This window comes from Vibrio sp. B7 (assembly GCF_963888765.1).
GTDB classification, from domain to species: Bacteria; Pseudomonadota; Gammaproteobacteria; order Enterobacterales; family Vibrionaceae; genus Vibrio; species Vibrio anguillarum.
The window spans coordinates 1-115343 of sequence record NZ_CAWPKR010000022.1; the positions used below are offsets into that span (position 1 = coordinate 1).

Sequence of the window (115343 nt, forward strand, 5' to 3'; positions counted from 1 at the left end):
GCTACATTATCGGATATTACTGCCAACTCAGGCCACATCAGTATAACGGTGGTCTAACTCCCAATGAATCAGAACGATTATATTGGGAAAACTCTAAAACCGTGGCCAATTTTAGTTGACCACTACACATTCAATTTGAAGGTGGCAAGGAGAGTTTGATGAAAGTGATTCAAGTTATCTCTTGAAGCATATCGATGCAAAAGCTTAAGGTTGCTAAATATGACCTCATCCAGTATTTCTTCCTCTGTAACCAACTCTAACTCCAAACCTAACTCAAACGCACCTTGAACTTTTGCTTCCCATTCACATTGAAATTCCTCTTTTGAGCTTTCCATATCGGACTTTACTTCGTACAACTTAAATTCACCGGTATCAAATTGAACTAGAAAGTCTGGAACATAGGTATGGGTCTTACCATTGAGACAGTATGAAAATCTTATCGGCTGAGAACAAAATCGAATGATGCTGCGCTCGAAATCAAAATGATAACAAGCTGCACATTCTAAAAAAGATTCTACCGTAACTCTTTTCCCATCTTAGCGCTGACATAACGGTGTATGTTTTTACCTCGTGACTTGGTTAGGTTTCGAGCAGGGGTATCAAACGCACTTTCAAGTTATATGAGGGTCGCAGTAGAAGGGGAAGGTATAGCAGACATAATATTGCCTCTTCGCGATTTTGTCGTAAACTTACCTAAGTCTAGACTATGAAGAGGCAATATCAAATTATGGTTGCACCAAATATCAATATATGGTTGTAAATATCAATTTATGGTTGTTTCAACAGTTGTTAAGACTATTGATTTACTCGCGGCCAAACACGTTATTTTCTTGCTCTTGTACGCGGATAAATGTGGTGCGCTTAGTTAACTCTTTTAACTTAGCTGCACCGACATAAGTACAAGTTGAACGCACACCACCAAGAATGTCTGAGATGGTATCGTGAACGCTGCCACGGAAAGGTAGCAATACGGTTTTGCCTTCCGCTGCGCGGTATTTTGCAACGCCGCCAGAGTGCTTCGCCATTGCAGACTGTGACGACATGCCGTAGAACTTCATGTAGCTCACGCCATCTTTTTCAAACACTTCGCCGCCAGATTCTTCATGGCCTGCAAGCATGCCACCAAGCATGACAAAATCAGCGCCACCACCAAAGGCTTTAGAAACGTCACCTGCGCATGTGCAGCCACCATCACCAATGATACACCCGCCTAATCCGTGCGCCGCATCGGCACATTCAATAATGGCTGAAAGCTGAGGATAACCAACACCTGTTTTCACGCGCGTGGTACAAACCGAACCTGGGCCGATACCAACTTTTACGATATCCGCACCCGCAAGGATGAGCTCTTCACACATGTCACCGGTGACAACGTTACCTGCCGAGATCACTTTATCTGGAAATTGTGCACGCACGCGTTGTACGTAATCGACCAAGTGCTCAGAGTAGCCGTTAGCAATATCAACACAGATGAAAATCAGATCGTCACTAAGCGCCATGATGTCTTTGGTTTTTTGAAAATCAGCATCAGATGTACCAGTAGAAACCATCACATGCTTAAGTGTTGATGTATCGGCGTTTTTAACAAACTCAGCCCAATCAGCTACTGAGTAATGTTTATGAACCGCTGTCATTACATCATGTTCAGCAAGTGACTTCGCCATAGCAAAACTGCCTACCGAGTCCATATTCGCCGCAATAACAGGCACGCCGGACCATTGACGCCCACTATGCTTGAATGTAAAATCGCGGGTTAAATTTACTTGAGAACGGCTTTTTAGTGTTGAGCGCTTAGGGCGAAACAGGACATCTTTAAAACCTAACTTAAGTTCTTGTTCGATACGCATTATGTAATTCCTTGATTAATTGACCATTTGTGTCTCTTTTGCAGAGTGCGTAGTACCTTCGTTGGCAGACGTCAGTACATTTTGGACACAAAAAAACCGGAGCGTTGGCAGACGCTCCGGTTTTCAGCATTATAGGCCCGGATTTCTTATCGGCAAGTCTGATATTTGCATTTTTTTTGTGGTACTATCTCGAAACTTTCATATCCGACACTTCTCAAGTTCATCTCTCTCAAATACTCATCGTATAAATTTTTATTTTTCAATACGTTATTAAAGAACGCATCATTTTAGCGAAAGCTTTCATACAATAAGCAAACGTTACCTTGTTCAGCATTGCGCCGAAAATGTGAGAAAAATCACACTCACAAAAGAGGTGACTCAGACATTTCTATCGGCGATTTTTACAGATTGTGGTGAATTTTTATCATTAATCCATCCGTTTTCGATTTTAGTGACATCCCCCCGCAACTCCTACCATCCCAAAGACATAGTTATTTTGTGGTTTATTTTCTGTGATATTAGGCGTATTTATAGTGAAAATTATAAGTCTAATTAGGAAGAGAACATGATCAACATTGCATTTTTCAGCGCAAAATCTTATGACGCGAGTTCTTTCTCAGAGGTCAGTGATACAAAGATCTTCTCGCTGCACTTTCACGATTTTCGACTCACCCCAGCCACAGCTAAAATGGCCCAAGGATGCACTGTGGTGTGTGCCTTTGTGAATGACGACTTAAGTCGCCCAGTATTGAGCCAATTGTATGAAAATGGGACGAGGCTTATCGCAATGCGCTGTGCCGGATTTGATAAAGTCGATCTCGATGCCGCAAAAGAGCTGGGTATTCAAGTGGTGCGAGTGCCCGCATATTCACCAGAATCGGTGGCAGAGCACACTGTAGGAATGATGATGTGTTTGAATCGCCGCTTTCACAAGGCATATCAGCGTACCCGAGACGCTAACTTCTCATTAGAGGGGTTGGTCGGGTTTAACTTCTTCGGTAAAACCGCGGGAGTTGTTGGCACAGGAAAAATTGGTATTGCCACAATGCGCATTTTGAAAGGGTTGGGAATGAAGGTACTGTGCTTCGACCCTTATCAGAACTCTCTGGCGATTGAACTCGGTGCAACTTACTGCAGCCTTGAGGAAATCTACCAACAAAGTGATGTGATTACGCTTCACTGCCCAATGTCTCCAGAGAACTACCATTTACTCAACAGCCACGCATTTTCCCAAATGAAAGATGGCGTGATGATTGTAAACACCAGCCGAGGTGAATTACTCGATTCAGTTGCAGCAATTGAAGCACTGAAACAAGGTCGTATCGGCGCTCTTGGTTTAGATGTTTACGACAATGAAAAGGATCTTTTCTTTCAAGATAAGTCGAATGATGTGATTGTCGATGATGTATTCAGACGCCTATCGGCTTGCCACAATGTACTATTTACGGGACATCAAGCCTTTTTGACTGAAGATGCACTACACAATATCGCTCAGACAACTTTGGATAACATTCGTTCCTTTGCAAACAATCAACGTTGCGGAAATGAGCTTGTAACGCTTGATTAATTAAACCCATCACTAATATGAAGCCTCCTTGATGAAACCCCAAAAGGAGGCTTCGAAATCATTAACACCCTGATTCTATGAACGTATTTGTAAAGAGGCTAACGCTTCAGATGTGGCATCCTGTATTGATAAAAACAATGAGTTAATTTTACCCGTCGTGGTTCGCATCGGGTTTAAAGTAATGCTTTGGTACATATAATCAGCTTGCTGAGTGACAGGGCGAACATTACGACATTTGAAGAGATATGGGCGCTGCTGCCAAGTAATAAAACTACGACAACCTAAGTCATACACAGGTTTAGTTTTGAGCTTAAACCACTCTTGGGGGATTTCAGGAAACAGTTCAAAAATGGTTTTACCAATCGCATCGTGCCCTTGAATACCACTGTGATGTGTCATGAATCCATTCCACACTTGCACTTCGTAATCACGATTAATCACGATCAGCCCCATATCGACATTCTGCACCATATCCACCATCCAGTGGAACTGTTCAAATTCTGCAGGGAGATTCATCGTTAAAAATCCTCCATCAAGTACGCTAATTTACTGTCTAGCAACGGAAGAGACTCATCGACAAACATAAAGAGCAAGTCACAGCGGATCGTCGTTTGATCAATGTTGTAGCTCACTTCAAACGTCATCGTTTTTTTAAATGATCCAGCGGTTGAATTGATCACAGAGTCAATGGAGATGTGTTGCCCAAGCAATACTGGAGAGCTTTGAAAAAAACGCACCTCCGATTGCTCGCCTAATCCATTCAGAAAAGAACCAACTAATATGTTTGATACATCCATTAACAGTTCTAATTCTTCAAGATCTTCACTGTCTGCTGGCACTTTCATTAATTTTTTCAGATCAGAAACACTGGAATCACTCAAGAGCACCAGTGCTTCACCTGCAATGCCTTCACCGCTAAAGCCTTGACATACACCAGAAACTTGATCATTTTCCGCCAAGTCACGAAGTGCCATATGTAGCTCACTCACTTCAAAAATATTGACGTTTGGTAGCGGTAAATGAACAAATACATCAAAGTGCCGCGCCAGAGCATCAGCTGCTCGACCAATCGAAACGTTCGCAACTTCCATATAGATGTCACGACGTTTTAAGATAGGTAGTTCAACAGAGATAGGCGTAACGATACGAGGCTGTGTTGGCGGTTCGACTAACTCTCGTAGTACGCTATTTAACACGTCCTTATCAATCGGCTTTTGAATAAAAGCACGCGCCCCTAACGCCAATACTCGCTCTTTCGCTTTCGGCTGTATATCACCAGAAACAACAACAACAGGCGTTGTCATCCCTCTGCGTTGCATCTCTTCTAGCGTTCCATAGCCGTCCAGTTCAGGCATAGTTAAATCGAGGAACATTAATTTAAAATCATGCTCTTCAAGATTTTTGATGCCATCTAAACCATGGACTGCGAAAGTAATATCGGCGTTTAGAGAGGTGGGAAGTGAACGAGCCATCTGCTTCCGAGCCAGTGCAGAGTCATCACAGATGAGTACGGGGAAAGACATGTAATCACCTTCTATTTATTAATTCGATAAATAGAGTGTATACCTAAACCTCGCGTAGATGCGAGTTGCGCAAAAAATTAATTAAAAAGTTTTAGGGATTATAAAAGGCTACACACTCAAGCGAAACATCGGTTAGCAAGCAGCAATGCTCGCTCATTTCAACCTCATAGTGAGGGCCAGAAGGTCAGTACAGCAATCCGCAACACAATAGCGGTAACAATGAATGCCACTCCCAAGCGGTACCACTTATATTCCTCAATTGACATGGGAATGCGACGATAAAACATCGTGATGACACCTTTCCAGTCATGGCTACGTTTACCATACCGCACAATACTCGTCAGGATAAAAATGATACCCAGTATTAAGATAACTTTCTCTGCCCAAAATAATCCAATGCCCATAGTACTTCCTTGTTCAGGAGATAAATAATCATTGCCAATAGTGTATATCGAAAAGATGAGCGCCACTCTTGGACAAAAGTCTAAAGTGCAAAAGCACCAAAAGGGCCCTGTGAGGAAGCCCTTTTGCATTAACAGAAATAATTTAGTTCACTATCACATTAAGCATCTTACGCGTAAGGACTCTATGCATTAAGTGCGCTACGCGTGATGCGCCGTTGTTTTAGAGATTGCAGAGGTTAATTTATCTCGATAACTGAACCAGAGGTATGTCACGACAATAGAGAAGAAGAGATACGACAAAGCAAAGATAAAAGGCGATGTGATCAATTGCGCCGATATCCCCCACGCAACACCGATAATGGTCACTGTCAATTTAGCAAGAAGCCCGCAGATGAGAAGAAAAAGGGCAAACTCCGGCACTTTAGTACTTCGAAACGCAAACCAGTAACAGCTGCCTACTGCGAGTGACGCGATGTAAAGCCCAAACAAAAATGAATGAAAGTGATCAGCAGAGGCCACACCCGCCGAGACAGACGCCATTAAAATCAGTATTAGTTTCATGTTGTAAACCTCTCTTTTTATGAGAAAGTATCCATTCATTTTCGAAAACTCAGTTTACATACATTTTCCTCCATTAAATAAGAATTTCAAGTTCAAAAAATAAGCAATTTTTCCTTATTGGCTTAGAATAAAACAATTGTTAATCAGTGGTTAACAACAGAAAACCCAAAAATTAGATGGGACATAGCATTACCAAAAAAAACACTTCAAAATGGAACTAATTGTAACAATTATTTAACCGAGTAAATATTTCATTGAAAGTACAAATTTGTGATGTGTACAGCGCAACGTTCCGAGTTGTCGCCAAAACAACTTAAAGATGCTATTTGATAGGGAAAAATTGCCTCAGTTTTGAGGAGAATCATTCAGCCAAAAAAGAGAGCCATTAAATAGGAAAGTAAACCTAACCCTTCTCCTCACTCAATGAACATTGGCCAGTAATAAACGGCTTCAACCATCGAACTCATCTGACCACTAAATCTGACTAAAACTTCAACTATGTCAATGAGTAATAGAATAGTAATGTTAATTTCAAGCCTCATCATAAGAAAATGCAACATAGAGCATAAAACCTAACAATTTTAAGAAAGTTTTTCGAGTTTTATCGAGTTATGATTGACAAGATAAAAGTTTGAACTAGACTTTGCACTAGCTAGAAAGCAGTTCTTTGTATACACATACGTCTCGTTGGATTACTTGTAACTCCCCCGTCGTGTCGTACGCAATAGCAATCTACTTTTCCACGCTATCCGCGCCGTATTCGGCTGTAAAATTTTTTTTGATTTTGGGTATAAAAATGGCTAACACAGTTACTGGTACAGTAAAATGGTTCAACGAAACTAAAGGTTTCGGTTTCATTCAACAAGAAAACGGTCCAGACGTATTCGCACACTTCAGCCAAATTAAAGGTGACGGTTTCCGCACTCTTGCTGAAGGTCAAAAGGTAGAGTTTGAAGTAGCTCAAGGTCAAAAAGGCCCTCAAGCTGAAAACATCCGCCTAGTATAATTTTTTACTAAGTATTCTAATAGCCAGCAATTTGCTGGCTATTTTCGTTTTTACCTCTTGGCATTCTTCCAATGGCTCTTAAACCGACAATCTATAAGTTCCGTATTGCGCTGACGGATACTAATCGCGATCATTATGACTCTTTAAATCTCACCATTGCTCAGCATCCTTCAGAAAGCAACGAACGAATGATGGCACGCATTTTGGCGTTTTGTCTTAATGCTTCACCCGAGCTAACATTTACTAGAGGACTTTCTTCCATTGAAGAACCTGACCTCTGGCTAAAATCATTAGATGACCAAATTCAGCTCTGGATTGAAGTCGGCGAACCCGATGCTGATCGCATTAAAAAAGCCACACGGCTTGCAAAACAGGTGAAAGTCTACAGCTTTAACACGAAATCACAGGTTTGGTGGGAGCAGAACAAGGGAAAGTTCTCTCACCTCAATGTCGATCTATTTCGCTTTGATGCTGCAGCGATTGAAAAACTCTCTACTTCCTTGAACCGAGGTATGGATATTTCAGTGATGATTAGTGGCTCTTCTATTTTTATTGATAGCGATAGCCATTCCGATGAAATTACTTGGCAAGCACTACAAATAAAAAGTGATCATTAATTCCCAGCCCACTTTTCAGTATCTATACCCAAACAACTTGAAGTTGCAGGTAGACGGCAAGTGAGCTCATCCCCATGAGCATAGATGAACTATGTGATTGGGGTAAGCGAACGTAACCAACACCGCTGAAGCTTTAAATGTGAAGGTATAGGCCCTTAAAAGAGCCTAGATTGAGATAAAGCTTTATACTTTATAAATAGGCGTGTGGACCAAAGACTTCGTAATGGATACGCTCTCTTGCTACGCCAAGCAATTCAAGCTGTTCAACAATGAACTGCATAAAACCAACGGGGCCACAGATATAAAAATCCCCCTGTGTTAGCGGCAGTTGCTCGCAAACTTCATGCAAGATCATAGAACCTTGCTTGGCTGGTGTTTGCTCACTTTCCAGATACCAGACCACTTGCTGCCATGATGGATGCACCGCCATTAATGTCGCGGTTTCATCAATAAAGGAGTGTTGTGATAAATTGTTGCAAGCATGCAGATACGTCACCTCTTTTTTTCCTACTGACGCAAGCTGTTGAAGTATGGCTTGCATTGGTGTTGCCCCGACACCTGCAGAGATAAGTACAACGGGAGCGAGCTTCTCAACATAGAAAAAATCACCCGCTGGCGCATAAAGTTTCACTCGACTGCCTTTTTCAACATAATCATGTAAATAGTTAGAGACTGTCCCAGGATGTCCAGTATCCACGCCTTCACGCTTCACAGAAATGCGGTAGTTTTTTCCATTGGGTTTTTGTGACAAGGAATATTGACGAATTTCACTGTATGACGCACCTTCCGGCTTAAGTTCAATCCCAATATACTGACCAACCTGATAATCTAATACTGCTTTGCCATCAGCAGGCTCAAAGATAAAGCTAGTGACGAATTCAGACTCTTTCACTTTATCTTGCAACACAAACTCACGCGCATTCTCCCAACCACCGATCGCCTGCTTACGCTGTAAATACAACTCCCCTTCTCTATCAATAAAGACTTGCGCTAAAAAGAGATAAGCCGCCGTCCATGCTGCTTCAACGTCAGGAGTAAAGGCATCGGCAGCAAGCTCTCGCAACGTTTCAATAAGGTGATGACCGACGATTTGATAGTGCTCTGGCTGAATGTTAAAGCTGGTGTGCTTTTGGGCAATACGTTCCACTGCACTGGTTAATGCGGCGAGATTTTCAATATTTTTCGCATACGCGGCAATCGCCTCAAACAGTGCAACGCCCTGACGGCCAGTATGTTGATGGGTCATATTAAAAATATCTTTTAGCTCAGGATTGTGAGTAAACATTCTCTGATAGAAATGAGCCGTAAGCGCTGACCCGGCAGATTCAAGCAAAGGAATGGTACTTTTGACAATGGCGATGTGTTGATTATTGAGCATATTGAGCTTTCTCCTCAGATTTTATAAATGGCGAATTAGATTCGCTCTGATACTGAAGCTTGTATAGCACAAAGCATACCAACATTAATCTATTGATTTTTAAATAAAAAATAAAAAATCATTAAATAATCAGGTCAAAATAACACTTCAAAAAATGTCATTATGACACTACAATATCTAAAAACATCACCTGAGTGCTTACCATGCAAGATTTTTCCATCTCTACCTTGATTGAAATGACCATAGGACTCGCAAGTGGTTTGAATGATCAAGATAGGTTCAATCGCCTGCTTGATGCGATTCGTAAAACCATTCAATGCGACTGTGTGATGCTGCTTTCACGCAAAGGTGATTTGTTAATCCCCCTTGCGATGCAAGGTTTGACTCGCGATACCTTAGGCCGACGCTTTTTAATTGATGAACATCCGCGCTTTAGTGAGATTTGCCACGCTGATGGGCCGGTTATTTTCGATGCGAATTCATCACTACCCGATCCTTTCGATGGTTTATTAATGGATCATGATGGCGACCTTCCCATGCACTCTTGTATGGGCCTGCCCCTTTTGTTTGGTGACAAACTGCTCGGTATCTTGACGCTTGATAGCCTTAATCCCAACATGTTTGAGCATATTCCCAAACGCAGCCTAGAAGCGTTGTCGGCAATCGCGGCCTCTACCTTGAAAATGGCACTGACCTTTTCTCAACTTGAAGCACAAGCCAAACAATCACAGCAACGCTTAGAAGAGCTGAATGAAGAAGCATGGGACAGAGAAGGTGGAGAGATCATCGGTTCAAGTGCATCGATGCTGGCCATGAAAGCCGATTTGGAAGTGGTTGCCCCTTCTAATTTCAACATTTTAATCCATGGTGAAACGGGTGTCGGTAAAGAGCTGGTCGCACGAACACTGCACCAACTATCAGCGCGTAAACGCCAACCCCTTATTTATGTCAACTGCGCCGCAATTCCAGAAAACTTGGTCGAAAGTGAACTATTTGGCCACGTCAAAGGAGCTTTTACTGGAGCAGAACGGCATCGCTTAGGCAAGTTTGCATTAGCCGACGGTGGAACCTTATTTCTCGATGAAATCGGTGAACTGCCACTGGCTGCCCAAAGCAAGATTTTACGTGCATTGCAGAACAATGAAATTCAGCCCGTAGGACAAGATCATGTCCAAACTATTGATGTACGGATATTGGCAGCGACAAATCGAGATTTAAAGCAAGAGGTGGAAGCGGGAAGATTCCGAGCCGATCTTTACCATCGACTCAGCGTATACCCTGTTCATATCCCTCCGCTAAGAGAGCGAAATGGTGACGTTACCTTGTTGGCAGGTTATTTTTTAGAGCAAGCGCGTCGCAAGCTCGGTATCACACAGCTCAAAATCGATCCCAACGCACTGGCTGGGTTACTCAACTACTCATGGCCCGGTAATGTTCGCGAATTAGAACACGTGATCAACCGCGCAGCGCTGAAAGCACGAGCCAGACAAGGCTTACAAGCGTTGATCACCGTCAACAGCTACGACATAGGCGAGTTAGATTTCAGCCTACCTCTGGTTAACACGCAAAGTACGTTGAGCGACACAGAAACCACAGCGAAGGTGTGGCAACGTGGGCTGCGAGAAGCAACGGATGAATATCAGCGTAAATTGATCAGTGAAGCATTGACCCAATCCGATTTCAATTGGGCAAAAGCGGGAAGATTATTGCAAGTGGATCGCGCGAATCTCACTCGGCTTTCAAAACGCTTAGGGATTTCGGTGAAAAAAACACACGCAATTGAGCGTTAATCTCACTTTCATCACTAATATATCTTTTCTCACCCAAACAGTAATTGCAGGTAAGACGCTCACCATACTGTGTGAGCGCTCATTATTCGGCGGTTAGCTACCCACTTTACTCGGCAGCACTTCTGTTGCAACTAAAGCGCGTGGAAATGCGTTTTCATATGCTTGCATAAAGTCTTGGCGGATCAGTTGCTCTAAATGGTTGGCCCGCTCTGTTGGGCAAAAAATCATGAAATGCACGATCTGTTCTCCTGCGGCTGCGCTGCTGATCTGAATGTGCGGCTCAGCACTGGGTAAATCTACACCCGCATGTTTTTCAATCATGCTGTTATAGCGCCTTGCAACATCAATAAAGTGGGCAAAGTGGCTCTCAATCTTTTCATGCATAATCGGTAATAAAGGATACAAATTTACAAATTCAGGCACTACTATCGAAAAGTTATGAAACACATAACGCTTCATAAAATTAAGGTTTTTTACCGGAAACGAGAAGAACATACTGTTTGGCAAGGTCGCGGTTTTTCCAGTGTAGTGGTATTGACCATGATTCAAGTCGATTTCTTGGATCACGGTTGCCATCAAGTTGTGTTCGATCACTTCACCGCTCAGTTTTCCGACTTCAATCCAATCCCCGATACGAAATGAGCGAGAGCTCGCTCGCTGAATTGAACCCGTAAAACACAAGATGATCTCTTTTGATGCGACTACAATGGCGACCGCTATCGCAGTCACTGACAGTGCAAATTCGTTGATCTCCGATTGCCACAATACGAAGAGGATGACCAAAGTAAACGCAAAGGTGCCATTCTTGGTGCGTGACATCCATTTACGCTGCTTTTCGGTAATCAGTGCGACATCGCCACGAATTTGAGAAAGCACAACTCGCCGCGTCAAAATAATCAACGTTATGATTAAAATACTAAACACCAATTTATGAGTGATAAGAAAGTCCCACACCGCGACCACTTTCTCCATATCAATCCCCTTCTTTTATTTTTATGCATAATGAGCAGCAACACATCTAAGCCACTAGAGAGCAGCAGATTGAGATCGTGTTAGAAATTTTAGAAAGGTATTGTAACTGAGTGAATAGTTAACGTCGGCATAAGGCGCAATTATTATGCGCCCTGTCATAGCTTTGGAAGAGAAACTCCCTTTGAGATTGGCGAAAGGAAAGGTTTGTTATCAGTGTTGATTCGCCAACGCTGTCTTTTCAGCCAGTTTTACAATCACGTTTACCGCTTGTTCCATCCCTTCAATGGTAATGAACTCATGAATACCATGAAAATTATAACCGCCAGTGAAAATATTAGGGCATGGCAGGCCCATGAATGAGAGCCTCGCACCATCCGTACCACCTCGAATAGGTTTGATCAGCGGTTCAACATCACAAGCAATCATGGCTTGTTTAGCCAGTTCAATGACTTGTGGATGAGGCTCGACCATCTCTTTCATATTGAAATAGCTGTCCGTCACAACCAACTCAACTCGTCCTTTCTCAAGACGGGCATTTAACTGGTCCACTTGCTGCTGCATAAACGCTTTACGAGCTTCCAAGCCTTCTCGTTCAAAGTCTCTAATAATGTAACCCAAGGTTGAGCGAGCCACACTCATCTCTGCGGATTTTAAATGGTAAAAGCCTTGATAGCCCTGCGTGGTCTCTGGGGTTTGATCGGCTGGCATCATAAGCTGAAATTGTGCGGCGATGTTGATGGCATTCACCATTTTATCTTTCGCGGTCCCAGGGTGAACATTCACGCCATAGCAAATAACATCGGCGCTCGCCGCATTGAAATTCTCATACTCCAACTCACCCACCGGGCCACCATCAATGGTATAAGCCCACTGTGCGCCAAACTTCTCCACATCAAATAAGTCCGCGCCCCGGCCGATCTCTTCATCGGGAGTGAAACCGATACAAATATCACCATGTGCGATGCTTGGGTCGGCAATTAACCTCTCAATGGCCGTCATAATTTCAGCGATGCCTGCCTTATTATCGGCACCAAGCAGTGTGGTGCCGTCAGTCGTGATCAGATTGTAACCATGCAGTTGATGCAAATCCGGGTATTGAATAGGTGACAGCACCTCATCCCCTTTACCTAAAGCAATGTCTCCGCCTTGATAATTCTCCACAATTTGCGGCTTAACGTGTTTGCCTGACGCGTCTGGCGCGGTATCCATATGTGCAATAAAACCAATCGCAGGAACAGGGTAATCAACATTCGATTGCAACTTCGCCATAACATAGCCGTGTTCATCAACCGTAGCATCGGTTAAGCCTAATGCGATTAATTCTTCATGCAGTGTATGGGCAAACGTCATTTGCCCTACGGAACTCGGGCAACGGCGGCTGGCAGGGTGAGATTGAGTATCAAAAGAGACATAACGCAAAAAGCGTTCAACAAGATTTTCCATAGCAAGCACTCAATAAGTTAGCATGTCAGCGTATCGCCTATGTTGGGATACGCAGTTAATTGCAAGCTATACTACGCGCTCATCAGAAACGGAATTTGCTATAAATCAGCTTTTCAGCAATTACTGAGGTGTCAATCATTCAAAAAAGGGATCAAAAATGCCCACCGCAGTGAGCATTGAGAGAAGCAAACAGGGCGTTTAAAGCAGAATGAAAATGCCCGCTAGACATGCACTCATTAAGTTAGCTAGCGTACCTGCAATCACCGCTTTAATACCTAAATTCGCGACTTCTGCACGGCGTTCAGGAGCGATAACCCCGATAGAGCCTAATTGGATCGCGATAGAACCAATATTGGCAAAGCCGCACAGAGCAAAAGTAATAATAACTTGGGTGTGTTCCGATAACAGCGCTTTGTGGTCAACAAAATCAATGAAAGCCACAAATTCGTTCATAACCACTTTTTGCCCAATGTAAGAGCCCGCCATCAAGACTTCATGGCTTGGTACACCAATCAGCCAAGCCAGTGGTGAAAATAGATAACCGAACAGCAGTTGTAAGGTAATGCCGTTCAAACCCAATAACTCACCGAAACTTTCAAGCCCAGTGTTAACCATCGCAATCACGCTCACAAATGCAACCAGCATTGTACCGACGGCCACCGCCACTTTCATGCCATTCATCGCCCCGCTCGCCAGTGCGTCAATCACATTACTTTCTTGCGCTTTATCCATCTCAATATTGGTTTGATCAAGTGGAACATCGCGCTCTGGTACGATGATTTTTGCCATCATCAAACTGCCGGGTGCCGCCATAAAACTGGCTGCAATAAGGTATTTAAGCTCAACACCTAGACCGGCATAGCCACCCAACACGCTACCTGCGACAGAGGCCATGCCTCCGGCCATGACGGCAAACAGTTCTGAACGTGTCATGCGCGACAAAAAGGGACGCACAAGCAGTGGTGATTCGCCTTGTGAAAGGAAAATGTTACCCGTAGCAACCAGAGATTCTGCTTTGCTCGTACCTAAAAATTTTTGAATACCACCACCGATAAACTCGATGACTTTTTGCATGATACCAAGGTAATAAAGGGCAGAGATAAGAGCGCTGAAGAAAATGATGATAGGCAGAACACGAACAGCAAAAATAAATCCGGAATCGGCTAAATCACCGAATAGAAAGCGGATTCCTGCATCGGCGAAACCCAGCAAACTCGACACACCACCGCTGATGCTGGCTAGTGCGCTTTGTCCCCATGGGAAGTAGAGCACCAGCGCGGCAAAACCAACTTGCAGCAATAAAGCACGTGATACGGTTTTCCAATTGATGAAAGATCGATTTTCAGAGAGCAGGTAGGCGCAAGCGATCAGCGCTAAAATGCCGACGAGGCCAAAAAGAATATTCATTGTATTTACCTAGTTTGAAATTTGGAAATAAGGGTAGAACCAAAAAACTTGGCAAAGGAGGAATCATTGTCCTTTTGCACAACAAAAGCATGACAAAAAGAGGGGTATGCGAACATATTGTTCATCTAAGATCACCTTATACAAGCAGAGGAACTTAGCTGGTCCAGTCCTTGGGGTCATTCACATTTCCGTGTGACGGCTTGTATGGGTTGAGCACCGGCTCATAACCGGGCGGAAAGTATAGCGAACAAAATGAGAGTTTCATCACATATTTTTACGCAAACGTTCAAGCGCTCATTTATTCGACAGTTATTCTAAAAAAACATCAAACACAGGCAAGATTGGATAGAAAATAAACAAAAAAAATATGGAATTTTCATCACAAATTTAAACTAATTTAACTATATAAAAACGAATAATTGGTATTTCTGCACTTTGCCAACTAGCTTTAAGAGAGTCACTTTCAAGAGACTGAAACGGTTTCGAATAAAAATCACTAGCAACGTCACGCCTCTTGCGGTCAACACTGACCCAAGAGGCATTTTTATTGGACAAAGTCACTGTAGTGCAACAGCGTGAGGCGAAAACTAGTTTACAACCTCAATATCGGTTTCAGGAATACAACAACACGCTAAAGCGAAACCAAGATGACGTTCATGTTCAGGCAGTGCTGGAACGTCAGGTTGATGCACTTTGCCCGACTGCACAGTCACCTTGCACGCACCACAGAACCCTGCTCGGCAACTGTTGGCAATCGCAATGCCAGCGGCTTCGGCTTGATCTAATAAGGTCGTTTGGTTATTACCCTCAAATACATGGCCATTGACGCTCAGTTGTAACGTTTTCAGCTCAGCTGCGACAGTGTGCGCCACACCAAACGCTTCTTGGTGGTAAGATTCTTCCGCAAGCCCTTTTTTCAACAATAAGCTTTTTGCTTTCTGCATAAAACCATCAGGCCCACACACAAACACTTGGCGAGCAGTCACATGTTGGATTTGCTTAAGGTGAGATAAAGAGAGCCGGCCTTTCAGCCCAAACCAATCGACTGGAGATTGAGTAAGAGAAATGAAGACTTTCAACCCCGGATGTCGCTGCTTAAGCGCTTCAAGTTCAACACGGCAAGGAATATCCTCAACGCTGCGGCATTGATGATAAAAGACCACATCTTGAATTTGTTGATTATCGGCAAGATAGCGCAACATCGATAACATAGGCGTCACGCCACTTCCAGCCGACAACAGTAACAACGGTTGTTGGTGCTGAGTCGACAGATGAAACGAGCCATCCGGTGATTGCGTGGTCAATGTACTTCCTACCTGCAAGTGATCAAGCAACCAGTTAGAAACTCTACCGCCATCAATACGTTTGACTGAAATCGCTAACCGACCCGGGCGCGATGGGCTAGATGACAAAGTGTAGCGGCGCGCCACGTTCTCGCCATCGATCACAACTTCGATTGGTAGGTGCTGCCCAGGTTGATAATTTGGCATTTCACCCTTTTTCGGCTCTAGCCAGAACGTGACAAAATCACGCGCAATCGCTTCACGCTCAACACAAGTCATCACATGGTGACTCATGCCCAAATCTCGATAAAACTCTTTCTCTTTGTACTCAAGCACCTCAACGCTGTCGCCAACTCGAATCATCCCCTCATTTTTTGCGACTAAATTTTGCCCAAAAAACACCCCACCTCTTTCGTTGGCACGAAATTGTGACAAGGTTCTTAGCGGCTCCTTGGTTGGACGAAAAGCCCCTTTATTCACATCAACAGTAGTGAGAATACAGCGTTCGCAAGGTTTTACCGCTTCAAATTCTACCTCACCAATTCGGATCCGCTTCCAGCTGTCTTCAGCGAAAGGCTCATCGGTTCGTACCACTAGATTGGTACGAAATTGATCCATGCTGTGCACTTCAGGGCTGCGGCGATTGAGTTCATCAAGTGAAGCTTGGCTGATGACCAGCACTGGATAGCCATCAGCAAAACTGACATTGTGACCCACTTTTTCACGCATTCGGTTTGATTGCTCTCCGGTAAACAGCAACTCAACACGCTGGCCTAACACTTGGCTAAACCAATCATCCGCTTCATCGGTTGTGGTGTAAGCGGTAAAGTTATCGTCCCACACTTGCGCTGGAGAAGGTTGCATTTTGAAATCTGCATAACGCAGTTTTAACGGAGATTGGTTCACCGCCGTGAAGATCAAACCATCCGCAACCAGTATTGAATTCACCTTAACCATATTTGGATACTTACGTGCAGTGACCATTGAACCATCAGCTAACGCGATCATAAAGCGCCGATCAAAAGCCAGCCCCTGTTTTTCAACCCAAGCGGTGGACTGCGAGAGGCCACCTATCGATTTGACTGGGTAGACGTTAATTTGTGAGAGTTGAGCTGACGACATGGCCTATCCTTATGCTTTTTTGAAGGTATTTTTATAACGCGATGATAATGGAAATCGCCAAAGCTGGCTAACCCTATGGAAAATAAAAGGATGAAATTCACCCCTGTTTCCTCTATCATCCTGTCGCTTAAACGTAAGCGATTGCGCGCACATTAAAAGCGAAGCCCGTTTAAGCTCCAATCAATTTATTTTCCGGTGGGAGCAACCAATGAAAACATTAACGATTACTCGTCCAGACGACTGGCATGTTCACTTACGTGATGGTGATGTGTTGGCCGATACAGTACGAGACATCAGTCGCTACAACGGCCGCGCACTGATCATGCCCAATACGGTCCCGCCAATCACCACCACAGAATTAGCATTAGCGTACCAACAGCGCATCATGGCGCAAAAACCACGTGATTCTTTCAAGCCACTCATGGCGCTTTATCTCACCGATAACACGACACCTGATGAGATCCGCAAAGCCAAAGCTTCTGGCGCTGTCGTGGCAGCCAAACTTTATCCGGCTGGGGCGACCACCAATTCAGATTCTGGCGTAACCTGCGCTCAAAATATTTACCCTGTATTGGAAGCGATGCAAGACGTTGGCATGCTGCTGCTGATTCATGGCGAAGTAACTGCTCACGAGGTGGATATTTTTGACCGAGAAAAAGCCTTCCTCGATACAGTGCTTGCTCCTATTGTTAATGATTTCCCAAATCTGAAAATAGTGTTAGAACACATCACCACCGCCGATGCTGCCGAGTTTGTACAAAATGCGAACCAGAATGTAGCGGCAACGATCACGGCGCATCATCTACTGTATAACCGCAATCACATGCTTGCTGGTGGTATTCGCCCTCATTTTTACTGTTTGCCAATCCTTAAGCGCAACACCCACCAGCTTGCGCTGATTCAGGCAGCGACATCGGGCAATAAGAAATTTTTCTTGGGTACTGATTCTGCGCCTCATGCCAAAGGCAAAAAAGAAGCCGCTTGCGGCTGCGCTGGATCGTACACAGCGCACGCAGCCTTGGAGTTATACGCAGAGGTGTTTGAGCAAGTTGGTAAAATTGGCAACCTTGAAGCGTTTGCCAGTCACAATGGCCCTGATTTTTACGGCCTACCTCGTAATAACGACACCGTTACTTTGGTCAAAGAAGAGTGGCCAGTTGCTGAAAGTATATCATTTGGCTCAGATATTGTGGTGCCGATCCGCGCCGGTGAAACGGTCGCGTGGGCAGTAAAATAGCCCATTAATGCATCAAAAAGGGAAGCCGCGGCTTCCCTCTCTTTATCATTATCATTTTTGCACCACACAGCGCTTATCTCAGCTTAGGCTGACGCTCTAACAGCACCATCACTTCGCTATGATCGGTATGTGGAAACATATCAAACCATTGCAGTTTTTTGGGTAAGTAGCCCACCATACCTTGCATATCAGTGATCAGCGTTTGCGGGTTACAGCTTGAGTAAATGATGTGTTTGGGTGATAAAGCCACCAATCGCTCAACTAATTCAGCTCCTAAACCACGACGCGGAGGGTTGACTAGCACCAGCTCAGGCGCGATTGATTGAGCCTGTGAGAATTGGGCAGAATCCAGCGCAGCAAAGTCTAAATTGGTAATGCCCATCGTCTTGGCAGAGCGTTTAGCACTGGCGATCGCTTCTGGTTCAATTTCAATTCCTGTGACTGCCGTAGTTGGACTGGCACAATGTAGGGCAAAACCGCCCACGCCACAAAACAGATCCCACATGTGACTTGGGTTTATCTCTCTCACCCAATCACTCGCCGCCGCGTACAACTGCTTCGCTACATGCGGGTTGGTTTGGAAAAAACTTTTCGGGCGGATAACCATAGGCACCTGATTAAACTGCTCAATCAAATACTCACGCTCGGTTAAAAAAATCTCTTCTTCACCTTCTAGGCGCGCCATGTGGATGGGTTGAAGGTTAACTGAGACGACGCGAATGGTTGGAAACTGCGCCTGAAGCCGCGCGAGGTTTTGCTCAACTCGGCCTAAAGCTTCGCGGCTTCTCAGTACGAAACGCAGCATAAACTCACCTGAATATTCGCTGCGTGTGAGCAATATGTATTTGAGTTCGCCTTTCTTCTTGGCTTTATTATAGGGAGGAATACCCGAGCTACGGATCCAATCTTGTAGATAAGTTAATAGCGCTTGTGTCTCTTGTGGGTAGAGAGCACATTGCACTAACGACACGGGCGTTGATTGCCCATCAACCATGGATTCAACACCCAAGATCGGTGCATGAGCCGCGCCAAGAGCCACCATTTTCGCTTTGTTACGAAAACCCGTCTCTTCACTTATGACAGGTTCTAGCCACTGCTGTGGCATCTGCGTTGAAAACAGAGCTTTTAGTGCCAAATCTTTGCGCTTCACCTGCTCTGAATAAGAAACCGCGCAATGAGTACAAGAACGGCACAGCTGTTGATCAAAAAACGCACACTGCATAATGGGAACTGCCAAAAACGAAAAGCGCTAGTCTATTCGTCTGCGGGCAAATCACCATTCAATATGATTATCATCACCATAAAAAAAATTAATGGGACGGTTTCAATTTACTCACCATCCCCCACACTGCAACCACAGCCAGCCCGGCGAGTAAACCAACGAAACCATTAAGCAAGGTTGGCATCACTACTGTTAATAAAGAGAGTTCAGCAACGGCTGCAATCACAGGTTCAAGCACGTGGTGAATAAAAGGAATGTTGTGCACCACAATGCCACCGCCCACTAAAAACATCGCGGCGGTACCCACTACAGTTAATGCTTTCATGAGCTTAGGCGCGAAACTGATCAACCCTTTACCAAAGCGAGCACGCAGCCCTGCGCCATCTGAAGTGCGCTCTAGGTAGAAACCTAAATCGTCCAATTTCACAATGCCCGCCACCAAACCATAAACGCCGATGGTCATGACCACTGCAATCAAACTCACCACTAAAATTTGTGTCACCATGCTATGGCCTTGCACTGTCCCCAACGCAATTACGATGATCTCGGCCGATAAAATAAAATCGGTCCGAATCGCACCAGCGACTTTACGTTTTTCATAGTCATCAATCGATACGTCAGTGAGCATGCGCTCATCCGCATCAGCGGTGCTGTGATGGCTGGAGTGAAACACTTTTTCTAAGATTTTTTCTGCCCCTTCAAAGCAGAGAAAAAGTCCACCGACTAACAAGAGCGGCATTATCAGCCAAGGGGCTAATGAGCTCATCAGCAAGGCAGCGGGAACCAAAATTAATTTGTTGCGAAATGAGCCTTTAGCCACTGCCCACACCACTGGGATCTCTCGTTCAGCGGCAACACCAGACACCTGCTGAGCATTGAGCGCCAAGTCATCCCCCAATACGCCTGCCGTTTTTTTCGCGGCCATTTTTGACATCAACGCCACATCATCGAGCACGGTTGCAATATCATCAAGAAGGGTAAGTAAGCTCGCGCCTGCCATGCAAATTCTCTCTTATTCATTTTCATTATTCAAAGCGTGACAAAATGTAACACCAAGCGCTGATGAAGGGAAACACAGCGATAAGAATCCCACCAACAGTGCTGACGCTTCAAGTAGCAAAGCAGTAAAGCAGTAAAGAACACTAGCTCAGTGACTGAGTATATTCGGCTGGCAATTGAGCCAGAGCGCTCTGTAACGCGGCGAAGCAGTCAGGATCAATGGCAGTATGTAGATTCTCTTGCATGATCAAAAGTGCTTTATCAATTGGCATCGCGGAGCGATAAGGGCGTTCCGCGCTGAGAGCATCAAAAATATCGGCCGTCGTGATGATTCGAGTCATCACGCTGATCTCATCACCGTTTACACCACGCGGATAGCCAGTACCATCGAGTTTCTCATGATGCGCCCCTGCCATACGTGCCAACGTCTTAAAGGGCGATAATTTCTGCAAGATTTGTTCAGTAAACGCGGCATGTGCCTGAACGGCTTTCCACTCCATATCGTCTAACTTACCGGGTTTATCTAAAATGGCATTACTGACCCCTAACTTACCAATGTCGTGCAGTAATGCCGCGCGTCTCAACCAAGATCGATCAGTTTCCGAAATGGCTAATTGTCGTGCGATTAAATCAGTATACACAGCCACTCGTTCACTGTGCCCTGCGGTATAGGGGCTTTTTGCATCAACAATCTTGCCAAATGCCGTGACGATACAGTCTAAATACGCTTCATCCAAAGGCTGATGCGCTTGTGCTGGTGGTAAATGCATCACTCGCTGGCTGATATCAGAGGCTTTGAGGCTAGCCACAAAGTGCGGGTTATCCACCAACTGTTCAATAATCTCAACCAGTTGTGGGTCAAACCATACACCACTACGCTCTGTAACCTCGCGTATTGCTTCGTCCAAATCATGTTCCATTTGAAAAACGTCAAACACTTGAGCTAATAACGCAATCCGCGAGAAAAGGGGGATGGCTTCACCTTTTAGCTGTTGAGGACGCCCTTGACCATTCCAATGTTCATCCAGTGAGTGGATCCCCTGCGCGACGACTTCGCTAAATCGCAACTCTCGCGCCACATCAGCCCCACGAGTACAACGAGTTTGAATAAGCTCTTGTGCATAATCATTACCATTTTTCAAAATGTCGATGGTAGTTAAAATACGTTCTGCCCAGCTCTGCTCTGAACCGGTATTTTTGACGATAAAGTTAATCACACTCGATAGACTGGTTCCGACGGTTTTATAACGCCGTTTGAAAGCGAGATCATCAGTGGCATACAACTCGCAAATTCGCGCGGCGTTGCTACTGCAGCCCGCATCTTTCAATAGCAAGGTAAAAAACAGATCATGCAGCTCAGCCTGATCGAGCTCTAATTGCATGCCAATATGCATACCAACCCAGCAACAACGAATGCAGTGCTCCGGTGGTTGGCCTTCCGTCATGTCTAAGGCGGTCGTTAGCGAAATCATTAGTTCAGAAAGGGGGAAACTATTCTCCAATCGTGTTCTCACTCAATTGCATTGGTCTGGTTGCAGTTTAGATGTGACCGCTCGGTTTAGCCAATGATTTACCTCAGTTATCAGGCCAGAGTTGGACTATTTCCTTGCTCTAACAAACCTGCATTGCCCCAAAACAGGTTGAGGTAATGAACCCTGTTAACGGGCTGTGGTAAATCCAGCTTGGTATTTTTGATTGCTCTTGACACTCACACCTCTTACTCTGTGGGCAACTAGTCAGAAAGGAACCCTCATGTACTCTGTTTATACTTATCCTATCGGTACGCCAGGCACACCTTGGCAAGCAGCAGAACGCGAAGCGTGGCTCGCGCAAACGACGATTAAACGAGAATATCAGCAAGAAGTCGTGCCGAAAATTAACGCTTTGGCAACGGATTTTGAGATAGAGCAATACGGTGCACTATCAATAGACAAAGATCGCTACCCATTATTTGCCTTAAAAAGTCGCTCATGGAACCCTGACAAACCAACGGTGTTGATCACAGGTGGTGTACACGGTTACGAAACCAGCGGAGTGCACGGCGCGTTGCAGTTTTTAGCGACTCAAGCACAGCAGTATCAATCTCATTTCAACATTGCCGTTGCCCCGTGCGTAAGCCCTTGGGGCTATGAAACGATCAATCGTTGGAACCCATCAGCGCTTGACCCTAATCGCTCATTTTACGCCAATAGCCCAGCCGAAGAGTCGGCAAGCTTAATGCGCTGGGTCGCAAGCTTAGGTGACGTGTTGGTGCATATTGATTTACATGAAACTACAGACAGTGATGAAAGCGAGTTTCGCCCTGCACTCGCAGCGCGCGATGGGATTAGATATGAAGCCGATACGATTCCCGATGGGTTTTATACTGTCGGCGATACGGAAAATCCGCAGCCAGAATTCCAAGCAGCCATTATTGAATCGGTACGCAAAGTCACGCACATTGCACCAGCCGATAATAAAGGCGAGATCATCGGCTCTCCCATCACTCAAGAGGGAGTAATTAATTACTCAATGAAAGCATTAGGGTTATGCGGTGGCATCACAAATTGCTACTTCGGCACCACCACCGAAGTGTACCCAGATAGCCCAAAAGTCACAGCGCAAGAGTGTAATGACGCACAAGTCGCCGCCATTGTTGGCGCTTTGGACTACGTGTGCCGCTAAAACGATAAAACACCCAACCCCCTATGTCATGGATTCATGAATAATAGACGTTGTAAAAAATTACCAAATTAAGTCTAAGGCACTTCTTTATAGTTTGATCAGGATGAAGTGCCTACATACGCTTAAGCAATATTATAACAAGCGATTTTTATACTGTTCCGGCGTTTGGCCGGAGTATTTTTTAAACATAGTAATAAAAGGACTGGCTTGGTTGTAGCCAAGAGTTAATGCTACCTCTTTCACTGAATGCCCTGTGCGCAGTAAATCCATGGAATAGAGATAGCGTACTCTTAATCGCCATTCGGTAAAACTCATCCCTAGTTCCGTTTGGCAATGACGCGCTAATGTTCGCTCTGTGGTATGTACTTTTTCAGCCCATAAAGCCAATGTCGTATCATCGGTCGGGTTTTCTTCTACCGCCGCTAGAATCGGGGCTAAATATTTGTGATTAGTGGAAGGCAAAAAATGATGCTGCGTTTCTTGCGTTGCTAATTGGTCGAGCAATACTTGAACTAAACGTTTATCTTGCGCGTTTTGAGCCACACTGATTTCACGCGATCGGAAATCCTCAATGATGGCAGAAACGATGGGCGTCACTTTTATCAAACTGGTGTGCTTGGGAAAACCATGGGTGAGAGCCCGATCAATATTGAGCGAACAATATTCAATTGGCTTACGATTATAGCTGCAGTGTTTCACCCCCGCAGGAACCCAAATCGCGAGATGAGGCGGTGCGAGAAATCGCGTTTCTTGCGCTTCCATTTCCAAAATCCCGCCGGAAATTAGCTGCACTTGTCCCCATGGATGGCTATGAGTTCGCGTTTCTGTGTTTGACAAAAACGCATCGAAATTCATAAAGACATCCGATGGCGCACTGTCAATCGATAATGAAGGGTGAAGATTTCTGGGCGCTTTTTTCAAACTTGTCTTCCTATCGCTCGCAATGTCGTTTTGGAGATATATATAATTATAGAGACCTGCCACACTATACTCCAAAGCACAATTTGCGACGAGGCTCACATGGTATATCTTCTTCCACTATTCACGGTTCTAATTTGGGGTGGTAACTCTATCATCAACAAGCTCGCCGCAGAAACCATTGAACCAAGTGCGATGAGTTTTTATCGCTGGTTTGTCGCGATGCTGTTGCTAACCCCCTTTTGCTTACCTACCGTGATCCGTCAATGGGTAATCATCAAACCCCATTTAACTAAACTGGCTTTTTTAGCCATGTTAGGCATGGTACTGAATCAGTCTCTTGGCTATTACGCAGGGCTAACGACTACTGCATCAAATATGTCGTTGATCACTTCGCTGGTACCACTGCTCAGTGTGTTCATCAGCGTTCCTCTGCTCCATAAGCGCATTTCAGCTTTGAGTGTTGTCGGAGGGGTCCTCTCTCTCGCAGGGCTTGCTTTTATGCTAGGTCAAGGCGATATGAGCTTCTTCTTGCATCAAGATATTACACATGGTGATGCATTAATGGTGGTGGCTGCAACCGTTTACGCACTTTATTGTGTGTTACTTAAACGGTGGAAAATGCCGCTAAGCAATTGGACGCTTATTTATATGCAAGGGTTGTTTGCTGTCTTAATGCTGACACCATTATGGTTGACCAGTAAACATCTCCTACCCACGGAAGGCTCACTGCCCCTAATCGCTTACGCTTCCGTCGCTGCATCCTTATTGGCTCCATGGATGTGGGTAAAAGCGATCGATTTAATTGGTGCAGACTCTAGTGCGATGTTTATGAATTTGTTGCCTGTGGTGGCGGTTTCGCTTGCCACAACCCTGTTAGGTGAAACAGTGCAAAACTACCATCTTTTAGGTGGAACGATGGTAATTTCCGGGGTTATTTTATCCCAAATAAAACTGACAAAAAGCCGTACAACAGCTATCGAGGGCGCAATACAACCATAAAATTGAGCATCTAGCATCGATTCGAGCTATGTTTATGGAAGAAGAATAAAAATAAACAAAAATGAAATGTATTGAGGGATCCTTTACGTCAGATCCGTTAGGCAACCTAGCAAATTTGGTGGCCAGATAATGATTCTTGATAACATCGAAGATGTGTATAGCAATAATTTGTTTGCCTTGCATGAGCTTGTTCTCAACGAGCTCGGTTCATACGTATTCGTAAAAAACCGTCAAGGTGAGTATCTGTATGCAAATCAGCTAACACTTAAACTGTTTGGCACAACTTTGGAAGAACTCAGAGGCAAAACTGATCACGATTTTTTTCAAGATGACCTACTCGCCGATATTTTACACAGCGATCAAATGGTATTTGATACCAAACAGCCTTTCATCAGTGAAGAACGTGCACAAGCAAAATTTGATACCAAAGTACGCGTCTACCGCGCAATAAAGAAACCGATTCTAAGTACACAAACCGGTGAAGTGATTGGCCTTATCGGTGTTTCTACTGAGATTACCGATATTGTCGAATTACGAGAACAGCTTCACACTCTGGCCAATACCGATGACTTAACGCAGCTCTACAATCGCCGCAAGTTGTGGCGAGAAGCGTGTAATGAATTTACGTTGGCTCAGCGTGATCATTATCCGGTAAGTTGTATTGCCATTGATATCGACAACTTCAAGTTAGTAAACGACACCTATGGCCACCAGCGAGGAGATGATGTGATTTGGCAGTTAGCAGAGATGGCAAGAAAGCACACACGCCATGACGACGCCTGCGGCAGAATTGGTGGTGAAGAGTTTCTGATTGTTCTGCATAAGGCCAATGCGCATGAGGCCTTTCAAATGGCAGATCGTTTACGTAAAGAATTTTATGCATACGCATTTTTTGACAACGGCGCACACTTTAGTATCAGTTGCGGTATCTCTGAAATTGCGGGCAACGATGCCGATTTTTTCGAAATTTATCGCCGCTCAGACAAAGCACTTTATAAAGCCAAGCTCGCTGGACGGAATCAATGTGCCACATTCCAAGAAACATAACTATGTTCCATAAAGAGCCTATAATGTTCGTTTAATGTGAATTATCACTTAAAACGAGCAAATACTCGCGTATCCCATTCACTAATGATTGAATTTGGTCGATTAAACCGTACACTCACAAAGTCGTAGTGCCTTACGCAAAGTAAGCATTCAAGGTATTGGCCTATTTAAGCTTCAATGAATAAGGATATTTAAGGTGAAAGCAGTTAAACGCCATCAAGAAATTATCGAATTAGTTCAAACACACGGATTTGTGAGTACTGATGATTTAGTCGAGCGATTCAATGTCAGTCCACAAACCATCCGCCGAGATCTCAACGAACTTGCAGATGCCAATAAGTTACGACGCAATCACGGCGGCGCTACCATCGCGTCTAGTTCTGAAAACTCCTCTTACCACACTCGCCAAGTAACTTATCAGCAAGAAAAAAAGAAAGTGGCTGCCGAGCTAGTCAAACACATTCCCGATGGCGCAACGCTCTTTATCGACATAGGTACGACACCTGAAGCTATCGCTCGGGCATTAATGCTCAATCACGAAAATCTGCGCATTGTCACCAACAACATTAACGTGGCGACGATTTTAATGGCCAAACCGGATTTCAATGTCATCTTAGCGGGCGGTGAAGTGCGCAATAAAGACGGTGGCGTGACGGGTGAAGCCACTTTGGATTTCATTTCACAATTTCGTCTCGATTTCGGTATTTTAGGGATTAGCGGCATTGACTATGATGGCTCACTTTTAGATTTCGATTATCACGAAGTGAGAGTCAAACGGGCGATCATCGAAAATAGTCGCTGTGTTTATCTCGGTGTCGACCACAGCAAATTCGGACGTAATGCCATGGTTAAGCTAGGCACAATTGCCGACGTAGATTTGATCATTACCAATGCTCAACCACCAGAAGAAATTGATGCATTCGCTCGTGAAAATGAAGTAACCATTCAGGTGGTATAGATAGATTGAGGCCAAAACCGACATTTGAACTAGATTTTCCCGCCAAATAGATAAACTATTTCATTATTTGCTCGTACTGTTACGGTTTTTTTTGATATAAGTGCCAATATAGTACGACGCAATTTAGAACTTTCGGCTTATGTACAAAATTCTGAGACTGATCCAAGAGAACCAACAAATCACTAGCCACGATGATTTGGAAAATGTACTCAATGGGCTCAATAACTTAATTGGTCATGAATTTTTCCTCTTTGGCCTCTCTTTTCAACCCACGTTAAAAACCAGTGAAACGCTTGTCACGGACAATTACCCCAATAGCTGGCGACAGCAATATGATGAATCAGGCTTCATGCATATCGATCCGATTGTCAAATACAGCATTACCAATTTTTTGCCCATTCGCTGGGATGACGCTAAGCGGGTCAATGATGATGGACGAGTCATTTTCGAAGAGGCGCGTTGCAATGGACTCAAAGCGGGATTTAGCATTCCAATCCATGGACTTAGGGGGGAATTTGGCATGATAAGTTTTGCAACCTCAGATACCAAGTCTTACGATTTGAATCAACAAAGTATCCATACTTCACAGCTCATTGTACCGTTACTGGCTCATAATATTGGCAACATCACCCGTTACCATAAAGACGCAAAACCGAGAGCGGTGCTCACCGCACGTGAAGTACAATGCTTAGCTTGGGCGGCCGAAGGCAAAAGCGCTTGGGAAATTGCCACGATTATTAATACGTCAGAACGTACCGTGAAGTTCCATTTCAGTAATGCTTGTAAAAAGCTTGGCGCGACGAATCGCTACCAAGCGATCACTAAAGCTATTTTAGGTGGCTATATCAATCCCTATTTATAAGGCTTATGCATTGACACTTGCACGATATGCTTCATTCATTGGAATATGCAAAGCGACAGAACGTGTACTTCCCAAAAGATGCACTTTTTTATCACCGAGTCTTTCGCATGGGATCCCCATCCGCTTAATCAATTTTTCCACACTGGCCGATGTGACCGTTACATAAGCATTGATGTGATATTGCTGGGCGTGATGATACAGCGACTGAAACATCTGCAGCGTAACATTACTTACGCCGCCCAATTGCGCCGAATGATCTTTATCGACCGCAAAACGACTCAACTCATAAATCTCCTTTGCTTTGGGGGCTTGCTGCACACCGAGTAATTCCGAAAAAGTATCTTTAAGCATATAACGCGACGTCGTTGGCAAAATTCGCCAACACCCCACTAAATGACCCTGTTCCTCTTTGGCATACAAATAGTGTGCTTCTGGAACGTCGTACTCATCAGTCTCCATTCCTCGATTTGTTTTTAGCTCCCACTGCAAGCGTTGCGAAAAAACCTTATAGCGTAACTTCAGCAATGACACATAATCAGCTTGAGGGACACTTTGAAAGGTATGTGAATAAATTGAAATAGTCATGTGACTTCTCCTTAGGTTATTGGAGAAATCACGCTAAACAATCTCATCAGAGATAGAACCTGTTCGATCGAACAGTTACGTCGAAATACTGTTTAAACTATTATTAACGCAACTGAATAACTAACGCTCAGTTGGCTCAATAAGGTACAACATAAAGTAAATAACTCGTACCGCTCGGCTTTAAAAATCCTCTTAGGCAACTAAGAGGATTTTTTATATCTGCTGCATTCAAAATAATATTGCAGTTTGGTTAACGCTTTGTTATTTATGATTCCGTTAATAAAAAACAAGGATTCCTCAATGAGTAGTGGCCAACGTGCAATAACTTTGCGTTTTTTAGCAGAGCCCGGTGATGTGAATTTTGGTGGTAAAGTCCACGGTGGTGCTGTCATGAAATGGATAGATTTAGCGGCCTATGCGTGCTCAGCAGGCTGGAGTGGTAAATACTGCATCACCGCTTATGCTGGAGGGATCCGCTTTGTCGCTCCTATCCACGTAGGGAACCTCGTTGAAGTCAGCGCAAAAGTCATTTATACGGGAACGAGCTCAATGCATATTGCCATTGATGTGCAAGCGAGCGATCCAAAAGAGTTGAAAAACCAGCTGACTACCCATTGTATTGTCATCATGGTGGCTGTCGATGGGCAAGGCAAGCCCACCCCTATACCCGAATGGGTGCCGCAAACAGCAGAAGATATTGCCCTACGCCAATCAGCGATACGCTTAATGAACATGCGTAAAGAGATAGGGGAAGAGATGGAAGCTCACGTTAAGTACTTAAAATAACCACCCATGATGCGCTCAGTTGTCATTTTTTCTTCATCTTTATTTGCTTAAATCGAGCACTCTGACATTTTGCATCGATGATAGGAAAAAACTTTGACTCTCAGAGAGATTACCTTGAGCGAATCGACGTTAGTCGACCCAAAATCAATTGAGTATCACTGGGTCCGAACGCTTTACGTTGAAGGTTACCAACCCCAAGAAATTAACCACTATATCCGTGCCTGCTTTGGCGGAGATGACACCTTCGCCGATTTGTTTCGCCGCGTTGCACTGCAGCAAGAGAGCTTATATGTCCTTTTGCAATACTTAGGCTGCGCCCCTTCTAGCCGTGAGTTCTAATTTTTTAGCCTTCCTTTACGACGTTACACAAAGATTTCAGATGTGGGTCGCATCCAAACACCATTTCACTTTTGAGACATTCAATTCATCATATACTGCATGCGCGTTACCAATAGCACCCTTTAGTACAGGTATAAAAAAACCCAAGCAATGCTCGGGTCCTGGTTACAAAAACTGTTAGTTTGTTGGATAGTAAGGAATAAAGCTAACAGCCAGCTATGCGTAACGCCAGATTTGCATATTACTTAACTGATCGGCGGCCAAACCAAATACGTTAAGCTAATACAATATGGGCGACCTCACGGTCGCCCTATCGTTATTATCCTTTCACACCACCGGCCGTAAGTCCTCCGACTAACCAGCGCTGTGCAAGCAAAAATACGACAGTGATAGGTAAAGCAGACAACACTGCTGCTGCTGCAAAATCTCCCCACAAATAGTTCTGAGGATAAAGATACTGCTGCATACCCACCGCTAATGTATATGAGTTTACATCAGAAAGTAGCAAAGATGCCACTGGTACTTCACCAACCACCCCAATAAACGAGAGAATAAACACAACCGCAAGAATCGGCACAGAGAGTGGTAGCAGCACCAGTCTAAAGGCTTGCCATGGTGTAGCTCCATCTAAAGCAGCCGCTTCTTCTAATGAGTTATCTATCGTTTCAAAATAGCCTTTGATCGTCCATACGTGCAGTGCGATACCACCTAGGTAGGAGAAAATTAAACCACCATGCGTATTTAAGCCAAGAAATGGGATGTATTGACCTAATTTGTCAAACAGTGCATACATCGCAACCAGTGCCAGTACCGCTGGGAACATTTGAAAAATCATCATCGCTTTTAGGATGGTGTCTTTACCTTTAAAACGCATGCGCGCAAAGGCATAAGCAGACGTTGTCGATAGAGCCACAATGAGCACTGAAGTAATGCCTGCTACTTTCACTGAATTCCATAACCAAGTCAGAACCGGAAATGGCGGCGGTGTAACAGAGCCATCAGCATTAGTGACAGCAAAACCTAATGCCAATTTCCAGTGTTCTAGAGATGGGTTATCTGGGATCAAACTGCCCGTGGCAAAGTTCCCTTCACGAAATGAAATCGCAATGACCATCAATAGTGGAAAAATGATCAGCGATAAAAATGCCCACAGAGCAACATGAGTCGCCCATAAGCGATATTTGAGAGATTGACCTTGTACCATCGCCATAACGATTACTCCTTAATTCTGTGACAGCTTCGTAAAACGTAAGTTGAGTAGTGCTAACCCACCAACCAGTAAGAAGATCAAGGTTGCGATGGCACTAGCCAAACCGAAGTCTTGACCACCAGCTCCTTCAAACGCAATACGATAGGTATAGCTTACGAGTAAATCGGTGTAACCGGCTGGCTCTGAAGTACCAATCATATTCGGGCCACCTTGTGTCAGAAGTTGAATCATCACAAAGTTGTTAAAGTTAAACGCAAAGCTCGCAATGAGTAACGGAGTCATTGGTTTGATCATGAGCGGCAATGTGATACGGGTGAAGTTGTGTAAAAAACCTGCACCATCAATCGCCGATGCTTCATATAAATCCTCTGGAATCGCTTTCAAAAGACCCATACACAAAATCATCATGTAAGGAAAACCAAGCCAAGTATTGACGATCAGCACCATACTTTTAGCGAGAAAGGGGTCTGAGAACCAGCTAGGACTAATGCCAAAAATACTGTTGAGCACCATATTGATCTCACCAAAGCTTTGGTTGAACAAGCCTTTGAAGATCAAAATAGAAATAAAGGCAGGAACAGCATAAGGCAGGATTAATAGCACTCGGTAAACGGCGCGGCCTTTAAGCTCTTCCCATTGCACGACACTGGCTAGCACCAAACCAATCATGAGAGTAAAAATCACGGTTAAAGTCGAGAAAACGACCGTCCAGATAAAGATGTTGATGAAAGGCTCTTTAATACCGTCATCTTTCCATACACGCTCAAAGTTATGTGTGCCAATTTTCACCACAAAACCAGGCGATACTGTCGCACCGATAAATTGACCACTTTCGTCCACTGGTTGATAAAAGCCAACATCCATATTCGGCCGTAGTATTTCGCCTGTTTGATTATTGACCAGCGTTTCGCCATCATCTTGCATGGTGTAAAGCGGCGATACGGCGGCAAACTTGCGCAAGCCACTCATGCGTACATCTTCACCACTAGGGAAATGCAGATCAATTGAGCTCAACGTAGCACGGTGATTAATAATGGTTTTAATCGGCTCTTTGGTGCCCTCAATACCCTCAATAGGTTGAAGATCCATATCGGTCACCGATAAACCCGTTAAGGAAAATACGTCGGTAGCGAGCGTCTGCTCTCCATCCTCGATTGCAATTCGATAGCCACTTTCCGTTTTGTATAGAGTGAAAGGATAGCTTTCCCCGCCCTGATAAGTTCGATCCAACAGCACGGTCTGTGCACGTTCTAAAGAGAGTTGGTTTTTAGCACTGTAGTTAGTAAAAGCCAGACCAACGGTGTAGGCCAAAGGAAAGAGGATGAATAAGATCATTCCCGCGATACCCGGATAAATATAGCGGTGTGCATAAGTATGTTTACTGCCGAAAATATAAAGGGCCAGAGCGGTAAGAATGAGAGTAAGCAGCGCAAAGGCGAGCTCACCGCGAGAATACATAAGAATAGTGGCGTAACCGTTAACGATACCAACCGTACCTAATAATGCCCATTTAATGAGCACATTTTTACTGGAAGGAAGTGCCGTTTCGGGTGCTGACAAAGCATCTGTACCTTGAACTGACTGCATAGAAGAACCTGCTAGCGATATAAACGTAAAATGAAGGAGAGGTTACCCTCTCCTTAAGGGCTTGACCAAAACCGAATTATTTAGTCATTTGTTTTTCTGCATCAGCCAGTGCGGCATCGACAGTTTGGCGGCCATCTACAATATTGATAATTGCACTTTTCGCGCTGCCCCAAAATGCATTCATCTGAGGGATGTTCGGCATAATTTCGCCATTCATTGCGTTATCCATTGTCGCGGCGATGCGTGTATCTGCATCAAGCTCACGTTGGAAAGAGTTAAGAGCCACCGCACCAAGAGGTTTGTCATTATTGACCATGCGCAGACCATCATTGGTGAGTAAGTAGTTTTCGATAAACTCAATCGCGAGATCTTTATTTGGAGAAGCGGTGCTGATACCAGCCGTCAATACGCCCACGAACGGCTTGGAAGATTGCCCGTTAAATTTCGGTAATGTCGTCACACCGTAGTTAATGCCTGATTTTTCAATGTTGCCCCAAGCCCACGGACCGTTGATCGTCATTGCCGTTTTACCTTGGTTAAACGCAGCTTCAGAAACAGAGTAGTCCATATCAGGAGAGATCACGCCTTTGTCCACTAAGCCTTTCACGAAGTTCATCGCGTCTTTTACGCCTTTATTCGCGATACCCGCATCTTTCACATCATAGCCATCAATCGTGTATTTGAATGCGTAACCGCCATCAGCCGCCATAAGAGGCCATGTGAAATACGGTTCTTTCAAGTTCCACATGATGGCCGTTTTGCCCTCTTTCTTAAGTTTGGCGTTCAACGCTTCCACTTCTTCCCAGCTTTTCGGTGGGTTTGGCACAAGATCTTTATTATAGATGAGAGACAAGGATTCTACCGCGACTGGGTAGCCGATGATTTTACCGTTGTATTTCACCGCATCCCAGGCAAAATCCACGATACCCTCTTGAATCGCTTTTGAAGGTTTAATTTCAGCCAGCAAGCCAGCTTCTGCATAACCACCAAAACGGTCATGAGCCCAGAACACAATATCAGGTCCATCACCCGTTGCTGCGGTTTGTGGGAATTTATCTTGAAGTGCGTCAGGGTGAGCCACGGTCACTTTGATACCCGTGTCCGCCTCAAATTTCTTACCCACTTCAGCCAAACCGTTATAGCCTTTATCACCATTAATCCAAATGGTGAGTTGTCCTTCTTCAATAGCAGCATGTGCACCAAACGAACCAAGAGCAACTAGAGTACTTAGCGCGACTGTGCTTAGGGCGTTTTTCATGTTCATATCCTTTTTATTTTTGTGTTGTAGGGCTCACCAACAGGTTTCGCCGTATTTCGTCATATATAATCAGAGAAAACCTAACTTGACTCATCCTCCTACGCCCTACGCCCTCGATATTATGGACTATTTTCGTGATCATCATCGCTCAAGGTTAGAGAGCTCAATCACAAAAAAATACCTTTTTGTGACATGCTTCCACTTAACAGCCATTAATTATTTGAACTGGATCTAACTCAGCCCTTAAACCCCTCCTCCATCGCATCCATCGCTACTCCCCCCTATAAAAAACTCAATTAGGAGGATGTATCAAACACACACATCACACAAAATACAGTCATCCCAGAGTGGATAGTAAGAGCCTTTTCCAGTAACTCATCGTTTACTGGCTTACATCGCTAGATTGGTTTGCTGTCATAAATGAGCGTTCGTGGTAATTGATTTTATAACGGGGGAGACGCTCAATGTGCAGGGGAAGTGAACTAAATCATTGGCATGGATGGGTGATGCTTTCTTCAAACTCCCTTAATTTGAAGACATCACCCTTTTTCTTACATTATTAACCACCTTACCCAATTCCTGCTGTCATTGCCTGCAAGAAAACTCATATAATGATGGGCAGTGATTTATAAAAAATATTGATCGAGGACGAGCTCTATGGCGAGTGTCACGTTAAAAAATGTATGTAAAGCATACGGTGATGTATTAATTTCTAAAAATGTCGACTTAGAAATTCAAGAAGGCGAATTTGTCGTCTTTGTCGGTCCGTCAGGTTGTGGGAAATCCACCCTACTGCGTTGCATCGCAGGCCTAGAAGATATCACCTCGGGTGACTTGTTTATTGGCGATAAGCGAATGAATGATGTTGAACCTTCTAAACGTGGCGTCGGCATGGTATTTCAATCCTATGCGCTCTACCCGCACCTTAATCTTTTCGACAACATGTCTTTTGGCCTAAAGTTGGCCAAAGCCGATAAAAAGGAGATCGAGCAACGTGTTGAGCACGCCGCCGATATTCTCCAGCTCAGCCATTTGCTTGAACGTCAACCTAAGTCTCTTTCAGGTGGTCAACGTCAGCGTGTCGCGATTGGGCGTACTTTAGTCTCACAACCGAATGTATTTTTGCTTGATGAGCCGCTGTCTAACCTAGATGCAGCGCTGCGCGTACAGATGCGTTCAGAGATAACCAAACTGCAACGCAAATTGGGCTGCACTATGATTTACGTTACCCATGACCAAGTCGAAGCAATGACAATGGCTGACAAAATCGTGGTCTTGGATGCTGGTTTCGTATCACAAGTAGGCAAACCACTTGAGTTGTATCATTACCCAGAAAATCGTTTCGTCGCAGGCTTCATCGGTTCTCCTAAAATGAACTTCATGAGCGTATTCATCGAAGATGTCGAAGCCGAACGCGTGAAAGTTCAACTCTCTAATGGAACCTCATTTTGGATTTTGGTCGATGGCACCACGATCACTCGCGGCGAGCGTATGTCATTAGGTGTGCGTCCAGAGCACTTGCTGAGCGCTGAAGATGGTGACGCGAAAATTGAAGGCAAAGTGATGATGGTTGAGAAACTCGGCAATGAAACACAAGTCTACATGAACTTGAAAGGCTCTGATTCTGATGTAATTTACCGCCAGCCTGATACCTTGGGCGTTGAAACAGGTGATACATTGACAATTGGCATTCCAGGGCATCGCTGCCACCTCTTCCACAGCGATGGACGTGCATGTCGCCGCCTTTACAAAGAAAAAGGCATCGAAGCCGAATAAAAAGAAATTCAGTTAAGAAAATAAGACAGCCCCTTTGATAGGGGCTGTCTTATTTAAAAATAAATAAAATTTAATTAAACTCTTCAATACCAATATTATCTTTTGCCCATAATAATGCCTGAAGTCTATTTTTAGCATTTATCTTTTTAAATACATTATGTAAATGTGTTTTTACTGTATTTTCACTTACAAACAACTCATCTGCAATTTGCATATTAGATGCACCACAGCCAAGTAGCTTAATTATTTGCTGCTCTCTTTTCGTTAATTTAGCATAAGCTTGAGAGGTAATAGATGAATTACCTGCACGATAATGCTGTATATATTCCTGAGCCAATTTTCGATTAAACCACATTTCATCATCAAGCACTTTTTCCATGCCCTTAACTAAAGATTCAAGCTGATCATTGGTATAAAATACACCCACAAGATTCTGCCATTTAAAGAGCATTTTAGGTTCAATATCTAGCGGGCAATTAATAAGCACTTCTTTTGCGTCAGGGCAGGATAAGCGTTTAAATGCTGAGTAATCAGCAAAATTATTTTCATCAACGCGAGAATAGTCGATGATAACCAATTGAGTTTTATAGGATGATAGACTGTTATCATTCATCCACGTATCGCAAAGCGGAGAGATATCAATACTAATCGGCAACTTTGACTCTAGCGAATCTTTAAGTAAGCGAGACTGCATACAAACATCAGAAAGCAATCGAACGTTAATTTTTTTTTCTTCACTCATTTTAAACTCCTAGATCATACCGCTCATTTGATAAAACTAACGTTAAGCGACTATAAGTCAATATCTCAAAATAACCCGCTCTCATTTTAATAAAAAACCTAATGAATAAATCCATTTAATTCATGAAGTTATTGTGCATTCTTATTTATGAGAACAAATGACTGTTTTATTTATATACCTTACTACTTGAAGTGGTTTGGGTGTAGTAGGCCATTCTATAAAAGGTAATGGAATAAAAAGATAAAGAATCAAGTGTCGTTCCTAACGAATGAAAAGCACCACACATTTCTGGTTTTGAGAAAAAGCGTGGCACTCACTGCTCATTGACTATTACTTTAAAAATCAACGTCGATGAGAAAATCACCCTATTGAGGCTAGGTCCGATATAGAACTTTTACAACATGCCAACCAAACTTGGTTTTCACCAAATGGGGTGTCAGTACCTCTCCAGTGAAACAGATTTTATCAAATTGAGGTACCATCTGCCCCTGACGAAACTCACCCAGATCCCCCCCTTTTTTACCAGAAGGACAGGTAGAATATTTTCTGGCTAATGTTTGGAATTTCGCTCCCTTTTTTAACTGAGCGATAATATCTTCAGCTTGTTCTTTATGCTTCACTAAAATGTGAAGAGCCGCTGCCGTTCTTGCCATCATTTTTCTCAATAAATTTGCTACTGCAAATAGTGTAACGGATGCTTTTCAAGAGTCCAACCCCCATGTAAGAGTGCAAAAGATCAATAAACATACGGTTATACTGTTTATTTGCATTTAACGCATTGCCGTCAGTAAGAGATCGTTTAGAATTAAGCATAAGAAACAACGTTGAGTAAGGTGTTATGGCTAAAACCCCCAGTAAGGCAAACCAATCCCAAGGCATGTTGATGTTCACATTGAACACTCAGAAACAGCTTTTTGCTATCGGGACTCTGAAAGTACGAGAGATTGTCCCTTACATGCCAATGACACAAATCCCATATTCTCATCACCATGTGATCGGAACGGTGACTATCCGTAACTTGACGGTACCTGTCATTGATATGGCTGCCGCCATTGGCTTTAGAGCAATTCAACCTAGCGAATATAAACAATGCTACTTAATCGTGACGGACTGCCTGCGAACTGTAGTTGCGTTTATGGTACGTAGCATTGAGAAAATCATCGAGTGTGACTGGCGAACAATCGAGTCTTCACCTGCAGTGGCGGGAAAAGACGTTTTTGTCACTGGCATAACCCGCTATCAAAAACAGATTGTGCAGTTACTTGACGTCGAATTATTACTTTCAAAAATTTATCCACAGTATGAATCAACTAAGATCCCGATGCTGACTGATATTGAACGTGAGCGATTAAAAGCACTGCGTATTTTACTGGTGGATGATTCATCTATTGCACGTAAACAATTGTCAGATGCCTTAGACAGTATCAACATCCCTTACCAAATCTGTAAAAATGGACTTGATGCCATTGAGCTGATGCGTCAAGACGCTCAACATCAACGTGCGATCGATTTGCTGGTCAGTGATATTGAAATGCCGGGCCTCGATGGATATGAACTGGCCTTTGAGGTTCAAAATGATCCAATGCTGAGCCATGCTTATTGTATTCTTCACACCTCGCTTTCCAGTGAGATCTGCTTGGATAGAGCTCACCAAGTCGGAGCCCACGAAGCTTTGGAAAAATTTAACGCGACAGAATTAATAGAAGCGATGCTGCGTGGCGCAAAAAAACTGGAACAACGTAAGGATACCGCTTAATCAAGTTTTGCTTGCACAAACAGAGCCTGAAGCGCTTCTCTATCTGATTTTTTCAGTTTACTCACTACAAGCTGATAAGAGCGTTCACATAATTCCTCTAACATCATCTGGTCCACATCTCCGTTTAACTTAACAGAGATCCAGTGTCTTTTATTCATATGATAACCAGGACGAATAGCAGAAAAGGCACTGGTCAGAACTTCACCATCTTCGGGAGTGCACTTCAATGTCACAAACGGCTCTTCTCTCGACTGAGAAGTATAGGCAAACATTTTACCGCGAATTTTGAAAACCAACGCGTCAGGACCAAACGGATAGCTACTTTCTACCTGAGGTAAAATATCCAAAAACGATTCAATATCATACATCTCCATCTATTACTCCTTGATTCAGTAACCAACTTAATTTAGTCATTCAACGATTCAATATATAAAAACCCTACTATGTCTGCCTGTTGTGTTTGATCTACATCAAGAATCGATTGTTCACCGTAAATAAAAATTCAACTTCAAACTTTAGTTGCATTTTTTTAGCGCATAACTTTGGGATATCCGCTAATCTTAGCGGTATGAATATCTGTGACTGTCTATTAATTTTACGATAATGACCAGCGACGACTTTAAGAGATCTACAGCCAATTTAAAAAAAGCAGTACCGTTGATGATGAAAAATCATGTGGCGGCGACACCTGCTAACTATGCACTTTGGTATACCTATGTTGACAATGCCATACCTCAACTCAATCGAGAACTCGATTCTGTATTGGAAAACTTTGGCCTTTGTCCTCCTGCGGCAAGCTCTCAACTCTATAACAGCTATGTCGCATCGCGCTCTGAAACCAGTTTAAGCACGCTACGCAACAACATTGAAGTGTTAGTCAATGAAGTCGCAAGTTCAATGTCAGATACCCTAACCGATACCAGCGAATTTGCCAGAGTGATTGATAAAAGTTTTAGTGAATTAGAACGAGTCGAAAACGATGATTTATCGATCGAAGAGGTGATGAAAGTGGTTCGCCAATTGGTCACTGAATCGCGAGATATTCGCCATTCAACTCAGTTTTTAAATGGTCAACTTAATAGTGCCAGTAAAGAAATTCATCGACTGAAAGAGCAGCTTGCCGAGGTGCAAAAAGAGGCTTTATTCGATGGATTGTCCGGTTTATATAACCGCCGTTCGTTCAATGATGATCTCTTTACCCTAATAAGCGCGCAGCAACCAATAAGCCTGATCTTATTAGATATCGATCACTTCAAATCTTTTAATGACAATTACGGCCACCTATTTGGTGACACCGTCATCAAAGGCATCGCTAAAAAGCTTCAGAGTAGCTGTCGAGATGGCATTACCGCCTACCGATTTGGCGGCGAAGAGTTCGTTTTAATTGTTCCAAATAAAACACTGCGCATTGCCAGACAGTTTGCAGAATCACTGCGCCGTTCGATAGAGAAAATGAGCGTGAAGGATCGCCGCTCAGGAAACCAAGTTGGTAATATTACCGCCTCTTTTGGTGTGACAGAATTACAACTAGGTGATACGTCCGAGTCTTTGATAGAAAGAACTGATAAACTGCTCTATGAAGCAAAACAATTAGGCCGCAACCGTGTTATGCCGCTTTAATCGCTGCAACCTCTTATGAGTAGCTGAAAAGCAATCACAATTTCCATAAACCTCAATTTATGGATAGAAAAGTAAAAGGGGCGCCACGCCCCATTTAATCCCAATACGCATCTATAACCTAAGCAAGGTTAAAACTGTAGTTTAAGTAATAGTCTTCACCATCTTTTGCGGTGTACTCCTTATCTTCACTACAAGCTTGAGGCTTACCCTTTTCATCACCTTTGACTAGGCTTACCCAGTGGCGCATTGCGGCGCTGGGCATTTCTTCCACCGATTGGGTAAATGTGGTACACGTTTCTAACTGAATATCATTAATCTCTATCAGCTCAACGCGCCCAGTCCCTTTAGTGCAGCCTAACATCACTTCAACATGGCTACCACTTCCATCACGGAACAAGATCGAACATGGTGACTCCTTTTCACCATTGAAGGCAACAAAATGTTTTGGGTGCTTCAAACCACTATGACGCCCATCCTTGAAATAAGCCAACACATGGCGGTAATCGATCACATAACTGGTCACATCTTGATGAGAGCCCGTCGCCAAAGGGAACAATCTATCGAGTAGTTGCTTCGCTCTACTCTGCTTTTCATTTTGTTGATTAGCACTGATAGTCTCGACGGCGAAGACGGCTTCAGCGATAAAGGGTTTATCTAGTTTTTGGATTTCTGTTTTATCGAATGTCAGCATATTCATCGTCTTTTCCTTATAGGTAACTCAACATTTTGTGTTCTAGAGCAATTATTCCAAACTTGCGTTTAACCTTTGTGCAAATTTGTGACCTTGCTTACTTGGTAGATTAACCAATTTTTTACTACAATTTCACAACAAAAATTTTACAGTGTGAATTTTACAAAATGGCCTTGTCAAAAAGCTTAGTTCGTCAGTCACATTTCTTAGGGACAAAAGTCAGAAACTTAAGAAAGCGTAATCACCTAACGATGGAAGACTTATCGGCACGCTGTATTCGTATCAACCCAGAATACGCCCCCTCCGTTTCATACCTTTCGATGATTGAGCGTGGAAAACGGGTGCCTAGTGTTGATATGTTGGAGGTCATTGCCCAAGTTTTCCAAAAAGATCCCGCTTGGTTTTTAGATGATGAACCAGGTCAAACGGATATTACTCCTGACAAGGGTAACAGAGGTGGGATCAGCGGTATGGCTCTTGAACCTAGCTTTTTATTCTCAAATGATATTTTACAAATCGCGATCCCAGAGATGCTTTCCCAAACCGGGATCACTGGCAAACAGTTTGCTCATCTATTGATCCGTGCTCACCAAGAGAGTTTACAAAACCACTTCCCAGATCTTGAGCGAGCAGCAGAAGAAGTGGGTTTAAAACGCTTAAACTTAGCTGTTGAAGATCTTATCGACATCGCCAAAAGCCTTGGTTTGGTTATCCGCTGGGTCACGAGAACCCCGCAAGATGTTGTTGATGAGCTTGGTGTTAGCGCCAAACAACTTATTACCTCTTTTTTTGAACCACCATGCACGATCTACCTCAATGAAATTCTACGTGAGTACCCAACTCGCCTAAAGTACGACCTCGCGGTGTATATTGGCCACAATATTCTGCACAGCAAAGAGGGACTAAAAAGTGTCTTAACAGTTGGCCACACAAACAGTTGGGAAGAAACGCCTGATGCCACCGCCACCTGTGAATTAAATTCCCAAGATATCCTTCAGGCATGGCGAGATTTTGAATCGAGTTTTTTTGCTGGCGCACTGCTGTGCCCCAAAGTACCTTATCGACAACTTCTTGATCGAAGCGGTTACGAAATCGATGTACATTTGAAAGCGGGGGTTTCTCCTTCCGTTGCGATGAGGCGCATGACGGTCGTGTCACCCTATCCGCATTGGCACTATTTCGATGCTTATGGTGAAGGCAAATTAAAAGCGGTTTATCGTGGCAATGGGATCCCTCTACCGTGGGGGAATATGCGTAAAGTGAATGACCCTTGCCAGCATTGGGCCGTGTTTAGACGTCTTTCAGAGCCGCAAAGTGGCAGCTCTGCGCAAATTTCGATTTTGAATGTAGGTGATGAACCGAGAATATATTGCTGTGAATCCGTCAATATGATCGATCCAGCAGGCAATAATCGAGTGCTATGCGCAGGAATAGATTTGAATCCAGCCATCAATGCACAAGGTGGGGATGCTCACTCAATTGCTGAGGAGCTCAAAGCGTTATGCGTCAGCAACGGCGGAAGCTCTCTTATTCCAAGACACATCAAAAAAGATCTCACGACTATTGCTAAAATTCTTAATATTAATTGGATTGAACGCGGAATTGAAAATAATGCGCGCTTAATCTGCTCACGCGGTGCTGTCTGTCCAAGAAAACCAAGCTGCTATGAGAAATGTGCTGGCTAGTTGCAGAGCGTAAAAATAAAAAAAGCCAATCACAAAAAGTATGATTGGCTATTAATAAGTGTGAACAAAAATAAGGTTCACTAACAACGTCAGTTGGCTAGGTGACCCTCGGCTTAGAAGGGTCACTTACTATATAGCAGGATGCATGCCAACTTTAAAACTGCCAAAAAACACCTTATCTGTCTACTTTATGAGCGGTTTCATTACAACGTGTCGCATAATAAATTTGCATTTTGCAATTAAATTTCAAAATGCAAATCTGAATAAATAATTTAGTAGTACTGCTGCCTCTTTTCTTGATACATCCGCTCATCAGCCAGTTTCAACATCGCATCCACATTATCAAATTCTGGGCTAAATGCGGCTGCGCCTACACTGACATGTAGGTTAATTAAGTGCTGCTCATAAATGACTGGCGCATTACACAACGCACTTTTTATTTTGAGACTGATCCGCTCAATATCATCGTTGTCCGATACTCGAGACAGCAAAACCAGAAACTCATCACCGCCAATACGTGCAACTAAATCCGAAGAACGCAATACGTTTTTCACTCGCTCCGCACAAGCAATCAATACCTTGTCACCCGCCGCATGCCCATAGGTGTCATTGATCGATTTGAACTTATCAATATCAATGTTGAGGATCACAAAACCAGCCGATTGGTCCATTTTGATAGCCTGCTCAAAATATCGATCAAGCGTATACATGAAGTACCGACGGTTAGGAAGCTGAGTTAATTCATCATGAAGTGCTCTTTCATTAGCAATGGAGTACAAGCGATATATCGTAATAAACGCCGCAACCAACAAGATTAAGATCGGATAACCTAACAGCCGTACAATGTGGACCTGATACCAAGGCACTTGACCTAAAACATCGCTTTTCTGCGCAACAGCAATTTCCCAGCCACCATAGGGAAAATGAACACTTTGTTTTGCAAAAGCTTTCGTGAACACCTCTTGTTCACCAAAAAATACCTCGCCTTCCGAACCAGTACTGTCTACCCCACGTATTGCCAAGTTAAAGCGGTGAGTAAAACGTTCAACGCCAGTGGAAAGTAATAGAGAATCTAAATCGATCACGACACTGCATACCCCCCAATATTGTTGGTTATCAGGAGGGTCAGTAAATATAGGAATCCGAGCAACAAGGCCTCGCCCACCTTGAACTAGGTTCACAGGGCCTGCAATGAAGATCTCTTGGATCTCCCTTGCTTTTAAGATCGTGGCCCATTGTTTGGGAACGGTACGGTAATCTAAGCCTATCGTTTTGTGATTTCCGCTCAATGGATAGATGTAACGAATCACATCATCAGGCGCAAGCCCAATCACGCGCAAATGTCTACCTTCATGTAAAATATTAGCCGCAATCTTTTCCCAATCTTCGAACTGAGAATGGGCGTTAATCGCAATTAAACTGGTTAACCCATTTGCTACATAGATGTCAGACAAAATGGCAGCTTCTAACTGAGCTCGAATAATCGAAAGCTCTTCCTTTGCTCTGGTTTGAAGATTATCTCGGATAAAACTTCGTTGATTGAAATTGATAATTTCGATCAACCCTCCACAAAAAATGATGAAGGCAACGAGAAGCAAATTGACAGACCACTGTTTGCCTGAGATATGTCTCATGCAACTCTCCCTCACTAGCCTGTAGCGATCACTACATGTGTATGGTTTTACTTGCTCTATTTAGAATAGTGCTTCTTACTTAAGATTAACGTAATTAATGAGGGAATACCCAAATTAATTACAAATTTATTGATATAACCAAATGAACTCGTAGCTTTTTGCTAACATAGTCAGATTTTAATTCATCAATTTGCATAGCGTAAAAAGCACAATCAGCTAAACGTATTATCCTAACGACGGCTCAAAGTGGTCATTTTACGCACACCTGACACATCACCAACAATAATAAATATATGAAATGATAATATTATTATGAATATTAGCTTAAAGGTGTGTTTTCATCATGTTATTAAAAAAGAGTGGCCTATTTCTGGGATTCGCTATTGCATTGTGGTTGCCTGCCTCTGGCTATGCAGAGCCAGCGTCAACACCGAATAACACTTTTTCTGAATCTGCGGATCTTATTCGTCAAACCTATGAAGAGCAACTTTTCACATTGCCGGCATTCAAAGAAGGGCACTATGGGTTGCGGATGTACCGCCAAACTCTAGATCCTAAATATTCAGCAGCGGTGTGGAGTGATCTTGCTCGCGTGGCGAGCCGACTTAATCAATTTTCCGCAGAAGTTTCAACTGCTGAACAGGTTTTTCTCTACTCTGAGCAACGTTTGGCTGGATACCTCGATGACGAAGATGAACGCAGCCAATTACGCTATATCGCCACTAAACATATGCCAGAATACCTCTACTTAGGCGTCGACCTATTAGGCTCTATGGCCCGTGCCAACGAATATGGTTTGAAACATAAAGAAGATCAGCTTTTGCGCCAAGTGATCCGCCGTTATGATTTTACTAAGTACGCCACTGATGAAGAAATGATTAAAGCGTGGGCCGCACAACTTGCTAACCAAGTCTATTGGTTACGCCAGTTAGGTGAACAAGATGTCGTACAACCATTCATTGATAGCTTTAGGAAAACATACCCAGATTCTGCTGATAAAGCACTCTCCGCGCAACAATATGGCAATAAGCTGTATGGCATGACACACATTATTTTTGCCGATTCGGAATACTATCAAAATCCCATTAAAGAGCAGCAGCATCAATGGATCTTCGACTACTTTCGCAATAATATCGATACCATTTTGCTAAGAGCGAAGGAAGATGTGGTTGCTGAAGTTGGAATCACTTTTCTACTCGCAGGTTTAGAAAAGGATCCTGTTGTAGAAAAAACTCGTCTCGCAATTCAACAAGCGATTGATAAAAAGAAAGGGATGATCCCCTCTACCTCAGGTGTGTTTGACCTTGCCGACGGAGAGCACCGCAATGTACTTGCCATTATGTTACTTGACTGGCAGAAAACCAACCAAGCGCCAACAGTAAAAAATAATCCTAAGGTATTTTCTAGCCTGCCTTATGGACTCATCAGACAGTAACAATAAGCGGGTTAAGCTGATTTAAGCTGGTTTGACGATACTGAGGATTTAAATAGCTTCGGGATAAGAATTCCGGTAAAAGTTGCCATCACAATCAAGCCCAACCCTACCATTTGTGTTGGCAAGTACTGCACATTAAAAAACAACTGTTGCCATAATGCGGTAAAAAGAAAATTGGTAAAAATCAGCGGAGCGAGCTGGGAGCCAGAGTGTGCCAGACGGTAGGCTTTGGCTCGAAAAATTTGAGTGTTGATGACTAATATAGAAACTCCGCTCAAGGCAGTAACCACGGCTAACTGTTGCAAGCTGCCCCAGGTTTGTTGAAGTACATTCACGTCCGCGGTAGGAAGAAATAACAAAGGCAGTAATAAGATTGATGCACACACAAACGTCCAAGCATTGATATGAATAGATCGCATATCACTTTTCGTCGCTCGATATAAGCTTAACTGCGATCCCGCATTCAGCGCTCCCGCAAGTAAACCGACCAATAACTCCATTCGTAAATGGATGCCCGAAACATCTCCAGCCAGCAGTAACACCCCGATAAATGTAATGGCCAAGCTCACAACCGTGCCTGCTTTCATCACTACACCAAATATTAATTTTTCTAACAAAGGAATAAACAGTGGACCAGTGCTGAACAATACGACACTTTCCACCAAAGAAAGATGCTGAAGTGAGTAAATAAAACAGAGCTGACAGCCTACAATACATACTGAGCGAACCCACAGAGCCCGTTTCATACCTTTGGGAGGAAAACGGAAATGAGTCAAGCTCATTACTCCCAACAATATAAGCGCGGGGAGTAAAAATCGGAGAAAACTGAGACTTTGTAGCGGTATCTCATGTGCAAGAAACTTAGACAGTAGACCTGTCAATGACAAGCTAAATGTGGAGGACAACATAAATAATGGGGCCAAAATTCGTGGGTTCATACAACTCTCCTCTAGTACAGCCATCATAGAGCAATGACGAAAGGAAAAATAACGAGTAATATTAACCAAACCTGTAAGAGAAACTTACCAATGCGAAAACTACCTCCGCTCAAGTCACTCTACTCATTTATTGCCGTAGCAGAAACAGGCAGCATGACGGATGCAGCAAAGCACCTTAATGTTAGTCATTCAGCCGTCAGTCAATCAATAAAAGCATTAGAGAACCAGCTAAACCAGCCGCTATTCAATCGCGTTGGGCGTCACGTCGTACTCAATAATACTGGTCAAAAATACTATCGGAGCATTGCGCCTGCTTTGGAGCAAATCGTTGAAGCAACTGAAGCGCTTATGAGAGATGAGCGCCATAACCGACTGACACTCAACATGGTCAACTCATTAGCGCTGCACTGGTGGATACCACGAGTTAACCGCTTTCAAGAGCATGCGCCACATATAGACGTGAGAATATCGAGTTTAACAGGCACTTTTTCTCTAACATCAGAGAACGTTGATATCGCGATTGTTCATGGTAAACAAGATGAGTGGCAAGACTACTATTGTGAGAAACTTGCCGAAGATGAATTGGTGCTGGTATGCAGCCCTGAGCTCATAAAACCTGACCTCATAAAACAAGGTGATAAGCAGACGCTTTCATCCATACTTAAATGCCACCCAGCGATTATCGCTGTGAACGACCGCCGCAAAAAAGACTGGCAAATTTGGTGCGATGCTTATCAACTTAGCATGCCAGAAAGTCACAAAAACCTATCATTTGTTTCTTCAGCACAAGCCGTACAAGCAACTATCCGCCAATTAGGTATTTTCGTTACCCATCGCCTCTTTGTAAAAGATGACATCAAGTTAGGCCTACTACAAGAACTCGGTTCCGCAGTGACTAATCCCTATCAAGACTACTACTTCGTTTGTGCCAAAGAGCAACTGAAACAAGAGAGTATCTTAGTGCTAAGAAGTTGGATCAAAAAAGAATTTGTGATGTAACTAAATTTGCGATGTAAATACAGGACGGCTTAGATTTTTTTGCTATATCCAAATTTACTTATATTCATTTTTTTATACAAAAATAATGGCTTATTTGGACGACGTTAAAATAATCGACAAAACATGCTGATAATACAATAAGTTATAAGACCATTGATCACCGATTATTAATAGCCTAATGACTTAACGAAAACGCCAAATGATTAGCCATTGTATTTTTCAACTTACTCCATGCACTTCGTCCGCAAAACTCTGTTATTTATTCTAGACTTAACTCGGTATCTGATACTTTAGGATAGCATCGAGATCGAGTATGACTAAACTGGTAGGTAGACATTTAGAAGAGATGGCCAATATGCGAGCGTCACGCAAGCGTAGGGTCGTTGCCTTATGCTCGTTTGTGTCTGTGCTACTTTTCGCCTTTTATGGCATTCTTCATTTTCTTGAACAGCAATATTACCTGAGCACTTTTAATTTATTATGCTTGATCGCCATTGCCTCTAATTACCTTTATTTCTACCATCACTCTGATAACACCTCCTATGCCGATTTATTCCTCAGTGCCATCTTGTTAACAAAAGGGGTCATATTACTACTATATGGACAGCATATGGTCGGCAATGTGCTGTGGTTGTTTCCAATTATTGCGGCGGTGATCTTCATTAATGACTTTCGAATAGGCTTAGTTTTTAGCTGTAGTTTCTTTATGCTAATTGGCGTCTCAGTACAACTCTCCGGTGCCGATATTCTTCCTCAATATCTCCCCATAGATCGGTTTTTTCTCAGTCTCATCGCACTCTGTTGCATGTGTCATATTTCCTCTTACTACTACAACAAAGCGGTTTGCTATATCCAGCATCTTTATCAAGAGGGAATTGAAGACCTTGCCTACACCGACCAACTGACTGGGCTCGCCAATCGTTGGAGTTTCGAAACTTGGGCACGTGAAAAACTCTCCCAGCAGACTGATAAAAAAACCATCACCGCACTCGTCTTTCTAGACATTGATAATTTCAAGTCCATTAATGACAGCTACGGACATGAGGTCGGGGATCGAGTCTTGCAATATTTCGCCAATCGTTTAAAAAACAACGTCCGAAATAAAGACCGGAAGACCGATAAACACGATTACTCCATCGCGAGATTTGCCGGAGATGAGTTCGTGCTACTACTTTACGATATCAAAACGGTTAAGGATTTGGATGGCGTTCTCAACCGGATTTGTTATCTGTTTGAGGATAAATATCAAGGCTCAGAAATGATCAATAACCTCACCGTCAGCATCGGCGCTGCTTTGTTTCCTTCTGATGCTGATAACTTGGCCGAGCTGACTCGGTGCGCAGACAAAGCGATGTACGCAGCAAAACACAACGGCAAAAATCAATATCAGTATTACCAACATATTTCACTTGACCATACTGAAGCATCTACTGCAACCCATTCAGCAACAGTGACACCAATAAAGAAAGCTAGCGAGTCATATACATAATCCACAAACCTACTGCACATACCACCACCATCCATGCGGCGTAGCGTGCTGTATTAGGTTTATTTGGTTTAGGGTGAATCACTGGCCTCATTGCCGCACGCCTTGCTGCTTCAACAATGGAAACGTCTTTATCACTGAGCTGTTCAAGCGTATCGCGATTTTTCTGTGCTTGATTAGCCACCTTGGTAAATCGGTGCATCTGCTCAAGCGTCAAATCCTCTTTGGGATCATAATGCGGATTCTGATCTTCATGTTTGGGCAACATAGACATTAGGCATCCTCCTCGTGATCCAACCTACTCTAATTATAGCCCCCCTCAAGATATGTTCGAATTTCTCGACGAAGACCTTCAAAACACAGCGCTCTTCTTTATCAGCACCTTGTCTTAGACTGATGTTATACCGACAAGGAGAATCATTATGCTAACGCAACGTGAAATAAAACAGATAATCCCCGCACAACCCACTTCGGATGGAGATGGCGTAAAAATTAGCCGCGTTGCTGGCTTTAATAACGCTAATTTTTCACCATTTTTAATGCTCGATGAATTTAAATCTGATCAAAAAGCCGATTATATTGGCGGATTCCCTCCTCATCCACACCGAGGAATCGAAACTCTCACTTATATGCTAAATGGGCATTTCCAACATCAAGATCATATGGGTAATGTCGGTGAATTACGCTCTGGTGGTGCCCAATGGATGGCCGCAGGAAGAGGTGTTATTCACAGCGAGATGCCAATCATGACTGAAGGTCAGTTGCACGGTTTTCAGATTTGGATCAATCAGCCTGCTAGCCAAAAAATGGCGCCAGCGCAATACCACGACTTTCAACCCGAAACCATTACCGAATACCACTCTCAAGAAGCTGGCCTGCTGAGAGTACTTGCGGGTGATGTCACTTGTGACAACCAGATAGTAACTGGCCCATTAACAAAAACGGGCGTTAAATTGAGTGTGGCAGACTGGCAAGCAACACCGGGTAGCCAATTAGAGATCGTCACTCCGAATCACTTTAATGTCATGGCATTTACCTACAAAGGCAATGCACAGCTAGGCAGTAAAGTGTTGAAGCAAGGCGATCTAGCGTTGCTCTCAAAAGGTGAGTTCTTAACATTAAAAGCCAATGATACGAGCGGAGTATTGTTGCTAATGGGGCAACCCATTGATGAAGCTGTAGTGCATTATGGGCCGTTTGTAATGAACTCATTTTCTGAGATAGAACAAGCAATTAAAGACTACAACTCAGGTCTGTTTGAACAGTATTAATCATAGGGTAGCCATCCGGCTGATCTTAAGTGTCATTTTGGGGTTCTCAGAAAGTTTGCCTATACTCAAGTAGTAAATTTGACGAGAGGCACGAAATATGTGGGTATTGACTAGAAATATTCTCATTTCATTGGCAGCAGTGCTGATCAGCTCAACGCTTTTTGCTAACACCCTTAAAGCTGATTTTAGGCATCGACCACCAGAAATGGTGATCAGTCCAGATGGTCAAAAAATCAGCGGCCCATTAAAGGAAATCATTGAAGAAGCAGCAAAAAATATAGGCTTCGATATCGAGTGGCGAAACATTCCATTTCCTCGCAGCCTTGCTACTTTAGAAAATGGTACTGTTGACATTGTTCCACGAGTCATACGAACAACAGACAGAGAAGCATTTGTTCGCTTTATCGGTCCTATAAGTGAGCAAACACGGAATATTGTTTTTGTCACTCGCAGTGATGGGCCAGCAATCAACAATTATCAATTATCAAGATTTACGAGAGCTGAATGTCGGTGTGAAAAGAAGTACCGCTTATTTCGAAGCGTTTGATCAAGACAAAGAGATAAATAGAACGGTTGTTAATGATGACTTCAACCTAGCAAGGATGCTAGAGGCAAAGAGAATAGATACCGTTATCGTATTGGATTTACCTGCGCTAGAAGTGGAATTAAAAACAATCAATTTTAGTAACTACCAAGTAGCAACCTACTACTATCCAAACACTATCGGCAACTATTACGGTATGCCTAAAAGCCATCCACAAGCGGATGCATTACAAAACGCTCTGTCTGAAATGGTAAAAAGTGGAAGGATCGAAGCCATCTATGCAAAATTTGGCTTAACAGCTCAATAAGAAATAGGGCTTTTAAGCCCTATTTCAACTACAAATATTCGCACAAATAAGCTGTTGCTTCGGCAACTTTCAAATCAAAGGACGAATTCTCAGCGACTTCAAAAGATTCATTCGCTTTAAATGTAGACCAATGTTCATCCCCTAAACGCTTTATCGTTAACGAACCTTTGATGACTGTCATACGCTCAGGAGCGGCCGTGCCAAAGGTGTATTCGCCAGGAGCCATTACGCCCACCGAACTGTCACCACTTTGGTGAGCAAAACCTAAAGATTTAACAGCCCCATCGAAGTATGTGTTTTCTTTGATCATTTCTCTTCCTTGTAAAATAAACTACCAAAATATGGTGAATAACACGTTTGTAAGCCGTTTTATCTGAAATCATAAAAATACACAAGTGGCAATTGGAATTAAACAAATAGTGAAACGCGACCTATACTGATCGGTAAGTCAACAAAATTAATGATGCAATGTTCATCTTATCATTCATTAGTACTGGTTTTGGAAAAAAGATCATATTTTCCAGTGTGACATTTGCTAAACCACACGACATATTCCACTCTCTAGCCTTGTTTTAATTGGTTAGCCTTACAAGTACTAGTCGCTGATTGCTTACGTTATGGAGTGGGAATGGCAGTTAAGGGTTTCACGCATGCAAATAAAGCCTCTTCAGGTCACCACATGAAAAAAAAGTGGGTATTAAAAAGTCTTTTTTGGATAGTGCTGTTCACTATCGCAGCTGGTTTTGCCACTTTACTTTTAGTGAGCTATCAAGAGTATACAAGCCCCAAAAATGTCTATGGTTCATGGATCGAAATCGGTACACCCAGCTATAGCACTGAGGTTCTAACTCTCAATTCAAATGGCGTGTTTCGAAATAATCGCTTAGTCAGCACTCAGTTTGAATATGATGGGGATAAAATTGTGATTAACACTGGTAGTGGCGTGACCATTTACCAACTTGCTGGGACAACAAACTCCCCTCAACTCAAGCGTATTGAACCTGTCATGCCTTTACAACGCTTTATCAAACAAGGCTATGAAAGCACGGTAGAAAACGATGAAAACGGCGACCCAAGTAAAAATCGTCGTTCAGCATTATCTGAGCACTTTTCACAACCATAGCGCTTAAAGTGACGCGATCAGAGCTGAGTCTAAGCCTAAATAGAAAAGCCCCCAAATCGGGAGCTCTGTTGATACTTTATATTATAGAGTGACGCCATATTTAGCGTGCGCGACGCGCCTCTACCGCATCAGCCAACTGACGCAATACCACTTCAGTGTCATCCCAGCCAATACATGCATCCGTAATCGATTGACCATAAGTGGCCGCACAACCATCCACGAGATCCTGACGTCCTTCAACGAGATGAGACTCAATCATCACACCAAAAATAGCATGTTCACCCGATGCAATCTGCTCGCTCACATCTTGTGATACCACAAGTTGACGCTGGTACTGTTTAGAGCTGTTTGCGTGGCTAAAGTCAATCATCACTTTTTGTGGTAAACCGGAGATTTCTAGTTCCTGCTTGATAGCCGCGACATGTTGAGCGTTGTAGTTTGGCTCTTTACCACCTCGTAGAATGATATGGCAATCAGGGTTGCCTGCCGTTTGAATGATGGCCGAATGACCATACTTAGTGACCGACAAGAAATGGTGCGATGCACTGGCAGAGCGAATCGCATCAGAAGCGATTTTGATATTGCCATCTGTCCCATTTTTAAACCCAACCGGACAAGATAGACCCGATGCGAGCTCACGGTGAACTTGAGATTCTGTTGTACGAGCACCAATAGCACCCCAACTGATAAGGTCAGCCACATACTGCGGTGTGATCATATCCAAAAATTCGCTCGCTGTTGGCATCCCCATATCGGTCAAATCAAGCAGTAACTTACGCGCCATGCGTAAACCATCGTTAATTTTATAGGTATCATTTAAATAAGGGTCGTTAATGAGCCCTTTCCATCCGACGGTCGTACGAGGTTTTTCAAAATAGACACGCATGACAATTTCAAGGCGATCACCTAGTTCATCACGTAACACTTTAAGACGTTTTCCATATTCAACAGCCGCTTGAGGATCATGAATTGAACATGGGCCAATGATCACCAACAAACGGTCATCTTTATCTTGTAGAATATTGTGAATGGCTTCACGAGCCTGAAATGTGGTTGAAGAAGCAACTTCTGTTGCTGGAAACTTCTCTAGAACCGCAACAGGGGGTAATAACTCTTTAACTCGTTTAATTTTTACATCATCAGTCTGAAACATTGCTTACTTCTTCCTTATTTTTTTCTACTGCCTACCGAACAACGGACAGGTTGGATCTATACGCAGCCTTGCTTTCGGCTCTCCCCTGTAACTTATCTACTAAAAACCACAACTTCAATCATTATTTTCAACAAAAGGCAATATTGGCTACTTTTTTACAAAATTATCATTGCGTAAAAAAATAGTTACACTCTTGAGCTGGAACCCACAAATTAACGCTAATATGAGCTTCGTAGGTGCATTATCTCTTTGATATTGCTAAGGTAGGTGATAACAAAATAGCAACAAGATATTCAACCATGAATGCGATAGAGTTTGAAAAAGTAAACAAGTGGTACAATAATTTTCACGCTTTGAAAGACATTACTCTTCAGGTTCGTCGAGGGGAAATCTTAGTCGTTTGTGGCCCTTCAGGCTCAGGAAAATCAACATTAATCCGAACGGTCAATGGGTTAGAAGCTATCACCGCGGGCAAGATCACCCTGAACTCTAACCATTCCGACATCACACAGCCTGCGGGAAAAATCGGTATGGTTTTCCAGCATTTCAACCTTTTCCCTCACTTGACGGTGATTGAAAACCTTATTTTAGCTCCAATTCGTACACTGAAATTGAGTAAGCAAGCCGCAAGACAAAGAGCGAGCCATTTTTTACAGCGAGTGAATATTCTTGACCAAGCTGACAAATATCCGGTGCAATTATCTGGCGGTCAGCAACAGCGTGTTGCCATTGCACGCTCACTCTGTATGCAACCAGAAATTTTATTGTTTGATGAACCCACTTCAGCTCTCGATCCTGAAACCATCCAGGAAGTGCTGGATGTCATGGTAGATCTTGCTCAAGATGGTATCACCATGATGTGCGTCACTCATGAAATGGGTTTTGCCCGAAAAGTAGCGGATCGCGTCATTTTTATGGATGAAGGAAGAATTCTCGAGATCGCTACGCCGGAAGAGATATTTCGTCAGCCAAAACACCCAAGAACTCAACAGTTTCTCAACCAAATATTGAGCCATTGATGATAAAAGTACTGATAAAACCGTTCTTCTCCGCTCTAGTACAGATAGTTCTATTGCTTGCGGGGATGGTATGGCTACTTGATTCTGGCGCACATGCTATGGGTTACCAGTGGCAATGGCATCGTGTGCCTGATTTCATCGCTTTTTACGACGAGGGTGAATGGTGGCCCGCGGAGCTGCTCGAAGGGTTAGCCGTTACGGTGCAAATCTCAACGGTCAGCCTATTTTTTACGCTGGTCATTGGCTTAACAACCGCTTTGTTGAAGCTTTCCAATTCTGTGGTAGGGCGTTGGTTGGCCAATATTTATATTGAGCTTATCCGCAACACGCCGCTACTGGTGCAGATATACCTGCTCTATTTTGTGTTTGGCCCAGTGCTGGGCTTAGATCGCTTCTCTACCGCCATTTTAGCTTTGGCACTGTTTCAAGGCGCTTATACTGCCGAAGTGTTTCGTGGTGGTTTAAACAGCATTCCGAAGGGACAGTTTGAAGCGGCACGAACATTAGGGCTTTCTCGTTTTTATACCTATGTTGATGTGATCTTACCGCAACTTATCCAACGTACATTACCTCCACTGACCAATGAAGTCGTGTCATTAATTAAAAACTCGTCTATCGTCAGTGTGATGGCTATTTTTGACTTAACCACTCAAGGTAGAAATATTGTCTCAGAAACGGCGATGCCATTTGAAATATGGTTTACCGTCGCTGCAATTTATTTACTGTTAACTCTGTCTTTATCAGGGTTTTCAGCATGGTTAGAACACAAACTCGGGGCGCAATGGCGCGCTCAATAATCATCCTTAAAAGGAGAACATCATGCAGCAATCTGCACCAAAAGCGTGGCAACGCGCTGGGTTGAAGGCTATCGCCGCTCTATCGCTCGGGTTGACCATGTTACTAGGGATAACCATTTCCATACCCGCCTTTGCCAGTGAAACGCCTAGCCTTGATAAAATCACTGAACGAGGCACATTGCGTGTGGGTATGTCTACGTTTGTGCCTTGGGCAATGCGCAACAAGCAAGGCGACCTAATTGGCTTTGAAATTGATGTTGCCAAACGTCTTGCTGAAGATTCAGGTTGGAAAGTGGAATTTGTACCTACCGCGTGGGATGGCATTATTCCAGCACTCTTAGCACAGAAATTTGATGTCATTATCGGTGGCATGTCCATCACTCCTGAGCGCTCGAAAAGCGTACTCTTTACCACCCCCTATTCACATTCAGGAGTACAACTTGCCGCTAATCAGTCACTCGCTAAAGGATTTTCCACCATTGAAGACTTCAACTCTCGTCGAGTGACTATCGCTGCGCGACGCGGAGCATTTACCGTTCAAATCGCTCGTGAAACCTTCCCCAAAGCCAAAATTCTGCAATTTGATGACGATGCACAAGCCTTTCAAGAAGTATTAAACGGCCAAGCACACGCCGTGATTGCGTCAAGCCCTAAACCTGAACATGAAACAGTGAAACACAGTGACAAACTGTTCATTCCTTTCAATGAACGGTTATCCAAAGGAAACGAAGCATTCGCCGTTCGCTTAGGTGAAGAGGACAAAAAAGCCTTTTTTGATCAATGGATTATTGAACGAACCAATGACGGCTGGTTGAGTGAACGCTACGAATATTGGTTCTCAACGCTAGATTGGCAAAACCAAATCGTCTCAGGGCAATAGCCTGAGGGGCGGATGTGAATAGAACAAAAACTGTGCTGTATGAAAAACGGAACCTTAAACCATGGCTAAAATTATCGCTCAATAAGCTCGATTATGCGTTACTCGTAGCACTGTTAGGCTTTGTTATTTGGTTAACGCACCGAGCCGAGCTTGGGGTGAATTATAATTGGCGTTGGCAAGAAGCTTTTGCTCTGATTTTCACCCCAACGAGCCATGGTGCTATCCCTTATTTCTTTCAGGGGTTAGTTGCTACTTTGCGCTTAAGTGTCTGGGCGATGGTGCTGGCCCTTGTGTTAGGCACACTGCTTGGCGTAGCACGCCACTCTCATTTTTCGTGGTTCAGAATTCCGGCTAACGCTTTTGTGCAATTAGTTAGGAACATTCCGCCGCTGGTTTTCGTGTTCATTTTTTATTTTTTTGTCTCCAATCAACTGATCCCGTTGTTGGGCCTAGAAAACCTACTACGGGAACACCATGAGCCAACCAATGTCATTCAGCATTGGCTGTTTGGTCCTTCTCATCTATGGGAAAATTTGTTCTCTGGAATTGTGTGTATTGGGATGCTTTCATCGGCCTACATCGCTGAAGTTGTTCGTTCAGGTTTGGCCGGAATCGCTCAAGGTCAATGGGAAGCAGCGCACTCTTTAGGGCTGTCTCGATGGGTAAAATACCGATACGTCATTGCCCCTCAAGTATTGGCGGCGATCACGCCGGCTTTAGCTGGGCAAGCGATTTCTTTGGTCAAAGATTCTTCGATTGTATCGCTAATTTCAATTCAAGAAATGACGTTTGTTGGCACAGAAATCGCTAACTCTTCTGGGCTTATTTTTGAAATATGGTTGTTAGTGGGCGGTGCATACTTGGGTTTATGTTTAAGCCTCTCTTTACTGTTTAGGCGGCTCGAGCTACGCAGTTTACGCCATCTCTCGCTTCATCACTCTAACTAGATAACACTGAATTTGTCAGCGTCAGTTGCGCAACCAATCAAAGAGAAGCAACACGTGATGAGAAACAAAATAAGAACGATGTTTAGCGATTGCGCCCCCATTATTGAGAATGAATATCAGTTAGAATTAATTCAACATGAATGCTAAGAAGGTGAAACCATGATGCAACACGTTTCCGAATGGTTAGAAAAAGATCCCGATCCTAAAACTCGCCAAGAACTACAAGCACTAGTCGATCAGCATCAGTTAGATGAGATAAAAGCTCGCTTTCAATCACGTCTTGAGTTCGGCACCGCGGGTTTACGCGGCATGGTGGGATGCGGCCCTAATCGTATGAACCGCCTGGTAATTCAAGAAACGGCGACGGGTTTAGGACACTATCTCATTCAACAAGTCAGCAATGCCAAAACACGTGGGGTGGTGATTGGCTATGATGGCCGGCCAGATTCTCAGCAATTTGCACACGATACCGCCTCAGTACTCGCCGCGCTGGGGATCAAAGTGTATCTCACGCATAAAGTGGCACCGACCCCAGTAGTCGCTTTTGGGGTAAAACACTTTAATGCCGCCGCCGCAGTCGTAGTCACCGCCAGTCACAACCCACCCGAATACAATGGCTTTAAGGTGTACTGGGAAAATGGTGCACAGATTATCCCGCCTCACGATTCAGGTATTGCAGCAGAAATCGACTTAGCGGCAACACGAGCTATTTCTCTGATGCCGTTAGACAACGCGCACCAACAAGGCCTTTTGCAATGGCTAACAGAAGAGTATTACCAAACTTACCGTCGTACCCTCAATCAAAGCCCATTGTTAAACCACCACACTGATCCGCAATGCCTTACCATTGCGTATACCGCGATGCATGGTGTCGGCGCTGAGATGGCTGAAACTTTGCTGCATGACGCTGGGTTTACCCATGTCATCAGTGTAAAGGAACAACGAGAGCCGGATGGCCGTTTCCCGACCGTCAACTTCCCGAACCCTGAAGAGCCGGGGGCGATGGATATGGTTATCGCGTTAGCCCATGCCCAAAATGCCCAGTTGGCCTGCGCCAACGACCCAGATGCCGACCGATTTGCCGTTGCCGTACAACGAGCGGATGGTCAATACCAAATGCTGACTGGCGATCAAGTTGGCACACTATTTGGGGACTATTTGCTCTCCAAAACCGATGCCTCAAAGCAGTTGGTTGGCAACACCATCGTCTCATCCAGTTTACTCGGTAATATTGCGCAGGCAAAAGGTGCAAAATACTACCAAACCTTGACTGGCTTTAAATGGTTGACCAACGTGGCGATGCAACAACAAAGCGATGAACAGCAGTTCTTATTCGCCTATGAAGAAGCATTGGGTTACACCATAGGGCAAACCGTTTGGGATAAAGATGGCCTTTCGGCCATGGTGGCATTTGCACAACTAGCGGCCGAATTATACAGCCAAGGTAAGACTATTTGGGATCAACTTGAAACCATTTACCGCCAGCACGGTTTTTACATTAATGCACAACGCAGCATTAAGTTAGACCCTAACTCACCGCCGATCGGTGACAAGCTTCGCGCCACACCGCCAACGGAAATCGCCGGTAGAAAAGTGCTCATGACCGACGATCTCAAATCACTCACACGTTATATTGCCGATGGAACAACGCAAGCGATTCAACTTCCTGCTAGCGATGTATTGACCTATCACTTGGAAGGCGGAGCGAGAGTGATTGTGCGCCCGTCGGGCACTGAGCCTAAATTGAAATGCTATTACGAGGTCGTCGGAGCCTTCGAAGTAAAAGAAGATTTCGCCAGCGCCGAGAAAAAAGCCGACGAGCAAATGGCGATGCTCATAGCAGAACACCAACACAGCTTGTAGCGCTCATTGCCAGACAAGCACAACGAAATAACAGGCCGTCTTCAATTCATTGTTGGCGGCATTTTTATTTCATCTGTTTAGGTGAACAATGCCTGCGACTACAACGATCTTTTCCCTCCAGTGGATGACAGTTGTATGCGCAATTTTGTACAATCGCTTGACCCAACCTTGTGGCTTGATAGATTCATCACTTCCAGCAAAGGAATTACTATGGATAGCACACTATTGAACCACATACATTTAGAACCTCGAGGTCGCCTCTTTGGGCAAGGCGCACTGGCCATGCTACCGCTGAGTATTGCCGTTTTACCATGGGGCTTATTGGCGGGATCATTTGCGATTGAAAGTGGCCTGACCGTATTAGAGAGCCAAGCACTCTCTGCGGTTTTATTTGCAGGCTCAGCGCAACTCGTCGCCACGGGGATGTTTAAAACAGGTGCAGGGCTGTTGACTCTGCTGATCACCACATTTTTCATCACTTCTCGCCATTTTCTCTACAGCGTTTCCATGCGCAGCAAAATCAGCCCACTCCCGACACGTTGGCGTTTAATTCTGGGTTTTCTGCTCACTGATGAGCTGTTTGCGGTCTGCGGACAACAAAATGAAAAACAGTTTAACCGTTGGTACGCGCTTGGTGCAGGTTTAAGCTTCTATTTAGTTTGGAATTTGGCCACACTGGTCGGCATTATTGCGGGCAGCTACATCCCCGCTTTAAACGAGTTGGGGTTGGAATTTGCAGTCGCGGCTACTTTTATCGCCATTGTCATTCCGAACATTAAAAACATACCGATACTCGTTGCTGTCATCAGTGCCCTAGTGTTATCGGTAAGCCTGACTCTTTGGCAAGTTGAAGGTAGCTTAATGCTAGCAAGCATTGGCGCAATGTGTGCAGGTTATGTTTCTGAAATTTTACTCTGTTCGAGCAGGAGGAACCAACGATGATTCTGCTTTCTATCCTCGCCATGACCGCTTTGGTTTTTATGAGCCGTTATCTGTTCTTAGAGCCTAAATTACCGCTGCGTCTCAACCCAGTTATCCAGCGCTTACTCACTTATTCTAGCCCTGCCGTATTAACTGCTATTTGGGCTCCGATTGTGTTCCTGCCAGAGCAAACACTTTGGCTTGATCGCCATAATCCCTACTTGTGGGCCGCAGCATTAGCGGGGCTGATTGCATGGAAAACCAAGAATGTCCTGCTGACCACGATCATCAGCATGGCGACTTTCTTTTTGCTAAATTTAACGCTCTTAGCCCATTAAAGACAGAGGCTGCGGTGCATACTGATAATAACCGCAGCCCGAATCGCGCAAATCAGTTTTATTGCGCTAGCCATTCAATCTCGATTAAGGTCTGCTCTCCACATTTAAGACGCCCTAAAAAGAGATCGCCACAATGCACTTCTCCAACTCCTTGTGGTGTTCCGGTCATCACAACGTCACCATCACGCAGCGATGTGTAAGATTTCAGCTCTTCTAAAATGATGGCGGGTGAATAGATCATTTGGTTTACACCGCCGCACTGAACCCGAACACAGTTGATGAATAGCTCTAACTGCAACTTATTGATGTCGATACCATGCAGTGGCACAAATCGGCTAAGTACAGCCGAACCATCAAATGCTTTCGCCCTCTCCCAAGGTAAACCTTTTGCTTTAAGCTGAGATTGCAGTACCCGCTTAGTCAGATCTAACCCCAAACCAACCGCGCTATATTGACCTTTTTTGATCAAAAAACAAATTTCAGCTTCATAGTGAAGCGTCTCTTGGTGAAACGAGGATAGAGTGGTTGTGATGCTCGTATTGGGTTTATTAAATACCACCATTTGTTCTGGTATTGTGTTATTAAGCTCTTGAATATGTTCAATATAGTTCCGTCCAACACACAACACTTTAGACGGGGTTATCTTCTGTTTATCCAAACGAACCGAATACATATACTCTTCCTTGAGATGACTAAGATCGTCGAGTTTACCTCATCTACAGCGCGAGTGAATGGATTTGCATCTTCATTAGATAAAAGTAAGATCTTCGACTCAAAATTCATGGCACCTTGACTATTTTGAACATCACTACATAACATTCTCTTTAATAAATCATCAATAAAAACAACATGTAAACATCATGAATCAGTAATTAAACATTCATTTAAAACATCTACTTTACTCACATCAAACCGTTCGAGCACTGAAGCTCATTGATTATGGATAAGGTAAATAAAATGAAAAAAGCAACAATCGCAACCGCAATTCTTACAGCATTGGTATCAGGTTCTTCTTTTGCTGCGACCGTTTACAAAGCGGATGGAAATGAGCTTAAAGTTGGTGGACGTGCAGAATTTCGTGGCGATTTCGGTGGTGATGACAAAGGCAAAGAAATTGAAGGCACGATGAAAAACAAAAGCCGTGCGCGTTTGAACATTACAGGCTCAACAGAAATCTCTGACTCTTTGAAAGGTTTTGCAACCTATGAAGCAGAGCAAACGGTTAATTCCTCCGCCAGCAACGATAAGAATTCTGATTTCAACCAACGTTACCTATTTGCAGGTTTACAAGCTGATTTTGGTGCTATTTCTGTCGGCCGCCAAGATACGGCTGGCGTGCAAATTTCTCAAATGTCAGACATCGGTACTTATACTGGCGCTCAAAAAGAGTTCATCAACGCAGGTAATGAGCAAATCAACAACACCTTCCTCTACGCAGCTACATTTGATGCCCTCAATGTGAAAGCAAGCTTTATTGCAGGCGAAGAAAAAGACACCGATGGCTTTGGTCTTTCTGCAATTTATAACTTACCTATCGGCCTTGGTTTAGGCTTGGGCTACGCAAGCAACGATAATGGCACAGGCCAAGGTGCGGCGAATCAAATTATTGCCGGTGTAAATTACACGTTGGACGATTTGTACTTAGGCCTGACCTATACACAAGGGGATTTGGACGATAAAGCGAAGAGCGAATTCAACGGGATTGAATTTGCTGCGCAATACAAAATCACAAGTAACTTCCGCTTGATTGGGGTGTATCAAAAAACGGAAAATGAAACTGCAAACGTCACAACGACGAAAAGTGATTTTGCTGAGTTGACAGGGCGTTATGATTTCAATAAATCAATCTACACTTACGTTGCCTACAAAATGAACAACCTAGATAAAAAAGACCTCGGCACTGCGTATGATGCAAAAGACTCTATTCGCCTAGGCCTACGTTACAACTTCTAATTTCAATCATACGAACGCATATACTCCCTAAGGATATCATCCTTTTGGCCAAGCACTCGCTTGGCCTTTTTTATTTGACGGCATTGCACCACAATGAAACACATTGCACTAGGCTAGACCATTCCTCATAGAGCAAATAATATAATTTCATTATTTTTCAATAAGTTAAATTTGGCACACAACCTGCTATGTAATAAGTACAAATGCATGGCAGCGTTTGTGCTTCTTTTCAGTGCTAAGGCAGAGCACTGGCCGTTCATGTTCTTTCGCCCTCTTTTTAGGGGGCTTTTTTTATCCCATCACCACAGCCCATACGCAAAATGTTTGGCGTTTCAGACAAGTGGAAATCAGCAGGGATAACACGTGCTCAAATTTATTGAACCACTCCATTCATTTCAGAGATTGGTTTAACGCTGATAAGTCAGTATGATTCAACGACTTTTTCTATAACCCTCTTCTCTATGACCAAAATACTTCACCACCCAATCCAAGGGGCAAGTTGGATGCTAATCGCAGGCCTCGCCTTTGCGATAGTCAATAGCCTTGCTCAAGTCGCCAGTATCAATTATGGCCTGTCATCTACCACGGTGGCGCTGGTTCAATATGCCATCGCGTTAGTCGTTATTTTGCCGTATTTATCAACGTTAGGGATCCGCTACTCGCTGCGCACCGAGCATTTAAGCATGCATATTTTCCGTGTGTTTTTATCTGTGATTGGCATACAACTCTGGTTATGGGCACTCGCCTATCCCGTACCCATTTGGCAAGGTATTGCACTGTTGATGACCTCTCCTCTGTTTGCCACGATTGGCTCAGGCCTTTTTTTAAAAGAGAAAGTGGGTACAGCGCGCTGGGGAGCAACATTAACTGGCTTTGTCGGGGCGATGATCATCCTTGAACCTTGGGCTGACGATTTCAACTGGGCATCGTTGCTGCCTGTTGGCGCGGCATTTTTTTGGGCTTGTTACTCTTTGATGGTGAAAAAACTGTCTGCCCATGACTCACCGTCTACTATGGTGGTCTACCTTTTGGTACTGATCACACCGTTCAATCTACTGCTCGCTTTACCAGATTGGCAAACACCTCAAGGGGGCACTCTATGGCTCATATTGCTTTTTGCGGGTGCGATGACGGCACTGGCTCAATGGGCGATCGTTAAAGCCTATGCGGTGGCAGATGCGTCTTTTGTGCAACCTTTTGATCACGCGAAGCTGCCACTGAATGTTTTGGCGGGTTGGTTAGTGTTTGGCTGGGCACCACCCGGGCGATTATGGCTTGGCGCTGCCATCATTATCGCTTCAGTGGCCTTTATTACTCACTGGGAAACAAAAAAATCTTCGCGTTGAAATAAAAAGTCACTCAACTCTTTCCTATTCTCTAAGCAATGCTTCTTGAGGAAAACACGATGGCAAAACCGATAAAAATCACACTATACCGATGGGCTGGAAGTTGGGGTCCATTTAAAGTCACCATCCCTTGCGGCGAGTGTACGCTCACCAAGGACATTTTGACTGACACCTTCAATAATGAACTGGAGGGCATTCCCATCGAGTTAGAAGTCAAAGACTGGCTATCGTACTGGTGGGAACCCTTGAAACTTGGCGCATGGCACGCCCCAATATTGGTCGTTGAAGGTAAAGTGATCAGCCAAGGAGAAGCGTTAAATCGAGGTGTTTTGGTTCAATCTGTGATCAAAGAGTGGGCACAACGTGACGAGTTAACTGGCAATATTGTGTATGGAAAAGCCACTTGCCCATACTGCGTAAAAGCAAAGAAATTGCTGGATGAAGCGGGAATTCAATACACCTATCATGATGTCGTCAAAGAAAGTGCGGCGCTGTACCGGATGATCCCAGAAGTTAAAGCCATCATTGGTCAAAAAACGCCCGTCACCGTGCCACAAATTTGGCTAGAAAGCCGCTATATCGGCGGGTGTGATAAATTGGAAGATTGGCTAACCAAAAAAAGTCAGTAGTGCCCCAGAGCATCTGGTTACTTTAGAAGAAAAAGTACTGACACCTCAGAAACCGCCGACTCTTTAGTCAGTAATGGTATACGGGCTCTTTGTGGACGAATGGTGGACGAATTTGCACAGTCATTTTTACCCCAGTAAATAAAGCAAAGCCCCAGCTTGTTACCAAGCTAGGGCTTTTTAATTCTTAGGCATTCACTATTTGCTGAATTTCTTCACTAGCGTTTTAATGAAAGACTTTTTCTTTGCTTGTGGTTTGCCATGCATTGCATCATACATCGCTTTTTTTGCGATCAGTTGACCAACGTAAGCACCACCTAATTCATAACCCATGAATCACCTCAACATGTAATTTATTTACCTGACGAGGTGTATATTAGTCCAAAAAAGAACAAAAACAAGACTTGAGTCACAAAATAAAGTAATTAATTTTCAGTTAACCGCGTTTAGGCTGCTTATAGGTTTTACCAGCAGCCAAGTAAGTTTCTTTCTGCTTAACTTCAAACATGGTTTCAAAAAACCAAGCAACAAACTTAATAACGTCATCGCCTTCATTCATAATGTGTTCGACAAACTCTTCTTCTTCACCTTGCTCATTTTCTTGCAACACGACGTGGTAAATGCGTTGCTCCCCATCCACTTCGGCTAAAGCAAACTGACCCACTAACGATAAGGCTGCTTCAGCAATATCTTGATCTTCACATACTTTCAGCATATCTAACGCTTGAGGAAGTGTTTTTTGCTCGCACAAGCTTTTGACTAATGCTTGAAATTCATCTTGTTGCATTGATTTTTCCGTTGAATTAATGTCGCCGAGATTATACCTCAAATTATTTCTCTTGTGCCGACATGTACGATGTAAATGCACCACTAGACTTAAACCACTTCAAACCGGAAGGGTATAAACAGCATTAAGCGAATTTGGTTTGACGTAAGCGATAGGAAGAACACAACACCAAAAACATAGCGCAACTGGTTGCTAAATAGAACCAGCCTAGCGACATCTGACTCGTGATCCATCTTTCCACCAAGTATCCCCCTAAAAATCCAGCTAAACACATTTGAATGGAGCCAGATAGAGCCGCAACGGAACCCGCTTGAGTTTTGTGTGGCCCGAGCAGCATGCTGGTGGATAATGGAAATGAGATACCTTGCGCAATCGTTAACCAAGTAAATCCCCACACTAAATTGAACACGCTCATCGGTGTTATCAGTAACCAAACACCGGCAAAAGCCATAATGACAATCGCCAAAGCAAGTAAACGTTGGGATGAAAAACGATCATTGAGTAAGTTAACGGCAACACTGCCTATCATCAAACCCGCGGAAGGGACGATCATTACGGTTCCATAATCGGCGGCCGTTAACCCCTGCTTGTTTTGCAAGAGAAAAGGCAGCACCGACAGAGTCACTAAACTAGATAAATAGCTGATCCAGTTGTAACTGGCGCTTGTCAGCACTTGGGAATTTTTCAAGAGTAGCAAGTAGTTATGCAATACGGCCTTCGGTTGAAACCGATGTTTCGCGTATGGCAACGTTTCTGGCAATATCCACCAACCTAAAATAAAAATGGTACAGATATACACTAATACGAACACAAACACGGACTGCCAACTTAAATGAAAGGCAAGCCACCCACCGAGCACAGGGGCAATAATTGGCATAATTGAGGCGGTGATGGCGATGTAAGAAAGCGCCTTTGTTAATTGCAGACCATCATAACTGTCACGCAGCACACTGCGGCCAAGAACAGAAGCACTTCCCGCGCCAAGCCCTTGCAGTAGGCGACCAGCAGCCAACGCATGAAAATTATCCGAAAAACAGACACACAATACTGTACCGGCCAAGTAGATCCCCTGCCCGAGTAAAAATGTCGGGCGTCTACCAACCGCATCAGACAATGGCCCGTAAAAAAGCTGTGACATTCCAAACGCCACTAAAAAGAGCGTGACGAGCCATTGAATACTGGCTTGGTCAACCATTAAGTCTCGGCTGATCAACGGCAGTGCAGGTAAATAGATGCTCACCCCAACTTGGCCCGTGGCAATGATCATCATCGCCAATAACATCGGCGTCTTTTTAAATGGTGTGCTAGCGAGAGTTTTCATGGGTTGCTAAGTGAGCTCTTATCGTCGGTAGATGTGGTGTCAAAATACGTTTTCAGTATATATTGGCAACTCAGATTTGATAATAAAGCACTCAGGAAATGAATTAGTTCCAATGAGGAATGAGTAGGGTAACGATGGATTGGATACAAAATGTAAAAACATACATGCGAGTGGTTGAAGAAGGCAGCTTTAACGGCGCGGCACGTAAGCTCAATACCACCAGCTCAGCCATCAGTAAACGAGTACATTGGCTGGAAGAGAAAATTGGCGTGCAGTTACTTAAGCGCACCACACGAACGGTGACACAAACCGAAGCGGGTGCTCTCTTTTATGAGCGAGCAAAAGCACAACTTGAAAGTTGGCAATCGGTGGTTGATGAAACACGATCTGTCAGCCAAACTCCCGCTGGCCTGCTAAAAATTGGGGCGACACTCTCTGTGGGCTCAAAATTTTTGGTGCAGTATTTAGATGAATTTCTACAGCGCTACCCTGACATTCGAATCCAACTGACCACAACAACTCCGGGGCAATTGCCCGAACTTCACCTTGATTTATTCATCAGCCGAGAAATTGACCAACTCAACTCCCTCAGTTTTAAAGCCTCACCCCTATTTGAACATAGGGCCGGCTTTTATGCTTCTCCTAACTATATTGAAAAATATGGTATGCCCAAATCTGCCGAACAGCTTCAACAGCACAATGTCTTGATTTGGGGAGAACACACAACGCGCGAATTAAAAACCTCAACGGGCAAACGCCTATCGTTATCGGGTAACTTCGCGACAACCAATCCAGAAGCACTTTTCTATGCAGGCAAAAATGGCATGGGAGTGATTGTCACCAACGACGTGATGGTCAAAGAAGAGCTACGTTTGGGCAATCTGGTACGTTTGCTACCCGATATCACCGTTGATCAAGCAACGGTTTACGCTTATTACCCTAAACTTGATTATCAACACACTCGAACTCATTTATTTCTCAACTACTTAAAAGAAAAATTAACGCATGAAGCTAGGTAACTAAATTGGGGTTACGTCTATTTCCATCACAAAATTGTCCACCAGAGCAAATTTACCCTAGACAAAAAAGTACTCATAAAACTCTGCAACTAAGCCGCTGAATAACCAATATTTTATTTTTTTACGTCTCAAGTACCCATTATTGCGAGTGGCAAAACTGCGCAATGTCGACCATAGTCACTAAGTGCATATTCTAAAAAAACAGAGTACGACATATGACTAAAACATCATTGGCTAGGGATGCAGTTAGTCTAAACACCATTAACGAGCTCATGCTGCTCGATGGCTCTGAGTTACATGATCGAGCCACATTGGTGCTGCATACACATTTTCAAACCTGCTGTACATGCATCGTCGAGTTAGACAAATGGCATTACAGAGCTCACACCTTATCTCATGCTGGTGAGACGCCAGACAACAACGACACGGGTTATCCGCTCAGGGGAACACCGTGTGAGCAAGTGTGGAAATCAAAACAGGAATACTGTCTGTTTCCATCACAAGTGACCAAAATTTTTCCTGATGACAAGTTTCTAATTGAAAATAAGATTGATGCCTATATCGGTATTCCCCTACGTGCCAAGAATGGCGAAATACTCGGAATGCTCGTGTCTACCTTCTATTCTCCCATCGAAGATGAGGAATTCGTGATTGGCTACCACCGAATCATTGCGAACATAGTCGTTCACAGCCTGCGCAATAAGTGGTTGAGCGAACGCTCTGACAGCTTGGTTAATCAACTTAGTTACGAAGTTTCTCACGACAACCTGACCGATTTAATGAACCGCAGTTATCTAGCTGACAAATTAGAACGCTTAGTTGAAACAACCAATGAACCGTTCACTCTTGCTTATTTAGACATCGATAATTTTAAATCGATCAATGACTTATATGGGCACTATATTGGCGACCAAATCATTAAGTTTGTGGCTAATGCCATCATTCAAAGCGTTCCGGAAGAGAATTTGGCATTTCGAATCGCTGGGGATGAATATGCGTTTATCACCTTCTCTAATGATCCGTTGCAAATCTGCCGCTGTATATTGGATAAGCTAAATACAGGTTATGTCGATGCATCACATCGCATTAAAATTAGCTTAAGCATTGGCATTTCAAGGAAAACTCAAGAGACAATCACGGCCGATCAACTGATTCTCAATGCCTGTTTAGCACTCAAAGAGTGTAAGCAAACTCGCGGTAGTAATATCCGTTGCTATGATACCCATCTGAGTGACCAATACCATCGTCAAACCCAAATCACAGAAGCTCTACGCCGTGAACTCAATAAGTTAACCAGTAAAAATAGTGAGCTATTTGTGGTGGCGCAACCGATCGTCAGTCGTCACCAAGAACAGTGGAACTATTTTGAGATTCTCACTCGCTGGAATAGCGAAACTCTGGGTGCGATTTCACCGATTGAGTTTATCGATACTGCTGAGCAGTCAGGTTTAATTGTGGAATTAGGAGAACGCATTGTTGAGCTGGCATGCCTAGCAAAAGTTGAGCTAGAGGAGGGCTTAGGCTACAAGGTAAAATTAGGACTTAACTGTTCGGCACATGAACTGATCAACTCCAAGCGCTATCTCGAACACTTAATGCAAACCATTACTCAATACGGCTTTGAGCCTAATGAATTCACAATTGAGCTCACCGAAACAGTACTACTTTCACAAACCAGTGAAGTTAGATACATCTTAGATAAGCTCAGACTACTTGGTTTTACCATCGCGCTTGATGACTTTGGCACTGGCTATTCGAGCTTGAATTACATCCATAGCTACCCCATCGATTGCATTAAAATTGATGCCACTTTTATCAAAAACATGGTATGTAACGAAACAGCGGAGCGCGTAGTTTGGTTGATTATTCAATTGGCAAATCAACTTCGAGTTGATCTCGTCGCAGAAGGGGTGGAGAACCAAGAAGCTCTGGAAAAACTCTATGCTATGGGCTGTGAACAGATCCAAGGTTACTATTTTTCAAAGCCAGAAACACCGCACTCTATCGTGACTCACTGGAACAACATGAGCCATGTACGGCGCGCATAAAAAACCCTCACTCTGAAAGTGAGGGATTACTAATATCCATTATGCTATCACATTAAGACTCTTGGTCAGCCGAAGACTCACTGGTGGCATACCGCAGTTCTTGCTGCTGAAGCATAGAATCGAGTTCATTACGCCTTGCAACAAACCCCGCCATCTCTTTTTTAGGCACTGAGTTTGCCATTGGTATGTTGGCGGTCATGGCATTCACTGCGCGATCTCGAACCATCAGCTCATAATGCAGATGAGGCCCAGTGACTCGGCCCGATTGCCCAGATAAACCGATCCGCTCACCTCGCGATACTTTCTGACCTTTACGCACTAAAATTTTACTCAAATGCAAATAGCGTGTTTTGTAAGTACTGCCATGTTGTATCACCACGTAATTACCCGCATAAGGGTGCTTACGCGTCATGATCACCGTACCATCGCCAGTCGAGAATACCGGAGTACCGACTGGTACACCAAAATCAGTACCATTGTGCGGAGCCACTCTTTTTGTGACTGGGTGCAGGCGATGCGCATCAAAGTTAGAGGTAATGCGTTTATTTGTCGTCGGATAGCGTTGAAATGCGCGCTGTAAACTATCGCCATTTTTGTCATAGTACTGCCCATCACGGTGTAAATAAGCAGAAACGTCTTTGCCTCGACTGTAGATTTTAATCGCTTGAATTTCACGATTGCCCGTCAATTTCTCACCGACAAATTGACGAGATTGAACCACTTCAAATCGATCGCCAACCCTAAGATCACGAGAGAAATTGAGTTTATCTTTAAGTAAAGAGACGATCTGTTCTATCTCAGCGCTGCCTAACCCTATCGAATTGACCGACTGAGAAAAGCTGCCTTGGATCTCGCCAACCATGGCGAACTCTTTCCATACACCCGGTATTTTAACATCTTGAAACTCATAGGTACCATCATCTAAACGTGAATATACCGCGCGCTCGACTAGGCTAAATTCTAGCTCCATTTTGGAAAGCGCATTTCCATTTTGCGCTTTCCAAAACCTGAGGATGTTGCCAGGTTTTAACGTATCCAATGCGAGGTAGTTTAAATCGGTTTCCATAATCTTCATCAAGTCTTGGTAACCAAAGCCAAGTTGATTAAAGATAGTACTTAAATTGTCACCAGATTTAATCTCATATTCAAAATCCGGAAGATTTTTTACCTCAATAGCATCAGATAAAATCGACTGAACAATTTGAGTTTCGGTAATAGAGAGCTCAATTTGGCGCTGTAAGGAGCTATCCTGAATAGACGAGGAAAATGCGATGGCCGCGACAATCGGTAGGCCAATAATCGACGCTTTTTTTGGAAGTGAAAGCTCAGAAAAGCGCAGAATGAGAGAACGAGGAAGCACTATCTATCCTGTGGATTAAGTCAAAAGAGCCTCAAGATTAAGACTTTCTGTTTCAAAAGTCACCTATATCGTGTGATTCTATGGTCAAAAAAGGCACCGGAGTGCCTTATAATAAATCAACAATTACACGTGGAAATGAGTACTGTCCTAATCATATTTCACGCTTTCACAAGATTTATCAACAACCTATTGATAAGTCGTCACTAGGCTATTTTCCTCGCCAAAACCATTGGCAATGTACTGGTCAGCGCTAGGATCGTTAACCCATTGTTGGTCATCCAACAAGTAACGAAATTGAAATTCAGCATCTTTAGGTAAACGGGTTTTAAATTTAAAACTATTACTTTTCGCCACCTTTTTCATCGGTTCTGGTTGCCAGTCAAGAAAGTCCGCTACTATCGCAACATTGCCAGCCGTATCTGGGACGTCCACTTCAAAGGTCACTTCGACTTCTTCTTTTGTTTTAAAAAAACGTTTATTGATCATCACAAACTCCATCTCTGTATAAAAAACATCCTACCCAGTGAATCATAAGAAAATAGACTCACATCCACAACTCTAAATAGTAAAAATTCCGCCGCCGAACCACTATATTTATAACCTCAGTTGAATATTCACCCCTCTTTACAGCATTTTAAATGAGCGTAGAATCCACCGCGCTTTCTATTTTCCCCTATTTTCAATAAGGTTATCAATTATGTTTGCCGTATATGAATCCTATAAAGCCGGTCTGCTACGACCAAAACAGTGGCTAAATAATATCAGTGCAGGTTTGATTGTAGGGGTTGTCGCTCTGCCACTGGCGATGGCATTTGCTATTGCTTCTGGCGTGAAACCGGAGCAAGGGATATATACCGCCATTATTGCAGGCATTATCGTTTCACTGTTTGGCGGCTCGCGAGTGCAGATAGCTGGCCCAACGGGTGCTTTCATCGTGATACTTGCTGGAATTGTTAGCCAGTATGGGGTCAGCGGGTTGCAGATAGCCACTATGATGGCCGGTGTGATTCTATTGGTTCTGGGGGTCGCAAAACTCGGTAGCATCATCCGCTATATTCCTGACCCCGTAATCGTCGGCTTCACCAGCGGTATCGGTGTCATCATCTGGGTTGGGCAATGGCAAGAATTCTTCGGCCTCCCCAAGATCGAAGGTGAGCATTTTCATCAAAAATTAGTGTCTATTTTCCATGCCTTTCCGCAGATGGATTGGGCCACAACAGGCCTTGCGTTATTTTCACTCGCGCTGGTTATCTTCGGCCCTAAGATCCCGAAGCTCTCGAAAGTACCAGGGCCGCTGCTTGCTCTCGTCACCGTTACCGTGTTGCAATATTTTGTTGGCTTTGAAGGGATCCGCACGATTGGATCGGCTTTTGGAGGCATACCTCAAGGACTGCCAGAGTTTTCGCTTCCAGAAGTTAGCTTCTCTCAAATTATTCTATTGATTGGCCCTGCTTTTGCGATTGCCATGCTAGGTGCGATTGAATCATTGCTTTCGGCGGTGGTCGCCGATGGTATGGCGGGCACCAAACACAACTCAAACCAAGAGTTAGTCGGCCAAGGTATCGCTAATATCGTGGCTCCGCTCTTCGGTGGTATTGCAGCAACAGGCGCCATTGCACGTACTGCAACCAATATACGCAACGGGGGGACAAGCCCACTTTCGGGCGTGGTGCACTCGCTCACTCTGGTCATCATCCTTATTGCACTTGCACCATTAGCCGTCAATATTCCACTGGCAGTACTCAGTGCGATTTTGTTCGTCGTAGCATGGAACATGAGTGAAGTTCCCCACTTTATTAAATTGGTTAAACGTGCACCCAAAGCCGATGTGGTTATTTTGTTGCTAACATTTGGATTAACCGTGTTTGCGGACTTAGTTGTCGCCGTCAACATCGGGGTGATCATCGCTACCCTTCACTTTGTAAAACGTATGGCATCTAGTGTTGAGGTAAAAGCCAGTACACACCATGAGCTCAGTGCTGAGCTGCTTCGTCATGGGCAAACTCAGTTACCAAGAGAGCTCGCCGTTTATGCCTTAGAAGGCCCATTTTTCTTTGCTGCGGCTGAAACCTTTGAGCGTGTGATGAGCAGCATTCAAGAGCAGCCAGAAATTTTAATTATTCGCCTTAAATGGGTTCCATTTATGGACATTACTGGCCTGCAATCCATTGAGGAAATGATCGAAAACTTCCATAAAAAGAATGTGCAAGTGTTGATCTCTGGTGCAAATACTCGTGTTGCAATGAAACTGAAAAAAGCGGGGATTGTTGATTTGGTCGGTGAAGACAATTTCTTTAGTCAATTCGATGATGCGCTCAGCGTTAGCCTACAACGTTTGAATATCAGTACAGCTCAATAAAGCTCATTGGACCTATACATTTTTGGCCTTTAGCCTACGGTTAAAGGCCTTTGACTGACCCGTCCCTCTTACCTTAACCGCCCAATTTTCCTCAGCCCTCCTTAACTCTTTTTAAAACGCACGCCTCAACCACCAACAGATTATTAACCAATGCAACAATAACAAAACAAATGACCATGTTATCTGAGAATAACAGCTCTTTTGTTTGAATACTTAACCTTGATTAATGAATAGTATTGCAAGCCATCTTAAAAATAGATATTCTTGCCTGCAATGACTAAATAGAGCTATTTAGTGCATTTTTATGCCACCAGTTGGTGACTATTGACCCGCAGTAATACGAGACACGACATGCAAGATAACGCTCAAACTATTGAAGCTCCTGTAGCACCAACACAAAGTAGCTTTTGGATGTTTTTCATCCCTTCGTTAATTGGTCTATTTTTGTTTATGGCGCCAATTAGCTACCAAGGTGACTTAACCATTCCAGTTGCCGTCCTTGCTAAATCTATCCAAGCTATTTTGGGCGATTACCTTGTTGCAATAGTGACAGTGATCATCGCCTTTATGTCTGCAGCTTCCATTTTATGTAAAATTTTTCAACCTGCATTCATTACAAAGAGTCCTTTCTTAAATGGGCTTTTTAATCCATCTGCTCTTTGGTTAGCCGTCCGTGTATTTGGTGGTATCGCCGTCATCATGACGTTTTTCCAAATCGGCCCTAAGGCTATCTGGGAAGAAAACACTGGCGGTATGGTTCTTGAGGGTTTATTACCCACTTTATTTTCTGTATTTATTTTTGCAGGGCTTTTGCTGCCTTTACTACTTAACTTCGGGCTACTGGAGCTATTTGGTAGTTTATTAAGCAGAATCATGCGTCCAGTTTTCAACCTTCCAGGCCGTAGCGCAATCGACTGCATGGCTTCTTGGTTGGGCGACGGTAGTGTCGGTATTTTGCTGACCAGCAAACAGTACGAAAGCAAATTCTACACACAGCGTGAAGCCGCTATTGTTGGTACAACGTTTTCTGCCGTTTCAATTACCTTCAGCTTAGTCGTTATTGCGCAAGTTAAGCTAGAGCATCTGTTCCTACCTTTTTATGGCACCATTTGCCTTGCAGGCTTTGTTGCAGCGATCATCATTCCTCGCCTGCCACCATTAAGTTTCAAAAAGAACACTTATATTGATGGTACCTCTCCAGCTAAAGATGCCGATGCAGTTCCAAGCGGCCATACCTCGTTCTCATGGGGGATGGAATTAGCACTGGCGAAAGCAAGCCAAGTTAAATCTGCAAAATCGATCTTCGCTGAAGGCATGCGTAACGCTGTTGATATGGTGTTTGGTGTGCTACCTGTCGTGATGGGCTTGGGTACTCTGGCTCTGATTGTTGCAGAATACACCTCTGTATTTTCTGTATTGGGCCAACCGTTTATTCCTTTTCTAGAGTTACTTGGTGTACCTGAGGCTGTTCAAGCATCTCAAACCATTGTGGTCGGCTTTGCGGATATGTTTATTCCCGCGATTCTTGCAGCTTCCATTGATAATGAAATGACACGTTTCGTGATTGCAGCCATGTCAGTGACTCAGTTGATCTATATGTCTGAAGTGGGTGCGTTAATGTTAGGCAGCAAAATTCCTGTCAACATCCTTGAGCTGTTTGTCATATTTATTCTGCGTACGCTCATTACACTGCCAGTGATAGCTGGTGTAGCACATCTCATTTTTTAGTAAACAATGCAGCAGTAACGGCACTAATAACATTTCAATATGCAAGTCCCCACTTATGTGGGGATTTTTTTGTTCTAAACTAAAGATTGATTCGACCAAATTAACAGAAATATAAATAGAAAATAATTTCATTGATTAAATTATCACCTTATACTTTTAGCCTATGCTCTAAGAAAAAAGCAGAAGTAAATAAGGTAGTTTATGATGAGATGGATAACCGCTTTACCACTTATTTTTTTCAGCTTATTTGTTCATGCTGCAAGCTTAACTATTACCCTCCCAAACCAAGATCGGGTTACTTATTCTCTTGCACAATTGGCAGAGATACTGCCTCGTGAAACCTTCACGACTCAGCTTCCTTGGTTACCAAAAGAAAATACTTTCACTGGTTTTAAAGTTATTGATTTAATTAATCATTTGCAAGTTGGACAGGTTTCTTCTGTATCATTTTTGGCCATTAATGATTACGCCGCTAATATTGCAATTGAAAACTTAACTCGCTATGAACCCATTATTGCTTATCACATGAATGGCGATGAAATGAAAATAAGAAACAAGGGGCCGTTTTGGCTGATCTACAATCTAGATAAATATCCACAAATAGACAATGGCATTTATTACACCCAAATGGTGTGGCAGTTAGAAAAACTATTGATTCACGGTAAATAATGAATTTTACAAAACACAGCACTTTACACCCCTTGCTATACCGGGCAAAAACACTGTTGATTGTCCTGTCAGCCACCTTGATCGTCGCTAATTTGTATATACTTTCGACCACACGCTCTTTAGCCAACTCCTATACCGACCAACGTAACTATGCAACTTGGTATTTATTCCAGCTCACCAAAGAGTATTCTGAGCTGGTTGCTTCGATTCCTTATTACTTAGATTCACAGGAGAAGAGAGCGCACACTTGGCTGCAGTATGAGCTGATTTGGAGCCGTTTTGACTTGATTCTAACGAGTAAGGAATCGGATAATTTTATGGGTAGAACGGATTCCCAGCATTTCTTTAAGAACAACTTTGATGATTTCAAAATATTAGAAAGCTTATTGCTGGCCGTTAAAGATCAAAAGTCATTGGCTGTATTTGAAAAACATGCTCGCTTGATTTACGACCAGATTATCGGCTATGTAAACCAAAACTTTCAACTGCAAAGCCCTATCTATCTCGAGCAAAAAGAAAAAGCAAATAGGCTAACACAGGTACAATTTCTGCTGATGTTCTTGATGCTGGGTTGCATTGGCTTAGTTAGCTATATTTTTCATAAAGAAGCGGTTGCTCAGCGTACCTTAGCGTTAACTGACCCTCTAACTGGACTTGCAAACCGCCTTGCGATGTTTGAAGAGCTGAATCAAATTTCTACCAACAACCCCTTCTCTCTCTTTCTTCTCGACTTAAATGGCTTTAAGCCCATTAACGACCAAAATGGTCATAAAGCAGGGGACAGTGTGTTGCAGCAAGTAGCGTTTCGCTTAACACATTCGATTCCAACCTTTGATTATTCGGTATTTCGTATGGGGGGTGATGAGTTTGCCCTGATCATCCATAGCGTAGATGCGATGGAACTGAGCATTATGCAACGCCACATTAAAGCGTGTTTTAAAGAGAATTTCTTCGTGGATAATGGAGTGGGAGCAAAGCTTTCAACCAGTATCGGTATTGCCTCTTTTCCTAAAGATTCAGCCAATATTAATCAATTAATACATATTGCGGATAAGAATATGTATGCCATGAAGTTTCTACAAAAAAGCCCCTCTGTATGAGGGGCAAAGTTACCATCGCTTTATAGTTATAATGAGTCCGCTATTATTCCAGGTTAGTCGCTGCAATAAGTGACTAGCCGAAATCGCCATTGACATATCCCATGGTTCTATCATCTTTAGGATTGTTGAAAATCACTTGTGTATCATTGTGTTCAACCAATTCCCCCATTAAGAAAAACGCTGTGCGATCAGAAATACGACGCGCTTGCTGCATTGAGTGCGTGACAATAACGATGGTGTAATTCTTTTTCAGCTCTTCCATCAATTCTTCAATTTTGTGTGTTGCAATCGGGTCAAGGGCGGACGTTGGTTCATCCATCAAAATCACATCCGGCTCCATCGCTATCGTACGTGCGATGCACAAACGCTGTTGTTGACCACCAGAGAGGCCAAACGCATGCGACTTCAAGCGATCTTTTACTTCATTCCACAACGCCGCGCCGCGCAATGAGCGCTCAACCACTTCATCGATGTGCTTTTTATCTTTAATCCCTTGTGCGCGTAACCCATACGCCACGTTTTCATAAATACTCATTGGGAACGGATTTGGCTTTTGGAACACCATTCCCACTTTGATACGCAGATCTGCAACATCAATATTGCCGTAAATATCTTGCCCATCCATCGCCAATTTACCGGTGATAGTCACGCCTTCAATGAGGTCATTCATTCGGTTCAAACAGCGTAATAAAGTCGATTTTCCACAGCCAGAAGGGCCAATCAGCGCTGTCACTTGACGAGTTGGAATAGGCAGGTTGATTGATTTTAGCGCTTGGTTATCGCCATAAAAAAGGTCTAGGTTTTCAATATTAAATTTGTTCATTCTTGTTATCTCTCAAAATTCTGTAAATCGCGCCCAACGCTCTGCTTAATAAGAAGCGGTATTAAATCGTCTTGCGATTAGCTTCGTCACCATGTTGATCAGTAGCACAACCACAATCAGCACGGTTGCTGTGCCGTAGGCTTGATTCCACTCTTCAACCGTGAACAGCTCTGTTGTGAGCTTGTAAAGGTGAACGGTTAGGGTGCGGCCTGAATCGAGCAATGAATCAGGAATACGTGCCACCATTCCTGCGGTTAAAAACACAGGAGCCGATTCACCAATAACACGACCAATACTCAAAATAATTGACGTGAGGATGCCGGGCATTGCACTTGGCAAAATCAGACGCCAAATGGTGTATATTTTTGAGGCTCCAAGACCATAAGAACCTTCGCGATAAGTTTGAGGAACGGCCATCAACGCTTCTTCTGTGGTCCGAATGATCACAGGCAAAATCAAAATGCTGAGCGTTAGCGCACCCGACAAAATAGAGAAGCCTAAGCCTAGAATCACCACAAAGAAGGTCATGCCAAATAGACCAAAGATAATGGAGGGGATCCCCGCCAAAGATTCGGTACAAAAGCGGATCACTTTCACCAAGCGGCTACCGATTTTGGCGTATTCGGTAAGATAAATCGCCGTCATAATACCCAACGGGGCGGCCACCGAAATAGAAGCGATCACCATATAAATCGTCGATATGATCATCGGGAAGATCCCGTGTTCATTGCCAGTACGGGTGTAATCGTCGGTAACGAAATTCCAATCTACGTGTTGTAGCCCGTTAGAAAGGATGTACCAGATAATCCAAAATAGGAAGCCGACTGTTACAGCGGCCGCAATCCAAATAGATATTTTCAATACGTTATCTTTTAGCTGGCGGGCACGTTTTAGTTTTACTGTATCCATCACTATTACCTCGCTCTCTCACGGTTTAAATAGAGCAATGTGGCATTCAAGATCATGATGAATGCCAATAGCACAACGCCTGTTGCGTAAAGCGCACTGGCATGAACACCACTTGCGTAAGACATTTCAATCGCAATATTGGCTGTCAGCGTGCGTGCTGAGTCTAAAATACCTTCAGGCATCGCTGGCGCGTTGCCCATCACCATAATAATGGCCATGGTTTCACCGAGCGCACGCCCAATTCCTAAGATGACGCCGGTCATAATTCCGGAGCGAGCTGCCGGTACCAGCAATTTGAAGATGGTAAAAATACTGGATGCACCTAATGCCAAAGAACCTTCTTTGTACGTATGAGGGACTGCGCGAATAGAAGTCTCGGACACGGTAATCACCGTCGGTAAGATCATGACACCAAGCACAATAATGCCCGCGAGAATGGTATTGCCCGCAGGAACTTGGAAAATGTCCTGAATCAAAGGAACAATAATCACAAGACCAAAGAAACCATAGACCACGGAAGGAATACCAGCGAGCAATTCAACGGCTGGGCGAATGATATTCGCGACACGTTTTGGTGCGACTTCGGCAATAAAGATAGCGGTGAGTACGCCCACAGGCACACCAACGATCACCGCACCAAACGTTGAAACCACAGAAGCGACAATCATAGTTGCCACACCATACAGAGCTGGCGGCAACCAATCTTGTCCAAGGACGATACCCGAGATACCCACTTCTTGAAATGCGGGAATACTTTCGCGGAAAATGAAGTAGGCAATGATGGCAAGAGACACAATGCCAATAATGGCACTGGTAAGAAACAACCCGTGGAAAATGCGCTCTTTCCAGTCCACACGCTTTTTAGCACGAAGTGCACGTTTGGAAGCTTGCGTAGAAACGTTGTTCATAAGCTTTTCACTATTTGTTGCGATGGTCATAGTATCAATCTCACTATTCGATGGAATCGACGTGGATAGAAAAGGCTCAGCCCCAACGATGGGCTAAGCAAACTTTTAAAGTTATTTCCCCAAACAACTTGAAGTGGCGGCTAAACAGCAAGTCAGTGAATTCCCATCCACATGGATAAAGCATGTGTTTGGGCTGAACGAAACAACGTCGCTGCACCTTCAAGTCGAATGGGAGAGTCTATTAGTTCACTGCGATATAGTGATGTTCTGCAACGAGTTTTTGAGCTTCAGGCGTTAGCATCCAATCAAGGAACTGTTGCGTTTGAGCGGATGGTTGGCCTTTTTTGTACAGTACAAGGAAAGGACGAGCCACTTTGTATGAACCATTTTTCACGTTATCTACCGATGCATCAGTACCGTCTACCGCTAAGGCATGAACCGTGTTATCAACGGTGCCAAGAGAGATGTAACCGATGGAATAAGGGTTAGACGCAACCATAGTTTTCAAACTGCCGTTACCGTTAGCTACTTGAGCTCGTTGAGAGATAGCAGATACCGTCTTGTCTGAGATTTTTTTTGTCAGTTTCATAATCTCTTCGAATGCACCACGAGTACCTGATGCGGTATCGCGAGTAATTGCAACGATAGGTTTGTCTTCACCACCGACATCTTTCCAATTCGTGATCTCGCCTCGGTAAACGGCAGAGACTTGTTCAGCACTCAACCCTTTTACTTTATTGCTTGGATGCACAACCACCGCTATACCATCAAGCGCGATCTTTTCTTCAACTAATGATGCTTCTTTTTCTGAGCTTTTTAGGCCACGTGAAGACATACCAATATCCGCACTGCCGTTCTTAGCGGCTTTAATACCCGCAGAAGAACCTGGGCCTTGAACCTCAATAAACACGTCCGCGTTTTTCTTCATATATGTTTCAGAGAAAACTTCCATCAATGGCGTTACGCTGCTAGAGCCAACAGCAGAAATGGTTTCTTTTGCAAAAACTGGGTTAACTGCCAATGCACCTAAAAGAGCGATTGCACCGATTACTGTCTTTTTCATCACAAATATCCTTAAGAGGCTTTATTGCCGTTGTGTATTGAACGAAACTCACTTTAGGACGCAAATATGACAGTTGTGTTTCACTTAGTTTAAAACTAGATGACACAGTAAAATATTTTAGGAAAACAGAGGAAGGGCAGCGCATTTTTGAGTGCATCACTTAAGATCAATCTGAAAAAATTGGCAAAGTCATTAGGTGCCGCCGCGAGTCAGAAATTATCCATTGATTACCCAACCACCAGCAGAGCACCCCATTCTAAGTTCGGTTTATAGGGGTGAATTTTATGAACGCTCAAATACCGGTTTCGCCAATTTTCTCAGCAGATTCGGCTTTTTCACCACCAGATAAACAGCCGTAACGGCAAGGCAGAAGCCCGCAACACCAAACCCATCCAATGATTCATCAAAAGCAAGCCATGCTTGAATGGCGGTGGTTGGTGGTACAAGATAAAACACGGAAGCCACACTTGAGGCCGCACCGTGTTCAACCATATACAACAGCAATAAAATAGAGACACATGACAGCACCACAACCAGCCATACCAGTGTCATGATAAAGGTCGGTGTCCATTGCACTTGCATGGTTTCAAAGCTCCAAGCCCAAGGTAAGAATAGGCATAACGCAGCCACATATTGCACGGTAGCGCTGCCAATCATATCCACACCTTGGCAAAATTTTTTCTGATATAAGGTGCCGAGCGTGATGCCGAGCAGAGATAACAAACACAAACTAATGGCAGGCCATTTGTGTACTTCCGATTGCCACTCAATGTTACCCATCAAGACGAGACTTATCCCAGAAAACCCAAGAGCTAACCCTAACCACTGCGCCAGATTAAAGCGCTCTGTACTCATAAAAACCAGCAGCAGCGCAGTCAAAATGGGTTGCGTCCCCACCAGCAGAGCACTTAAACCTGCTGGCATTCCCCAAGAAATCGCTTGGTAGGTTCCGCCCAAATAGCAACCATGAATCAACACGCCCGTTATACAGGAATGCCACAAATGGCGACCACGCGGAATGCGCCTTTTGAGCAATAACAGCAAACCAATAAAAAGCACCACGTTCGCCACCATGCGCAGCGTGAGCAGCGTGGCAGGTTCCGCATACATTAAGCCAAACCTTGCGCCAACGAAACCAGATGCCCATAACACGACAAACAAGAACGGGATCATTCTTACAAACATCACAAAATTCCTAGCCACAATCGATTCTATGCTGCTACTTTATTTGGGTACAGTTATGCGTAAAAGGCACAGATTTGAATAATTTAGTGGGTACAGAATGAAAAGTAAGCTTAAAAACACGGATCCTAAATATACTGAGGTAAAACGTCATCTTAAGCAGACCATCGACGATGGTTTATTCCACGCACACGATAAAATGCCTTCCATTCGCCAGCTATGCGAACAATTGTCTGTCAGCAAAAATACCGTTATTCGTGCTTATCAAGAGTTAGAAGCGATGAATGTCGTCTACTCTCAGCCTCGTTCAGGCTATCGAGTCCAAGGTGCTGTAATCCCTTTGGAGATTCCGCTGCCACAACCCAATAGCATTGACCTGCTCTCTTTATCTAAATCAATTTTGGTTCAACCCACAGTGAAACATCACATGCCTGCAGGTTCAGCGCATCCTAATACGCAAAGCACCGCGATTCGTAGTTTGTATGCAGAAATTGGCCGCCACAGCCGCCAGCAAACGCACATTCCTAGCCACTATCAGCTACCGCCAGGTAATAGCCATTTAGTCAAACAACTGCTAAAAATATCGCAAGATTTGGGCCTACAAATCAAAGCACAAGAAATCGCCATTACGCATGGCGGTCAGCAGGCCATCAGCCTCGCATTTCGTGCATTAACCAAGCGCGAAGACATTGTGGCCGTTGAGTCACCTTGTTATTTTGGCACGCTGCTGTTGCTTGAATCATTAGGCTTAAAAGTGGTGGAGATCCCCAGCCATAGTGTCGAAGGCATCGACATCAGCGCCCTCGAACAAGCGCTATCTCAATGGCCGATTAAGGCGATTCTCGTCACGCCTAATTTTAACAACCCAACCGGTTCACAAATGCCTCTGGAAAAACGTAAACAGCTTTTGGCTGTCAGTGGTGATACACCAATTATTGAAGATGATGTGTTTGGTGGCCTATATTTTCAAAAACCGATACCTTGCTTGAAGATGCTGGATGGCAAAGGCCGCGTTATTTACATCAATTCGCTCTCCAAAACCTTGGATTCACGGCTGAGGATCGGTTGGATCATCGCTGGAAAGTATCAAGCGCAAATAGAAAAGATATTGCTCAGCGAGAATATGGGCAGCTTGAATTTAATCCAATCAGCCGTAGCGGAATTTCTCGAAAGTGGTAAGTACCGCCAACATCTAGCCAAAATGCGCCGCACTTACCAACTGAACCAGCAGCGCTTTGCCAAATTGCTCACCACCTCGCTCAATCACTACCCGTCGCTGCAAGGGCAGTTTCAATTAAGCCGACCTGAAGGTTCATTTTTATGCTGGCTGACACTTCCGTCATTCATCGATAGTTTTGAGCTTTATCAACGTGGCCTGCAAAACAAAATCAGCCTCCTGCCGGGGCATCTTTTTGCAACGCAGGGACAATTCCAACACTGTATCCGTTTCAGTGTAGCGAACTTTGAAGACAACATGGCATGGCAGGAAAGCATAAACAAACTGACCGAACTGATTCATCTCGCGGCATCAGATCACAAGACGTAAGCGTACGCATTTTAAAAAATTGCTGACTAACCACTTGTATTGCAACAAAGTCGGCATAAGATGAATGCCTTAGTTCAATGAAGGTTTGCTATGAATAATCAATTATCATTAAGAGCGTTAGAGCGCGGTGACTTACGCTTCATCCATGATCTCAATAACAACCGCAACATTATGTCTTACTGGTTTGAAGAGCCTTATGAATCTTTTGATGAGCTGGAAGAGCTGTACAACAAGCACATTCACGATAACGCCGAGCGTCGGTTTGTGGTTGAGAACCGAGATAAGGAACTGATCGGTCTCGTTGAATTAATTGAAATTGATTACATTCACCGCAGTGGCGAGTTTCAGATCATCATCACGCCAGAGCACCAAGGAAAAGGGTTTGCACAAACCTTGATCAACAAAGCCTTAGACTACTCTTTCACCATTTTGAACCTACACAAAATCTACCTGCATGTGTCGACGGAAAACGAAAAAGCCATCCATTTATACCAAAAAGCCGGCTTTGTTGAGGAAGGGCACTTAGTTGAAGAATTCTTCATTAATGGCCAATATCGTGACGTAAAGCGCATGTACATTTTGCAAAACGCGTATCTTAATAAGCCCGCGTAACGTCATAGGAGTGAATAATGGTCACATCCTCATTTTACCCTGATCAAATTTGACTGATAAAAGAGCGTGGCAACACACAAGCCACGCTTACTTATTAGCTTTTTTGCGTTAACTGGCAATATCGAGCTTGTTGCCTGTCACGCCATTAATGCGAAACCACCCAGCGATGCTGAAACGCTCAGCATTGGTAGGTTGTACTTCATGCGGAAAACGTTCGGATAAAAAGACCAGTAAACGCCCCGCTATCGGCGCAACCGTCGCGAGATACTGATCTTCAACATCGTAAATAACCAACTCACCTGCATCAGCACCACACCACCGATCATTCATATAAAATACCGTCGTCAGTTTGCGGCTGGCGTTGCCTGTAAAGGCATCGAGGTGTTTTTGGTAGAATGCCCCTATTTCATATTTGGCAAAATGAGCTTCGTATTCAAATAGCCCAAGAAAAAAGTGGCGGTTAACCTCTTGCCGAATTTGCTCCATACGTTGCAAATAGTCTTGCACAGGCAGGCCCATGCTGTTTTCAATCCACTGGATTTTATCGTTGCGTATTTCAACCTCTAATTGCAAGGCATCGTGCCTGCCAATTCGCGCCACTTGTAACTGCGGTGGCGTACACGCTCGTAGGTTTTTGGTTTGCTCTGGTGTTAAAAAGTCATCCCATATGTACCAACCTTGCTCGGCAATTGCGTCCATCAATTTATCTAACGACATTTTCACACTACATATAACAAAAGTGCTGTGGTTATATCGATAGCAAGCCATAACAACAAATCGGTGTTTCGATGCTTAAGACAAGGCGAATTTGTGGAGGCGGAGAAGCTGGCAAGAAAAGACTAGAAACAAACACCGTGGTTGTTGAACAACCTATCGTTGAATACCCTCCTACATAATAAAGGGGCACTGACTCGTGCCCCTTTAAATTTAATCAATAAAGATGATTAATCCAGTCTTAACGTTACACCACTGTAGTTACTATAGCCTTTGAGCATCACATGGTAGGTGGTTCCTGGTGTTGCAGAAATTGTGCACTGTTCATTGTTACCCGATTTGTAAGGGCGACAATCCCACGAAGAAGTGGTTGGTTTGCTGCCGGCTTTGACATACAAATCAGCATCACCTGAGCCCAGACTGATCGAAACTTTAGCGCTGGTTGAGCTTGCGACCGTAAAGGTATAGAAGGCTTCGGAGCTTCGCGTACCTTGTAACCCTATTACTGGTTTGCCTTTTTCTAGCACATTCCCGGTTGGAGGGACTACGCCACAGCTAGCATTTACGCCCACTTGGTTAAAGGCATCAACCACATCCGCTTTGTTATAACCTAAGTCTTGTGCCGCTTTTGCGACACCACATCCACCTTGGTCAAAGGTACTGTTTGCTGTCCAATATAACTGGTTAGCGACGGTGAATACTTCAAAACCTTTACGAACCGACCAATTGGCTTTGTTGGCTAGCAAATAATACGCGCGATTAAACACACCACTTGAATAGTGAACATTTAATCCATTGTAGTATTGAGAAGCGTGATCGATAGAACGGCCATCTTTTGACGGTTGATCAAAATAACGTAAGCCACCGGAAGATTTGAAAATGTCGCTCCCGACCACCCAGTCAACGCTGCCTTTCATATAAAATTCAGCTGCTTCCCCAGCAATATCAGAGAACGCTTCATTGATACCACCAGACATATTTTGGTAAACAAGTCCTGAGTTCTGCTCGGTAAAACCATGGCTTACTTCATGCGCACTGACGTTGATATCCACTAATGGATAAAATGTATTTTGGCCATCACCAAAGGTCATGGACGATCCGTTCCAGAAGGCGTTTTCATAGTTGCTATCATAATGCACACGCATAGTTAGCTGGAAGGTTAATGGAGTGGTGTTCATCCAGTCTTTGTACATATCGAACACCACTTTACCAAAGTAGTGTGCGTCATTAAGTGGTGAATAAGCGCCATTAATCGCTTTGTAATCGTTGTAATTACTCGCGTCGGTACATGAATAGCTGAACGTTGAACCACCAGATGTCGCATGCTTCATATCCACGGTTTTTACAGCGCTATTCATCATGCTGCAGGTGTTGCCTACTTTATTTATCACTAACCCTGGGAAATCTGTTCCGTACTGATAAAAACCTGTCTTCTGATTTCCACCAGGTCCAGTACCCGTCGCCTCTGCATGGTTTAACCCTTCCCAAGTTTGTAATACGTCACCAGAGTTCGCATCAATAAAGAAAAATGGCCGTGCAGGCTCATTGGTTGCAACAAAGAAGTCGACTAAATAAACCATTTGAGCCATTTGGTTTTCGTCCAAACGCACCATCAATTGAGCACGCTCGTTTTCTATAACAAGATCCGCACTCGTCAGTGATGGGTTTTGTTGTTGGTAATGCGTAAGTGCAATACTAACCGCCTGCTTTTGTTCAACTTGTGGTGAAGTACTTACCACATCAGAATCAATTTGCTGCGCCATCATGCCGTAAACTTGGCCGATACCTTTCTCAGTTTGCGTTGCTACGACTGACGTATTAAAGACCGGTAAACCATGATACATCTGCTGGTAACGGACTTTGACTTTACCATTAGGTAGAGTGACGCTTTTTACCACCTGAAAGCCATTTTGTGTTGGCACAATACTGCGAGCCTGCATGGATAAAGCTTGTTCGAGTAGACTTGGATCATCAACCTGCACCATTTTCGCGGCTGATACTGGTAGTGCTGCGCTGATAGAGGCTGCGAGGAATAGCCACTTCATTTGACGTTGTACTTTTTTCATTTCTCAATCCTAGAGAGTTATTATTAGCATCCGCTGACGACTTACATCCAATCAACCACCAGCGACGTGACTGCGAATGATTCGCTCATTGAAAATGGATCAAGAAAACCAACATCGCCAGTAGCACGGAAAAATAGTGCAAAACGAGCGTCAAATAAAATGGTCACAAAAAAGACAATAGCCAAAATAACTCGAAGATTTATTACAATAATTAACTTATATATTAACGAGATAAACATAAATGATAATTATATGTACATTTAATAGTGCACATAACTATCAATATAATTTTTGCTTGAAATTGAAAAAGGCAGCGCTCGCTGCCTTCTATTAATCACCTTGCTACCACTAAAACTTATAACCAGCGCCTATCATAAATACCCAAGGATCAATGGTCACATCAGTTCTCTGCTCGACACCTTGATACTTATAAGTCGCTTCAGTTTCAATATCGGCATACCAAACTGATGCATTCAAAAACCACTGTTCGTTGAGCATATAATCAAAACCAGCATTGGCCGCTAAACCCCAAGAATCTTTGAGTTTGAGATCCGTTAAGGTTGCACCACTTCCCGTACTGTTAAAACCTTCATCGAAGAACATGGTGTAGTTAATGCCCGCTCCAACATAAGGACGGAATTTCGATGACGCTTCACCAAAGTAGTATTGCAACATAAAAGTTGGCGGTAGATGTTTTGTTTCAGCAATGTCACCTAAGTTCAAAAGATTGGTTGAAATAGTATGGCTAAAAGGTGTAGCCGCTAACACTTCAAAGCTAATATTGTCGGTGATCATATAGCCTATTGTTAAGCCAAGCTGAACGTTTGAGTCCACAGCAAGCTCTTCATTTGAGCCTAAAATACCATCGCTGCTATCATTGGGCACCACAGCGGCAAGACCGGCACGCACAATAAAGTCACCTTCTTTGTGGGCAAAAACATTCGTAGAAACAAGAGCAGAAAGCACGGCAAGGCCGCAAAGTGTTTTTTTCATTGTGATTTCCTTTTTGTAGGGCGGGGTAATAGTTTTTATTTGCGCGCACAGTAGCACATAAAAACCACACTTTTTTGATGGAAATCAATTTGTAAAATTTATCGCCGATCAGCTTACAACTCTGCAACCTTGATCACTTTTCTAGGCATAAAAACACACAGTCATGTAATGCGTTTTTTATGTGCATCACACCTAGCCTAACGTTGAAATGGCTTTGTTATTTATGGTTAAAAACTGACAATATTGGTAAGAAATAGTAATAGCGTTTTATTGTCAGAAAATATCATCATAATTTATCACGCACCTAACAGAGCTTGACGGACTCCTCACACCACAATTGTTAATATGAACTCCTCAGATTAACCCTTTCTGCTTTTCTAAAAACAAAGGACAACTCAATGAAACGATTTCTTTTACCTCTATTTGGTTTGCTCGCGTTAGCGGGGTGTGATCAACAAACGCAAACAGAAAGTGCTAAGGCTCTAGAGCCCACCACCGTGGTGGCGGAAACAGATGCCGTACCGTCACCCATCTGTGCAAGCGAGTTGATGCCGGGAGGTTGGCAAGCGACAGAAATTACCGACGAAGCTAAAGAAGCGTTGAAGAGCGCTTTAGCACAAATGGAGAGCAATGCACAATTAAAAGACATTATCGATGTCCGTTCACAAGTGGTTAACGGGGTGAATTATGCCATTGAGTTTGAAATGGATGATGGCAGCATTTGGAATGCGATAATCTATCGCAGTTTAGAAGGTGATTACTCGTTAACCCAACCAGCAAAACAAGGCAAATTGTGTGAATAACCTCATCTCATAAGCCATTATTAAACCAGAGTTAGAGAGTAAAAAGAGGCCATGGCCTCTTTTTACTACTCGATACTATAGCTACTTAATACTATCGCCATACACCCCATTCACCCGTAGTTCCGGGCTCTTCATTTTTTGTCCACCACTGTGCGGTCCAAGTTTGCTGCTTGTGCATAACGACATCACCGGACGTATAAATTTTAGTCGCATTCCAAGCATTATCGGGGACAGGTGGCTGTGGCGTTTCCTCTTTTAGCAAAGAAAGCTGATAACTGTAAGTCGCGTTTGGAGCAAACACACGGTTAGCATACACATTCTGGCTATCGTACATATAGTGATTCATTTCTTGGTGCCAAATACCAATAAACCATCCCCCTTTTTTCACTTGGTTAAACTGACCTGCCATTTCCGCTGGCCACGTTGCTGTATTATTGGCTGAAATCGCTAAGTTGATATCGGTCGTTTCATTGCCATTGGCATCGAAGGTACGCAAACGAACCGTATCGCCAGATTCAACAGGACCAAAACCTTGTGAAAGATAACCACCAAGATCGCTGAGATTCTGCGCAGGTTCTGATGGGTCTGTCGGATCCGTTGGGTTTGATCCACCACCGCTAAAACTAATATCACTGCAGTTATAAAAACCTTCGCCCGCGGCATCAATACGTTGCCAGCGAGTATAAAGCACAGCATCACCACTTCTATCGGCGGGCAGGGTAATCTTGATGCGATATTTTTTATCCGTCCCCACGGTGACATTACCTTTGGTATCAATAAGATCCAGATCATCCCAAGTTAATGGGGCCTCACCGGTATAAGTCGGTTTAGAGAGATAAAACTCCCAATAAGAGGGGTTATGTGGCGCGGTAGCATTAAAGACTAATTCGATTTGTTGATTAGCGTCTAAATTCACGGCCGTTTTTTGCCAATGAGGTGAAGCAACATCTAACCCTGCTTTCGCGTTGCTGCCTGCGGAGCACAACAAGCCGTCGCGAACAACAGCTTGAACATGAGCCATGTCACGATAATTTGCCACATTGGCCGCCACTTCATTGCGTTGTACAAAAGGATAAGCTCCAGACTGATCAAAAGCCGCTTGGCATGCTGCATTAGGGATCGTATTACTCCAGAAACCACCATCTAGGTAACAGGTATTTTGCCGCGCGCTCGGAAATTCAACCCAACCATGAGCTTGTGCATGAGCAGAAAGCAATCCGCTCAATGAAAGCAAACCCAATACACTGACTTTATTAAAATTATTCATCATTCTTCCTTTTTGTATTATTAGCATCAATGCCACAGAACGACACTCTGTAACACATGAATTGCCAATCAAAGCTAGCAAGAATTATCAATAGACAGTGTCAAATCTGGGTAGGAATACTGGACTATTTGCTTATTTTGCCACTCTCTTTCCAATCAAAAAGGATATGAATCATTGAACTCACAGTGAGTTTCGAGTGACTTCATGGTTTAACAATTTTTGCCAACTTTCCTTATCTGCGATTTAATTGACGACAAAACAACCAAAAACAAACATCTCGCGAACAAAAATGAAAACGATTACATCTCAATTTAATGGCACTAACCATGAAAAAATGAAAACTAATCATTTGTTTTTATGCACAAATTAATTCCCTTGTAACATTTGTCACAGAAATACATTTAGTTGCACACGACAATGCCGTTCTCTTTCGAATGAAACATTTTTTATCGTTCGAGCTTTAGAACCATCGCACTACATTAATGAGGTCAACTATGTTTGGTATCTTTAAACCCCAAGCGCATATCGAGAGGCTCGCTACTGAGCGGCTCGATAGCACTTATAGCCGCTTGCGCTGGCAGTTATTCATCAGTATTTTCTTCGGCTACGCAGGCTACTACCTTGTTCGTAAGAACTTTAGTTTGGCGATGCCTTATTTGATTGACCAAGGTTTTAGCCGCGGTGATCTCGGGGTAGCTCTTGCCGCCGTATCGATTGCTTATGGCCTATCTAAATTTTTAATGGGGAGTGTTTCTGACCGCTCTAACCCACGCTACTTCTTAAGTGCAGGCCTTTTAATGTCTGCGTTAGTAATGTTCTGTTTCGGTTTTATGCCGTGGGCAACAGGCAGCATTACTGCGATGTTTATTTTGCTGTTCTTAAACGGTTGGTTCCAAGGTATGGGCTGGCCTGCTTGTGGCCGTACCATGGTTCACTGGTGGTCACGTAAAGAACGTGGGGAAATTGTTTCTGTATGGAACGTAGCCCACAACGTCGGCGGTGGCTTAATTGGTCCCCTTTTCTTGTTTGGTCTTTGGGCATTTAACGATGACTGGCGCGCCGCATTTTACGTTCCTGCCTTTTTTGCGACCTTAGTTGCCATTTTCATTTGGATGACGCTGCGCGATACGCCGCAATCTTGTGGTTTACCACCGATTGAAGAGTATAAAGATGACTACCCAGACGACTACGATAAATCTCATGAGAATGAGATGACCGCGAAGGAAATCTTCTTTAAGTACGTTTTCTCTAACAAATTGCTGTGGTCTATCGCTATTGCCAACGCTTTTGTATATCTCATTCGTTATGGCGTATTGGACTGGGCTCCTGTTTATTTGAAAGAAGCTAAAGAGTTTACCGTTGATAAATCTTCTTGGGCGTACTTCTTGTATGAGTGGGCAGGTATTCCGGGAACGCTATTGTGTGGTTGGATATCCGACAAAGTATTCAAAGGCCGTCGTGCACCTGCGGGCATCTTATTCATGGTTCTCGTTACTTTTGCGGTACTCATTTACTGGTTTAACCCTGCTGGTAACCCAGGTATCGACATGGCGGCTCTTGTTGCGATTGGTTTCTTAATTTATGGCCCAGTAATGTTGATTGGTTTATACGCACTGGAACTGGCTCCGAAAAAAGCAGCAGGTACCGCAGCAGGTTTAACAGGTTTGTTTGGTTATCTCGGCGGCGCAGTAGCGGCAAATGCGGTATTGGGTTACACCGTTGACCACTTTGGTTGGGATGGCGGCTTTATGATCCTAGTCGCTTCGTGCGGTATTTCTATCCTTTGTCTGCTGTATGCCTACATTGGCGAGCGTGCTCACCATAAAGAAAAAGACAGACTTGCGGAAGAAAAAGCGTCAACACAATCATAAATCTGACACCTAAATGTGTTGAATTTACGTTACGCACTGTTCACTTTGAATCAAAACTCTCCCCCTGCAACGTCAGGGGGAATTTTTAAGGATAACAATATGAAACTGACACTACTCGCACTTTCCATGGCTACTTTAGCCAGCTCGGCGTGGGTTCAAGCAGAACCATTGGTGATAGCGCATCGCGGCGCTTCCGGTTATCTGCCTGAACATACCCTTGAAGCCAAAGCGCTTGCTTACGGCATGAAGCCTGATTTTATTGAACAAGATGTCGTGATGACCAAGGATGACCAATTGGTGGTTCTGCACGATCACTATCTTGACCGCGTCACTGACGTTGCCGAGCGTTTCCCTGACCGTGCACGTGGTGATGGCCGCTATTACGCCATCGATTTTACGCTGGCAGAGATCAAAAGCCTGCGCGTAACTGAAGGTTTTAATATCGATGACAAAGGCAATAAAACTGCTGGTTTCCCCAACCGTTTCCCTCTTTGGAAATCTGACTTCACCGTCCCAACCTTAGCGGAAGAGATCGAGCTGATCCAAGGGCTGAACAAAACGCTCGATTACGATATTGGTATTTATCCAGAAATCAAAGCGCCTTGGTTCCACCGCCATGAAGGTAAAGACATCAGTAAAGCGGTACTGAAAATGCTGAAGGAATATGGTTACGACAGTCAAGAGTCGAACGTTTATCTGCAATGTTTTGATCCTATCGAGCTAAAACGCATTAATGATGAACTGCTTCCAGCAATGAACATGGACCTCAAACTGGTTCAATTGATGGCCTACACCGATTGGAATGAGACCATGATCTATGATGGCGACCAAGCACAGCCATACAGCTATGATTGGATGTTCGAAGCAAACGGCATGAAGCAAGTCGCTACCTACGCCGATGGCATTGGCCCGTGGAAACCTATGTTGGTTGACGATGCTTCAACCAAAGAAAACATCATCATCAAGCCATTGATGAAAGCCGCTAAAACCGCCGGATTAGTCGTTCACCCTTATACCTTCCGAGCAGAACCCGATCGCATTGTACCTTATGCCGACAGCTTTGATGGGATGCTCGATGTGTTCTACAACACTGTAAAAGTGGATGGTTTATTTACGGACTATCCCGATAAAGCAGTGGGGTTTTTGCATTCAACTCGCTAAGTAAGCGTGATTAACCTTACCACTTTGGCACGCTTCATCCCCAGTATCATCATGCTGGGGATGTTATTTTTGGTGACTTAATGCCTTCACCACCTTAAGCACATGCTTATTTAAGTTACTGGCTTCCCAAAGCACCGCAATTTGGCTGTTAAAAGGCATCTCCTCGATAGAAATGATCACGGCTGAATCATCGATATGTTCAGCCAGTGATTGGGGCACAACAGCTACGCCAAATCCCGCCAGAGCCATTGCAACCATCGACCTCAACTGCGGAGCCGAAAAACGTTGATCGACACGGATGCCCACATCGTCAAACAGCGCTTTCATACCATCATGCAATGCTGGCCCCGTTTCACGAGGAAACAACAAAACGTGCTCATTTTTTAACTGAACTAAAGTAAGGCGATCTTTTTCAGCCAAGGGATGCCCTAAAGGGATCACCGCGACAAAAGGCTCTTCAAATAAAACCACCCGCTTTAAAGACTCACTGGCATAACAAGGTAAACGCACCAATGCTATATCCAACTGCTTAGCTTTCAACTGCTCAACCAACTCTGGCATCGCTTGCTCAACCGCGGTGAGATTCACGTTTGAAAAACTGTCCCTTATCTCCCGCACTCGGGATAATATTTGGGTATTCATCGCAACCGAAGTCGCAAAGCCCATCCGCACTTCATTTTTTTCTCCACGCGCCAGCTGTTTTACTTTCGCCTTCGCTCGATCCACATCATTTAAGATGGTGACCGCATCGACATAAAACATTTGCCCAGCCTCGGTCAGCTCTACCCCACGTGGTAAACGCTTGAATAACAGCGTATCGAGCTCATGCTCCAATTTCTTTATCTGCTGACTCAACGGTGGTTGAGCAATACCTAACACTTCAGCCGCTCGTGTGAAATGGCGCGTTTGTGCCACCGCCACAAAATACTTGAGATAGCGAAACTCCATATCTTTTCCATATAGAAATAAATCTTATTTATATTGGATTTAGCCACGTGGAGAAGTCAATCTAAATATACACTTTATTGCATAAATGGTTATTCTCATGCGTGGATTCTACACTCCGCTTTGTGCTTGTTCTCTCGATGTAGCAAAAGAGTTTGCTGAATATCATCATGTAACGGGGGATGGAGAGATTTACCAAACTTCGTTGATGAGTGCGTTGATTGCTGGCGTTTATGAAGGCGCAACAACGGTTGAACAACTGCTGCAACATGGCGATTTTGGCTTGGGCACATTCAATCAATTAGACGGTGAGCTCATTGCGTTTGATAAAGAAGTTTTCCAATTAAAAGCCGATGGTTCGGCTAACCCCGCACACTTAGCGCAGCAAACCCCCTTCGCCGTCATGACTTTTTTCTCTCCTGATGTCGAAGTTCCTATCACCTCTAAAATGTCTCGTGCTGACATTCATCATCTGATTGATGATTTAGTACCCAGTGACAATATTTTCTGCGCAGTACGTATTGACGGTTTATATCAGTTTGTCAGAACGCGTACCGTGCCGCGTCAAACTCGCCCATTTCGCCCAATGTTGGATGTTGTAAAAGAGCAGCCCACATTTAATTTCACCTTCAAACAAGGCGTTATCGCCGGTTTTAGAAGCCCGCAGTACACCACAGGTATTAACGTTCCGGGGTATCACGAACATTTCATTACCGAAGATAGAAAAGGCGGTGGCCACATACAGGACTACTCTATTTCGTCGGGCTTTTTACAAATTGGCAAAGTATCGCGCTTGGTAATTGATACCCCGACTTCGCTAGATTTCCTTAAAGCCAACCTAGCTCCCAATGACATCCGAACCGCGATTGAAAAAGCGGAAAAATAGCGCTGAACAGGAGAAAAAGAATTGAATTGAAAAAAGCCGCCAGATAGCACCACCACTTCGTCAAGAAGTGTCAACGTCAGTCAACAATAAGGGTATAAAAATGAATACAAAACCTACCACTAAAAATGGCGCTCAATTAATCGCTCAACAGCTGGAGTCTTTGGGTGTCCGCTATATTTTTGGCATTCCGGGGGCCAAAATTGATCGGTTATTTGACGCCATTGAAGACACCAATATTCAAATGATCCCAGTGCGTCACGAAGCCAATGCGGCCTTTATGGCCGGCGTCATCGGCCGTTTAACCGGCAAAGCCGGAGTCACTATGGTGACCTCAGGCCCTGGCTGTGGCAACTTGGTTTCAGGGGTTGCCACTGCCAATTCAGAAGGTGACCCGCTGGTCGCTATCGGCGGCGCGGTCAAACGAGCAGATCAACAAAAGCAAACGCACCAGAGTATGGATACCGTCAGTATTTTCCGCTCTATCACAAAATCCAGTGCAGAAATTCAACATGTTGATGCCGCCAGCGAAGTGATGGCAAATGCCTTTCGCACAGCAGAATCAGGCCGGCCGGGGGCGTGTTTCGTTAGCATTCCCCAAGATGTTTTATCCGACCAGACACTCACTGATATTATTGTTCCATCACGTAATGTTCATTCAAGCCAAGCCAGCCCAGAAGCGATCGAAGAAGCCATTACCCGAATCGAGCAGTCACAGCGCTGCGTCGTCTTACTCGGCTTACACGCCAGTCGCGCTGAAAATGCTCAAGCCATCAGCCGTTTTTTGCGCACCACTCAACTGCCTGTAGTCGGAACCTATCAAGCCGCTGGGGCAGTTGATATTAACTATTATCACCATTTCGCTGGCCGCGTAGGTTTATTTAACAATCAGCCCGGAGATGTATTGCTGCAAGATGCTGACCTGATTGTAACTATTGGTTTTAACCCTATCGAGTACGACCCAGAGCTTTGGAACGCAAAACAGTCCCCAATCATCCACTTAGACATTGAACCAGCAGAGTATCAGCTCAATTACCAACCTTGCGTGGAAATTGTCGGCAACATCGTTCAATCACTGGATGATATGACCGATTGTGTCACCAATTTCGCACGCCTCTCTCCCAAAGCCTTATCGATTTTAGAGGAAGTGGCGCAACAGCGGCAGATAATAAAATCCTACCCTACTCGTCAATCTCAGCATGGGTTTCATCCATTAACCTTAATCAAAGCGATGCAATCCATTATTACCCCAGACACCACTTTGTGTCTGGATATGGGCAGCTTCCATATCTGGATTGCGCGCTATTTAAGCTGTTTTCGCGCCCGTCAAATGCTGATTTCAAATGGTCAGCAAACCATGGGCGTTGCCCTACCTTGGGCGATTGGTGCAAACCTGCTTAAACCCAGCACCAAAGTGGTGTCTGTTTCTGGTGATGGCGGCTTCATGCAATCAAGCATGGAGTTAGAAACTGCCGTCCGCCTAAAATGCAACATTGTACATATCATCTGGGTCGATAACGCCTACAACATGGTCGAGATACAAGAGATGAAAAAGTATCAACGCCCGTCCGGAATAAAATTTGGCCCGATAGACTTTAAAGCGTATGCCGAATCATTTGGCGCGCAAGGCTTTGCCGTGACCGAACGTCATCAACTGATGCCTATGCTGCATCAAGCCATGGAAACTCAAGGACCTGCTGTCATCGCTATCCCCGTTGATTACAGCGACAACTACAAGTTGATGCTACCCAGAACACAAGAAAATCGAGATCCAATTTTTGAGCATATCGAAGGAGAAACAATATGAATGGTTTAACCCATAAAGTCGCTTTAGTCACGGGTGCCGCCAACGGCATCGGCTTTGCGATAGCACAGCGTTTATATGATGAAGGGGCCAATGTAGTACTGGCCGACTGGAATGAAGAGCAACTCGCCACCGCCATCGAAGCTTTTGACTCAACACGCGTCGCGGCGCAAGTGATTGACGTCTCCGATCCTAAAAAAGTAAAAGCCATGATCGATAACGCCGTATCACGCTTCGGTAAGCTCGACATTTTAGTCAACAATGCGGGCATCCACATCCCCGGCTCCGTCTTAGAAAGCAGCGTTGAAGATTGGAAGAAAATATCAGCGGTGAATATTGATGGCGTCGTGTATTGCTCTAAATTTGCCTTACCTGAACTGCTAAAAACGCAGGGTACCATAGTCAACACCGCTTCAGTCTCTGGCTTAGGTGGCGACTGGGGTGCCGCATTTTACTGCGCCAGTAAAGGCGCGGTAGTCAACCTCACTCGCGCCATGGCGTTAGACCACGGTGCCGCTGGCGTGCGAATTAACGCCGTGTGCCCAAGCTTAGTTAAAACCAATATGACCAATGGTTGGTCGCAAGAGATTAGAGATAAATTTAACGAGCGCATCGCACTAGGACGCGCCGCAGAACCGAGCGAAATTGCCGCCGCAGTGGCCTTTTTAGCCAGTGACGATGCATCATTTATCAATGGTGTCAATTTACCCGTCGATGGTGGCGCTACCGCTTCCGACGGCCAACCTAAAATCGTTTAACCACGAAAATTCAGCCAGTACCCAAACCATTTTCCGTGCTGGCTGATATTTTAAAACCGCATAATTCAAAACAAGCCCCATAAACCTTTCAGCCCTAAAAGGCCTCCTTTTCCACAATTAGTACAACTCCCACAAACACGAAACTAATTGGGGAGGGTTAGGATGGAGTGTTTCTTGGTTGCTGGCAGCACCCCCTCCTAACCTCCCCCTGAAAGGGGGAGGAACAGAACGGTATCAGCTTCCACTCTAGAGCATATAATTGGACAATTGTGAGTTTCGAATCGGCACAAAAATGACGGGTTTCAGATTCGAAAAAGTATGGAATGGCTCTAAACCTGTAGCTAATTTTTATCGGCCACAACAATCCAAACTTTTCTTGAAATTCAGCTCGAAACTAAGCTTTAGCAAATTTCATTATGCAGCCACTCATTGCTCTTTTGGCGATTCATGTGGCTCACCGCTAACCCCCATCATCATCTTATAATGCGCGCCATGCTCAGACTCTTCAAAAATCTTCTTGAAAACTTTTCTGTAGGTATCAATAACCCCAATATCTTGAGTTACGTACAAATCGTCAATAGCATGGTGAGAGCCATCGTTAACCCACGAAAACAGTGACTGGCAAATCAACCTTTCTTCTCCTTCGAAAAGCTCAATCATGTCATCTTTTTTGATATTCCCTAAGAACGTAAAATAGTTCTCTAATATCTTTCTCATTGTATTTTGAATAGTTAGCGAACAAGGTTCTGGCGCTTTTATCTCCTGCCAGAGTAATTCATACGATGATTTTATTGGATTTGAATTATGCCCAACAATTTTAGAAGTACCAGCAACTTTCCTCACTATCCAAAAGGTTTCATCACTCAGTTTATCTTGCCCTGATCGCCTTTTATTAAACGTAACTTCCTTAAAAAAATAAGTATTATGAGTCAAGACGAATAACTGCTTCATTAAGCTAGAATCATTTATAGCATCGGACATTAATCCTTTTATTAAAGTACTTACGATAAATAAAATATCGCTATCCAAACTAGAAACAGGATCATCGATAACTACAACTCTGTCAGTTGTTATGCCAACTTCGCTGAAGCTACCTTTAAGTAAATGGTAAAAGTATAAAAAAGATATAAAGGTTTTCTCTCCTTCACTTAATGTCTCTTTTGCACAAGAGCCATCACCTCTAACAATAGAGTAACAACTGTCTTTCATAGATTTGCCAATAGTAAAACTAGTAAATCCAAATGACTTTAATAAGCTGTTAATCGCATCGATAGTTGGCTGAATTGAAGTAGTGTCCTTTTCTAGTGCCTTTATTTCAGCATCCTTAGCTATCTTATCTGCCTTTTTAGCATTTATACCGACAGTTAAGCCATGAATAGCTTTTTGCAAACTTGAAGAATCTTTTGTGTATTGTTGAAGTTCTGCTTTCAGTTCCTTCTCCAACACAAACTTCCAAACCTGATTGACTAACAATTCTTTTTCGCTTTTAAAGTTAGATACAATCAAATTATGCTGATTAATTGATTTGTTGGCGTTTTCAACTATCGATTGAATTTCATCGATTATTTGATGGGTAGCTTTTAATGTAACAGTAGAAGCAGGCTCTGATATTTTATTAGCAAGCAACTGCATATTCTCACTGGTTATCGCCTTCAATGTGTCAAACTTGGCTTTTAATAAGTTGCTGTCAATATCTGCATGGCTATTAGCCACAAGACTTTCGAGATGTGAAATCAATTGTTGTGATGAGCTAGAATATGTCGCCACTACAGCCTGTAGATATTCAATATTTTGAGTAAATGTTTCGTCGAAATAATTGGCTAACTGCTCTTCAAAGCCACTCCGTAGTGTTTGTTGGCAAAAGGGGCACTCACCTTCTGATAGAGGTAAGTAGTTCGTACCATGTCTAACCCAATCACTGTTATTGAGCTTATTAATTACACCTGCTATATCAACATCATTTTTACCAATAATTCTCTGTTGTAAAATCTGATGTTGTTCCAATTCCTTTAGTTTTGACGAGTCAAGAGTAAGTTGGATTAATTGTTTTGATTCTGGAGTATCACCAAATAATGTCTTTGCTTTTTCAATTAAATATTCTTTTGTTTTTAAATCAGCAGTATTACTAGCGTTTTCACTAATAACTCGATCTTTAAACTTGGATTTACTGTTACGTACACCTTGAAAAGCGTCTTTAAATAACTCGTCTAATTTATCTTTTACTAACCAACATTTATCTGTGAAATGATTATCAATAACTTCAAGATCTCTTATTTTACCCTTGTTGCTGTCGTCACCATTTAAAACTAATTCCTTGGATTTAATTTCTTCAACTATCTTGTCTAATTCACATTTTCCTTGCGCAATACTATCTATAACTGCTTGATCAGCTTCCCCTAAGGTAAATACACCGGGTAGGTCCTTTTGAGGATTGAAATTTTTCTCTACAAAATCTCGATTATAAACAAATCTTTCTATGGGCGAACCAGACCACTTAACTGCACAGTTTGCGTACCTTGTTGAATCCTCAATCAATCTAGATATTGTCGTTTTACCAGCACCATTTGCACCAAAGAAGAAATTAAACTTTTCAAGTGGTGACACCTGTTGAGGGACTATTCCATATGTTGCTGCGTTAGCAATTTCTAGAGAATTAATCATGCGACATCCTTGTTAGATAATTTAACGTCACCAGAGATTAATTTTGGCAATAAATAATCTCTATTTTCAGTTAGTTAATTAGTTTTTTTTGAGTAGCCACCATTACAGTAGTCACTTTGTATCATTACTAAAATTGGGTCAATCGTTGTGTTTCAGAGTGAGCCTAAAGTCACGCTACTAAATCACTTTGAGGCACTTCTGAGTTACGAAGTGCCCCCTGTGAAGGTTCTGGACAATTATTGGTTAGATGAGAGATCTAGTTTATTCCTTTGTGATAACTTTTGTTAATCAAAAGATGCCACAATCTGGTTTTACATTGGACAAGTTATGCATAGGTATTCAAACGGTAAGGTTAAACTTTGCATTTGTAAGTACTTATAGCAGCAGTCAGCGTACTAGGCTGCACATATGATATCGATGATAAACCCCAGGCAATATATAGATATTGAAAATAATGTGTTAACGCTAAAGCTACTATCTACGAGAAGAACTTAAGATAACAGTTGTCACCGTTGACGCCTGTAAAAAACACTCGCATCGAAATAAGTTTTGTCCTAAGCAGTGCCGTGCAAGAGACGGCTCAAGCGCCAGAACGAGTGTTTGGTCGGTCCTATCAAACTCGACGACACAGGCGCTTTCAAACCCAAAATACCGACCTATGAAAGGAAACGTCGCTTTGAACAAGCTCTCTTTGGCCGAGAAAATCAGAGAGGTTGCCTCCTCACGCTTCAACCCTTGCTCGATCAAAAGCATCAATTCACGCCCCTGACAGATTTGCGACTCTATCTCGGCTGCCGTAACCGCATCTAGCCAATGTTCGACATCGATACCGACAAAAGGGTGAACCGCCTGCTCTGCAACCAGCGCCACAGCACGAGCGCCGGTATGGGATATGGCCCCAGTCATGTCTTGTGGCCACAGTGGCTCTCGATGAGAACCAATCAAGACCTTCTGCTCAACCACTGACAAGACCGACATACTTAAACTGGCCATGTACCTTCCAGCAATAAACTCCGCCTGGCGCTTTGCTACGCTTCGTTGTACGGATAGGGGGAGAGTAATATTGAGCGTCGCCGCTAATTCAGGGTCGCATTCAGGGAGAGCAAACTGACATTGAGACAACACCGCCCGCCCACTCTGAGCAATATAGCGTTCAATGTGCGAGATTCCCGTTTTCGACGCGGGTACAGAATCCAAACGGTTCAGAAAATCACAATACATAGCTCACCAATTCGAACATAAAAGCCCGACCATACTGCTCAATACGATGGCCATCAAGCCATGTTTTTTCATGGGCGAGACAAATAGGTAACCCTTCGTCCAAAATTGGATCAATATCAAACTAGTTGATATGCAACGTTGACCAATTTGTTATGAGCATGGATGATGCGCGAGCACTGTTCGGGAGGAGAACAACCTCAATAATTATTAATAATATAAAAATCGCAAACAGCGAGTCCTAAGATTCGCCTACCAACACCACTATAGCGCACGTGCCGGATATATTAATTACCGATAATTAACTTCAATCAACATCGTCAGCTCCGATAACTTAAGGAATTGATGATGAATAAAACCAGTAGCTAGGATCTAACATGTCATCAGTGATCAACAGATTTAACCAAATCGTCGCCGCTCAGCCCAATAAGGTAGCGCTGAACAGTGAACAGGAACAATTGACCTACCAACAACTGAATCATCGTGCCACCTTGGTTGCTCAGTCGTTGGTAAGTCAAGGGCTCTCCGGCCAGCTTGTTGTGCTCCACTTTCCGTCTTCCATTGAATTGGTTGTCTCGATATTGGGTGTACTGAAGGCAGGCGGCACCTATGTCTGCTTAGACACTGCCTATCCTCAACAGCGTAAGCAATATATTCTTGATAAATCACAATCTCGCGCTGTCATTACCCGCCACCCCCTCGATCTGGCAGTCGAATTGACTCTCGACTATTCATTACTGCTCCTTGAACCTCTTCACACAGTGCCAGCGCACATTGACCCTAGCCCGATCATGAACGTGATTTTCACTTCCGGTTCGACAGGCGAGCCCAAAGGCGTCAAACTCAGCCACACCAATATCTTGAGCTTTATCGATACCCACGGTGATATCGTTGCGACTGACTGTATGCCACAGTTATCATCGATCGCCTTCGATGCCTTTCAGTTTGAACTCTGGGTCATGTTGCTCAATGGAGGCACCCTGTGCTTGTTGCCAGAAAAAACGCTGCTCAATGCCCCGGCACTCAAACAAGCGATTGAACGACATCAAATCACAATGGCCTTTGTCACAACGGCACTTGTCAATCTCGGTGTCTTGAATCACTTCATCCACCAACCGACGATCCGTCGACTTTACTTTGGCGGTGAGGAATTGAAGTCGAATGCGATCAAACATGACTTTCCTGACTATGACTTTGAGTTGGTACACTGCTATGGGCCATCTGAAACCTCAGTGTGGAACGTGTCTTATCATTGCCAGCAATGGGAAGCTACTCTCCCATTAGGCAATCCACTATCAAACAGTACCCTTTTGCTCGTCGACCAGCATGGCCAGGCAATCACAACCCCCAATCAGATCGGGGAAATCTACATTGGCGGACCCTGCGTCTCGGAAGGCTATCTACACGATGACCACCTTTCTCAGCAAAGCTTTAGGGTGATTGACGGGACTCGCTATTTCAAAACCTCGGATATGGCGATGTGGAACGCTGACGCACAATTGGTCTACTCTCACCGGATTGGCAATACGGTCAAGCACAATGGCTACCGCATTAATCTCAACGAAATTGATCGCGCTATCCAATCTTGTGACAATCAAGTGCAGTCTGTCACCACACAATTGAACGGTGAGTTAGCGACGTTTTATTGCCAAACCCAGCTCGATGAACTCGCGATACGACACCGTTTAAACGCTATCCTTCCTGCGTACATGTGCCCAACTCACATCGTGAAAGTGGCGCAGTTTCCTCTCACTCCGCATGGCAAGATTGACGTCCAGGCACTGCATCATCATCTCAATGAACGTCAGTGTTACACACAATCCAGTGAGGACAGCGCTGATCTTATCCTTACCATCTGGCGCAAGCTACTCGGTAACCCTGCGATAGATTTGGACGACAGGTACTTTGAATGTGGCGGAAATTCGGTGCTGCTGCTGAAGCTGCAGCGCGAGCTGAATAAGCAATTCAGCCTCAACGTGAAGGTGAGTGACCTCTTCGCCCACACGACCGTCTCTGAACAAGCCGAATTGATCGATAGCCTGATTGAACAGTAATTACATGCGCTGTAGGTCAAAGGCCTGCAGCGCCCATCTACTACGACAACTTTTATAATTATGATTTCAAATACTAACAACGTCACCGATGTCGCAATTATCGGCATTTCTTGCGCTTTTCCTGGGGCTGAGGACAAAGATCATTACTGGCAATTGCTGGTGAATCATCACATCGCCACCGATCTGCCGAGCGGCGCGGTCAACACAGACCGAGTCGCAGCAGAAGGGATACTGGATCGCCCTTACCATTTTGACGCGGCTTACTTCAATATGTCGCCTCGCGATGCCAAATTAATGGATCCGCAACATCGCAAACTGCTAGAGCACAGCGTTCTGGCACTGGCCGATGCCAATGTGGTTGAACACCAGGCCAACAATCGTATTGGGGCTTTCCTCAGTGTGGGCGCCAATCAGTATTACACCCATTGCCTGGCCAACTCTCCCTATCAGAAAGACAATCACTTGCAATACTCACTGGCCTTAGGCAACAGCCATCATTGTGTCGCAACCCAAATCGCCTACCAACTCAATCTACAGGGACCCGCCTATACCATTTCTACCGCGTGCTCATCATCGTTAGTGGCGGTCCATCAGGCTTGCCAAAGCCTTATAGCCGGAGAAAGTGATCTCGCTTTAGCGGGCGGAGCTAGCATCAATACTCCGCATGGGCAAGGTTATGAGTACATGGAAGGCAGCGTCCTGTCGAAGCAAGGTCACTGTCTGCCTTTCTCCGCTGACAGTGACGGAACCGTGCCTGCCAGCGGTGTCGGCGTGGTGGTCTTAAAGCGCTTGTCTGATGCCCTACGCGATAATGACCCGATTTACGCACTGATCAAAGGAGGAGCCACCAATAACGACGGTACGCGCAAGGTGGGTTACACCGCGCCAAGTATCGACGGTCAGGTCGAAGTGATTGAACGCGCCCTGTCATCTAGTGGGTTAACCCCCTCTGACATCACGTTTATCGAATGTCATGGAACGGCAACGACTCTCGGTGACCCGGTTGAAGTCGAAGCCTTGGCCAGTCGTTATCCGTCAGCCACATCAGAGACGCAGTACGCATTAGGTAGTGTCAAATGGAATATTGGCCATACCGACACCGCCGCAGGTGTTGCAGGATTGATCAAAGTGGCTCTGTCCCTGAAACACAATCTGATGCTCGGTTCGCCATACCTCGAAGCCTACAACCCAGAACTCCACATGGACGAGAAACCCTTCTATCTCCCGACAGCTAACGCGCCGTACCCAGTTCACCAACAAAACGCGGCCGTCAGTTCATTTGGCATGGGGGGCACTAACTGTCACCTGATCCTGTCGGCCTCACCAGACACACGCCAGCCCCAGCCCCTACTTCAGGCTGAGCCTTATATCGTGCCACTGAGCAGCCGTCACAATAATACTCTGGCCACCCAGGAGCTGAAGCTGGCCGACTGGCTCGAATGCCATCCTGAAGCGACTATCGCCGATATCACAGGCACCCAAAGACAGTGTCGACTCGATGAACCTTACCGTCGCTATCATGTCGCTGACTCCGTGCCACAACTTATCCAGTCATTGAGAGCACCGAGCCGGGAGGTCGTACACGCGATCTCTCACCCAGAGTCGGTTCTGGTGGTCGAAGGTCAAGGCGCCGCGATTCAGGGCGCGGCACTGAGCAGGTACGAACACTGTGCACGCTTTCGCGAACTCTTCGATCAGTGCATCGCGTTGTTTGAGCGTGAGCCCGGTATGCCAGCGGACCTCAAACGCGTCGCCTTGGAGCCTGACTATGACCCCGATCTGCAGTCTCGGATGACTCTATACGCCCAACCGATCCTGTTTTCCATCCAATACGCTCTGGCCCATACACTGAAACAACAAGGGGTCTCGTTCCAGTCTTACATTGGCCACAGCCTTGGCGAGTGGATAGCGGCTGCGATTGCTGGACTTTGGTCGCTGGAGGACGCGGTGCGTTTAATAGCCTGCCGAGCGTCTCATATCCAAGCGTGTGACGAGGGGGCGATGATCGCGATCTTTGCCGGCGAAGCCCGTGCTCGTCAGTATTTATCAGGCACGCTGACCATTGCTGCGTTCAATGGCGAACACATGACGGTCATGGCCGGTGAAACCCAAGCCGTCCATCAATTAGCCGACAGGCTGCGGAAAGACGCGATTCGCTGCAAAATCCTCCAGACCAATAAAGCCTTTCACAACCCGATGCTTTCCCGCGCCGTGGCTCCGTTACGGGAAGTCCTGACTTCGCTCACCTATCATTCAGTGAAAGGCCATCTCTACTCGAACTTAAAAGGGAAAAAAGTCGCTTTTCGTCGCGTTGCCAACCCAGAATACTGGATCGAGCAACTGCTTCAGCCTGTCCAGATGACCGGCATCTTACGTGCGTTAAATACATCACGCTGTGTATTGACCGATATTGGCGTCAGTCCTTCGATGACCAATATGTTCATCGCGCACAAGGCGGAATTGTCAACGGTGCTACTCAAGGTGCCCGACCGACTCGACGCCCCTGCTTTAACCGACTTCCTTGGCCAATTCTGGTCTCTTGGCGGAAAGATGGCCTGGGTTTCCCTGCCACCTTTGACATGGCAAAAGTGCAACCTGCCTGGGCCTGGCTTTAACCAGACTGAGTTTTATCAATCCCCAGCCCCTGTGTCCTCAGACTCTGGACTTAAACGCACAGTCGACCAATGGTTTTATCAAGACAGTTGGCTATGCCATCCTAGGCCAACGCGGTCGGCAGGCTCAATGTCTTCTGTCGCACACTACTCAGGCTGGTACCAACGTGAAGGCCAGCTGATCTATCGCGGCTTTCACGCCGGAGAGAACATCACTCCGTCGCAGTTATCTGCCTTTCTTGAGCAACTGGAACGCTTGACCGCCGATGACAGTAAGACTTGCTATATCCTTGTGCAAGTCACCCATCCAACGATGAGTCACGAGTTATCCGAGTGTTACCAACGCGCACTCAGCAGTTTAATCACGGTCATTACGCAAGAAGCGCCACACCTCACCGTACGTCTCATCGGTCATCAACCCGACGACGAGCGGATCCTCACCACGGATCTAGATGCGCTCACCCAACATGCCTCATCTGTTTATGTCGACGAACAGTCTGTCTGGCACAAGACGCTGGTTCCCGTTCAGGCCAGTTGCGAACCCTACGTCTGGCAACGCAACGGCTATGTGATGATCACCGGAGGGTTGGGCAAAATAGGCTTAAGCTGGGCCCGGTACCTTATCGAGCACACCCAGCTTGAGGTCGTGCTCACTGGACGTAAGCCAGGCTCGCAGGTCGTCACCTTACTCTCAGACCTGCCTCTGGCCCTGACGAACTCACTAGAGAACCGTCAGGCACTCTCGGCGCTGCTCGACTCACCTAGCGTGCATTATTCCAATGTTGACGTCGCAGACGGCCCCACACTGATGAGTAAAGTGGCGGGGTTCAATGATCAGTTTGGACCGCTGCGTGGTGTCATTCACTGTGCTGCCTACACCGCCTTGGAGGGGCTCAACCCCGTGTTCTCTAGCGCCACGTCGACGATCGCTCAACACTATCAGGCCAAAGTCGACGGTACTCTGGCTCTGGGGGCGCTGTGTGATAAGTATCAACCAGACTTTTGCCTGTTAATGTCTTCGATTTCCACCCAACTAGGCGGCTTTAATCTTGGTGTTTATGCCTACGCCAACCAGTTTATGAACGACTTTGTCGTCACTCGCTCGCACCAACCAACGCGTTGGATGAGTATCTCCTGGGATGGTTGGGACCTCCAAGATGACCCAACACTCTCGCCGGAAATCAAAGCATTAGCCATCAATCATCAGGACTGTGATAACGCGTTCTCCTGGGTGTTTGATCATCTCTCTCTATCACATTGCGTTGCCTCAACCCATGATATCTATCCTCGCCTCTCGGAATGGGCCTCTCATGCGGTGGCTAACCCAGACGCATCAACCAATGCCCTCTCGAGGGAAACGATCGAGCGCAAGGTCACCGACATTTTTTGCCACCTGCTTGGTGTCGACCACATTGAGCCTAATCGCAATTTCTTTGATATGGGCGGAGAATCGGTGGTCTTCTCTACGCTGGTCGCCGAAATCCACTCTCAACTCGCAATGACGCTGCCGCTTCATGCCTTTATGAATGAGCCGACCCTGAGTCATACCATTGATCTGCTGGCCGCTTCGTCCTCCGTCCAGCGAGATCGCGGCGCCGTGGTAAGCACTCTGACCTCTCTGTTTGAGGAGCTCTTGGACAGCACTGATGTGACAGGCGATAGCCATTTCTTCGAGTGCGGCGGAGATTCATTGGTCTTCACCCAGTTGGCAAAACGCGTCAAGCAAGCCCTCGACTTTACTGTTTCTCTCAGTGAGTTCATTGACGCCCCGACCATAAATCATCTGGCGGATTTGATTTGTGGGCGTCACTGCGAGTCCGAATCCGATCACTACGATGACTTACGTCTTCGCGCCGATCTCTGGCCAGTGTCGGCTCCAGCCGAGACCGACGACCGCGTCTTTCTGGTGACAGGAGCCACGGGCCTACTCGGTGTTAACTTGGTCGCCCAGCTCTTACACCGACCCGATGTCACTCACGTGGTGGCGTTAGTCCGAGCCGAAGATAACGCTCACGCGATGCAACGTATGCTCGCTCAGTTGGAGCGCTTTGCCCCTGACACCGACAGCACAAAACTCCGCGTAGTGTGCGGTAATGTCGCTGAGCCAAAGTTGGGATTGGCCCCTTCCTGCTACGAGCAACTCAGTCAGGAAATCACCGATGTGCTGCACAACGCCGCTCACGTCAACCACATCCTCGACTACGCGACACTCAAAGCCAGCAACACCTTAAGCATGCTTTCCGTCCTTGAGCTCGCCGCCGAGTGTCGCCACAAGCACATTCACTTTGTGTCGACTCTGGCCTGTGTGTCAGAACTCGACCGTCACAACCACTATGTGGAGTCGTTACCAACTCGGGCAATCCAACCCGCTAAGCACCTTAATGGGTACGCGCGCTCCAAATGGGCAACGGAAGTCTTGCTAGAGCAAGCTATGGAACGCGGCTTCTCGGTCAATGTCGTCCGTCCTTCAAGCCTTGTGGGTCATTCATTACATGGGACCTTCAATGCCGACAACGATCATATCTGGCTGTATGTGAAAGGCTGTCTTCAGCTTGGCTGCTACCCTGTCATCGACAATGAAATTAACATCACCCCCGTCGATTTCATGTCAGAACTGATTGTCACCATCTGTCTGGCCAATCAAAACAAGGTCTACAACCTGCCCACCCCTTACGTGGCCCAAATGAATGACCTCTTTCACCACCTGGTGGCGCGAGGATACCAAATAGAAGGTGTCTCTCTGCCTGAATGGCGACAACAAGCGACCCGCAATGCCGATCACAATAACGCCTTGTACCCCATCCTGTCCTATTACCTCAGCGACAACTCGGATGACGACATCATTGCTCCAGATTATGGCAATGTCATCGTCGATAACACGCACGCGTTATTGCAGGCTAAAGGGCTGAACTTCCCGCAACCTGAGCAATTTATCCAGCACTTAGTCGAATATTTAGAACTCGTTAATTTCTTTGAGGACCACCATGTACAGTCGTGACAGGCATCTTATTCATCACCAGTTCGCTGACGTCGTTCAACGCCATTACCACGATATCGCCATCGCAGATGGCGATCAGCAACTCAGCTATGGCGAGTTGGATGCCGCCGCCAACCGGGTCGCCAATGCGATCCTCAATCACCACCCTCATGGTTCTGAGCCCGTGATGGTTTCTATGCACCGCAGCGTCGCTGCGGTGGTAAGCATGCTGGCCATCCTGAAAACAGGGCGTCCCTATCTGCCAGTGGACGATAGTTTCTCGGAGTCACAACTGACGTATATCGCCCAGGACAGTCGCGCGACCTGTATCATCAGTGATCGCCCTCTCAGCCAACCCCCTGTGCCTGTCTATATTTATGACGATTTACACCAGCACAACACGACAACCACGCCCGAGATTGAGCCCGCCTCGGCGCCGCTGGCGTATATCATGTATACATCTGGATCGACGGGGCGGCCAAAAGGGGTCGAAATCGAACATGCGGGCGTACTTCGTCTGGTCAGCAATAGTGATAACATCACGTGTCAGACTCAGGACGTCATCGCACACTGTTCGTCGATTGGCTTTGATGCCTCGACACTTGAGATTTGGCTGCCCTTGCTTAATGGCGCGCAGATCTATGTGATCGCGAAGCAGGATGTGCTCGATTTTGAACAGTTTGAACGCCAAATCAACATCGGTAATGTCAGCACCCTGTGGTTGACCGTGGCACTGTTCAACACCCTGTTCACGCGCCACCCACAAGCGTTATCCACACTAAAGACGCTGATGATCGGCGGCGACGCGCTCAATCTTGATCTGGTACGCAAGTTCCTGCGCAGCGACCACTGTCAGCTAGACACCTTCCTCAATGGCTATGGCCCGACCGAGAACACGACCTTCACCACCACCTTCGATATTTTCGGGCTCAGCGATAGTCACAACAGTGTTCCTATAGGCCGCGCGATCACAGGGACGGAAGTGGCCATCATCGACGAGCACAACCAAGCCGTCACTGGCGAGCAGATCGGCGAGTTGATCACCCGAGGGCTTGGCTTAGCGCGAGGCTATACCTGCCCACATGAAACCGAGCGCAAATTTTTTATTTATAACGGCGAACGACACTACCGCACCGGGGATCTGGTGCGCCGGCTGTCGTGTGGGAACTTAGAATTCGTCAGCCGCAAGGATCACGAAGTCAAAGTTCGTGGTCTGCGTGTCAATCTCACTCAGGTCGAAGAAGCCTTTCATCAGCAGACGGTTGTTCAGCAGTGCTATGTGCGCTGTGATAAGACGACACTGAATGAAAGATTAGTCGCCTACATCGAAGTCGCAGACAACAGCATCGAACAAGAGCGTCAGTTACGTCAGGACGTTGCCAAAGTCCTCCCCGCCTACATGATCCCTGAGCGACTTGTCTTATTGAGCGCGATCCCTCTGACACGAAACGGCAAACTGGATATTGAGGCTATTGAAGACCACATTCGTCCATGCGCGTCTCACGGTTCAAGCCCGCTGGCGCCAACGGGTACCATTGGAGAGAAGGTACACGCCTTGTATCAGAGTGTGCTGGACACCAAGGACTCAGACATTCCGAACTCTCGCAGTTTCTTTGAGCTAGGCGGAAACTCATTACAGATCTACCAATTGCTCAACACATTGAACGAAGAGTTCAACATCAAACTGACCGTCAAGCAGGTTTTGGACAACCCGAGTATTCAAGCCCTGACAGCGCAGATTGAGCGACTAGACATCCACCGCTCTGCGGCTTCGCCAACGTCATTTGCCCAGGAGAAAACCTGGCCGATTTCCCCCGCTCAACGCCGTCTCTGGTACGTTGAACAGTTGCGCCCATTAGACAATGTGATCGCCTTAGGCTATGCCCTGAGCGGTGACATCGATCATCAGCGTTTCCAATCAGCCTGCCAGCATACGGTCAGTCAGCACGGCATCTTTAATTGTCGGTTTGTCGAGCGCAACGGTGAAGTCCAATTGGAACCGGTTCAGCATGCGCTGGATTTTCAGGCCCTGCGTGACTCAGACTGGCGGTCCACGTTCGAGCAAGAAATCGCCACGCCATTCGATCTGTACCACGGGCCGATGCTGCGTGTGCGTTTACTGACCACTGGCCCCGGCCAGCACATCTTACTGCTGTTCTCGAACCATCTGATTTTAGACGGTTGGTCGGTCCAACTGCTGCTGCAGGCCATCAGTGATCATTATGATTGTCTGCATAAGGGGTACCCGCTCAGTGACACCGTTCAGCACGACTATCAAGCGTATTGTCTAACCATGGCTAACCAGCGCTGTTCGTCCGCGCTGGAAGCCGATCTGGCTTTTTGGCGCCAGCACCTGATTGATTGTCGCTTACCAGACGTGCTGCCCAAAGCCGCCCGACCTCTGCCACAGGCGGACGCGCAATCGTCTTTTATCCCCCCACATCGTGTCTCACTCCCAAGTGAGCTGAGTGAAAAGTTACTCGCTCAGGCTAAAGAACAAAAAATTAGCCTTTTCAGTCTGTTAACCCATCACTTTGGCGAAGCCCTGTGTCAGTTTTCTGCGTTGGAGGAGGTGGTTTTAGCCATTCCCACCGCCAATCGAGAAGGCTTTGCGGACACCATAGGTATGTTCGTCAATACCATTCCTTTTCGCTATCAGCGTGATAGCGATGCCCTCTCCGCCCACCAGACATTACAGCGCTGTCTGAGTCATGCCGGAGCCTATCTTGATGAAATCCAACAGCATCTGAACCTGCATCAGTCCTCAATCAATCTGGATCGCTTACAAGTTGGGATTGCCCTGCAAAATACCGGGCACGACCGAGGGTTAACACTCGCTCACTGTGACAGTCAGTTTTTCCCTTTACCGACCGTCAGTGCGCGTTTTGATCTGTTTGCGCATTGTTTTGTCGTCAATCAGCACATCGAGATCGAATTTGAGTTTAATCCGCACTTTCTTTACCCAGAATATGTGGACAGCATCTGCACCCTCTTCACTCAAAGGCTTAACGAATCCGTCGACCTCACAGTGAGTCCCCCTCATTCGCTTGGCAAACACGCACCGAAAAAAGGGCCTGCTTATCGTCCTGAGCCGGTATTGGAAACGCTGGGCAATGTGTGGGCATCCCTTGACCAACAAATTGCCGTCGTGACCCATGATACCCACTACTCCTATCGTCAGTTGAGTGACGACGTACAGCAACTGAGACTGGCATTAACTCACGCTGGCATCACCCGCGGGCAGCGTATCGGCGTTCAACTTGAGCTTAGCTATGAGTATATTGTGACCATCTTTGCGCTATTGCTAAACGGCTGTTCGTTTGTTCCGCTTGATCGTCGCTACCCTCAGCAAAGGCTGCAATTCATCATCGATGATGCGAGGTTAGGTGGCAGCATAGGCCTGAGTTCAACAGAGCAGCCAGACGCACTCTTGACGACAATCGGTGCAAGCCCTCTCCACTTAACCCGCTACACCTCAGCGCCATCCAGCGCCAGTGAAAACGAAGCCTGTTTGCTGTATACCTCCGGCTCGACGGGGACACCCAAGGGCGTTGCAATCTGCCTTGATTCAATCTTGCGACTCACCCAATCGCCGAACTTTCTTCAGATGTCGCAACAGACGCGTTTTCTTGTCGCCTCATCTCCGGCGTTTGACGCCTCACTGCTGGAAATATTTGTCCCTTTGGTCAATGGGCTGAGTTGTGCGGTCGTTAATAAAGAAACCTTGCTCGACTACCCCAAACTATCGCGTCAACTGGCTCTTCAAGGTATCAACACGGCTTGGCTAACGGTCTCGCTGTTCAACGATATTGCCACAACTCGTCCGCAAACCTTGAGACACCTAACCGGACTGTTAATTGGCGGGGATGCGCTTAACCTCAATACGGTGCGCGCGTTCCTTGCCAGCCCCCACTGCCATCTTACTCAGTTCGTCAATGGATATGGCCCTACCGAAACAACCACCTTTGCGACCTGGTTTGATATCCTGTCATTACGCGATCATCATCACTGCGTCCCTATCGGGCAGCCGATCAATGATACACACGTCTATCTGCTTGGGGCTGAGCGTCATGCCAGTCAATGCGGTCAGCTAGGCGAAATCGCCATTGGGGCCCCCTGGCTCAAACCCAGTTACCACAATCGCCCTGAGCTCAATCAGGAAAAGTATTGCTTCAATCCGTTTTACTCGCTTGACGGTTGTCGCTATTTGTATCTGAGTGGCGATCTGGCTCGGTACAACCCGCAAGGTGACATCGAATATATAGGTCGACGCGATCATTTGGTCAAAATCCGTGGCCATCGGGTTGAACTGTCAGGCATCAACCACGTTCTGTTGGCTCACCCTCTGGTCAAAAATGCCCACGTTGGCGTGGTTGAAAAACCGGACAAACACATCGTCGCGTATCTGGTCCCCAACAACGCTGACGTCAATGTCGCTGATATGCGCAGCACCGTGATGAGTTACCTGCGCAACACGCTTGAACCCTTTCAAGTGCCATCAGGGTTGGTTTTTGTCGAACACCTGCCCCTGACTGTCAACGGTAAGGTGGACCAACGGGCCCTCAGCCAGTATGAATTCGATGCGAGTAAGGCGTCGATTCTCCCTCGCAATGATCTGGAAGCCCTGATCCACCGTTGTTGGACAGAGTTTATTGATGATGACCAGTTCTGTGTCACCGCACGCTTTTTTGATATTGGCGGCCATTCATTATTGGTACCCAAAGTCCTTCATCGATTAAGCGCCCTGACCGGACACAGCATTAGCTTTGTTGATTTTTTGCGTCATCAAACCGTGGCTGAACTGGCGTTATGGCTAAGCGATAACTCAGCGCTGACACATGAGGGGCATGGTGCATCGCTTGTACTGAGTCACTCCCAACGGGCAACGTATCCTGTGACCCTCGCACAACTCAACCTGTATTTTTCGCACGAGTTCGCCGTTCATAAAGCTTTGTACAACATTCCACAAGCCCAGTTGTTCGATAAACCGTTGCACGCTCAGCCATTACAACAGGCGGTAAACACCCTGATGCGTCATAGCCGTGTGTTAAATGTCGCGTTAACCTTCGATGAACAGGATAACCTGCACATGAGTGCTCGCGAGCCACAGGAAATAGAGCTCACTGTCCATTCTGTTGAAACGTTAGGCGATGCCATCGCAGTGTGCCAAACCCTAGCTGAAACTCCCTTTGATCTTCAGCTCGGTCCGCTGATCCGTTTCGACCTTCTATCCATCGCAGAGACACAACAGTCGGTTGTCTTTATAAATATCCACCACATCATCGCCGATGACGCGAGCATGCAGTTTATGTTCAGGGCATTGATTGGTGTCTACCACCAACAGGGGATTCCCCCAGCAGGGTACGACTTCTTGGATTATGGCGAGGCTGTCATGACCGCAACCCCATCCGAACAAGACGAATCACTTAAGGCATTTTGGACGAATCAGTTTGAAGGCTACGAGGGTATCCTTAAGTTCACCTCTAACGACCGCTGTGATCTACCTAGTAATCTCGGCTTTCGCCAACAATTCGATATCACTCCCGAGGTGTTATGTCAGCTCACACAACTGACCAGCGCCGCACAGGGCACCCTATTTGAAACCGCATTAGCCCTATATCAGTCCGCCGCATCACGGGTGGCAAAACGCGCTGATATCGTCATCGGGTTCCCGTACTCACCAAGGGTGGATATCGGTTTGTTGGACACCATCGGCTATTTTGTCGATGTGATCCCGACTCGCGTGTCCGTTTCAGAAACGAACACCGACGTTAACGACCTCCGCGAGCGCATTCACATCAATCGTGCATTTCTGGCACATCGACCTGTTAATCAAACAATTTCATATATTTCCGGTATACGTCGATGCTACAATTATGCGCCTCTGGTCCAGAACGTCTTCGCATTTCATGGTCAGGACAGCACCCCATTACCAGCAGGGCAGTCGCTAGAGCTCGACAACCGTTACTGCCGATTCGATACCGTATTTACGGTCTTCATCAACAATGGCCGCGGCTCTGTCGTCGTGGAAGGCGCTCAGGACCTATATTCTTACTCCATGCTAGAACGTTTATTCACCGCGTTTATCGACATGATACAAGGGGTAAGTTCGACAATCAGTGAACCATTACTCACGCAACAATCGTTGGTTATTCAAGAATAAATAAAAGGAAAACAACAATGGCTATCAGACCTATTATCGAAGTGCCAGATGACAGACTTCGTGTGACCTATCAGAGCGTTGACGACGTCAGCACCGTGCAAACATTGATCGACGATATGTTAGACACCCTTTACGATACCGATAATGGTATTGGACTTGCGGCCGCTCAAGTTGGCCACAGCGAAGCCGTACTTATTATTGATATCTCAGCAAGTCGTGATCAGCCACTGATCATGATTAATCCTCAGATCATCGAGCATGAGGGAATGATTGACAGTGAAGAAGGGTGCCTGTCCGTCCCTGGTGTGTATGCCAAGGTACAACGCCACCAGCGAGTCAAGGTGCAAGCATTAAATCGCCAGGGAGAAGCATTTACCATCGAAGACGATGACTATCTGGCGATTGTCATGCAACACGAAATCGACCACTTACATGGCAAAATCTTCATCGACTACCTGTCTCCGCTCAAACGCAAGATGGCGATGAAGAAGATTAAGAAATTCCAACGGGCTCAAGTCACGGCGGCTTAAGAGTACTCACAATGAATAAGCAATTATTGAATGACTTCCTCCGCCAAGAAGAGTGCCCGCACTTACTGATGGACTTTGGTAACCCGGCCTTTAGCGAACGTATGCTCAAAGAGCATTTGGATCAAAACAGTGAATTTGCCAGCCGTAAACTCGATGAAATCGAGCGGCAGGTTGATTTTCTCTACCAGCACTATCTCAGACCCGGCGATAAGGTCTTGGATCTTGCCTGCGGTCCGGGTTTGTATACCTCGATGCTGGCAAACCGACAGGTGCACTGTACGGGATTCGACATTTCTCCAGCGGCGATTCACTATGCACAACAGCAAGCCAGTCATTATGAACACTATCAGGTCGCGGACCTCAACCAGTTCAAACTAGATACCCAGTTTGACTTGGTGCTGATGCTGTTTGGTATTGCCAATAATCTTAAGGATCTGGACGGCTTACTTGCGCAGCTCAGAAGCAACCTAAAGCCCGAGGGTAAACTGGTGATTGAGCTAATGGATCTGGCGTTCATGAAAAGCCTGGTGGCCGGCGACGGAACCTGGACATATATGCACGAGGGCGGATTGTTGAGTGATAACCCACACTATCAACTCTGTCGCAGAATATGGCATGAAGATGAAGGCAAGTTGATCGACAGAAACCTAATCATCGACGACAATACTCAGATTCAAGTGTTTGAAGGACTCTTTTGGGGCTATTGTTTAAATCGCCTTGATGATCTGCTTGAGAATAATGGTTTTCTCCCAGCCCGCATAATCTGTCACGAATTGGAGAAAGGCGAACTGACACAGCACTTCTTTTTGATCGAAACCGCTTTGATGCCTTACTAATTTCAGTATTGCAATCTGCGTCCCCCTCCCCTCTCACCACTGGCGACGGGGGGAGGATGTAAGGTAGTCTTTCCGATATATATCAATAACTAAATAACAGCATCTTGAAATGTTCCTCTACATCACTATTTTTAGCGTTGGTGTGGGGC

Annotated in this window: 98 protein-coding genes and 1 pseudogene; 52 read left to right on the forward strand and 47 right to left on the reverse strand. The window is 44.8% G+C overall.

Annotation, left to right across the window (positions count from 1 at the left end):
• Positions 1-128: 128 nt before the first annotated feature.
• Both AACV32_RS07985 and AACV32_RS07990 read right to left on the reverse strand, forming a co-directional pair.
• A pseudogene (locus AACV32_RS07985) lies at positions 129-658 on the reverse strand (Tn7 transposase TnsA N-terminal domain-containing protein); the annotation flags it as partial.
• Positions 659-803: 145 nt separating this feature from the next.
• A complete protein-coding gene (locus AACV32_RS07990) occupies positions 804-1847 on the reverse strand; it encodes a GMP reductase (RefSeq protein WP_017046019.1) in 1044 nt (347 codons plus the stop codon).
• A gap of 565 nt (positions 1848-2412) precedes the next feature.
• Here AACV32_RS07990 and AACV32_RS07995 point away from each other — a divergent pair.
• Entirely contained in the window at positions 2413-3414 is a 1002-nt protein-coding gene (locus AACV32_RS07995; RefSeq protein WP_170894874.1) for a 2-hydroxyacid dehydrogenase, read from the forward strand.
• A gap of 75 nt (positions 3415-3489) precedes the next feature.
• Here AACV32_RS07995 and AACV32_RS08000 read toward each other — a convergent pair whose 3' ends face one another.
• From AACV32_RS08000 to AACV32_RS08015, 4 genes are all read right to left on the reverse strand, one after another.
• On the reverse strand, positions 3490-3930 hold the full coding sequence (locus AACV32_RS08000) for a PAS domain-containing protein (protein ID WP_017047143.1): 441 nt from the start codon (positions 3928-3930) through the stop codon (positions 3490-3492).
• A gap of 2 nt (positions 3931-3932) precedes the next feature.
• Complete coding sequence (locus AACV32_RS08005) at positions 3933-4937, reverse strand: response regulator (protein ID WP_170894875.1); 1005 nt, start codon at positions 4935-4937, stop codon at positions 3933-3935.
• A 164-nt stretch (positions 4938-5101) separates the two neighbouring features.
• Entirely contained in the window at positions 5102-5341 is a 240-nt protein-coding gene (locus AACV32_RS08010; protein WP_017046015.1) for a hypothetical protein, read from the reverse strand.
• 198 nt (positions 5342-5539) lie between these two features.
• Positions 5540-5902 carry a hypothetical protein gene (locus AACV32_RS08015; RefSeq protein WP_026028668.1) on the reverse strand — a complete coding sequence of 121 codons (363 nt, stop codon included), beginning with the start codon at positions 5900-5902 and terminating at the stop codon, positions 5540-5542.
• Between the two features lie 796 nt (positions 5903-6698).
• Here AACV32_RS08015 and AACV32_RS08020 point away from each other — a divergent pair.
• Together AACV32_RS08020 and AACV32_RS08025 are read left to right on the forward strand one after the other, a co-directional pair.
• A complete protein-coding gene (locus tag AACV32_RS08020) occupies positions 6699-6908 on the forward strand; it encodes a cold-shock protein (RefSeq protein WP_010318975.1) in 210 nt (69 codons plus the stop codon).
• Positions 6909-6979: 71 nt separating this feature from the next.
• Positions 6980-7525, forward strand: a complete 546-nt coding sequence (locus tag AACV32_RS08025) for a YaeQ family protein (protein WP_170894876.1) — start codon at positions 6980-6982, stop codon at positions 7523-7525.
• Between the two features lie 190 nt (positions 7526-7715).
• Here AACV32_RS08025 and hmpA read toward each other — a convergent pair whose 3' ends face one another.
• Entirely contained in the window at positions 7716-8903 is a 1188-nt protein-coding gene (hmpA, locus tag AACV32_RS08030) for an NO-inducible flavohemoprotein (protein ID WP_170894877.1), read from the reverse strand.
• 203 nt (positions 8904-9106) lie between these two features.
• Here hmpA and norR point away from each other — a divergent pair, with 203 nt between their 5' ends.
• Complete coding sequence (gene norR, locus AACV32_RS08035; protein ID WP_170894878.1) at positions 9107-10693, forward strand: nitric oxide reductase transcriptional regulator NorR; 1587 nt, start codon at positions 9107-9109, stop codon at positions 10691-10693.
• Positions 10694-10786: 93 nt separating this feature from the next.
• Here norR and AACV32_RS08040 read toward each other — a convergent pair whose 3' ends face one another.
• The 4 genes from AACV32_RS08040 to AACV32_RS08055 all read right to left on the reverse strand — a co-directional run bounded on the left by AACV32_RS08040 (position 10787) and on the right by AACV32_RS08055 (position 16920).
• Entirely contained in the window at positions 10787-11665 is an 879-nt protein-coding gene (locus tag AACV32_RS08040) for a mechanosensitive ion channel family protein (RefSeq protein ID WP_170894879.1), read from the reverse strand.
• 210 nt (positions 11666-11875) lie between these two features.
• Entirely contained in the window at positions 11876-13108 is a 1233-nt protein-coding gene (pepT, locus tag AACV32_RS08045; protein WP_088729747.1) for a peptidase T, read from the reverse strand.
• A 198-nt stretch (positions 13109-13306) separates the two neighbouring features.
• The gene (locus AACV32_RS08050; protein ID WP_013868046.1) at positions 13307-14515 is read right to left on the reverse strand and encodes a NupC/NupG family nucleoside CNT transporter; all 1209 of its coding nucleotides are present in this window, start codon (positions 14513-14515) and stop codon (positions 13307-13309) included.
• A gap of 587 nt (positions 14516-15102) precedes the next feature.
• Positions 15103-16920 (reverse strand): hybrid-cluster NAD(P)-dependent oxidoreductase, encoded by a 1818-nt coding sequence (locus tag AACV32_RS08055; RefSeq protein WP_170894880.1) that lies wholly within the window; start codon positions 16918-16920, stop codon positions 15103-15105.
• 208 nt (positions 16921-17128) lie between these two features.
• Between AACV32_RS08055 and pyrC the strand changes: the two genes are divergently transcribed.
• Positions 17129-18157 (forward strand): dihydroorotase, encoded by a 1029-nt coding sequence (pyrC, locus tag AACV32_RS08060; RefSeq protein ID WP_170894881.1) that lies wholly within the window; start codon positions 17129-17131, stop codon positions 18155-18157.
• 73 nt (positions 18158-18230) lie between these two features.
• Here the strand turns inward: pyrC and rlmC are convergent, their stop codons facing one another.
• From rlmC to AACV32_RS08075, 3 genes are all read right to left on the reverse strand, one after another.
• The gene (gene rlmC, locus AACV32_RS08065; protein WP_170894882.1) at positions 18231-19379 is read right to left on the reverse strand and encodes a 23S rRNA (uracil(747)-C(5))-methyltransferase RlmC; all 1149 of its coding nucleotides are present in this window, start codon (positions 19377-19379) and stop codon (positions 18231-18233) included.
• 88 nt (positions 19380-19467) lie between these two features.
• The gene (locus AACV32_RS08070) at positions 19468-20379 is read right to left on the reverse strand and encodes a DUF808 domain-containing protein (RefSeq protein WP_170894883.1); all 912 of its coding nucleotides are present in this window, start codon (positions 20377-20379) and stop codon (positions 19468-19470) included.
• A 142-nt stretch (positions 20380-20521) separates the two neighbouring features.
• Entirely contained in the window at positions 20522-21850 is a 1329-nt protein-coding gene (locus tag AACV32_RS08075) for an HD-GYP domain-containing protein (protein ID WP_088718071.1), read from the reverse strand.
• A gap of 280 nt (positions 21851-22130) precedes the next feature.
• Between AACV32_RS08075 and AACV32_RS08080 the strand changes: the two genes are divergently transcribed.
• Positions 22131-23042 carry a M14 family metallopeptidase gene (locus AACV32_RS08080; RefSeq protein WP_026028666.1) on the forward strand — a complete coding sequence of 304 codons (912 nt, stop codon included), beginning with the start codon at positions 22131-22133 and terminating at the stop codon, positions 23040-23042.
• 132 nt (positions 23043-23174) lie between these two features.
• On the opposite strand, the gene AACV32_RS08085 is transcribed toward AACV32_RS08080, so the two are convergent.
• Positions 23175-23963 carry an AraC family transcriptional regulator gene (locus AACV32_RS08085; RefSeq protein WP_026028665.1) on the reverse strand — a complete coding sequence of 263 codons (789 nt, stop codon included), beginning with the start codon at positions 23961-23963 and terminating at the stop codon, positions 23175-23177.
• A 99-nt stretch (positions 23964-24062) separates the two neighbouring features.
• Between AACV32_RS08085 and AACV32_RS08090 the strand changes: the two genes are divergently transcribed.
• The 4 genes from AACV32_RS08090 to AACV32_RS08105 all read left to right on the forward strand — a co-directional run bounded on the left by AACV32_RS08090 (position 24063) and on the right by AACV32_RS08105 (position 27829).
• On the forward strand, positions 24063-24962 hold the full coding sequence (locus AACV32_RS08090; RefSeq protein ID WP_017050312.1) for a DMT family transporter: 900 nt from the start codon (positions 24063-24065) through the stop codon (positions 24960-24962).
• A 129-nt stretch (positions 24963-25091) separates the two neighbouring features.
• Positions 25092-26009, forward strand: a complete 918-nt coding sequence (locus tag AACV32_RS08095; RefSeq protein ID WP_170894884.1) for a GGDEF domain-containing protein — start codon at positions 25092-25094, stop codon at positions 26007-26009.
• A 196-nt stretch (positions 26010-26205) separates the two neighbouring features.
• Positions 26206-26967 (forward strand): DeoR/GlpR family transcriptional regulator, encoded by a 762-nt coding sequence (locus tag AACV32_RS08100; RefSeq protein ID WP_017050310.1) that lies wholly within the window; start codon positions 26206-26208, stop codon positions 26965-26967.
• Between the two features lie 139 nt (positions 26968-27106).
• A complete protein-coding gene (locus tag AACV32_RS08105; RefSeq protein ID WP_017050309.1) occupies positions 27107-27829 on the forward strand; it encodes a helix-turn-helix transcriptional regulator in 723 nt (240 codons plus the stop codon).
• A 3-nt stretch (positions 27830-27832) separates the two neighbouring features.
• Here AACV32_RS08105 and AACV32_RS08110 read toward each other — a convergent pair whose 3' ends face one another.
• Positions 27833-28414: an acyl-homoserine-lactone synthase gene (locus AACV32_RS08110; protein ID WP_013868065.1), complete on the reverse strand. Its 582-nt coding sequence runs from the start codon at positions 28412-28414 to the stop codon at positions 27833-27835.
• Between the two features lie 300 nt (positions 28415-28714).
• On the opposite strand from AACV32_RS08110, the gene AACV32_RS08115 reads away from it, so the two are divergent.
• Positions 28715-29200 (forward strand): acyl-CoA thioesterase, encoded by a 486-nt coding sequence (locus AACV32_RS08115; protein WP_026027856.1) that lies wholly within the window; start codon positions 28715-28717, stop codon positions 29198-29200.
• 93 nt (positions 29201-29293) lie between these two features.
• Entirely contained in the window at positions 29294-29539 is a 246-nt protein-coding gene (locus AACV32_RS08120) for a hypothetical protein (RefSeq protein ID WP_017047197.1), read from the forward strand.
• Positions 29540-29858: 319 nt separating this feature from the next.
• Here the strand turns inward: AACV32_RS08120 and malG are convergent, their stop codons facing one another.
• The 3 genes from malG to malE all read right to left on the reverse strand — a co-directional run bounded on the left by malG (position 29859) and on the right by malE (position 33594).
• Complete coding sequence (gene malG, locus AACV32_RS08125; RefSeq protein WP_010317575.1) at positions 29859-30749, reverse strand: maltose ABC transporter permease MalG; 891 nt, start codon at positions 30747-30749, stop codon at positions 29859-29861.
• A gap of 12 nt (positions 30750-30761) precedes the next feature.
• Entirely contained in the window at positions 30762-32336 is a 1575-nt protein-coding gene (gene malF, locus AACV32_RS08130; protein WP_017050308.1) for a maltose ABC transporter permease MalF, read from the reverse strand.
• A 76-nt stretch (positions 32337-32412) separates the two neighbouring features.
• The gene (gene malE, locus AACV32_RS08135) at positions 32413-33594 is read right to left on the reverse strand and encodes a maltose/maltodextrin ABC transporter substrate-binding protein MalE (protein WP_026027705.1); all 1182 of its coding nucleotides are present in this window, start codon (positions 33592-33594) and stop codon (positions 32413-32415) included.
• A gap of 657 nt (positions 33595-34251) precedes the next feature.
• Here malE and malK point away from each other — a divergent pair.
• On the forward strand, positions 34252-35370 hold the full coding sequence (gene malK, locus AACV32_RS08140) for a maltose/maltodextrin ABC transporter ATP-binding protein MalK (protein WP_017045996.1): 1119 nt from the start codon (positions 34252-34254) through the stop codon (positions 35368-35370).
• Positions 35371-35440: 70 nt separating this feature from the next.
• Here the strand turns inward: malK and AACV32_RS08145 are convergent, their stop codons facing one another.
• Positions 35441-36112, reverse strand: coding sequence for a LuxR C-terminal-related transcriptional regulator (locus tag AACV32_RS08145; protein ID WP_017045995.1), 672 nt, complete (start codon positions 36110-36112; stop codon positions 35441-35443).
• Between the two features lie 374 nt (positions 36113-36486).
• Entirely contained in the window at positions 36487-36765 is a 279-nt protein-coding gene (gene ppiC, locus AACV32_RS08150; protein WP_026027858.1) for a peptidylprolyl isomerase PpiC, read from the reverse strand.
• A 185-nt stretch (positions 36766-36950) separates the two neighbouring features.
• Here ppiC and AACV32_RS08155 point away from each other — a divergent pair, with 185 nt between their 5' ends.
• Complete coding sequence (locus AACV32_RS08155) at positions 36951-37868, forward strand: chemotaxis protein (RefSeq protein WP_013868073.1); 918 nt, start codon at positions 36951-36953, stop codon at positions 37866-37868.
• Here the strand turns inward: AACV32_RS08155 and AACV32_RS08160 are convergent.
• Positions 37865-38242, reverse strand: coding sequence for an MmcQ/YjbR family DNA-binding protein (locus AACV32_RS08160; protein ID WP_017045994.1), 378 nt, complete (start codon positions 38240-38242; stop codon positions 37865-37867). The genes AACV32_RS08155 and AACV32_RS08160 overlap by 4 nt on opposite strands.
• Before the next feature lie 229 nt (positions 38243-38471).
• Between AACV32_RS08160 and AACV32_RS08165 the strand changes: the two genes are divergently transcribed.
• Positions 38472-39488, forward strand: coding sequence for a GGDEF domain-containing protein (locus AACV32_RS08165; protein WP_017045993.1), 1017 nt, complete (start codon positions 38472-38474; stop codon positions 39486-39488).
• Between the two features lie 118 nt (positions 39489-39606).
• Here the strand turns inward: AACV32_RS08165 and AACV32_RS08170 are convergent, their stop codons facing one another.
• Positions 39607-40185: a malate synthase gene (locus AACV32_RS08170; protein WP_013868075.1), complete on the reverse strand. Its 579-nt coding sequence runs from the start codon at positions 40183-40185 to the stop codon at positions 39607-39609.
• A 161-nt stretch (positions 40186-40346) separates the two neighbouring features.
• Between AACV32_RS08170 and AACV32_RS08175 the strand changes: the two genes are divergently transcribed.
• A complete protein-coding gene (locus tag AACV32_RS08175) occupies positions 40347-41864 on the forward strand; it encodes a DUF3612 domain-containing protein (RefSeq protein ID WP_017047432.1) in 1518 nt (505 codons plus the stop codon).
• 272 nt (positions 41865-42136) lie between these two features.
• Here AACV32_RS08175 and AACV32_RS08180 read toward each other — a convergent pair whose 3' ends face one another.
• Positions 42137-43513: a diguanylate cyclase gene (locus AACV32_RS08180; protein WP_017050307.1), complete on the reverse strand. Its 1377-nt coding sequence runs from the start codon at positions 43511-43513 to the stop codon at positions 42137-42139.
• A 328-nt stretch (positions 43514-43841) separates the two neighbouring features.
• Here AACV32_RS08180 and AACV32_RS08185 point away from each other — a divergent pair, with 328 nt between their 5' ends.
• Positions 43842-44933 carry a DUF3541 domain-containing protein gene (locus tag AACV32_RS08185; protein ID WP_017050306.1) on the forward strand — a complete coding sequence of 364 codons (1092 nt, stop codon included), beginning with the start codon at positions 43842-43844 and terminating at the stop codon, positions 44931-44933.
• Between the two features lie 11 nt (positions 44934-44944).
• Here the strand turns inward: AACV32_RS08185 and AACV32_RS08190 are convergent, their stop codons facing one another.
• Positions 44945-45871, reverse strand: a complete 927-nt coding sequence (locus tag AACV32_RS08190) for a DMT family transporter (RefSeq protein WP_170894885.1) — start codon at positions 45869-45871, stop codon at positions 44945-44947.
• A 90-nt stretch (positions 45872-45961) separates the two neighbouring features.
• Between AACV32_RS08190 and AACV32_RS08195 the strand changes: the two genes are divergently transcribed.
• On the forward strand, positions 45962-46870 hold the full coding sequence (locus tag AACV32_RS08195) for a LysR substrate-binding domain-containing protein (protein ID WP_170894886.1): 909 nt from the start codon (positions 45962-45964) through the stop codon (positions 46868-46870).
• Between the two features lie 313 nt (positions 46871-47183).
• Entirely contained in the window at positions 47184-48359 is a 1176-nt protein-coding gene (locus tag AACV32_RS08200) for a GGDEF domain-containing protein (RefSeq protein ID WP_170894887.1), read from the forward strand.
• Here the strand turns inward: AACV32_RS08200 and AACV32_RS08205 are convergent.
• Positions 48340-48630: a hypothetical protein gene (locus AACV32_RS08205; RefSeq protein ID WP_017050303.1), complete on the reverse strand. Its 291-nt coding sequence runs from the start codon at positions 48628-48630 to the stop codon at positions 48340-48342. The genes AACV32_RS08200 and AACV32_RS08205 overlap by 20 nt on opposite strands.
• Before the next feature lie 148 nt (positions 48631-48778).
• Between AACV32_RS08205 and AACV32_RS08210 the strand changes: the two genes are divergently transcribed.
• From AACV32_RS08210 to AACV32_RS08220, 3 genes are all read left to right on the forward strand, one after another.
• Positions 48779-49627 (forward strand): pirin family protein, encoded by an 849-nt coding sequence (locus tag AACV32_RS08210; protein ID WP_017050302.1) that lies wholly within the window; start codon positions 48779-48781, stop codon positions 49625-49627.
• Between the two features lie 97 nt (positions 49628-49724).
• The gene (locus AACV32_RS08215; RefSeq protein WP_249339481.1) at positions 49725-50174 is read left to right on the forward strand and encodes a substrate-binding periplasmic protein; all 450 of its coding nucleotides are present in this window, start codon (positions 49725-49727) and stop codon (positions 50172-50174) included.
• Positions 50140-50478, forward strand: a complete 339-nt coding sequence (locus AACV32_RS08220; RefSeq protein WP_306690472.1) for a transporter substrate-binding domain-containing protein — start codon at positions 50140-50142, stop codon at positions 50476-50478. Before AACV32_RS08215 ends, AACV32_RS08220 begins: the two co-directional genes overlap by 35 nt.
• Before the next feature lie 28 nt (positions 50479-50506).
• Here AACV32_RS08220 and ppnP read toward each other — a convergent pair whose 3' ends face one another.
• Positions 50507-50788: a pyrimidine/purine nucleoside phosphorylase gene (gene ppnP, locus AACV32_RS08225; protein ID WP_026027338.1), complete on the reverse strand. Its 282-nt coding sequence runs from the start codon at positions 50786-50788 to the stop codon at positions 50507-50509.
• 369 nt (positions 50789-51157) lie between these two features.
• Here ppnP and AACV32_RS08230 point away from each other — a divergent pair, with 369 nt between their 5' ends.
• Positions 51158-51601 carry a DUF2850 domain-containing protein gene (locus AACV32_RS08230; protein WP_026028663.1) on the forward strand — a complete coding sequence of 148 codons (444 nt, stop codon included), beginning with the start codon at positions 51158-51160 and terminating at the stop codon, positions 51599-51601.
• Positions 51602-51701: 100 nt separating this feature from the next.
• Here AACV32_RS08230 and aroG read toward each other — a convergent pair whose 3' ends face one another.
• Positions 51702-52754, reverse strand: coding sequence for a 3-deoxy-7-phosphoheptulonate synthase AroG (gene aroG, locus AACV32_RS08235; protein WP_094128082.1), 1053 nt, complete (start codon positions 52752-52754; stop codon positions 51702-51704).
• Positions 52755-53053: 299 nt separating this feature from the next.
• On the opposite strand from aroG, the gene AACV32_RS08240 reads away from it, so the two are divergent.
• The 7 genes from AACV32_RS08240 (at position 53054) to AACV32_RS08270 (ending at position 59519) form a co-directional block, all read left to right on the forward strand.
• Positions 53054-53773, forward strand: a complete 720-nt coding sequence (locus AACV32_RS08240) for an amino acid ABC transporter ATP-binding protein (RefSeq protein WP_047687789.1) — start codon at positions 53054-53056, stop codon at positions 53771-53773.
• Positions 53773-54570: an amino acid ABC transporter permease gene (locus AACV32_RS08245; protein ID WP_170894888.1), complete on the forward strand. Its 798-nt coding sequence runs from the start codon at positions 53773-53775 to the stop codon at positions 54568-54570. Before AACV32_RS08240 ends, AACV32_RS08245 begins: the two co-directional genes overlap by 1 nt.
• Positions 54571-54667: 97 nt before the next feature.
• The gene (locus AACV32_RS08250; protein WP_170894975.1) at positions 54668-55450 is read left to right on the forward strand and encodes a transporter substrate-binding domain-containing protein; all 783 of its coding nucleotides are present in this window, start codon (positions 54668-54670) and stop codon (positions 55448-55450) included.
• Between the two features lie 32 nt (positions 55451-55482).
• Entirely contained in the window at positions 55483-56397 is a 915-nt protein-coding gene (locus AACV32_RS08255; RefSeq protein ID WP_170894976.1) for an amino acid ABC transporter permease, read from the forward strand.
• Positions 56398-56556: 159 nt separating this feature from the next.
• The gene (locus AACV32_RS08260) at positions 56557-58260 is read left to right on the forward strand and encodes a phospho-sugar mutase (protein WP_094164468.1); all 1704 of its coding nucleotides are present in this window, start codon (positions 56557-56559) and stop codon (positions 58258-58260) included.
• 210 nt (positions 58261-58470) lie between these two features.
• The gene (locus AACV32_RS08265) at positions 58471-59202 is read left to right on the forward strand and encodes an AzlC family ABC transporter permease (protein ID WP_170894977.1); all 732 of its coding nucleotides are present in this window, start codon (positions 58471-58473) and stop codon (positions 59200-59202) included.
• The gene (locus AACV32_RS08270) at positions 59199-59519 is read left to right on the forward strand and encodes an AzlD domain-containing protein (RefSeq protein ID WP_013868095.1); all 321 of its coding nucleotides are present in this window, start codon (positions 59199-59201) and stop codon (positions 59517-59519) included. Before AACV32_RS08265 ends, AACV32_RS08270 begins: the two co-directional genes overlap by 4 nt.
• Before the next feature lie 58 nt (positions 59520-59577).
• On the opposite strand, the gene AACV32_RS08275 is transcribed toward AACV32_RS08270, so the two are convergent.
• Positions 59578-60192 (reverse strand): fumarylacetoacetate hydrolase family protein, encoded by a 615-nt coding sequence (locus AACV32_RS08275; RefSeq protein WP_013868096.1) that lies wholly within the window; start codon positions 60190-60192, stop codon positions 59578-59580.
• A gap of 284 nt (positions 60193-60476) precedes the next feature.
• Here AACV32_RS08275 and AACV32_RS08280 point away from each other — a divergent pair, with 284 nt between their 5' ends.
• The 3 genes from AACV32_RS08280 to AACV32_RS08290 all read left to right on the forward strand — a co-directional run bounded on the left by AACV32_RS08280 (position 60477) and on the right by AACV32_RS08290 (position 63447).
• On the forward strand, positions 60477-61472 hold the full coding sequence (locus AACV32_RS08280; protein WP_026027939.1) for a porin: 996 nt from the start codon (positions 60477-60479) through the stop codon (positions 61470-61472).
• Between the two features lie 461 nt (positions 61473-61933).
• Positions 61934-62818, forward strand: coding sequence for a DMT family transporter (locus tag AACV32_RS08285; RefSeq protein ID WP_094124592.1), 885 nt, complete (start codon positions 61934-61936; stop codon positions 62816-62818).
• A 59-nt stretch (positions 62819-62877) separates the two neighbouring features.
• The gene (locus tag AACV32_RS08290) at positions 62878-63447 is read left to right on the forward strand and encodes a glutaredoxin domain-containing protein (RefSeq protein ID WP_010320515.1); all 570 of its coding nucleotides are present in this window, start codon (positions 62878-62880) and stop codon (positions 63445-63447) included.
• A 195-nt stretch (positions 63448-63642) separates the two neighbouring features.
• Here the strand turns inward: AACV32_RS08290 and AACV32_RS08295 are convergent, their stop codons facing one another.
• The 3 genes from AACV32_RS08295 to AACV32_RS08305 form a co-directional block, all read right to left on the reverse strand.
• Positions 63643-63777, reverse strand: a complete 135-nt coding sequence (locus AACV32_RS08295) for a hypothetical protein (protein ID WP_013868100.1) — start codon at positions 63775-63777, stop codon at positions 63643-63645.
• A gap of 103 nt (positions 63778-63880) precedes the next feature.
• Positions 63881-64231 (reverse strand): hypothetical protein, encoded by a 351-nt coding sequence (locus AACV32_RS08300; protein WP_026027938.1) that lies wholly within the window; start codon positions 64229-64231, stop codon positions 63881-63883.
• Between the two features lie 124 nt (positions 64232-64355).
• Positions 64356-65552: a multidrug effflux MFS transporter gene (locus AACV32_RS08305; protein ID WP_170894889.1), complete on the reverse strand. Its 1197-nt coding sequence runs from the start codon at positions 65550-65552 to the stop codon at positions 64356-64358.
• Between the two features lie 134 nt (positions 65553-65686).
• Here AACV32_RS08305 and AACV32_RS08310 point away from each other — a divergent pair, with 134 nt between their 5' ends.
• On the forward strand, positions 65687-66571 hold the full coding sequence (locus tag AACV32_RS08310; protein ID WP_026029054.1) for a LysR family transcriptional regulator: 885 nt from the start codon (positions 65687-65689) through the stop codon (positions 66569-66571).
• A gap of 215 nt (positions 66572-66786) precedes the next feature.
• The gene (locus AACV32_RS08315; RefSeq protein WP_105976710.1) at positions 66787-68619 is read left to right on the forward strand and encodes a putative bifunctional diguanylate cyclase/phosphodiesterase; all 1833 of its coding nucleotides are present in this window, start codon (positions 66787-66789) and stop codon (positions 68617-68619) included.
• A 52-nt stretch (positions 68620-68671) separates the two neighbouring features.
• Here AACV32_RS08315 and AACV32_RS08320 read toward each other — a convergent pair whose 3' ends face one another.
• Together AACV32_RS08320 and AACV32_RS08325 are read right to left on the reverse strand one after the other, a co-directional pair.
• A complete protein-coding gene (locus tag AACV32_RS08320; RefSeq protein ID WP_017050287.1) occupies positions 68672-69979 on the reverse strand; it encodes a peptidoglycan DD-metalloendopeptidase family protein in 1308 nt (435 codons plus the stop codon).
• Between the two features lie 186 nt (positions 69980-70165).
• On the reverse strand, positions 70166-70465 hold the full coding sequence (locus AACV32_RS08325; protein ID WP_026028657.1) for an isoamylase early set domain-containing protein: 300 nt from the start codon (positions 70463-70465) through the stop codon (positions 70166-70168).
• A 211-nt stretch (positions 70466-70676) separates the two neighbouring features.
• Here AACV32_RS08325 and AACV32_RS08330 point away from each other — a divergent pair, with 211 nt between their 5' ends.
• The 4 genes from AACV32_RS08330 to AACV32_RS08345 all read left to right on the forward strand — a co-directional run bounded on the left by AACV32_RS08330 (position 70677) and on the right by AACV32_RS08345 (position 75835).
• On the forward strand, positions 70677-72338 hold the full coding sequence (locus AACV32_RS08330; protein WP_017047410.1) for a SulP family inorganic anion transporter: 1662 nt from the start codon (positions 70677-70679) through the stop codon (positions 72336-72338).
• 351 nt (positions 72339-72689) lie between these two features.
• Positions 72690-74066, forward strand: a complete 1377-nt coding sequence (locus tag AACV32_RS08335; protein WP_026027937.1) for a YjiH family protein — start codon at positions 72690-72692, stop codon at positions 74064-74066.
• A 201-nt stretch (positions 74067-74267) separates the two neighbouring features.
• Positions 74268-74735, forward strand: a complete 468-nt coding sequence (locus AACV32_RS08340) for a molybdopterin-dependent oxidoreductase (RefSeq protein WP_013868110.1) — start codon at positions 74268-74270, stop codon at positions 74733-74735.
• The gene (locus AACV32_RS08345; RefSeq protein ID WP_170894890.1) at positions 74735-75835 is read left to right on the forward strand and encodes a GGDEF domain-containing protein; all 1101 of its coding nucleotides are present in this window, start codon (positions 74735-74737) and stop codon (positions 75833-75835) included. The genes AACV32_RS08340 and AACV32_RS08345 overlap by 1 nt, the downstream gene beginning before the upstream one ends.
• A gap of 73 nt (positions 75836-75908) precedes the next feature.
• Here the strand turns inward: AACV32_RS08345 and pstB are convergent, their stop codons facing one another.
• From pstB to AACV32_RS08370, 5 genes are all read right to left on the reverse strand, one after another.
• Entirely contained in the window at positions 75909-76658 is a 750-nt protein-coding gene (gene pstB, locus AACV32_RS08350; RefSeq protein ID WP_013868112.1) for a phosphate ABC transporter ATP-binding protein PstB, read from the reverse strand.
• 45 nt (positions 76659-76703) lie between these two features.
• Positions 76704-77567: a phosphate ABC transporter permease PstA gene (pstA, locus tag AACV32_RS08355; RefSeq protein ID WP_026027681.1), complete on the reverse strand. Its 864-nt coding sequence runs from the start codon at positions 77565-77567 to the stop codon at positions 76704-76706.
• A gap of 5 nt (positions 77568-77572) precedes the next feature.
• A complete protein-coding gene (pstC, locus tag AACV32_RS08360; RefSeq protein ID WP_088733528.1) occupies positions 77573-78505 on the reverse strand; it encodes a phosphate ABC transporter permease subunit PstC in 933 nt (310 codons plus the stop codon).
• A 211-nt stretch (positions 78506-78716) separates the two neighbouring features.
• Complete coding sequence (locus AACV32_RS08365; protein ID WP_026027935.1) at positions 78717-79538, reverse strand: phosphate ABC transporter substrate-binding protein; 822 nt, start codon at positions 79536-79538, stop codon at positions 78717-78719.
• Between the two features lie 282 nt (positions 79539-79820).
• A complete protein-coding gene (locus AACV32_RS08370) occupies positions 79821-80723 on the reverse strand; it encodes a DMT family transporter (protein ID WP_026027683.1) in 903 nt (300 codons plus the stop codon).
• Positions 80724-80820: 97 nt separating this feature from the next.
• On the opposite strand from AACV32_RS08370, the gene AACV32_RS08375 reads away from it, so the two are divergent.
• Both AACV32_RS08375 and speG read left to right on the forward strand, forming a co-directional pair.
• On the forward strand, positions 80821-82266 hold the full coding sequence (locus AACV32_RS08375; RefSeq protein ID WP_170894891.1) for an aminotransferase-like domain-containing protein: 1446 nt from the start codon (positions 80821-80823) through the stop codon (positions 82264-82266).
• A 90-nt stretch (positions 82267-82356) separates the two neighbouring features.
• Positions 82357-82878, forward strand: a complete 522-nt coding sequence (speG, locus tag AACV32_RS08380; RefSeq protein ID WP_013868118.1) for a spermidine N1-acetyltransferase — start codon at positions 82357-82359, stop codon at positions 82876-82878.
• A 108-nt stretch (positions 82879-82986) separates the two neighbouring features.
• Here speG and AACV32_RS08385 read toward each other — a convergent pair whose 3' ends face one another.
• The 4 genes from AACV32_RS08385 to ompW form a co-directional block, all read right to left on the reverse strand.
• A complete protein-coding gene (locus tag AACV32_RS08385; RefSeq protein WP_170894892.1) occupies positions 82987-83595 on the reverse strand; it encodes a 2OG-Fe(II) oxygenase in 609 nt (202 codons plus the stop codon).
• Between the two features lie 227 nt (positions 83596-83822).
• Complete coding sequence (empA, locus tag AACV32_RS08390; protein WP_170894893.1) at positions 83823-85658, reverse strand: zinc metalloprotease EmpA; 1836 nt, start codon at positions 85656-85658, stop codon at positions 83823-83825.
• A 41-nt stretch (positions 85659-85699) separates the two neighbouring features.
• Entirely contained in the window at positions 85700-85843 is a 144-nt protein-coding gene (locus tag AACV32_RS08395) for a hypothetical protein (protein ID WP_017045961.1), read from the reverse strand.
• 163 nt (positions 85844-86006) lie between these two features.
• Positions 86007-86651, reverse strand: coding sequence for an outer membrane protein OmpW (gene ompW, locus AACV32_RS08400; protein ID WP_026028654.1), 645 nt, complete (start codon positions 86649-86651; stop codon positions 86007-86009).
• Between the two features lie 398 nt (positions 86652-87049).
• On the opposite strand from ompW, the gene AACV32_RS08405 reads away from it, so the two are divergent.
• The gene (locus AACV32_RS08405; RefSeq protein WP_170894894.1) at positions 87050-87454 is read left to right on the forward strand and encodes a cystatin domain-containing protein; all 405 of its coding nucleotides are present in this window, start codon (positions 87050-87052) and stop codon (positions 87452-87454) included.
• Positions 87455-87545: 91 nt separating this feature from the next.
• Here the strand turns inward: AACV32_RS08405 and AACV32_RS08410 are convergent, their stop codons facing one another.
• Positions 87546-88721 carry a lytic polysaccharide monooxygenase gene (locus tag AACV32_RS08410; RefSeq protein ID WP_026028653.1) on the reverse strand — a complete coding sequence of 392 codons (1176 nt, stop codon included), beginning with the start codon at positions 88719-88721 and terminating at the stop codon, positions 87546-87548.
• A gap of 494 nt (positions 88722-89215) precedes the next feature.
• Here AACV32_RS08410 and glpT point away from each other — a divergent pair, with 494 nt between their 5' ends.
• The gene (gene glpT / locus AACV32_RS08415) at positions 89216-90592 is read left to right on the forward strand and encodes a glycerol-3-phosphate transporter (RefSeq protein WP_026027688.1); all 1377 of its coding nucleotides are present in this window, start codon (positions 89216-89218) and stop codon (positions 90590-90592) included.
• 99 nt (positions 90593-90691) lie between these two features.
• Complete coding sequence (gene glpQ / locus AACV32_RS08420; RefSeq protein WP_170894896.1) at positions 90692-91753, forward strand: glycerophosphodiester phosphodiesterase; 1062 nt, start codon at positions 90692-90694, stop codon at positions 91751-91753.
• Positions 91754-91816: 63 nt separating this feature from the next.
• On the opposite strand, the gene AACV32_RS08425 is transcribed toward glpQ, so the two are convergent.
• Positions 91817-92701 carry a LysR family transcriptional regulator gene (locus AACV32_RS08425; protein ID WP_170894897.1) on the reverse strand — a complete coding sequence of 295 codons (885 nt, stop codon included), beginning with the start codon at positions 92699-92701 and terminating at the stop codon, positions 91817-91819.
• 85 nt (positions 92702-92786) lie between these two features.
• Here AACV32_RS08425 and budA point away from each other — a divergent pair, with 85 nt between their 5' ends.
• The 3 genes from budA to AACV32_RS08440 all read left to right on the forward strand — a co-directional run bounded on the left by budA (position 92787) and on the right by AACV32_RS08440 (position 96143).
• Positions 92787-93584 carry an acetolactate decarboxylase gene (gene budA / locus AACV32_RS08430; protein WP_170894898.1) on the forward strand — a complete coding sequence of 266 codons (798 nt, stop codon included), beginning with the start codon at positions 92787-92789 and terminating at the stop codon, positions 93582-93584.
• Positions 93585-93684: 100 nt separating this feature from the next.
• The gene (gene alsS / locus AACV32_RS08435) at positions 93685-95388 is read left to right on the forward strand and encodes an acetolactate synthase AlsS (protein ID WP_026028649.1); all 1704 of its coding nucleotides are present in this window, start codon (positions 93685-93687) and stop codon (positions 95386-95388) included.
• Positions 95385-96143 (forward strand): SDR family NAD(P)-dependent oxidoreductase, encoded by a 759-nt coding sequence (locus AACV32_RS08440; RefSeq protein ID WP_013868131.1) that lies wholly within the window; start codon positions 95385-95387, stop codon positions 96141-96143. The genes alsS and AACV32_RS08440 overlap by 4 nt, the downstream gene beginning before the upstream one ends.
• Before the next feature lie 426 nt (positions 96144-96569).
• Here AACV32_RS08440 and AACV32_RS08445 read toward each other — a convergent pair whose 3' ends face one another.
• The gene (locus AACV32_RS08445; protein WP_170894899.1) at positions 96570-98804 is read right to left on the reverse strand and encodes an AAA family ATPase; all 2235 of its coding nucleotides are present in this window, start codon (positions 98802-98804) and stop codon (positions 96570-96572) included.
• 474 nt (positions 98805-99278) lie between these two features.
• On the reverse strand, positions 99279-100025 hold the full coding sequence (locus tag AACV32_RS08450) for a 4'-phosphopantetheinyl transferase family protein (protein WP_017050265.1): 747 nt from the start codon (positions 100023-100025) through the stop codon (positions 99279-99281).
• Between the two features lie 374 nt (positions 100026-100399).
• Here AACV32_RS08450 and AACV32_RS08455 point away from each other — a divergent pair, with 374 nt between their 5' ends.
• From AACV32_RS08455 to AACV32_RS08475, 5 genes are read left to right on the forward strand one after another with little or no spacing between them, the layout of a single operon-like run.
• Positions 100400-102076 carry a non-ribosomal peptide synthetase gene (locus AACV32_RS08455; RefSeq protein ID WP_170894900.1) on the forward strand — a complete coding sequence of 559 codons (1677 nt, stop codon included), beginning with the start codon at positions 100400-100402 and terminating at the stop codon, positions 102074-102076.
• A gap of 60 nt (positions 102077-102136) precedes the next feature.
• Positions 102137-107686 (forward strand): type I polyketide synthase, encoded by a 5550-nt coding sequence (locus tag AACV32_RS08460; RefSeq protein ID WP_170894901.1) that lies wholly within the window; start codon positions 102137-102139, stop codon positions 107684-107686.
• The gene (locus tag AACV32_RS08465; RefSeq protein WP_170894902.1) at positions 107673-113828 is read left to right on the forward strand and encodes a non-ribosomal peptide synthetase; all 6156 of its coding nucleotides are present in this window, start codon (positions 107673-107675) and stop codon (positions 113826-113828) included. Before AACV32_RS08460 ends, AACV32_RS08465 begins: the two co-directional genes overlap by 14 nt.
• A gap of 17 nt (positions 113829-113845) precedes the next feature.
• Positions 113846-114358, forward strand: a complete 513-nt coding sequence (def, locus tag AACV32_RS08470) for a peptide deformylase (protein ID WP_017050261.1) — start codon at positions 113846-113848, stop codon at positions 114356-114358.
• Positions 114359-114369: 11 nt separating this feature from the next.
• On the forward strand, positions 114370-115194 hold the full coding sequence (locus AACV32_RS08475; protein ID WP_017050260.1) for a class I SAM-dependent methyltransferase: 825 nt from the start codon (positions 114370-114372) through the stop codon (positions 115192-115194).
• Positions 115195-115343: the final 149 nt, after the last annotated feature.

Bases quoted from the DNA above. Each gene is read 5' to 3' on its own strand.
- AACV32_RS07990 (WP_017046019.1), bottom strand. From the start codon at position 1,847: ATGCGTATCGAACAAGAACTTAAGTTAGGTTTTAAAGATGTCCTGTTT.
- AACV32_RS07995 (WP_170894874.1), top strand. From the start codon at position 2,413: ATGATCAACATTGCATTTTTCAGCGCAAAATCTTATGACGCGAGTTCT.
- AACV32_RS08000 (WP_017047143.1), bottom strand. From the start codon at position 3,930: ATGAATCTCCCTGCAGAATTTGAACAGTTCCACTGGATGGTGGATATG.
- AACV32_RS08005 (WP_170894875.1), bottom strand. From the start codon at position 4,937: ATGTCTTTCCCCGTACTCATCTGTGATGACTCTGCACTGGCTCGGAAG.
- AACV32_RS08010 (WP_017046015.1), bottom strand. From the start codon at position 5,341: ATGGGCATTGGATTATTTTGGGCAGAGAAAGTTATCTTAATACTGGGT.
- AACV32_RS08015 (WP_026028668.1), bottom strand. From the start codon at position 5,902: ATGAAACTAATACTGATTTTAATGGCGTCTGTCTCGGCGGGTGTGGCC.
- AACV32_RS08020 (WP_010318975.1), top strand. From the start codon at position 6,699: ATGGCTAACACAGTTACTGGTACAGTAAAATGGTTCAACGAAACTAAA.
- AACV32_RS08025 (WP_170894876.1), top strand. From the start codon at position 6,980: ATGGCTCTTAAACCGACAATCTATAAGTTCCGTATTGCGCTGACGGAT.
- hmpA (WP_170894877.1), bottom strand. From the start codon at position 8,903: ATGCTCAATAATCAACACATCGCCATTGTCAAAAGTACCATTCCTTTG.
- norR (WP_170894878.1), top strand. From the start codon at position 9,107: ATGCAAGATTTTTCCATCTCTACCTTGATTGAAATGACCATAGGACTC.
- AACV32_RS08040 (WP_170894879.1), bottom strand. From the start codon at position 11,665: ATGGAGAAAGTGGTCGCGGTGTGGGACTTTCTTATCACTCATAAATTG.
- pepT (WP_088729747.1), bottom strand. From the start codon at position 13,108: ATGGAAAATCTTGTTGAACGCTTTTTGCGTTATGTCTCTTTTGATACT.
- AACV32_RS08050 (WP_013868046.1), bottom strand. From the start codon at position 14,515: ATGAATATTCTTTTTGGCCTCGTCGGCATTTTAGCGCTGATCGCTTGC.
- AACV32_RS08055 (WP_170894880.1), bottom strand. From the start codon at position 16,920: ATGTCGTCAGCTCAACTCTCACAAATTAACGTCTACCCAGTCAAATCG.
- pyrC (WP_170894881.1), top strand. From the start codon at position 17,129: ATGAAAACATTAACGATTACTCGTCCAGACGACTGGCATGTTCACTTA.
- rlmC (WP_170894882.1), bottom strand. From the start codon at position 19,379: ATGCAGTGTGCGTTTTTTGATCAACAGCTGTGCCGTTCTTGTACTCAT.
- AACV32_RS08070 (WP_170894883.1), bottom strand. From the start codon at position 20,379: ATGGCAGGCGCGAGCTTACTTACCCTTCTTGATGATATTGCAACCGTG.
- AACV32_RS08075 (WP_088718071.1), bottom strand. From the start codon at position 21,850: ATGATTTCGCTAACGACCGCCTTAGACATGACGGAAGGCCAACCACCG.
- AACV32_RS08080 (WP_026028666.1), top strand. From the start codon at position 22,131: ATGTACTCTGTTTATACTTATCCTATCGGTACGCCAGGCACACCTTGG.
- AACV32_RS08090 (WP_017050312.1), top strand. From the start codon at position 24,063: ATGGTATATCTTCTTCCACTATTCACGGTTCTAATTTGGGGTGGTAAC.
- AACV32_RS08095 (WP_170894884.1), top strand. From the start codon at position 25,092: ATGATTCTTGATAACATCGAAGATGTGTATAGCAATAATTTGTTTGCC.
- AACV32_RS08105 (WP_017050309.1), top strand. From the start codon at position 27,107: ATGTACAAAATTCTGAGACTGATCCAAGAGAACCAACAAATCACTAGC.
- AACV32_RS08110 (WP_013868065.1), bottom strand. From the start codon at position 28,414: ATGACTATTTCAATTTATTCACATACCTTTCAAAGTGTCCCTCAAGCT.
- AACV32_RS08115 (WP_026027856.1), top strand. From the start codon at position 28,715: ATGAGTAGTGGCCAACGTGCAATAACTTTGCGTTTTTTAGCAGAGCCC.
- malG (WP_010317575.1), bottom strand. From the start codon at position 30,749: ATGGCGATGGTACAAGGTCAATCTCTCAAATATCGCTTATGGGCGACT.
- malF (WP_017050308.1), bottom strand. From the start codon at position 32,336: ATGCAGTCAGTTCAAGGTACAGATGCTTTGTCAGCACCCGAAACGGCA.
- malE (WP_026027705.1), bottom strand. From the start codon at position 33,594: ATGAAAAACGCCCTAAGCACAGTCGCGCTAAGTACTCTAGTTGCTCTT.
- malK (WP_017045996.1), top strand. From the start codon at position 34,252: ATGGCGAGTGTCACGTTAAAAAATGTATGTAAAGCATACGGTGATGTA.
- AACV32_RS08145 (WP_017045995.1), bottom strand. From the start codon at position 36,112: ATGAGTGAAGAAAAAAAAATTAACGTTCGATTGCTTTCTGATGTTTGT.
- ppiC (WP_026027858.1), bottom strand. From the start codon at position 36,765: ATGGCAAGAACGGCAGCGGCTCTTCACATTTTAGTGAAGCATAAAGAA.
- AACV32_RS08155 (WP_013868073.1), top strand. From the start codon at position 36,951: ATGGCTAAAACCCCCAGTAAGGCAAACCAATCCCAAGGCATGTTGATG.
- AACV32_RS08160 (WP_017045994.1), bottom strand. From the start codon at position 38,242: ATGGAGATGTATGATATTGAATCGTTTTTGGATATTTTACCTCAGGTA.
- AACV32_RS08165 (WP_017045993.1), top strand. From the start codon at position 38,472: ATGACCAGCGACGACTTTAAGAGATCTACAGCCAATTTAAAAAAAGCA.
- AACV32_RS08170 (WP_013868075.1), bottom strand. From the start codon at position 40,185: ATGAATATGCTGACATTCGATAAAACAGAAATCCAAAAACTAGATAAA.
- AACV32_RS08175 (WP_017047432.1), top strand. From the start codon at position 40,347: ATGGCCTTGTCAAAAAGCTTAGTTCGTCAGTCACATTTCTTAGGGACA.
- AACV32_RS08185 (WP_017050306.1), top strand. From the start codon at position 43,842: ATGTTATTAAAAAAGAGTGGCCTATTTCTGGGATTCGCTATTGCATTG.
- AACV32_RS08190 (WP_170894885.1), bottom strand. From the start codon at position 45,871: ATGAACCCACGAATTTTGGCCCCATTATTTATGTTGTCCTCCACATTT.
- AACV32_RS08195 (WP_170894886.1), top strand. From the start codon at position 45,962: ATGCGAAAACTACCTCCGCTCAAGTCACTCTACTCATTTATTGCCGTA.
- AACV32_RS08200 (WP_170894887.1), top strand. From the start codon at position 47,184: ATGACTAAACTGGTAGGTAGACATTTAGAAGAGATGGCCAATATGCGA.
- AACV32_RS08205 (WP_017050303.1), bottom strand. From the start codon at position 48,630: ATGTCTATGTTGCCCAAACATGAAGATCAGAATCCGCATTATGATCCC.
- AACV32_RS08210 (WP_017050302.1), top strand. From the start codon at position 48,779: ATGCTAACGCAACGTGAAATAAAACAGATAATCCCCGCACAACCCACT.
- AACV32_RS08215 (WP_249339481.1), top strand. From the start codon at position 49,725: ATGTGGGTATTGACTAGAAATATTCTCATTTCATTGGCAGCAGTGCTG.
- ppnP (WP_026027338.1), bottom strand. From the start codon at position 50,788: ATGATCAAAGAAAACACATACTTCGATGGGGCTGTTAAATCTTTAGGT.
- AACV32_RS08230 (WP_026028663.1), top strand. From the start codon at position 51,158: ATGAAAAAAAAGTGGGTATTAAAAAGTCTTTTTTGGATAGTGCTGTTC.
- aroG (WP_094128082.1), bottom strand. From the start codon at position 52,754: ATGTTTCAGACTGATGATGTAAAAATTAAACGAGTTAAAGAGTTATTA.
- AACV32_RS08240 (WP_047687789.1), top strand. From the start codon at position 53,054: ATGAATGCGATAGAGTTTGAAAAAGTAAACAAGTGGTACAATAATTTT.
- AACV32_RS08245 (WP_170894888.1), top strand. From the start codon at position 53,773: ATGATAAAAGTACTGATAAAACCGTTCTTCTCCGCTCTAGTACAGATA.
- AACV32_RS08250 (WP_170894975.1), top strand. From the start codon at position 54,668: ATGTTACTAGGGATAACCATTTCCATACCCGCCTTTGCCAGTGAAACG.
- AACV32_RS08260 (WP_094164468.1), top strand. From the start codon at position 56,557: ATGATGCAACACGTTTCCGAATGGTTAGAAAAAGATCCCGATCCTAAA.
- AACV32_RS08265 (WP_170894977.1), top strand. From the start codon at position 58,471: ATGGATAGCACACTATTGAACCACATACATTTAGAACCTCGAGGTCGC.
- AACV32_RS08270 (WP_013868095.1), top strand. From the start codon at position 59,199: ATGATTCTGCTTTCTATCCTCGCCATGACCGCTTTGGTTTTTATGAGC.
- AACV32_RS08275 (WP_013868096.1), bottom strand. From the start codon at position 60,192: ATGTATTCGGTTCGTTTGGATAAACAGAAGATAACCCCGTCTAAAGTG.
- AACV32_RS08280 (WP_026027939.1), top strand. From the start codon at position 60,477: ATGAAAAAAGCAACAATCGCAACCGCAATTCTTACAGCATTGGTATCA.
- AACV32_RS08285 (WP_094124592.1), top strand. From the start codon at position 61,934: ATGACCAAAATACTTCACCACCCAATCCAAGGGGCAAGTTGGATGCTA.
- AACV32_RS08290 (WP_010320515.1), top strand. From the start codon at position 62,878: ATGGCAAAACCGATAAAAATCACACTATACCGATGGGCTGGAAGTTGG.
- AACV32_RS08295 (WP_013868100.1), bottom strand. From the start codon at position 63,777: ATGGGTTATGAATTAGGTGGTGCTTACGTTGGTCAACTGATCGCAAAA.
- AACV32_RS08300 (WP_026027938.1), bottom strand. From the start codon at position 64,231: ATGCAACAAGATGAATTTCAAGCATTAGTCAAAAGCTTGTGCGAGCAA.
- AACV32_RS08305 (WP_170894889.1), bottom strand. From the start codon at position 65,552: ATGAAAACTCTCGCTAGCACACCATTTAAAAAGACGCCGATGTTATTG.
- AACV32_RS08310 (WP_026029054.1), top strand. From the start codon at position 65,687: ATGGATTGGATACAAAATGTAAAAACATACATGCGAGTGGTTGAAGAA.
- AACV32_RS08315 (WP_105976710.1), top strand. From the start codon at position 66,787: ATGACTAAAACATCATTGGCTAGGGATGCAGTTAGTCTAAACACCATT.
- AACV32_RS08325 (WP_026028657.1), bottom strand. From the start codon at position 70,465: ATGATCAATAAACGTTTTTTTAAAACAAAAGAAGAAGTCGAAGTGACC.
- AACV32_RS08330 (WP_017047410.1), top strand. From the start codon at position 70,677: ATGTTTGCCGTATATGAATCCTATAAAGCCGGTCTGCTACGACCAAAA.
- AACV32_RS08335 (WP_026027937.1), top strand. From the start codon at position 72,690: ATGCAAGATAACGCTCAAACTATTGAAGCTCCTGTAGCACCAACACAA.
- AACV32_RS08340 (WP_013868110.1), top strand. From the start codon at position 74,268: ATGATGAGATGGATAACCGCTTTACCACTTATTTTTTTCAGCTTATTT.
- AACV32_RS08345 (WP_170894890.1), top strand. From the start codon at position 74,735: ATGAATTTTACAAAACACAGCACTTTACACCCCTTGCTATACCGGGCA.
- pstB (WP_013868112.1), bottom strand. From the start codon at position 76,658: ATGAACAAATTTAATATTGAAAACCTAGACCTTTTTTATGGCGATAAC.
- pstA (WP_026027681.1), bottom strand. From the start codon at position 77,567: ATGGATACAGTAAAACTAAAACGTGCCCGCCAGCTAAAAGATAACGTA.
- pstC (WP_088733528.1), bottom strand. From the start codon at position 78,505: ATGACCATCGCAACAAATAGTGAAAAGCTTATGAACAACGTTTCTACG.
- AACV32_RS08365 (WP_026027935.1), bottom strand. From the start codon at position 79,538: ATGAAAAAGACAGTAATCGGTGCAATCGCTCTTTTAGGTGCATTGGCA.
- AACV32_RS08370 (WP_026027683.1), bottom strand. From the start codon at position 80,723: ATGTTTGTAAGAATGATCCCGTTCTTGTTTGTCGTGTTATGGGCATCT.
- AACV32_RS08375 (WP_170894891.1), top strand. From the start codon at position 80,821: ATGAAAAGTAAGCTTAAAAACACGGATCCTAAATATACTGAGGTAAAA.
- speG (WP_013868118.1), top strand. From the start codon at position 82,357: ATGAATAATCAATTATCATTAAGAGCGTTAGAGCGCGGTGACTTACGC.
- AACV32_RS08385 (WP_170894892.1), bottom strand. From the start codon at position 83,595: ATGTCGTTAGATAAATTGATGGACGCAATTGCCGAGCAAGGTTGGTAC.
- empA (WP_170894893.1), bottom strand. From the start codon at position 85,658: ATGAAAAAAGTACAACGTCAAATGAAGTGGCTATTCCTCGCAGCCTCT.
- ompW (WP_026028654.1), bottom strand. From the start codon at position 86,651: ATGAAAAAAACACTTTGCGGCCTTGCCGTGCTTTCTGCTCTTGTTTCT.
- AACV32_RS08405 (WP_170894894.1), top strand. From the start codon at position 87,050: ATGAAACGATTTCTTTTACCTCTATTTGGTTTGCTCGCGTTAGCGGGG.
- AACV32_RS08410 (WP_026028653.1), bottom strand. From the start codon at position 88,721: ATGAATAATTTTAATAAAGTCAGTGTATTGGGTTTGCTTTCATTGAGC.
- glpT (WP_026027688.1), top strand. From the start codon at position 89,216: ATGTTTGGTATCTTTAAACCCCAAGCGCATATCGAGAGGCTCGCTACT.
- glpQ (WP_170894896.1), top strand. From the start codon at position 90,692: ATGAAACTGACACTACTCGCACTTTCCATGGCTACTTTAGCCAGCTCG.
- AACV32_RS08425 (WP_170894897.1), bottom strand. From the start codon at position 92,701: ATGGAGTTTCGCTATCTCAAGTATTTTGTGGCGGTGGCACAAACGCGC.
- budA (WP_170894898.1), top strand. From the start codon at position 92,787: ATGGTTATTCTCATGCGTGGATTCTACACTCCGCTTTGTGCTTGTTCT.
- alsS (WP_026028649.1), top strand. From the start codon at position 93,685: ATGAATACAAAACCTACCACTAAAAATGGCGCTCAATTAATCGCTCAA.
- AACV32_RS08440 (WP_013868131.1), top strand. From the start codon at position 95,385: ATGAATGGTTTAACCCATAAAGTCGCTTTAGTCACGGGTGCCGCCAAC.
- AACV32_RS08445 (WP_170894899.1), bottom strand. From the start codon at position 98,804: ATGATTAATTCTCTAGAAATTGCTAACGCAGCAACATATGGAATAGTC.
- AACV32_RS08450 (WP_017050265.1), bottom strand. From the start codon at position 100,025: ATGTATTGTGATTTTCTGAACCGTTTGGATTCTGTACCCGCGTCGAAA.
- AACV32_RS08455 (WP_170894900.1), top strand. From the start codon at position 100,400: ATGTCATCAGTGATCAACAGATTTAACCAAATCGTCGCCGCTCAGCCC.
- AACV32_RS08460 (WP_170894901.1), top strand. From the start codon at position 102,137: ATGATTTCAAATACTAACAACGTCACCGATGTCGCAATTATCGGCATT.
- AACV32_RS08465 (WP_170894902.1), top strand. From the start codon at position 107,673: ATGTACAGTCGTGACAGGCATCTTATTCATCACCAGTTCGCTGACGTC.
- def (WP_017050261.1), top strand. From the start codon at position 113,846: ATGGCTATCAGACCTATTATCGAAGTGCCAGATGACAGACTTCGTGTG.
- AACV32_RS08475 (WP_017050260.1), top strand. From the start codon at position 114,370: ATGAATAAGCAATTATTGAATGACTTCCTCCGCCAAGAAGAGTGCCCG.